Genomic DNA, 113376 nt, shown 5'->3' on the forward strand with positions numbered 1-113376 from the left:
CTGGGTCGGCGCGGCGACCCGTTACCTGCTGCTGGCAAAAGGCGTTCATACCAACAGCAGCATCAGCGGCGTGGAGGAGGATATCCTCAGCACGGAAGTCGAAATCAAACCGGTTTCGGCAGAGGGACACCACGCGATGATTAACGGCCTGCGCACCTTTACCGCCACCGCGCTGGGCTGCCTGCTGTGGCTGTGGACCGGCTGGACCTCCGGCAGCGGCTTTATGGTGATTATCGCCGTTATCACCTCGCTGGCGATGCGCACGCCGAACCCGCGCATGGTGGCGATGGACTTTGTACTGGGCATGCTGGTGGCGATACCGCTGGGGGCGCTGTACTTTATGGTGATCATCCCGGCGACGCAGCAAAGCATTCTGCTGCTCTGTCTCAGTCTGGGATTACTGGCGTTTATTATCGGTATTGAGGTACAGAAGCGGCGGCTTGGTTCGCTGGGGACGCTGGCCGGCACCATCAATATTCTGGTGCTCAGCAACCCGATGGAGTTCAACGTTACGCAGTTCCTTGATGCCTCAATCGGCCAGTTCCTCGGCAGCTGCGTCGGTTTGATGGTGCTGCTGCTGATTCGCGATAACTCGCGTGAGCGCACCGGCCGTACGTTGCTGAACAGCTTCGTCAGCAGCGCGGTATCGGCCCTGACCACCAAGGCGGCCAAGCGGCGGGAGAACCACCTGCCGGCGCTGTATCAGCAGCTGAACCAGCTGTTGATGATGTTCCCCAACGATATTGCCAAATACCGTCTGGCGCTGAACCTGATTATTGCGCACCAGCGGATGCAGCGCGCCGAGATCCCCGCCAGCGAAGAGCTATCGGTGTTCCACCGCCAGATTCGCCGCACCGCCGACCGCGTGGTGAGCGCTAAAAACGAGGTGAAGCGGGCGTATTACTACGATCGTCTGCTCAGCGAAATGAATGAATATCAGCAGAAGCTGGTGGATAACCATGCGCCGCTCAGCGTTACCGGTCCGGTACGTCGTCTGGCGGATATGCTGCATCGTTATCGCCACGCGTTAATTGATTAATCCTGCGCTTTAGCACGCCGCCGGCGGTAATCGGGCCGGGGCGTGCTGTCTTGCCGTTCCTCTAAGACTATACTGAAAAAAGATGCGTTTTTCTGTCGTGGCCGCCGCTGGCGGGGCGGTTACGCGTGTCAGCGACGCCGTAAAATGGCATGATAACAGGCGGCGTCGGGCGTTGCGGCGCGGTGGTTGTGCTGCATCAGGCGCCGGTTCGGCGCGTAATGACTCCCGATGGGAAAGGTTACGCGACGTTCATCTTTCATTCATAATATTCATTTATATAACACAGGGGCATACAGGCCCGGATGTCAGGGAAAGTCATGAACAAGCGGATTCTCGTGGCGATAGCGATCGCCGTGGCGGTGGCCGGGTTTAACATGCTGCGCGATACCGGCGATCGGGCGATTTCCAACGTACCGGCGGTGGCCGAGAGGGCGTCGGCAAGTATCGACCAGCTGACGCAGCAGCAGCGGGTAGTAAGTTATTTGCAGCGGCATCAGCGTTTGCCGGACTATTACATCAGCAAGAGACAGGCGCGGGAACAGGGCTGGGACGCACGCAGCGGCAATTTGTGCAGCGTGCTGCCGGGCAAGGCGATTGGCGGCGATCGCTTCTCGAACCGGGAAGGACGGCTGCCGAGCGCCCACAAACGGGTATGGCGTGAAGCGGATATCAATTACCGCTGCGGTCGCCGCGGCGCCGATCGGCTGTTGTATTCCAGCGACGGCCTGATATTCGTTACGCGCGATCACTACAAAAACTTCATTCGGGTGGAGTGAGTTTGATGGGGAAAGTAGAGTTTGATTTCAGCCAGATCCCTGACCTGCCGGCGTTTTATCGCGATTTTGCCGATAAGTTTGCGCTGGGGGACGGTTTCGGTGCCAATCTGGATGCGTTGTGGGACGTGGTGACCGGGGAGATCGGTCTGCCGGTCGAGATTGAGTTCACCAATCTTGATAACCGTCGCAAACGTCGTTTTGGCGCGATCATTCTGCTGTTTGAGGAGGCGGAAGAAGAGCTGGAAGGCAGTCTGTATTTCAATATGCGTGAAGCCGACGGCGTCGCCGCCGCGCATCATCGGGGATGAACGTGTGATTCATCCCATGATGCCGGCGACGCCGTAATGCATTACTCGGCGGCTTCAGCCAGCTCGCGCAGATACTGAAAGATCTGACGGGCAGCCTTGGGCGTTTTGTTGGCGGCTTTCTCTTTCTGCGCGTTGCGCACCAGCGAGCGCAGCTGCTGGCGATCGGCTTGCGGATACAGCTCCAGCACCGCCGGGATCGCCTCATCTCCTTCCTCCACCAGACGATCGCGCAGCGACTCCAGCTTATGGAACAGTGAAACCTGCTGGTTATGGCGGTTTTTCAGCTTGTCCAGCGCGGTCTGAATCGGCTCGACGTCACGGGCGCGCAGCAGTTTGCCGATCAGCTGGATCTGGCGGCGGCGGCCCTCTTTCTTGATCTTCTGCGCCAGTTCGACGGCGGCGCGCAGATCGTCATCCAGCGGGATGCGTTCCAGCGCGTTTTTCCCTAAATCAACCAGCTCGCTGCCCAGGTCTTTTAACGCTTCGGCGTCACGTTTAATTTCACTTTTGCTGACCCAGATAATCTCGTCATCGTCCTCGTTTTCATTGTCCGGGACATCGTCGAGCCAGTCTTCAGGTTGTTTTTTCATGGTAGGCTCCGTTAAAAAGAGGCTAATCCTAACAGGTTGCCGCGGCGAACCCCAAAATAATTGGCATGGCGGCGATCGCGCGCAGATTAGCGTGCGAAATACTGCCGCCGGAGATGCGAAATTCTACGCGCTTCCTGTTAGACTCAAGGCTATGGATTTCTAAATTATGGCAGATTGATGAAAGTAGTCACTCAGGTTGCACAGCAGCGCAAGACGCTGGAAAACGCGGTTTCCCAGGCGCTGGATCTGGCGGCGGTCGGTTGCGATGCGGCAGAGGTCGCCGTGACGAAAACCACCGGCATCAGCGTCAGCACCCGCTTTGGCGAGGTTGAAAACGTCGAGTTCAACAGCGACGGCGCGCTGGGCATTACCGTCTATTATCAGCAGCGCAAAGGCAGCGCGTCGTCGACGGATCTCAGCCCGGACGCTATTGCGCGCACCGTACAGGCAGCGCTGGATATTGCCCGCTACACCTCACCAGATCCTTATGCCGGCCCGGCGGAAAAGGATCTGCTGGCGTTTGAGGCGCCGGATCTCGATCTCTTCCACCCGGCGGAGCCGGATGCGGAACGCGGCATTGAACTGGCGGCCCGTGCCGAACAGGCGTCGCTTGGTGCCGATTCGCGCATCACCAATACCGAAGGCGGCAGCTTTAACAGCCACTACGGCATTAAGGTGTTCGGCAACAGCCACGGCATGCTGCAAAGCTACTGTTCCAGCCGTCATTCGCTGTCCAGCTGCGTGATCGCCGAGCATCAGGGCGATATGGAGCGGGATTACGCTTATACCATCGGCCGCGATCTGAACGATCTGGCCAGCCCGGAGTGGGTGGGCGAGGAGTGCGCACGCCGCACCCTGTCGCGTCTGGCGCCGCGTAAGCTGGCAACCATGAAGGCGCCGGTGCTGTTTGCCTCGGAAGTGGCGACCGGGCTGTTCGGCCATCTGGTCGGCGCCATCAGCGGCAGCAGCGTCTACCGTAAATCCACCTTCCTGCTGGACGCGCTCGGCACGCAAATTCTGCCGGAGTGGCTGACCATTGAAGAGCATCCGCATCTGCTGAAGGGGCTGGCCTCGACGCCGTTCGACAGCGAAGGCGTGCGCACCCAGCGTCGCGATATCGTGAAGGACGGCGTGCTGCAAACCTGGCTGCTGACCAGCTACGCGGCGCGCAAGCTGGGTCTGCACAGCACCGGCCACGCGGGCGGCATCCATAACTGGCGCATTGCCGGCCAGGGCAATGACTTTGCCGGCATGCTCAAGCAGCTGGGCACCGGCCTGGTGGTAACCGAACTGATGGGCCAGGGCGTCAGCGGCGTGACCGGCGACTATTCGCGCGGCGCGGCGGGCTTCTGGGTGGAGAACGGCGAAATCCAGTATCCGGTCAGCGAGATCACCATTGCCGGCAACCTGAAAGATATGCTGCGTAATATCGTCAGCGTCGGCAGCGATATCGAAACCCGCAGCAATATCCAGTGCGGCTCGGTGCTGCTGCCGGAAATGAAAATCGCCGGGCAGTAATCACGGCGCGATGGCCGGTGTAACGCCGGCCAGAATTCCTCTCTCCCGCAGCCTCAGCCTTTAACCTTCCTTACAAATCTCTGGTTTCGCTTTTTCCGCATGCCGCCTATGTTAATCAGCGGTTAATTAAAACAATAACGGAAGGTGAGCATGAACAATACACGCAAAGCGCTGGCGGCGTTGGCGCTGCTGGGCGTCAGTTCTCTGGCGACGGCGGCCGATCTTGATGAAAATATGGACATCATCGCCGGTAACTATAAAACCGCGTTAAAAACCGATTCCGCCGACAGTTTCAAACAAAGCTTGCAAAATATGCGTGCGGCCGCGCAGGACGCCAAGCAGGGCACGCCGCCCAAGCTGGAGGACAAAGCGCCGGACAGCCCGGAAATGAAGGGCTTCCGTCACGGTCTGGATACGCTGATCGGCCAGATTGACGCCTCGCTGGCGCTGGCGAGTCAGGGCAAATTGGCCGAGGCGAAAAAGCAGGCGGAAGCCTTTAAAACCACCCGCGACAGCTACCACCAAAAATATCGCTAAGCGCCGTGGCGGCGGCCCTCCCGCCGCTTATCGCTCCACCGTACCGTCCTGCAGAAAGCTGGAGGGCGTCTGCCCCAGCACCCGGCGAAACATGGCGGAAAACGCCGCGCTATTCTCATAACCCAGATCCAGCGCTATCTGCGTCACGCTGTCGCCGGCGGCCAGTCGCGCCAGCGCCAGCACTACCGCCGCCCGCTGCCGCCATTGTGAAAATGTCATGCCGGTTTGCCGCTGAAAGAAACGGCTAAAACTGCGCAGGCTCATATACAGCCGTTCAGCCCACTGCTGCGGCGGCAGATGAATATCCGGCCGTTGTAAAAACGCATGGCACAGCGCATGCAGCCGCGCATCGGCCGGCAGCGGAATGTGCAGCGGCAGCGCCGGCATACGCGCGATTTCATGCAGCAGCAGGGCGACCAGCGCGCCGTCGCGGCCGTGCTGCGCATATTCCAGCGGCATCTCCACGGCGGCTATCAGCAACTGGCGCATCAGCGGCGAGATGCTGACCACCCGACAGAGCGCCGCACGCACCGTCTCCGGCAGGGCCGCCGGTTCGAGATACAGACTGTGGGTGGTCACGCCGACCATCGTTACCTGATGCGGCATGCCGGGCGGCAGCCATACCGCCCGCTGCGGCGGCACCAGCCAGTTGCCCTGCCGGGTCGTGACGTGCATGACGCCGGTGGCGCCGTACAGCAACTGGGCGCGGCGGTGGCTGTGCATCGGCAGCAGATAGCCGGACGGATAATTTCTGGCGAGGGCGATAACCGGGCGCGCCAGGTGGTCGACCTCGTCGATCGGGACATTGTGCATCGGAGTTGCCGGGAAAGTTGGCCGAAATGCAATGATAGTTGGCATAACGGCGTATGCAAGCCAGAGGCGATCGCTTTTATCCTGTCGCCTTCTTCTCTGGGCAGGACATGGGTTATGACGGATGTCGTTATTCTGCTGGGCGCCGGTTTTCTGACCGGTATCAGCACCATTTTGTTTGGCTTCGGCGGCGGGTTTGTGGTGGTGCCGCTGGTCTATCACCTGATCGCCGGCACACAGCCCGGGCAGGCAATGCATATCGCCGTCGCGACTTCGACCACGCTGATGATTCTCAACGCCGGCTACGCCAGCTATAGCCAATGGCGTCGCGGGGCTTTACGGCGGGAAACGGTAATACCGCTGTTTTACGCGTTGGCGGGCGGCGCGCTGATCGGCGCGTTTATCGCCACGCGGCTGACGGACAGCCTGATCCGCCTGCTGTTTATCCTCTATATGCTGGTGACCATCATCGATTGCGTATGGCGTAAAGGTTTTCTGCAGAAAACCGCGCGTCGTCCATTGTCCGCCGCGACGTTATGGCTGAGCGGGCCGGGCATTGGCGTGATTGCCGCCATGCTCGGCGTTGGCGGCAGCGTGATGACGGTGCCGTTGTTGCGGCGGCACGGCTATGAGATGAAATACTGCGTCAGCGCGGCCAATCCGCTGTCTATCGCCATCGCCGTGATGGGTGCCGGCATGTATGGCTGGCTGGGATACGGCAAGGTCGCCGGCGCGGACTATCTGGGGTATGTCAATCTGGGTATGTTGGTCTGGCTGGCGCTGTCCGGCATGCTGGGAATGGCATTTGCTCGCTATGCGCTGCCGAAGATGCGCGATGAGCTGCATGCGCGGGTGTATGTGTGGTTGTTGGTTCTGGTGCTGGTATCGATGCTGCTGTAACTGTACGGGCGGCGGAGGGCCGCCCGTCGTGCCGTTTAGCGATGATACTCGCCGGCGGCTTCCGGTTGGTACAGCAGTTCCAACACTTCAATATTCGCCTGTTCGCCGTTCGGCAGCGTCCAGGTAATCTGTTTGCCGACGTGCATGCCCAGCAGCGCCGCGCCCAGCGGCGCCATCACGGACAGCTGTTCATTACTGTCCTTGAGTGAGGCGGGGAACACCAGCGTACGCACGTGCTCCTCGCTGGTGTGCAGATCGCGAAAACGAACGATGCTGTTCATCGTCACCACATTGGCCGGGATTTGCGCCGGCGGCAAGATCTCGGCGCGATCCAGCTCGTCATTAAGCGCGGCGGCAATGTCGGTATGGGCGAAAGCCGGCTGTTCCAATAACGCATCCAGGCGTTCCGCATCCAGCTCATTAATCGTAATGATTGGTTTGGTCATTCCACTCTCCCGTTATCCCCGACGCTCTGCGGTCTGTGTGCCGCAAGCAACGGAGCTACATCAAAACACGCCGTGGGGCGTTTTTTCCAAATAGTAAAAAGGCGGCATAAAGCAACACCCCGCGCCTGAAGGTGCGGGGTGTTGGCAATGTCGATGTGTCTTGCCGATAGTAGGCGCTTGGCCGCAGAAAAGAAAGAGATCTCGATCACGAACTTTTCTTCCGCATTTTCGCCCAGGCGCGCGCGCGCAGTGCGTTATCTCATTGTATTTCCATTAACTTATCGCTAAATAATGCATTTTGAGAAACCGATCCCCATCCGTCACCTAATTTCCACTTTGAACTGGAAAAAAACGCGCTACACAAGCCATGTCGTCGGGGTTAGGGTAAAGCCATCAGATAAAGCGGTTTATTCAGCGCCGCTTTGTCACTCAATAATTAACGTCTGTATCCATGGGGTGACTGAAAAGTGAATGCAGGAGCAACTTCGGTAAAAACTGAACAGGCTGATATTGCGCAGGCGGCGGAAATAACCACCCAGCTGCTGGCGGATATTACTGAAATGTTAAACGCAGAGAACATTTATACCAACGAGGTGCAACAGCAAATGCTGGAATCACACGTACGCGCGATGGTATTACGCTCTATTACCGGCGAACCGCTGCCGGAAGTGGATAAATCTCTGTTTGATGAAATTTCACCGCACTCGATGCAGCTGGCGCAGCGGGTGGTCGATCAATTAAAAACCTTGCCCATCGAGGAAGCCTATTTGCTTTCCGTACATTTCGAAGTGGCAAAAGATAATAACCAATAATTAATTATCAATTATTATAAATCAGGAGAATATTTCATGAGTCAAATTACCGTAGTTATCGGCGATCGTCTGGGAAAAGGGCAGAAAGTGGGCCAGGGCGTTGAAAATGCCGGCGGAAAAGCAGTGGTCATCCCCGGCGTGGCGGCGGATATGAAGCTTGGCGATGTGATGAAGGCGGAAAATGCACAGCTGGGCATCTCGTTTTGCGGCAGCGGCGGCGCCGGTGCAATTACGGCGCAGACCAAGCATGGTTATAAAGCGAAATACGGCATGCGTTCCATTGAAGAAGGCGTTACGGCGATTAATGAAGGCTGCAACGTATTAGGCTTCGGCTTTATGGATAAAGAAGAGCTGGGTCAGAAATTGGTGGAAGCCTATATCAAAAAACACGGCGCGGCATAATGAAGGAACAATATACCACCTCAGTCACCGTTGCGGGCAAAGGCGATACGAAGGCCAAAGCCTTTGCCTCCGCATTGGCAAGCGTACAGGGCGCGGTATTAAAGTCCACCAGTAATATTCTGCTGCGTATCGAACCGCAGGACGTCAGCGTATTAAGTGCGGAAGAAAAAATAACAAAAGAAAGGTTTCTCTTTTTCTTCCTGCCGCGGGAAAGAAAAAGCTATGCAGTTTCATTGGAAGTAACCATAAATGTGACGGTCATCAACACTGAAAAGGTGGTCTTCACTACAAGATAAAAAACTGACAGATACCCGGAGTTATTCATGTTACGGCGTTGTTGGCTTTAATTTGCAATGAATCGGGTATACGTGGAGAGATAAACAGATGTTTCTCATAATCTTATTTAAGTCGATTATTATCGGCGGGCTGGTAGGCGTTGGCGTCGGTGCTGGCGCCGCGCGTATGTTCCATGCCCCGACGACTCAGGGAATGGGGGCTTTCCGTACGTTAGGCGAGCTGAATTCTTGCGAGGGCGACCCGGCTTCGCACTTCTCATTTGGTCTGGGCTTCTTCTTTAACGCCTGGGCTTCCTCCGTAGCGGCCGGCGCCTTCACGCAGGATGTCGACCACCGCATTATTCCCAACTGGGGCGCCGCGGCGCTGATGATTAAAAACCGTAACGTGGCGCAAACGCTGCACGATCCGAAGAAAATGGCGATCGCCTGCGGCATCATCGGCATGATCGTGGTGGCCTTCCTTAACTCTACCGCCTCTGCGGTGCCGGCGGCACTGCAGGTGACGGCGATCAAGGTGCTGGTGCCGGCGGCCAACCTGCTGGTCAACACCGTGATGCCGGTGATCTTCTGGCTGGCGGCGATCGACGCGGGTAAACGTTCCGGCTTCTGGGGCACCATTTTCGGCGGCCTGGCGCAGCTGATCATGGGCAACGCCGTACCGGGCCTGGTGCTGGGGATCCTGATCGGCAAGGGCGTGGAAGAGAGCGGCTGGAACAAAGTCACCAAAATCATGATGGCGACCATCGTGCTGCTGTTCGTGCTGAGCGGCTTCTTCCGCGGTTTCGATATGGAACTGCTCAAATCTTTCAGCCTGGGCGTGCCCGGCTGGCTGGATGCGATTCACAACGGCCTGAGCGGTAAATAAGGAGAGCGATGATGGAAGAACAAGTCCAACAAAAAGGCTTCTGGTATGCCGACTGGTCGTTCCCGATTTTTGTCGGCCTGCTGTCCGCCGGCGTGTTTGCCGGGACGCATATGTATTACCTGTACGGCATCGGTGCGTTTAACGAAGTGGCGTTTGTCTCAATGCTGCGCGCCGGCATGGATACCGGCGTCTATGGCGCGGTGGCGGCGTTCGGCGCCAGCTTCCTGTTTGCGCGCATTATCGAAGGCTCTCTGGTGGGGATCCTCGATATCGGCGGCGCCATTCAGACCGGGGTGGGGCTGGGCGTGCCGGCGCTGCTGTTGGGGGCCGGGTTCGTCTTCCCGGTGGCCAACTTCGCCGCATCGCTGGCGACCGGCCTGGTGATTGGCCTGGCGATTGGTTATCTGATCATTCTGGCGCGTAAATTCACCATCAATCAGAGCAACTCCACCTACGGCGCTGACGTGATGATGGGGGCGGGCAACTCCTCCGGCCGTTTCCTCGGGCCGTTGATTATTCTGTCCGCCATGACCGCGTCGATTCCTATCGGCATCGGCTCTCTGCTTGGCGCTTTACTGTTCTACATCTGGGGTAAACCAATCACCGGCGGCGCGATCCTGGGCGCCATGGTGCTGGGGGCGATTTTCCCGGTCGCCATTGCTTGACGTCCGGCTGTTCCCGCAGCAAGACAACTAATGTATACCCAGGCTTCACGCTGCGTACAGCGGCGTGAAGCCGGCGGGGTATAAGGAGTAATGAAGTATGTATGACCTGATAATCCGCCGCGCCCGACTGGCGGACGATACCCTGACGGACGTGGCGATCGCCGACGGTAAAATCGCCGCGGTCGGCCAGCTGTCGGCGGAAATGTCCGCCAAGCGCCAGTGGGATTTGGCGGGCAACTATCGTCTGAGCGCCGGCTGGATCGACGCCCATGTGCACTGCTACCCCTCTTCGCCTATTTATCACGATGAACCGGATCGCGTCGGCATCCATAGCGGCGTCACCTCGGTGGTGGACGCCGGCAGCACCGGCAGCGACGACATTGATGAGTTCTATACGCTGACGCGTAACACCAAAACCAACGTTTTCGCCTTCCTGAATATTTCGCGCATCGGTCTGCTGCGGCAGAACGAACTGGCCGATCTGAGCGATATCAACAAGCAAGGGGTGAAGAGCGCCATCGAGCGTCACAGCGGCTTTGTGATCGGCATTAAGGCGCGGATGAGCAGCAGTGTGGTAGGGCCAAACGGCATTAAGCCGCTGGTGCTGGCGAAAGAGATTCAGCAGGAAAATCAGCAGCTGCCGTTGATGGTGCACGTTGGCAACAACCCGCCGGATCTGGATGAAATTGCCGATTTTCTGACGCGCGGCGACATCATTACCCACTGTTATAACGGCAAACCGAACCGCATTCTGACGCCTGCGGGTACGCTGCGTGAGTCGGTTCAGCGCGCGCTGAAGCGCGGCGTGCTGCTGGATGTCGGCCACGGCACCGCCAGCTTCAGCTTTGAGGTGGCGCGCCAGGCGATCGCGCTGGGCGTGCTGCCGCATACCATCAGTTCGGATATCTATTGCCGCAACCGCATCTCCGGCCCGGTACACAGCCTGGCGACGGTGATGTCCAAATTCTTCACTCTGGGCATGACGCTGCCGCAGGTGATTAATTGCGTGACGGAAAACGCCGCCTCGGCGCTGCGTCTGCCGAGCAAGGGGCAACTCAAGCCGGGCTTCGATGCCGATTTAACCCTGTTTGAGGTGCGTCAGGGGCCGCAGGTGTTTGCCGATTCTGAAGGGCAGTCCGCCACGGGCGAGCAACTGCTGGTTCCGCTGGCCGCAGTGGTGGCCGGGGAAGTCTTATTAACCGATGAAGGGAAGGCCGATCATGTCTTCGATCTATGAAAAATATAATTTAAAACAGGTGATTAACACCTCCGGCCGCATGACGATTCTTGGCGTTTCCACGCCGAGCCCGACGGTGATTGATGCGGTGGATTACGGCCTGAACCATTACTTTGAAATGAAAGATCTGGTGGATAAAACCGGCGCGTACATCGCCAGGCTGCTGAATGCGGAAGACGCGGTGGTGGTGTCCTGCGCTTCGGCGGGCATTGCCCAGTCGGTGGCGGCGGTGATCGTGCGCGACAACGCCAACCTGCTGGTAAACCTGCATTCGGCGCCGGTCAATGAACCGCGTGAGATCGTGCTGCCGCGCGGCCACAACGTTAATTTCGGCGCACCGGTCGACACCATGGTCGCCCTGGGCGGCGGCAAGGTGGTGGAAGCCGGTTACGCTAACGAGTGCTCGCCGCAGCAGCTTGCGGCCTGCATTACGCCGCAGACGGCGGCGATCCTGTACGTCAAATCACACCACTGCGTGCAGAAAAGCATGCTGTCGGTTGAGCAGGCCGCCGAGGTGGCGCGTCAGCATAATCTGCCGCTGATCGTCGACGCCGCCGCCGAAGAAGATCTGACGAGCTACTACCAGATGGGCGCGGACCTGGTGATCTACAGCGGCGCGAAGGCGATCGAAGGGCCGACCAGCGGGCTGGTGCTTGGTAAGAAACAGTACGTTTCCTGGGTGAAACAGCAGTCCGGCGGTATCGGTCGCGCGATGAAGGTTGGCAAAGAGGGCATCCTGGGCCTGACGCAGGCGATTGAAAGCTACCTGACGCAGGAAAAAACCAGCGGTGCGCAGATGGTCGAGCGTATGTCGGCGTTTATCGCCAATCTGAATACGCTGCACGGTGTCAGCGCGCAGACCGTCTGGGACAGCGCCGGGCGGGATATCGCCCGTGCGGAAATTACCTTTGACGAAGCTGCGATCGGCATCTCGACCTCGGAAATGGTGCAGGCGCTGAAGAACGGCGAAATCGCCATTTATTTCCGCGGCTACAAGGCCAACGAGGGCAAGATTGAAGTAGACGTGCGCAGCGTTGATGAAGCGCAGCTGATGACCGTATTTACCTGTATTAAACATTTATTGGAGAAACAAGCATGAAGCTGAAGCCAAACTATTACCGTGACCGCGTTTGTCTCAACGTATTGGCGGGGTCGAAAGACAACGCGCAGGAGATTTACGACGCGGCGGAAGGTCACGTGCTGGTCGGTGTGCTCTCCAAGAACTATCCGGACGTCGCCAGCGCGGTGGCGGATATGCAGCGCTATGCGCGCCTGATCGACAATGCGCTGTCGGTGGGGCTGGGGGCGGGCGATCCTAAACAGTCGGCGATGGTCAGCCTGATTGCGCAGCAGGTGCAGCCGCAGCACGTCAACCAGGTGTTTACCGGCGTCGGCGCCAGCCGGGCGCTGCTGGGGCAAAATGACAGCGTGGTGAACGGCCTGGTGTCGCCGACCGGCCGCGTCGGGCAGGTGAAGATCTCTACCGGGCCGTTGAGCGCCGACGCGCCGGACGGCATCGTGCCGGTGGAGACCGCCATTGCGCTGCTGAAAGACATGGGCGGCAGCTCCATCAAGTATTTCCCGATGGGCGGCCTGAAGTGCAAGGACGAGTATCAGTATGTGGCGCAGGCCTGTGCCGAGCATGACTTCATGCTGGAGCCGACCGGCGGTATCGATCTGCAGAACTTCGAAGAGATCGTCGAGATTGCGCTGCGCGCCGGCGTGAAGCAGGTGATCCCGCACATTTACAGTTCGATCATTGACTCCGCCACCGGCAATACCCGTCCGCAGGATGTGAAAACGCTGCTGGCGATGACCAAAAAGCTGGTGGGCTGACCCCGGCGTAAAAGACGGCGCCGCGCAGTGCGGCGCCCCGTTTTAATGGGCGTGGTCGGTTGTGCCCCTACCTGTATCAAGGATAAATATGCGAAACTGGGTTACCCTGCGAAGCGCTCCGTTATTGGGCGCAGTATCCCTGGCGCTGCTGGCGATGGCCAGTCCGGCGCTGCAAGCTGAGGACGCCATGACGACCACCTCATCCCATTTTGCCTACATCGGCACCTACAATCCCAACGGCGAAGGCGTATACCGATTACGCGTTGACGCCGCCAGCGGCGCGCTGAGCGATAAAACGCTGGTCAGCACGCTGGCCAATCCCGCGCAACTGACGGTCGATGCCCGCGGCAGAACGCTGTACGTCGCCAGCGAAGTCGGCACGGCGGATGACGGTAAGCATGGCACGATTGCCGCACTGCGCATCAATGGCGAGGACGGCAGCCTGACGCCGCTCAATCAGGTGGATTCGCAGGGCGCGGGGCCGGTGTATCTTTCGCTGACGCCGAACGGCCGTCATCTTCTGGTGGCCAACTACCAGAGCGGCAGCGTGGCGGTCTTCCCAATAGACGCGGAAGGCAAACTGGCGGCGGCCAGTTCGGTACGGCAGCAGCAAGGCCCGGCCGGCGCGGCAAAACCGGCGGCGGCGGTAGCCGGCAGCTTTGCCGTCAGCGATCATAACGGACCGCATGCGCATATGATCGCCAGCGATCCGAGCGGTAAGTTCGTATTCTCGACCGATCTGGGGCTGGATCGGATCTATCAGTGGCGTTTTGACGATGCCAGCGGCCAACTGACGCCGAACGATCCGCCGTGGATCGCCGCTTCGTCGGCCGGCGCAGGGCCGCGTCATTTTGTCTTCCATCCTGACGGCAAAACGTTGCTGCTGGTGAATGAAGAGGCGTCCACGCTTACCAGCTACCGTTTTGATGCGCAACGGGGCACGCTGAGCCAGCTGCACGCGGCATCGACGCTGCCGGCGAATTATCAGGGCACCAGCTTCGCCGCCGGGCTGGCGCTGAGCCGGGATGGTAACAACCTGTACGTCGCCAATCGGTTGCACAACAGCGTCGCACAATTTAGCGTCGGCAAGGCGGGCGAGCTGACGCCGGTGGCGGAAACCTGGACGCGGGGTGATTACCCGCGCACTATCACTCTGGATCCCAGCGGGCGCTATCTGTATGCGCTGAATCAGCGCAGCGACAACGTGACGCGTTTCGCCGTGGATCCACACAGCGGCAAGCTCAGTTTTATTGCAGGATATACGCCGGTGGGCAGCCCATCGCAGATAGTCTTTGCGCCGGCGACGCAGTAACTCTCTGGTCGGTTTAGCGCAGCCCGCCTCGCGCTGAGGTGGGCGCTTAACATTGGAATGACAATGGTGAGATTTCCTTATCCTCGTTTAGCTTATCTGTTTGATGCGTTGCAATCGGAAACCCTGCCGCAGGATGAACTGGCGAAACGCCTGGCGGTTTCCACCCGTACGGTGCGTGCGGATATCACCGCACTGAATGATATTTTGGAAAAATACGGGGCGCGTTTTGTTCATAGCCGCGGCGCAGGCTATCGGCTGCAGGTGGATGACGCCAAGTTGTTCAATGCGCTGCAGCTGCAGGAACGCAGAAAGCATGCCACGCCGCGCAGCGCGCAGGAGCGCGTGCACGCCTTACTGGTGCGTTTTCTGACCTCAGCGTTTTCTCTGAAGCTGGAAGATCTGGCCGATGAATGGTTTGTCAGCCGCGGAACCTTGCAGAACGATATGGCTGAGGTGAGGGAGCGGCTGGCCGGTTACCAGTTAACCATAGAAACCAAACCGCGTTACGGCATGAAGCTGTTCGGCGCCGAAATGGCGATTCGCGCCTGCCTGACCGATTTACTGTTCCAGCTGCACCTGGCGAATGCGGAAAATCCGCTGCTGAATAACGATATCCTGCTGCAGCCGCAGGTGACGACCTTTGCCGGCCTGCTGCATCCGCTACTGTCGCAATACAATATTCGTCTGACCGATGAAGGCGAGCAGTACCTGATCTTTTACTGCGCCGTGGCGCTCAAGCGTATCAGCGACGGCTACCCGCTGCCGGAATTTGATGTGGAGGACGGCGACGAGGCGGTGCGCAAGGCGTCGACCTGGCTGGCGGGCGAGCTGAGCAAAGCCGCTGGCAAAGAGGTGTCGGCGGCCGAAGAGGCCTATCTGCGGGTGAATATCGCCGCACGGCGGGTGCAGGAGGTGCGTCCGACCGAAATCAACGCCGACGATGAAGAAGCGCTGGTGGATTACATCCTTTCCTATATCAATACCCACTATAACTACAATCTGCAGGGCGACAAGCAGCTGCGCGCCGACCTGCTCACCCACATCAAAACCATGATTACCCGGGTGAAATACCAGATCAATATTCCCAACCCGCTGCTGACCAATATCAAACAGCACTACCCGATGGCCTATGACGTTACGCTGGCGGCGGTTTCCAGCTGGGGCAAATATACCCCTTACACGCTGAGCGAGAACGAAATCGGCTATCTGGTGCTGCATATCGGCGTCGGGCTGGAGCGGCATTACAACATCGGCTATGAGCGCCATCCGCAGGTGATGCTGGTATGCGACACCGGTAACTCGACGGTGCGCATGATCCAGGCGCAAATCGCCCGCAAATATCCGCAGCTGGTGATGACGCGCACCGTTTCACTGCGTGATTACGAAGTGCTGACGCATATCGACGAAGACTTTGTGATTTCCAACGCCCGCGTCAGCGAGAAGAACAAGCCGGTGGTGGTGATGTCGCCGTTCCCGACCGAATATCAGTTGGAGCAGTTGGGCAAGCTGGTGCTGGTGGACCGCACCAAGCCGTATATGCTGGAAAAGTTCTTCGACGCCAACCACTTTATGGTGGTCAATGAGCCGCTGACCCAGGAGCAGCTATTCCGCAAGGTGTGTGCGCAGCTGGAGCAGGAAGGCTATGTCGGCGAGGATTTTTATCCTTCGGTGGTGGAGCGCGAAGCCATCGTTTCCACCCTGCTGGGGGAAGGCATCGCCTTGCCGCACTCGCTGGGGCTGCTGGCGAAGAAAACCGTGGTGGTGACGCTGCTGGCGCCGCAGGGCATCGACTGGGGCGACGGCGAAATGGCGCACGTAATCTTCCTGCTGGCGATCAGTAAAAGCGACTATGAAGAGGCGATGGCGATTTACGAACTGTTTGTGACCTTTGTCCGTGAACGCTCGATGAGCCGGCTGCTGGGCAGCAATGATTTTGCCAGTTTTAAAGCGGTGGCGCTGGATTGCCTGAGCCGGATATAAACCGGTTATTTCTGAGTGTCCGGCTTCACGAATGCGCCGTCTTTGCATTGACCATTATTTATTTTATCTTAAAAATCAAAGGCTCTCTTTGCTGACAGGAGTCACAAGATGGCCACGTTTCCCCGCCGACCCGTAGAACCCGGCTACTGCGTTGTTGAAACGCCGGGTTCATTAGCCTTTCAAGGAAGTACGCTGTTCGCCAATCCACGCAGCACTGCGGCCCGTTATTTTATGCAGATCAATGCGGATACGCCGTGGCTGAAGCCCGGGCAGATAGTGATTGTTGCCGATCCCGAACATTCACGCCAGGATGCGTTGCTACGGCAGTTATACCAGGCTAAGCGGGCGGTTAACCGGGCCATGGAGCCGGTTAACGTTGAGCAGGCGAACTTCCTCCAGCGCCACTATGCCGCTATTGCGACCATCCTTAACGGTACCAGCCGAGGGCTGGGGATGGCCAGCGATGCCGGCAAGCAGTACTTTATGCGCATCGACACGATTCTTAAGCAGATTGAGGCCAGCTATCAAAACCAGTTCCGCACTCAGGGAACGCTGATCGGCCAGCAGTTTTTTGTGGAAAGACAGCGGTTGTTTAACGAGTTGAAAGCATTGTTGGATAAACCGATCTTCAGTCGGCTCACGCGTAACCTCCTTAACCTGCACCCTTATGAGAGCATCAAGCGAGCGCTGAACCTCTCCAGCCGTTCCATTGTGCATGAGTGGTCAACGGCGGGTGTCGGAGCGATAAAGGGCTATGCGAGCTACCTGGAGGGCGCCGGCAAGGCGGTGAAGTTTATGAAAGGCGCGGGCTGGATTGGGATTGCGACCGCCGGGGCCAGCGCGACCAATGATATTTATCATGCCTGCACCCTTGGCCGAGAGAAGGAATGTACGCGGGTGGCGTTAAAAGGGTATGGTGCTTTCGGTGGCGGAGTATGGCTTGGTGCCGTTGGCGGTACTTGGGGAGCAGCAGCCGGAGGTGGGATTTGCCTGGCATTAGGTATTATCAGTGCCCCAACGGCAGGTGCCGCGGGTTTGGCCTGCGGACTTATAGGCACGGCCGCAGGAGGATTGGCCGGGGGATATGCGGGAGAAAAGTTGGGAGAATACGGTGGTAATAAGATGGCTGATTTACTACTGAAATAAGGGGCAGGGGAGATTTGCGATGTATACCTTTATTACTACGATGTTCTTGGTCCTTTTTTTCGGTGGTATCGTGCTTGGCTTCGCCAGTATGGTGTATTTTGCGTTTATCCGCCGGCGCTATGAGCAGTTGATTTCTCTGTATCAGCAGCAAGGTTTTTTTATGCCCAGCTACCATGGTTTTATGGCGCATTTGGGCTATTTCGGCAGTTTTTATCCCGTACGCTTTTTTTATCTTTTACTGACCGGTAAAAAGATTAAAACGGGCCGTAACAGCTACCTCTCCAATGAGCCTTATGTTTTTTTAAGCTCACGCCCTGTGGCGGAGATCGGCTGGATAAAAGGCTACTATTATTTTTCTTTAGTCTGGCTGGTTTCTGTCACGATAGGCGCGGTGTTTGGCTGTATTGATATGTTATTGAGTCATACGCCGCCATAAAACGCTTGATGAGCCGGGTTCGTACGGTCTTAAAGTGCCATCCGGCGCTTAATCTTCGTCGAAGCCGGAATTAAACAGCGCTATCACCGCGTCCAGCGCTTGCTGCGCCTGCGGGCCGCTGGCCTCGACCTCAATATGCCGGCCCTGGGCGGAGTCCAGCATCAGCAGCGCAATCACGCTGCTGGCTTCGGCTTCGGTACCGCTGTCGTTACGCAGAATCACCTCGGCGTCAAAACTCTGCACCAGTTCAAACAGCTTCATCGCCGGGCGGGCATGCATGCCCAGCCGGTTCTTGATTTCGACCGTTTGTTTGATGGTCATTGCTTGCGTTTTTCCAGCGTGCGGTGGCGCGACTGCACGTTCTTGCCGCGCGAGCGGAAGTAGTCCGCCAGCTGTTCGGCCACGTACACCGAACGGTGCTTACCGCCGGTACAGCCGATGGCGACCGTCAGATAGCTGCGGTTGTTGGTTTCCAGCATCGGCAGCCATTGTTCAAGGTAGCTGCGCGTCTGGTAGATAAAATTATGCACTTCGGTATGGCGGTCGAGGAACGACGCTACCGGCTTGTCCAGACCGGTCATCGGCCGCAGCTTAGGATCCCAGTGCGGGTTCGGCAGGAAGCGGACGTCAAACACGTAGTCGGCATCGATAGGGATGCCGTGCTTGAAGCCGAAGGATTCGAACACCATGGTCAGTTCGCGTTCGCGTTTGCCCAGCAGGCGGGTGCGCAGCATCTCCGCCAGTTCATGTACCGACATTTCAGAGGTGTCGATGATCAGATCGGCGCGCGAGCGCAGCGGCTCCAGCAGGTCGCTCTCTTCATCGATGGCGCTTTCCAGCGACAGGTTTTTGCTGGACAGCGGATGCAGGCGGCGGGTGTCGCTGTAACGACGGATCAGCGTATTGCGGTCGGCGTCCAGGAACAGCAGTTGCGGGGAGAAGCTGTCCGGCAGTTGCGTCATCGCATATTCGAATACTTCCGGTGACTCCGGCATATTACGCACGTCGATGCTGACCGCAGCGGAGCTGTTGCGTTCCGCCAGCGTTTTGGCCAGCTCGGGCAGCAGCACCACGGGCAGGTTATCAACGCAGTAAAAACCCATATCTTCCAGCGCCCGCAAGGCGACGGATTTCCCTGAACCGGAACGGCCGCTGACAATCATCAGCACCATGTGGCAACTCCCCCTGGCATCTCAGCGGCGTTTATGCCGCCGTTGGAAATATGAGCCCGGCGACGGCCGGGATCCGTGACAGACAAACAGTATCGTTATCGCCGGCGGAAGTCACGCCGGCAACCGGTTATTCCGTAATGATTTGATAAAGCTCCTCGTCGCTCTGCGCGGCGCGCAGGCGGCGGCAGACGGTTTTATCGGCCAGACGCTTGGCGACCAGCGACAGCGTATGCAAATGGGTCTTACACTGATCGGCCGGCACCAGCAGGGCGAACAGCAGATCGACCGGCTGGTTGTCGATGGCGTCGAAGGCGATAGGTTGGTCGAGACGGATAAACACGCCAACGGCCCGCAGTGTGTCCTCTTCCAGCTTGCCATGAGGGATAGCGATACCGTTGCCGATACCGGTACTTCCCATGCGTTCACGGGTGAGAACCGCGTCAAACACCACCTGCGGCGACAGGTTGAGCTGTTTGGCTGCCAGTTCGCTGATAATTTCCAGAGCGCGTTTCTTGCTGTTGCAGTGTACCGAGCTTCTGGTGCACTCGATGTTGAGCACCGAGCTTAATTGCATTATTTCGTCGTTCATCTCATCTTCACTTAAAATCACACGCTTAAGCTTGCTTAGCGCTGGTTTGGCGGTGCCAAACGCTCTGCGACGTCGTTGCTTAACGAGGCGATTTTTCGTCTGTTAAACCCTGATGGCTTATCGGCGCGTTATTCCGCAGAATAACGCGCCGATGGCAGCCCGGTAGCACGAAGGCTACGTTCAGGCCGCTGCCGCGGACGGTAGCGGCCCAGATTGTCAGTGTTGCTTCAATTTGTCTTTATGTTTGTTCAATTGCCGCGCCAGTTTATCAATCAGGCAGTCAATTGCAGCATACATATCTTCTTTTTCCGAGGTGGCGTGCAACTCGCCTCCATTCACGTGCACCGTTGCTTCCGCAATCTGCTGCACTTTTTCCACGGTGAGCACGACATAAACCTGATTAATGCGGTCGAAATACTGTTCTAGCTTGGCGAACTTGGTATTCACGAACTCACGTAACGGCTCGGTGATGTCGATGTGGTGTCCGGTAATGTTGAGCTGCATAATGTCTTCCTTCTCTATTGAGGTCAAACCAACTGTTTACGTTGGTTCGACGGCGGGATGGACAAAGACTCTCGGTACTTGGCGACGGTGCGCCGCGCCACCATGATGCCCTGATCGGCAAGCAGGGTGGCCAGTTTACTGTCGCTAAGCGGTTTGGCGGGGTTTTCCGCCGCGATCAATTTCTTCACCAGCGCGCGGATCGCCGTGGAGGAAGCCTCGCCGCCGCTGTCGGTGTTGACGTGGCTGGAGAAGAAATATTTCAGTTCGAAGATGCCGCGCGGGCTGTGCAGGAACTTCTGCGTGGTCACGCGTGAAATCGTCGATTCATGCATCTCCACGGCCTGGGCGATATCCGCCAGCACCATGGGCTTCATAAACTCCTCGCCTTGTTCAAAGAACGCCTCCTGCTGCTCGACAATACAGCGCGTCACCTTCAGCAGCGTATCGTTACGGCTTTCCAGGCTTTTGATCAGCCATTTCGCTTCCTGCAGGTTACTGCGGATAAACTGGCCGTCGGCTTCATTACGCGAGCTGTTGCCCAGTGCGGCGTAGTGTTGGTTGATCTTCAGACGCGGAATGCTGTCGGCATTCAGCTCGACAGTCCAGCGGTTGTGCACCTTGCGTACCAGCACGTCGGGAATGACATATTCCGACTCGCCGGTATTGATCGACTGCCCCGGGCGCGGGTCGAGCGACTGAATCAGCAGCATCGCTTCTTTCAGTGTATCTTCTTTTAGCCGGGTTGATCGCATCAGGCTGCGAAAGTCGTGGTTGGCCAGCAGATCCAGGTGTTCGCTGATGATCAGCCGGGCTTCGGCGAGGAACGGCGTTTCTTTGGCGTATTGAGACAGCTGAACCAGCAGACAGTCGCGCAGGTCGCGCGCCGCGACGCCGATCGGGTCGAAATGCTGCACCCGTTTGAGCACCGCCTCCACCTCATCAAGCGTGACGTCTTCCGCGCCGACGCTTTCCAGAATATCTTCCAGCGAGACGGTGAGATAGCCGGTGTCGTCGACGGCGTCAACGATTGAGGTGGCGATGGCGGCGTCGGTATCGGAGAACGGCGTCAGATCCACCTGCCACATCAGGTAGTCCTGCAGCGTCTGGGTGGTTTCCCCTTGATAGACCGGCAGCTCATCGTCGCGGTAATCGGTGCCGGTGCCCGATGGCGTGCCTGCGGTATAGATCTCGTCCCAGGTGGCGTCCAGCGGCAGCTCGTCCGGCATCTCCTTTTGCTCCAGCGCTTCGCGGGTATCCAGATCTTCGGTGTCGTTGCTCTCTTCCGCGTCGATCTCATCGTGCGGGTCGGTTTGCTCAAGCAGCGGGTTACTTTCTAACGCCAGTTGGATCTCTTGCTGAAGCTCAAGCGTAGACAGCTGCAGCAGGCGGATCGCCTGCTGCAGCTGGGGAGTCATCGCCAATTGTTGGCTGAGCCTGAGTTGCAAACCTTGCTTCATAATGTTCTTTCTATTTTTCCGTTAACCGTTACGTATCGCTGACGCAAGGCATTACAGGCGGAATTCTTCGCCCAGATAAACGCGTTTCACCTGCTCATCGCTCAGAATCGCTTCCGGCGTGCCGTGGGCGATCAGCTGGCCTTGGCTGACGATATAGGCGCGTTCACAAACGTCCAGCGTTTCACGCACGTTATGGTCGGTGATCAGCACGCCCAGGCCGCTGTCGCGCAGATGCTCGATGATTTTTTTGATATCGATAACGGAAATCGGGTCAACCCCGGCGAAGGGTTCGTCCAGCAGGATGAATTTCGGGTTGGCGGCCAGCGCGCGGGCAATTTCGACGCGGCGGCGTTCACCGCCGGACAGCGCCTGGCCCAGGCTGTCGCGCAGATGGGTGATATGGAACTCTTCCATCAGTTCGTTGGCCCGGTCGGCACGCTGTTCGCTGCTCAGATCGTCACGGATTTCTAGCACCGCCATCAGGTTATCGTAGACGCTCAGACGGCGGAAAATTGAGGCTTCCTGCGGCAGATAGCCGATGCCGCGGCGCGCACGGGCGTGCAGCGGCAGGATGCTGATGTCTTCATCATCAATGATGATGCGTCCGGCGTCGCGCTGTACGATGCCGACCACCATGTAGAAGGTGGTGGTTTTACCCGCGCCGTTTGGCCCCAGCAACCCGACGATTTCGCCGGAGTTCACTTTCAGGCTGACGTCTTCGACGACTTTACGGCCCTTGTAGGCTTTCGCCAGATTTTCTGCGATGAGTGTTGCCATAAGTGATTAGTTACTCTTCTGACCGTTTTTATCCTGCAACTGCGACGGCACCAGCACGGTCTTCACGCGTTTGCCCTTGTCGCCGTATGCCTGCATTTGCTGCTGCTGCACCAGATAGGTGATGCGCTCGCCTTTCACGTTGCTGTCGAGCTGCTCCAGATAGGCGTCGCCGGTCAGGGTGACCAGCTGCGGCGCCACGTCATAGCGCACTTTCAGCGAGTGTCCTTTTACCGGTTTGCCGTTGTCCTGCATCTGGTAGAAGGTTACCGGCTTACCGAAGGCTTCGATATAGGTTTTGTTCTGATCGCCGCCCGGACGGGTAACCACTACTTTGTCGGCCTTAATCTCGATGGTGCCTTGCTTGATCACCACGTTGCCGGTAAAGGTGCTGACGTTGCTCTGCATATCCAGAGACTGGTTCAGCGAGTCGATGCTCACTGGCTGATTGGCATCGGATTTCAGCGCCATGGCGGGGGCGCTGGCGGCCAAAACCAAGCTGCCGATCAACAGACTACGGAGTGGTTTTTTGTGTTTGAATTTCATAGTTGGTCTTAACCTTATCAATCAGCTCAGCGGTTTTGTTCCGCAGGTTCCCGCGCATTTTCATGCCGTTAGAATTAAAATTCGCGCCGTAAAGCGTTACTTCATCATCGGAGGACACATCCTGGGTCACCAGATTAACCTGAGCGTTGTCCGTTTTAATTTTTTCCAGCTGTGAGGTGGTGGTCAGGCTGTTCACCTCGACGTGACCGTACAGATACAGCATGCGGTCTTTGGTCAGTTTGGCGCGGTCGGCGCGCACCGACCAGGTGGCGACGGCGTTTTCGTCAAACAGCGTCATCACCGGCTGGGTAAACCAGCTCAGCTCTTCGGCGGTATAGTACTTGGCGCTTTCCGCCACCAGCTTATAGTTTAATTTACCGGCCGGGTTGTAGACGACGGTGACCGTTTGCTGACTCTGGTAAGTCGGGTCCGCCGAATTTACCGGCCCGGCCGTCGGTTCGTCATCGTAATCCGCCATATTCCAGCCGATCAGGGCCAGAACGATCAGCGCCAGTATAATGGTGATCCAGCGTTTGGTTTTGCTCATATCGACAGCCCTTTGGCGTCCTCCAGCTTGTTCTGAGCCAAAAGAATAATGTCGCACAGTTCACGCACCGCGCCGCGTCCGCCGGCGATGCGGGTGACGTAGTGGGCGCGCGGCGTCAGCAGCGGGTGGGCGTCCGCCACCGCCACGGCCAGGCCGACCTGTGCCATCACCGGCCAGTCGATCAGATCGTCGCCGATATAGGCCACCTGATCTGCCGACAGCGACAGTGTATCCAACAGTTCCCGGAAGGCCAAAAGCTTATCGGACTGCCCCTGATACAGGTAGCGGATGCCCAGCGTTTTTGCCCGGTCTTCCAAGAGTTTGGCAGAACGTCCGGTAATGATGCCGACCTCGATGTCAGAGGTCTTCAGGCAGCGGATGCCGTAGCCGTCGCGCACGTTGAATGCTTTCAGTTCCTCGCCGTTATTGCCCATATAAATCAGGCCGTCCGACAGGACGCCGTCGACGTCGCAGATCAGCAGACGGATTTTCCCGGCACGCGCCATGACGTCTTGCGTTACCGGCCCGTAGCAGGTTTCAACCATACTCATTGATTTTCCTAGTTATTCCTTCAATAGGGCGGTATCTCACGCCCTCTATCGCCTGTAAAAACTTATACAACGCCGGCGCGCAGCATGTCATGCATATGTACCACACCCAGCAGTCGGTCGCCATCGGCAACCAGCAGCGCGGTGATATGGCGCTGCTGCATCAGGTTCAACGCGTCTACCGCCAGCGTATGCGGCCGCACGCGCACGCCGCCGCGCGTCATGACATCGGCGATTTTGGCGTTGTTCAGATCGATACCCAGATCGAAGATGCGGCGCAGGTCGCCGTCGGTGAAAATGCCGGCGATGTTCATCTGATCATCGCAGATGACCGTCATCCCCAGGTTTTTGCGGGTGATTTCCAGCAGGGCGTCGCGCAACGTGGCGTCGGTGCCGACGTGCGGAATCTCGTCGCCGCCGTGCATAATATCGCTGACGCGCAGCAGCAGGCGACGCCCCAGCGCGCCGCCCGGGTGTGACAGCGCGAAATCTTCCGGCGTAAAGCCGCGCGCCTTCAGCAGCGCCACCGCCAGCGCATCGCCCATCACCAGAGTGGCCGTGGTGCTGGTGGTCGGCGCCAGGCCCAGCGGGCAGGCTTCCTGCGGCACTTTAATGCACAGGTGGATATCCGCCGCCTTGCCCATCGAGCTTTCCGGGTTGTTGGTCATGCAGATCAGCGGAATCTGCTGGCGCTTCAGCACCGGGATCAGCGCCTGAATTTCACTGGATTCGCCGGAGTTGGAAATGGCGAGTACGATGTCCTGCGGCGTGACCATGCCGAGATCGCCATGGCTGGCTTCTGCTGGATGCACGAAGAATGAAGGGGTGCCGGTGCTGGCGAAGGTAGCGGCAATCTTACAGCCGATATGGCCGGATTTGCCCATTCCCATCACCACCACTTTACCGCTGCAGGCGGCGATTTTTTCGCAGGCGCGGGTAAAGTCGTCATTGATGTAGCTGTCGAGCTGGGCCAGCCCGTCGCGTTCGATCTGGAGCACTTCTTTACCGGCCTGTTGAAAATCAAAGCCAGGTTGCAACTCAATATTCGACATGCTTTTTCTCGTATTCTTAGCCAAAGGTAGCGAATGGGTTGAAAAACAGCAGCGCAAGATACGCAATAAAACCACATAATAACAGAGCGCCCGCCAGATGGCCGATGCGATGTTTGCGCCCGATGCACAGCGCGCTGAGCGCCAGGCTGGCCGCCAGCATCACCCAGTAGTCGCGCTGGAAGGCGGCCGGGTCGAGTCGGCTGGGCGACAGCAGGGCGGGCACGCCGAGCACGATCGCCATATTGAAAATATTCGAGCCGATAATATTGCCGATCGCCATGTCGTCTTCGCCTTTCAGCGCGCCGGCTATCGACGTGGCAAGTTCGGGCAGGCTGGTGCCGACGGCGATCACCGTCAGGCCGACCGCCAGCTCGCTCATGCCGAAATAGTGGGCGATCACCGTGGCGTTATCGACCACCATCCGTGAGGCGAGCGGCAGGATAATGAACGCCAGCACCAGCCACAGCGTGGCGACGGTGGTACTGCCGTTTTGCGGCAGTTCGGCCATCTGTTCCGTGGTCAGGCTGTCGCAGCCTTCGCGCTGGGCCAGCCGCGCTATCTTCAGCATCAGAGCGATAAATCCGGCGGCGGCGGCTAACAGCAGCACGCCGTCCAGCCGGCTGAGTTGGTTGTTCATCAATACCAAACCGCATAATACTGTGACCGCCAACATCAGTGGCAGTTCGCGCCGCAGCACCTCCGATCGGGCCGCCAGCGGATGAACGATTGCGGCAACCCCTAAAATCAACAGGATATTGGTAATATTGGCGCCGAGGACATTGCCGACCGCCATGTCACTCTGGCCATTCAGCGCCGCGGTGACGGAGACGAACAGCTCCGGCAGCGAGGTGCCGATGCTGACGATCGTCATGCCGATAATCAGTGGCGGCACGCTCAGCGAGCGGGCGATCACCGCCGCGCCGTAAACCAGCCGGTCTGCGCCATATACCAGTAAAAACAGGCCAACGATAAATAATGCGATTGCGAGAAACATGCGAGTCCTTTGCGGGCGGTATTCCCCTGACGTTTTCACTGACGATCGCCGGTCTTCGCCAGGGCGTGCGCGGCGACGTGAAATCGACAGGTGGCCCGATGCGTTGGTCTAACCTGGCCGTGATTACTGGCCTGCGCCGATTAGTTGGGCGCCATCGCCAATCTGTGTCGTTATTTTTCGTGATGTGACTAATTTTGACCCTGTGCAGCGTAAAAGTAAAACTAATGGCATCATTGGTAGCGAAATGGCGGTAAGTTTTTGTAAAAATGCGCCGTATGGCGCCCGGTAGATTATTATCAGCGGGTGACATAGCCAATTAAGCCGTACAAGGATCCAAAAACATGCACCAGCAGGCAGATAATCTGGTCGAAGTGCGCGGCATGACGTTCTCCCGCGGCGATCGGCTGATATTTGAAGACATCAACCTGACGGTTCCCCGTGGCAAAGTGACGGCGATAATGGGGCCGTCCGGCATCGGCAAGACCACCTTGCTGCGCCTGATCGGCGGGCAACTGGCGCCGGATAGCGGTGACATCTGGTTCGACGGGGACAATATTCCCGCGTTGTCGCGGCATAAGCTGTACGACGCGCGCAAGAAGATGAGCATGCTGTTCCAGTCTGGGGCGCTGTTCACCGATTTAACCGTATTTGAGAACGTGGCTTTCCCGCTGCGCGAACACAGCCAACTGCCGGAGGCGCTGATTCGCACCACGGTGCTGATGAAGCTTGAGGCGGTGGGGCTGCGCGGCGCGGCGGATCTGATGCCGAACGAGCTGTCCGGCGGCATGGCGCGGCGTGCGGCGCTGGCGCGGGCCATTGCGCTCGACCCGCAGCTGATCATGTTTGATGAGCCGTTTGTCGGGCAGGACCCGATCACCATGGGCGTGTTGGTGAAGTTGATTGATGAACTGAACCATGCGTTGGGGATCACCTGTATCGTGGTGTCGCACGATGTGCCGGAAGTGCTGAGCATTGCCGACTACGCTTATATCGTGGCGGAGCACCGTGTGATTGCCGAAGGCACCACGCCGCAGTTACAAAACAATCCTGATGCACGCGTGCGCCAGTTCCTGGATGGTATTGCCGACGGGCCGGTGCCGTTTCGTTATCCGGCCGGTGATTACCAGGCCGAATTGTTAGGCTAAGGGAGTAGATATCCTCATGTTATTACAGGCGTTAGCGTCTCTTGGACGCCGTAGCATCAATATCAGCACCGCCTTCGGGCGCGCCGGTCTGATGCTATGGGGCGCGCTGATCGGGCGGCCTGAACCGCGCAGGCAATGGCCGCTGCTGATCAAACAACTGCACAGCGTCGGCGTACAGTCGCTGTTGATTATCATGGTTTCCGGGCTGTTTATCGGCATGGTGCTGGGGCTGCAGGGCTATCTGGTGCTGACCACCTACAGCGCTGAAGCGAGCCTGGGCATGATGGTGGCGCTGTCGCTGCTGCGTGAACTGGGGCCGGTGGTGACCGCGCTGCTGTTCGCCGGACGGGCTGGCTCCGCACTGACGGCGGAAATCGGTCTGATGAAAGCGACTGAACAGATCTCCAGTCTGGAAATGATGGCGGTCGATCCGCTGCGGCGTATCGTGGCGCCACGTTTCTGGGCCGGAATGATCAGCATGCCGCTGCTGACCCTGATTTTTGTCGCCGTCGGCATCTGGGGCGGTTCTATGGTGGGTGTGGATTGGAAAGGCATCGACAGCGGCTTCTTCTGGTCGGCGATGCAGGGCGCCGTCGAATGGCGTCAGGACCTGCTGAACTGCGTGATCAAGAGCGTGGTATTCGCGATAACCGTGACCTGGATTGCTATCTTTAACGGTTATGATGCGGTGCCGACCTCTGAAGGGATTAGCCGGGCAACGACCAGAACGGTGGTACATTCGTCTTTGGCGGTGTTGGGATTGGATTTTGTGCTGACAGCACTGATGTTTGGGAATTGAGTCGATGCAAACGAAGAAGAGTGAAATCTGGGTTGGGGTATTTATGCTGATTGCGCTGGCCGCGATCGTCTTTATCTGCCTGCAGGTGGCCAATGTGAAATCTATCGGCAACGAGCCGACCTACCGTATCTACGCCACTTTCGATAACATTGGTGGCCTGAAGGCGCGTTCGCCGGTGAAGATTGGCGGGGTGGTGATTGGCCGCGTGGCGGATATCGAACTGGATCCGAAAACGTATTCGCCGCGCGTCGCGCTGGATATTCAGGATAAATACAATCAGATCCCGGATACCAGTTCTCTGGCGATCCGTACTTCCGGCCTGTTGGGGGAACAATTTCTTGCCCTGAACGTCGGTTTTGAAGACCCGGAAATGGGGACTGCCATTCTCAAGGATGGCGGTACCATTCAGGACACGAAATCAGCAATGGTGCTGGAAGATCTGATCGGCCAGTTCCTGTATAAAAGCGGCGGTCAGGATGAAGCCAAGCCGGATGCTGCGGCCGCAGCGCCGGCAGCCGCCCCGAGTCATTAAAAGAGGATACCTGCATGTTTAAACGTTTATTGATGGTTGCCCTGTTGGTGGTTGCACCGCTGGCGAGCGCGGCGGACCAGACCAACCCATACAGCATGATGCAAGAGGCGGCGGAGAAGACTTTCACCCGTCTGAAAACCGAGCAGCCGAAAATCAAGCAGGATCCGAACTCTCTGCGTTCTATCGTGCACGAAGAGCTGATGCCGTACGTTCAGGTAAAATACGCCGGTGCGCTGGTGCTGGGCCGCTATTACAAGGAAGCGACGCCGGCGCAGCGTGAAGCCTACTTCACCGCGTTCCAGGCTTATCTGGAGCAGGCGTACGGCCAGGCGCTGGCGCTGTATCACGGCCAGACCTACCAGATTGCGCCGCAGCAGCCGCTGGGGGACGCCAACATCGTGGCGATTCGCGTCACCATTATCGATACCAATGGCCGTCCGCCGGTGCGCCTCGATTTCCAATGGCGTAAAAACAGCAAAACCGGCCATTGGCAGGCGTATGACATGATCGCCGAAGGCGTCAGCATGATCACCACCAAGCAGAATGAGTGGGCGTCAACGCTGCGTACCAAAGGCATCGACGGTCTGACCCAGCAGCTGCAGGCGGCGGCTAAACAGCCGATTACGCTGGATCAGAAAAAGTAATGGCCGAGTCTCTGCGCTTTGACGACCAGCCGCAGACGCTGGTGTTGCACGGCGATCTGGACCGGGAAACGCTGCTGCCGCTGTGGCGGCAGCGCGCCGAGTTGCTGAAAGGCAAAACGGCGATTGACGTGGCGCAGCTGCGCCGCGTGGACTCTTCCGGCTTGGCGCTGCTGGTGCACCTGCGGGCCGAACAGCTGCGCAACGGCGTGGAATTGAAAATTTCCGGCGCCACCGACCGTCTGAAAACGCTGATCGCGCTGTACAATCTGCAGGAGATAATGCCTGTTGAGACGCAGGGTTAGGCGCGGTTTACCGGTACGACGGCAGCAACATCTCTGAAAGCCCCTGTTCTACAGGGGCTTTTTCTTTAGTTTAAGAAAGCGCCGTATTCCTCTAAGATAACAGGCTGATTATGATCCTTTGCAGCAGAACGGGATACCATGGAAAATAGCGAAATTAAAGACGTGCTGATGAACGCATTGGCGCTGGAAGAAGTGCAGGTGACGGGCGACGGCAGCCACTTTCAGGTGATTGCGGTCGGTGAACTGTTTGGCGCCATGAGCCGCGTCAAACAGCAGCAGGCGATCTATGCGCCGCTGATGGAATACATTGCCGACAACCGCATTCATGCCCTGTCGATCAAGGCATACACCCCTGAAGAGTGGAAGCGGGATCGCAAACTCAACGGATTTTAAGGCTGCGGGCCTTTCGGGCCGGCAGCGTTGATACCCGGTTGACCAACGGCGCAGGCAAGGGAGCGCAGCGGCGCGCCTACGGGCGGCCAGTGTGCGGCGGCGTGGGTTGGCGGGTATTGTGGACGAGACAACAGAGAGTCATTAGATGGATAAATTTCGAGTGCAGGGCCGTACCCGCCTGAGCGGGGAAGTGGCTATTTCCGGGGCGAAAAACGCCGCCCTGCCGATTCTGTTTGCCGCGTTGTTGGCAGAAGAGCCGGTCGAGTTACAGAATGTTCCCAAACTGAAAGACATCGATACCACCATCAAGCTGCTGAGCCAGCTGGGTGCGAAAGTTGAACGTAACGGTTCGGTGTTTATGGACGCCAGCGGCGTGAACGAACTCTGCGCGCCTTACGATCTGGTGAAAACCATGCGCGCTTCCATCTGGGCGCTGGGTCCGCTGGTCGCCCGTTTCGGCTACGGCCAGGTTTCTCTGCCGGGCGGCTGCGCCATCGGCGCGCGTCCGGTCGATCTGCATATCACCGGTCTGGAACAGCTGGGCGCCGAGATCAAACTGGAAGAAGGCTATGTGAAAGCGTCCGTCGATGGCCGTCTGAAGGGCGCGCATATCGTGATGGACAAGGTGAGCGTTGGCGCAACCGTCACCATCATGAGCGCCGCGACGCTGGCAACGGGCACCACCGTGATTGAAAATGCCGCGCGCGAGCCGGAAATTGTCGATACCGCCGAATTCCTGAATACGCTGGGTGCAAAAATCAGCGGCGCCGGCAGCGACAAGATCACCATTGAAGGCGTTGAGCGTCTGGGCGGCGGCGTGTACCGCGTTCTGCCTGACCGTATTGAAACCGGCACCTTCCTGGTGGCGGCGGCGATCTCCGGCGGTAAAGTTGTATGCCGCGATACCCGTCCTGACACATTGGATGCGGTGCTGGCCAAGCTGCGTGAAGCCGGTGCGGATATTGAAGTCGGTGAAGACTGGATCAGCCTGGATATGCACGGTCAGCGGCCGAAGGCCATTACCATTCGCACCGCGCCGCATCCGGGCTTCCCGACCGATATGCAGGCGCAGTTCAGCCTGCTGAACCTGGTGGCTGAAGGCACCGGCGTTATCACCGAAACCATCTTCGAAAACCGCTTCATGCACGTACCGGAGCTGATCCGCATGGGCGCACACGCGGAAATCGAAAGCAACACGGTGATCTGCCACGGCGTTGAGCAACTGTCCGGCGCGCAGGTGATGGCGACCGATCTGCGCGCTTCCGCCAGCCTGGTGCTGGCCGGCTGTATTGCCGACGGCGTGACCATCGTTGACCGTATTTATCATATCGATCGCGGCTATGAGCGTATCGAAGATAAACTGCGCGCGCTGGGCGCGAATATCGAGCGCGTGAAAGGCGAGTAATCGACGCGCCGTCTGGCAGTAAAAAGCCCGGCTTAGCCGGGCTTTTTCGTATCAGTTGTTATCTTCCGGGAACTCACCCACCGTCATTTGCAGCGTGATGCGTTTGCCGTCGCGCAGTACTATCACCGGAATTGTGGTGCCAGGGCGGATTTCCGCGACCTGATCCATGGTTTCCAGTACGGAGATAGCCGGCTTGTTATTGACGTTAATGATAATGTCGTTGATATGGAAATTGGCGTTGGCCGCCGGGCCGTTCGGCGTAATTTCGGTCACGATAATCCCCTGCAGGCGATCGATGCCGCTGTTGGAGGTGCGCAGCGGGATAATCTCTTTGCCCTGGATGCCGAAGTAGCCGCGAATAACGCGACCATCACGAATCAGCTTCTCCATAATCTTGCTGGCCAGCTCGGTAGGAATGGCAAAGCCCAGGCCCTCCGGGGTTTCGCCGTTGGTGACTTTGTCATAAGTCAGCGTATTGATCCCCATCAGCTCGCCCAGTGAGTTCACCAGCGCGCCGCCGGAGTTGCCGCGGTTGATTGAGGCATCGGTCTGCAGGAAGGTCTGGCGGCCGGTGGTGCTCAGGCTGATGCGTCCGGTGGCGCTGATAATCCCCTGCGTGACGGTCTGACCAAGGTTATAGGGGTTGCCGATCGCCAGCACCACGTCGCCGATATGCGCCATACGTTTGGTATTGATGGGAATAACCGGCAGATTGCCCGGATCGATCTTGAGCACCGCCAGATCGGTCAGGCTGTCGGAGCCGACCAGCAGCGCTTCGTAGCGGCGGCCGTCCTGCAGCACCACGGTGATCTGCTGCGCATCCTTGATCACGTGACGGTTGGTCAGGATATAGCCGTGGTCATTCATGATGACGCCGGAACCGAGCGACAGCACGTTGGGAGCGCCGCTCATGTTGCGGTTGTAAATATTAACTACTGCGGGCGCGGCGCGGCGCACCGCCTTGTTATAACCGGCCGGGGTTTCGTCGGCGGTACTCTCCATTTTCTCTGCAAACAGTTGATTGGAATAACGCAGCACGGGAAGCGCTGCCAATAGCAGGCCGGCAACGATTAAACCAATAACAGTGGAACGCAAGAGCTTAGCAAACATGGAGTTTTAACAGATAAAATAAAGGATGAACGGAGAATAACACGAGTTAACCGGGTGCAGTATGCTACCGCACCCGGTTTTTGTACAAATTAACGCATTAACAGGTAAATGGTTTCGCCGCCACGGACGATATTCAGCGCCATCACTGGCGGTTTCGCCGCCAGGACTTTGCGCAGCGTGGTGATGCTTTCAACGCGCTGACGGTTGATGCCGATAATCACATCGCCTTTCTGCAAGCCCATCTGCGCCGCCGGCGTACCTTTGCCGACGTTGTCGATCTTCACGCCTTTCTCGCCGCCCGGCAGCGCGCCGTTGCTCAGTGAAGCGCCCTGCAAGGCCGGAGACAGGGTTTCCGCGCTGGTAGAAGCGGTTTCGCTGTTATCCAGCGTGACGGAGACCTCTTGCTGCTTACCGTCGCGCAACAGGCCGATCTTGATGGTTTTGCCCGGCGCGGTGGTGCCGACCTTGGCGCGCAGTTCAGCGAAGCTGCCGATTGGCTTGCCGTCGACGGAAACCAGAATATCGCCTGCTTTGATTCCGGCCTTGGCCGCAGCGGATTTTGGCAGCACTTCGCTGACAAAGGCGCCGCGCTGCGCGTCGGTATTAAAGGCTTTGGCGATATCGGCGGTCATCTCGCTGCCCTTGATGCCCAGCAGGCCGCGTTTCACTTCGCCGAACTCGATCAGCTGCTGGCTCAGGTTCTGCGCCATATTGCTGGGGATGGCGAAGCCGATGCCGATATTGCCGCCGCCCGGCGCCAGAATGGCGGTGTTGATGCCGATCAGTTCGCCATTGAGGTTCACCAGCGCGCCGCCGGAGTTGCCGCGGTTAATTGAGGCGTCGGTCTGGATAAAGTTCTCCAGGCCTTCCAGGTTGAGGCCGCTGCGTCCCAGCGCGGAGATAATGCCGGAGGTGGCGGTTTGTCCCAGGCCAAACGGGTTGCCGACGGCGACGGCGAAGTCGCCGACGCGCAGTTTATCGGAATCGGCCATTTTCACCGCGGTCAGGTTCTTGGCGGTGATCTGCAGCAGCGCGATGTCGGTCTGTTCGTCGCGGCCAAGCAGTTTGGCGTCGAACTCGCGGCCGTCATTCAGCTGCACTTTGATTTTGTCAGCGTTGGCGATAACGTGGTTGTTGGTAAGGATATAGCCTTTGGCCGCGTCGATAATCACGCCTGAGCCCAGACCTTCGAACGGACGAGAACTTTGCTTCTGTGTAGGGAAATTAGGGCCGAAGAAATATTTGAACTCTTCCGGCAAACGCTGGCGCTGCACCTGGGTGCCTTCAATATGCACGCTGACCACGGCGGGTAAGACTTTTTCCAGCATCGGCGCCAGGCTTGGCAGCTGCTGCCCCTGAACGGCGAGTGGCAAGGCCGCGTTGGCCACCGGTACGGAGGTAAGCGTCAGGCCAATGCTCATTGCTAATGCACTAAGAATTAACGACTTTTTTTTCATTGATTATAACTCTCTCATTACCTGCCGGTGAAATTAATTAACCACTAAAGGTAAGGTTAAGACCGTGAGTTTGCGTCAGAAGTTCACCGCCAACATCCATTTAAGGCTTTAGGATAGCGCAGGAATTGCATCGGGGGGAGGGGGGAAATGCAAAAGCCCGCGCAAAATTTACGCGGGCTGAAAACGGCGGTCAGTCGCGGCGCGGCGCGCCACGCAGCAGACCGGAAGCGCCTTCGGAATAGTCGCGAGGCATTTCAACCGGCGCCTGATCGTTATCCGCTTCGGATTCGCTCAGACGATAACGGAACGGGTTTTCCTGCATCGGCAGGTCCGGCAGCAGGTTATTGGAGCTTTTCGCCATATGCTGATAGAGCTGGCGATAGTCGCGCGCCATGTTATCCAGCAGTTCCGCACTGCGGGCAAAATGGCCGACCAGTTCCTGACGGTACTCTTCCAGCTCGGTTTTGCTTTTATCCAGTTCGTTTTGCAAAACCTGTTGTTGACGTAGTTTACGGTTACCAAAGCGCATCGCTACCGCACCGATGACGATACCGACCACCAAACCAATCAGCGCATACTCCCAGGTCATGATGACTCCTATTGTGACTTCGTTGTTCCGCAGGGATTTTTCACTTAATAATATCCACTATAACCGTTAACCTTGTCCGAGTGGAATCCTGAAGCGCTTTTACCTTGGCTTTTCCGGGGTTTTCAGTGGGCCGCAATGCGGGTAAATGTGGCGATAACCGGAAATATGACCGGTAACGCGCGGCTAAAATGGGCTAAATAAATTCTTTATCCGCGCTGCGCGTCAGCGGGCGCGGGCGGAGCGATTGCAGGGAACATTAGGCAACATGTATTCACCATCACCGTTAACACGTTACCAGCAGGCGCTGGACGCAGGCGATTATCAGCCCGATGAGGTGCAGCGTCGGGCAGTCAGCCAGTTGGATGCCATTTATCAGCAGTTGATACAGCAAACGCCTGACGCGCCGGCAGCGGCCGGCGGTCTGCGCGGCAAGCTCAGCCGCTGGCTGGGGAAGAGCGGCCGTCCGATGGCGCAGCGCCCGGTGCAGGGGCTGTATATGTGGGGCGGCGTCGGACGCGGCAAAACCTGGCTGATGGATATGTTCTTCCACAGCCTGCCGGGGGAGCGTAAACTGCGGCTGCATTTCCACCGCTTTATGCTGCGGGTGCATGAAGAGCTGGCGCAGCTGCAGGGGCAGGAAAACCCGCTGGAGATTGTCGCCGACGGCTTCAAGGCGCAGGCGGACGTCTTGTGCTTTGACGAGTTCTTTGTTTCCGACATTACCGACGCCATGCTGCTGGCGACGCTGCTGCAGGCGCTGTTCGCCCGCGGCATTACCCTGGTGGCCACCTCTAACATCCCGCCGGACGAGCTGTATCGCAACGGCCTGCAGCGCGCACGCTTCCTGCCGGCCATCGATCTGATCAACGAATATTGCGACGTGATGAACGTGGACGCCGGCATAGACTATCGCCTGCGCACCCTGACTCAGGCGCATCTCTACCTGACGCCGCTGAATGCGCAGACTCAACAGGCGCTGGACGATATCTTCAGCAAACTGGCGGGCAAGGGCGGCGATGAATCGCCGCTGCTCGAGATCAATCACCGGCCGCTGCAGGCGCTGCGCGCTGCGGACGGCGTGCTGGCGGTGGATTTTCACACGCTGTGCGAAGAGGCGCGCAGTCAGCTGGATTACATCGCGCTGTCGCGCCTGTACCATAGCGTTATCCTGCATAACGTGCGGGTGATGGGGCCGCTGAAGGAGAGCACCGCGCGTCGTTTCCTGGCGCTGGTGGATGAGTTTTACGAGCGTCACGTCAAACTGGTGATCGCCGCCGAGGCGCCGATGTTCGACATTTACCAGGGCGAGCGGCTGAAGTTTGAGTACCAGCGCTGCCTGTCGCGTCTGCAGGAGATGCAGAGCGAAGAATATCTGAAGCTGCCGCACCTGCCGTGATATCATCCGGGTCTCCACGTATCGGGGGCCCGCCTGATGCCGCTAAAATGCATTTTTCCTGTAAAAACTGTTCGATCTTTGCGGGTGACTTCTCTATAATCTTGCGACCCCACGTTACAACAAAGTTTTTTTCCCAAAAACTTTATAGTGCCGGCAATGGCTATTCGAAGGGGTAGGTTTGCTGGACTTGATGGTCGTGTGAGCCTCAACTGTTTTCGAGCGTTTGGGTGTTCACCAACGTGTAACTAATTATTGGGTAAGCTTTTAATGAAAACTTTTACAGCTAAACCAGAGACCGTAAAACGCGACTGGTACGTTGTTGATGCGAACGGTAAAACTTTGGGCCGTCTCGCTACTGAACTGGCTCGTCGTCTGCGCGGCAAGCATAAAGCGGAATACACCCCGCACGTTGATACCGGTGATTACATCATCGTTCTGAACGCTGACAAAGTTGCTGTAACCGGCAACAAGCGTAACGACAAGATGTACTACCACCACACCGGCCACATCGGTGGTATCAAAGAAGCGACCTTTGAAGAGATGATTGCCCGCCGTCCTGAGCGTGTGATTGAAATCGCGGTTAAAGGCATGCTGCCAAAGGGTCCGTTGGGTCGTGCAATGTTCCGTAAACTGAAAGTTTACGCGGGCACCGAGCACAATCACGCGGCACAGCAACCGCAAGTTCTGGACATTTAATCGGGATTAATGGCAATGGCTGAAAATCAATACTACGGCACTGGTCGCCGCAAAAGCTCCGCCGCTCGCGTCTTTATCAAGCCGGGCAACGGTAACATCGTTATCAACCAGCGCAGCCTGGAACAGTACTTCGGTCGCGAAACTGCCCGCATGGTAGTTCGCCAGCCGCTGGAACTGGTCGACATGGTTGGCAAACTGGATCTGTACATCACTGTTAAAGGTGGCGGCATTTCCGGTCAAGCTGGCGCTATCCGCCACGGTATCACCCGTGCGCTGATGGAATACGACGAGACTCTGCGTTCTGAACTGCGTAAAGCTGGCTTCGTCACTCGTGACGCTCGTCAGGTTGAACGTAAGAAAGTCGGCCTGCGTAAAGCACGTCGTCGTCCGCAGTTCTCCAAGCGTTAATTTTTTCTGCTGCGGCGGAACAAATTATGCGAAAAACCCGGTGCTTCACCGGGTTTTTTTATGCCTGAAACGCCCTCCCTCCGGTGAAAAATCTGCGCGCTGCCAGACAAATAGTGATGAAATCGCCGCCCGCTCCCCACAAAACGGGCAAAATCTGGTAAACTATCATCCACTTTTGCGCCTGTTCGCCGAGCAGTTGCCGCCAGTTACCTCCGAGGCCGCTTTCCAGACCCAAGGTTACCTGCGTGCTGCTGGCCTGCGGTCAAGATCATTCAGGATAGCGGCCTGATATTCCCAGACGTTTTCACTTTGCCGGGGGCAAGGTGCAAGCTACGGGGCTAAGTTGGCTATTCGCAGTATTTTCTAGATAAAACTTGGAGGTTTTCATGGCTGTCGCTGCCAACAAACGTTCGGTAATGACGCTGTTTTCTGGCCCGACCGACATTTTTAGCCATCAAGTACGTATCGTACTGGCGGAGAAAGGTGTCAGCGTCGAGATTGAGCAGGTTGAACCGGATAACCTGCCACAGGATCTGATCGACCTCAATCCTTACCAAACGGTGCCGACGCTGGTCGATCGCGAGCTGACGCTGTATGAGTCCCGCATTATCATGGAATACCTGGACGAGCGTTTCCCGCATCCGCCGCTGATGCCGGTTTATCCGGTTGCGCGCGGTGAAAGCCGTCTGATGATGCTGCGTATCGAAAAGAACTGGTATTCGCTGATGTACAAGGTCGAGCAGAGCAGCGGCCAGGAAGCCGAGTCTGCCCGCCGTCAGCTGCGTGAAGAACTGCTGGCCATTGCGCCGATCTTTGCTCAGGCGCCGTATTTCATGAGCGAAGAGTTCAGCCTGGTAGATTGCTACCTGGCGCCGTTGCTGTGGCGTCTGCCGCAGTTGGGCATCGAACTGAACGGCGCCGGCTCCAAAGAGCTGAAAGGCTATATGACCCGCGTCTTCGAACGTGATGCGTTCCTGGCCTCGCTGACCGAAGCCGAGCGCGAAATGCGCCTGCACACTCGGGGTTAACCATGGATATGTCGCAGATGACGCCGCGCCGCCCTTATCTGCTGCGGGCGTTTTATGACTGGCTGCTGGACAACCAGCTGACGCCACATCTGGTGGTCGACGTAACGCGCCCGGACGTTCAGGTGCCGATGGAGTTCGCGCGCGATGGTCAGATCGTTCTGAACATTGCGCCGCGCGCGGTCGGCAACCTGCAGCTGGGCGACAACGAAGTGAGTTTTAACGCCCGCTTCGGCGGCGTACCGCGTCAGGTACTGGTGCCGCTGGCTGCGGTACTGGCGATTTACGCCCGTGAGAACGGCGCGGGAACCATGTTCGAACCGGAAGCCGCTTACGATGAAAGCGAAGGCGCTTTCGACGAGCTGGAGACGGTGCCTTCCGAAAGCCTGATGTCGGTTATCGACGGCGACCGTCCTGACAACGGTGGCGATAACGACCCTGACGATGAGCCGCCGCAGCCGCCACGCGGCGGTCGCCCGGCGTTGCGCGTGGTTAAGTAAGCGCTACGTCTGTTGAAGATTGAAAAGGTACAGCATGCTGTACCTTTTTTTATTGGCTGAATCCGGGACAGAACACTGTGTTAATGTCCGAAGGCTTCTGCCGTAAAACGCCATAAAAAAACGGCCTCCCGTCGGGGAAGCCGTTTGACACCGTCTTTAAGCCGCGCGTGGCGAGGTTACACTTCCAGATAGTTCAGGATGCCGTCGGCGGCTTTACGCCCCTCGGCAATCGCCGTCACCACCAGATCGGAACCACGCACCGCATCGCCGCCGGCGAAGATCTTTGGATTGCTGGTCTGGAACGCGTTGTCGCTGCCTTCCGGTGCCACAATACGTCCCTGCTTGTCGAGCTGGACGTCATGCGCCGCCAGCCAGTTCATCGCATGTGGACGGAAGCCGAAGGCCATCACCACCGCATCGGCATCCAGCACGTGCTCAGAGCCTGGAACCGGCTCCGCCGCCTGACGGCCGTTAGCGTCCGGCTCGCCCAGCTGAGTACGCACCATTCTCACCCCGGCTACACGCCCGGCGGCGTTCAGCTCAATGCTGAGCGGCTGCAGGTTGAACTGGAACTCGACGCCTTCCTCCCGCGCGTTGGTCACTTCGCGCTTGGAGCCAGGCATATTCGCTTCATCGCGACGGTAGGCGCAGGTTACCTGCGTGGCGCCCTGACGGATGGAGGTGCGTACGCAGTCCATCGCGGTATCGCCGCCGCCCAGCACCACCACGCGCTTGCCTTCCATGCTGACATACGGCTCCTGTTCAGCACTTTGGTAGCCCATCAGTTGCTTGGTGTTGGCAATCAGGAACGGCAGGGCGTCGTACACGCCCGGCGCATCTTCGTTGTCCAGGCCGCCGCGCATTGACTGATAGGTGCCGACGCCGAGGAACACCGCGTCGTACTCGTCAATCAGCGTATCCAGCGTAACGTCTTTGCCGATTTCAGTATTGAGCTGGAACTCGATGCCCATCTCGCTGAAGATTTCACGGCGTTTGATCATCACCTCTTTCTCCAGCTTGAACGCCGGAATGCCGAAGGTCAGCAGGCCGCCGATCTCCGGATGGCGATCGTAGACTACGGCTTTCACGCCGTTGCGGGTCAGCACGTCGGCACAGGCCAGGCCGGCCGGGCCGGCGCCGACGATCGCCACGCGTTTGCCGGTCGGCTGGACGTGCGACATATCCGGTTTCCAGCCCATTTCGATGGCTTTATCGTTGATATAACGCTCGATATTGCCGATGGTCACCGCGCCGAACTCGTCGTTCAGCGTACAGGAGCCTTCACACAGGCGATCCTGCGGGCAGACGCGGCCGCACACTTCCGGCAGGCTATTGGTCTGGTGTGCCAGATCCGCCGCCTCCATGATGCGGCCCTCGTTCGCCAGCTTCAGCCAGTTCGGGATATAGTTGTGCACCGGGCACTTCCACTCGCAATACGGATTGCCGCAGGACAGACAGCGGTCCGCCTGCGCCTCGGCCTGCGAATCCGAAAACGGCTCGTAGATCTCCACGAAATCGATTTTACGGATCTTCAGCGGTTTCTTCGGCGGATCAACGCGCTGCAGGTCGATAAATTGATAAACATTCTGACTCATTATGACCTACCTCTTACTGCGCCTGAACCCGCAGCTCGGCTGCGGAACGACTACGGTGACCCAACAATGCCTTCACATCGCTGGACTTTGGCTTGACCAGCGCGAACTTCGGCACCCAGGCCGGCCAGTTGGCCAGGATCTCTTCCGCGCGGGAAGAGCCGGTCGCCTGTACGTGCTCGGTGATCAGGCCGCGCAGGTGTTCTTCGTGAATCGCCAGCTGATCGACCTCCAGCACCTCCACCAGTTCCGGGTTGACGCGTTTACGGAATTCGCCGTCTTCATCCAGCACATAGGCGAAGCCGCCCGTCATGCCGGCGCCGAAGTTGATGCCGGTTTTACCCAGCACGCAGACGATGCCACCGGTCATATATTCACACCCGTTGTCGCCGATGCCCTCCACCACGGTGATGGCACCGGAGTTGCGCACGGCGAAACGCTCGCCGGCACGGCCTGCTGCGAACAGCTTGCCGCCGGTGGCGCCGTACAGGCAGGTGTTGCCGACAATGCTGGCCTCGTGGCTGCGGAAGGCGGAGCCGAGCGGCGGACGCACCGCGATGCTGCCACCGGCCATGCCTTTGCCGACATAGTCGTTGGCGTCGCCGGTCAGGGTCAGCTCTACGCCGCCGGCGTTCCAGACGCCGAAGCTCTGGCCCGCGGTGCCGGAGAAGTGCGCCTTGATCGGATCGGCAGCCATGCCCTGATCGCCGTGTACGCTGGCGATGGCGCCGGACAGGCTGGCGCCGACGGAACGGTCGGTATTGCGAATATCGAAGTAGAACGCCTTGCTGTGCTTCTCTTCAATGTACGGTTGCGCCTGCGCCAGCAGCTCTTTGTTCAGCAAACCGTGGTCGAACGGCGGGTTGCTGCTTTCGGTGCAGTACAGCGCTTTGCCCGGATGCGGCGTGGCGGTCTGCAGCAGCGGCGACAGATCCAGCTTGTTCTGCTTGGCGGAAATGCCGTCCAGTTCGCTGAGGAACTCGGTGCGGCCGATCAGATCCACCAGTTGGCTCACGCCCAGCTGCGCCATAATCTCGCGGGTTTCGCGCGCGATAAAATGGAAGTAGTTGGTAACGCGTTCCGGCAGGCCGTGATAGTGATCGCGGCGCAGTTTTTCATCCTGGGTGGCAACGCCGGTCGCGCAGTTGTTCAGGTGGCAAATACGCAGGTATTTGCAGCCCAGCGCCACCATAGGCCCGGTGCCGAAGCCGAAGCTTTCCGCGCCGAGAATCGCCGCCTTGACGATATCGACGCCGGTTTTCAGGCCGCCATCCACCTGCAGGCGGATTTTATGGCGCAGGCCGTTGGCCACCAACGCCTGTTGCGTTTCCACCAGGCCTAGCTCCCACGGGCAGCCGGCGTATTTCACCGAGGTCAGCGGGCTGGCGCCGGTGCCGCCGTCGTAGCCGGCGATGGTGATCAAGTCGGCATAGGCTTTGGCGACGCCGGTGGCGATGGTGCCCACGCCCGGTTCGGAAACCAGCTTCACCGAGATCACCGCTTTCGGGTTCACCTGTTTCAAGTCAAAAATCAGCTGCGCCAAATCTTCAATGGAATAGATATCGTGATGCGGCGGCGGTGAAATCAGCGTCACCCCCGGCACCGAATAGCGCAGTTTGGCGATGTACGGCGTGACTTTATCACCCGGCAGCTGGCCGCCTTCGCCCGGCTTGGCGCCCTGGGCGACCTTAATCTGGATCACATCGGCATTCACCAGGTAGGCCGGCGTAACGCCGAAGCGCCCGGAAGCCACCTGCTTGATGCGCGATACCTTGTTGGTGCCATAACGTGCCGGGTCTTCGCCGCCTTCGCCGGAATTGGAGAAGCCGCCGAGACCGTTCATGGCCACCGCCAGCGACTCGTGCGCTTCCGGACTCAGAGCGCCGATCGACATCGCTGCGGTATCGAAGCGGGTAAACAGCGCTTCGGCCGGTTCTACCCGATCGACCGGAATCGGCTCGCCGTGCGGTTTAATCGCCAGCAGATCGCGCAGCGTGGCGACCGGGCGCTCGTTAACCAGCTTGGCGTAGCGCTGATAGTCGGCATAGTCGCCGCTGTGCACCGCCTGTTGCAGGCTGTTGACCACGTCCGGGTTGTAGGCGTGGTATTCGCCGCCGTGGACGAACTTCAGCAGGCCGCCCTGATCCAGCGGCTTGCGTTTCAGCCAGGCGCGCTTGGACAGGTTCTGCAGATCCTGTTGGAAGTCGCTGAAGCTGGCGCCGTTGATGCGACTGACCACGCCCTGGAAGCACAGATCGGACAGATCGCGGTGCAGACCGACGGCTTCGAACAGTTTGGAGCAGCGGTAAGAGGCGATGGTCGAGATGCCCATTTTGGACATGATCTTGTACAGCCCCTTGTTGATGCCGTTACGGTAGTTCAGCATCACATCGCGGTATTTCTTATCGATAGTCTGGTTGTCCACCAGTTTGGCCAGGGTTTCATAGGCCAGGTACGGATAGATGGCGGTGGCGCCGAAGCCCAGCAGCACGGCGAAGTGGTGCGGGTCGCGCGCACTGGCCGTTTCCACGATGATGTTGGCGTCGCAGCGCAGACTCTTATCCACCAGACGCGTCTGCACCGCGCCGACCGCCATCGGCGCCGGCACCGGCAGACGGTTCGGGGCGATGGCGCGGTCAGAGAGTACCAGCAGCACGGCGCCGTCGCGTACTTTCTGCTCCGCTTCGTCGCACAGTGCGTGGATTTTCTGCTCCAGATCCTGTTCGCTCGGGTCAAAAGTCAGGTCGAGCGTATCGGTGCGGTAGTATTCACCTTCCAGCGTGGTGAGCTGTTTGAAGTCGGAATACAACAAAATCGGCGACTTGAAGCTCAGGCGATGCGCCTGACCTTCCGCTTCGCTAAAGACGTTCATCTCGCGGCCGATGTTGGTGGCCAGCGACATCACGTGCGCTTCACGCAGCGGATCGATCGGCGGGTTGGTGACCTGCGCGAACTGTTGGCGGAAATAGTCGTAGATAATGCGCGGCCGGCTGGAGAGCACGGCGAACGGCGTATCGTCCCCCATGGAGCCGGTGGCTTCCTGGCCAATCTCCCCCAGAACGCGGAGCACCTGATCCAGTTCTTCGCCGCTGTAGCCGAATTGCTTCTGATAGGTTTCCAGCTGTACGTCGTCCAGTTGGCGGCTGCCCACCTGATCTTCCGGCAGGTCTTCGAACGGCACCAGACGTTTGACGTTCTTTTCCATCCAGGCTTTATACGGATGGCGGCTCTTCAGGTCGTTATCGGTTTCGGCGGAGTGCAGGATACGGCCGCTGCGGGTGTCGATGACCATCAGTTCGCCCGGGCCGACACGGCCTTTTTCCACCACTTCGTCCGGCTGATAGTCCCAGATGCCGACTTCAGAGGCGCAGGTGATCAGCTTATCCTTGGTGATGACATAGCGCGCCGGACGCAGGCCATTGCGGTCGAGGTTACAGGCAGCGTAGCGGCCGTCGGACATGACGATGCCCGCCGGGCCGTCCCACGGTTCCATATGCATGGAGTTAAAGTCGAAGAAGGCGCGCAGATCGCCGTCCATCTCCGGGTTGTTCTGCCAGGCCGGCGGCACCAGCAGGCGCATGGCGCGGATAATATCCATACCGCCCGCCAACAGCAGCTCCAGCATATTGTCCATGGAGCTGGAATCGGAGCCGGTTTCGTTAATGAACGGCGCGGCGGAGTGCAGATCCGGGATCAGCGGCGTCTGGAATTTATAGGTTCGCGCACGCGCCCACTGGCGGTTGCCGGTAATGGTGTTGATCTCGCCGTTGTGCGCCAGGTAGCGAAACGGTTGCGCCAGCGGCCAACGCGGCACGGTATTGGTGGAGAAGCGTTGGTGGAACAGACAAATGGCGGATTCCAGACGCAGGTCGGCCAGGTCGAGATAAAAACGTGGCAGATCTGCCGGCATGCACAGGCCTTTGTAGATCGTCACCAGGTTAGAGAAGCTGCAGACGTAGAAGCTGTCGTCCTGAATGCGTTTTTCAATGCGGCGGCGCGCAATGAACAGGCGGCGCTCCATATCGCGCGGACGCCAGCCAGCCGGGGCATTGACAAAGACTTGTTCGATGCGCGGCAGCGACGACAGGGCGATTTCGCCCAGCACGTCCGGGTTGGTGGGCACTTCGCGCCAGCCGACGACCGACAGCGTTTCGTTTTGCAGTTCTTCTTCAACAATGCGGCGGCTGGCGCGGGCTTCCTCGTCGTTTTGGCTGAGGAACATCATGCCGACGGCATAGTTTTTGGCTAAACGCCAGCCGCGCTCTTCCGCAACCATACGGAAAAAGCGATCGGGCTTTTGCAATAACAGGCCACAGCCGTCGCCGGTCTTGCCGTCGGCAAGGATGGCGCCACGGTGTTGCATACGGGCCAGTGCGTGGATCGCGGTACGCACTACCTTGTGGCTAGGTTCGCCTTCTATGTGGGCGATCAGGCCGAAACCACAGTTGTCCCTCTCTTGGGATTTATCGTACAACATATCAGTGAACCTCCCCAGGCTCTGCATGACTCTCACAACCTACTGCGAGGGGGCTTCCCAACATCAGGCGAACGCCGACGGTTTATCCCCTCATGAAAGCCATCATGATAGTGAATAATCCAATCTGCTTTTGCGCCCTCCGTTAATGGCCTCTCGTGACGGTTATCACAAGTGGTGACTACTTGTTTTAAGAGGGAGTCTTTAAATTACTGCATAAATATGACGAGTCGTTTGCCCGTCCAGAAAGCTTCCAGCGGACTTCCAACTTAATCCAGAAAGAATACGCAGGTCAAATATGGGCCTAAACCGCGTTTACATTCGATTGATGTGAGTTATCTGACTGAAATATTTATGTTTTTGTGGGGATTTGCCGGCATGGAGGCGCACCGTCGCCCCGGAAGAAATGTGAGCTGTCTCACTATAGTGCAAGGTTTGAATCTCTGCACCATGCTAGTGCGAGCGGTAATATCAGAGTATTATTCTGATCTATAAGAGTATTCCAATGTTTATCACTATTTTTCATCGTCTTGTCATATAGCGCTAAATAACTGCTAAGGAATTAGAAAAATTCATCGCGGGTGGGGTGATTTTATTTGCGTTTATAATGAATAGTTATGCCAAGGCGAGCCTTTAAGAAAAAGCGTTGATCTCTGTCATCGTGGGAAAAGCCGTTTCTTATTAGCATCGGCGGCTTTGAACACAGAGAACCATTCAGAATATGCAGTTGCCGCAATTAGTCAATATGTTTGGCGCCGATCTCCAGCGTCGCTACGGGGAAAAAATCCATAAACTGACGCTGCACGGCGGCTTCAGCTGCCCGAACCGCGACGGTTCGCTGGGGCGCGGCGGCTGCACGTTTTGCAACGTGGCGTCTTTTGCCGATGAGCAGATGCAGCGGCAGAGCATTGCCGAACAGCTGGCGGCGCAGGCGCATAAAACGCAGCGCGCCAGGCGTTATCTGGCGTATTTTCAAGCCTATACCAGCACCTATGGCGAAGTGGAGCGGCTGCAGGCGCTCTACGGCCAGGCGCTGGCGCAGAGCGAGATGGTGGGGCTGTGCGTCGGCACCCGGCCGGACTGCGTGCCCGCTGCGGCGCTCGATCTGCTGGCGGGTTATCGTGAGGCCGGCTATGAAGTTTGGCTGGAGCTGGGGCTGCAGAGCGCGCGCGATAAAACGCTGAAACGCATCAATCGGGGCCATGATTTCTGCTGTTATCAGCAAACCGCCAGACTGGCGCGGCAGCGGGGGTTGAAAGTGTGCTGTCACCTGATTGTCGGCCTGCCGGGGGAGACGTCGGCCGATCACCTGGACACGCTGCGGGCGGTGGTCGACAGCGGCGTGGACGGCATCAAACTGCATCCGCTGCATATCGTCAGCGGCAGTATTATGGCCCGGGCCTGGCGGGCGGGCCGGCTGACGACGCTGACGCTGGATGAGTACGCCGCCAGCGCCGGCGAACTGATCCGTCATACGCCGCGCGAGGTGGTGTTCCACCGTATCTCGGCCAGCGCGCGACGCCCGACGCTGCTGGCACCATTATGGTGCGAAAATCGCTGGAGCGGCATGCAGGCGGTCGGCGGCTATCTGCAGCAGCATGGCGGCCAGGGCTCGGCGCTGAGCCTCGCCTGCCGTTACCGCCCCTGAGCACCGTTTTGCCGCCTTTTCCACACTTCCGCCGACGTAATCTCTGTTACGGGATGATTTGCGGTATGATTTAAGCCATATGTCTGTAGGGAGCCGTTCATGAAGCAAATTCGGGTGTTGGCCCAGTACTACGTTGATTTAATGGTGAAGCTGGGGCTGGTGCGCTTTTCGCTGCTGCTGGCTTCGGCGCTGGTGGTGCTGGCGATGGTGGTACAGATGGCCGTGACCATGCTGCTGCGTGGCGAGGTCGAGAGCATCGACGTGGTGCGCTCTATCTTCTTTGGCCTGCTGATCACCCCGTGGGCGGTCTATTTCCTGTCAGTGGTGGTGGAGCAGTTGGAAGAGTCGCGTCAGCGGCTGGCGCGGCTGGTCGACAAACTGGAGGAGATGCGCCACCGCGATCTGGAACTGAACCAGCAGTTGAAGGACAACATCAGCCAGCTCAACCAGGAAATCGCCGACCGTATCAAGGCGGAAGAGGCGCGTCTGCAGGTGATGGACAAGCTGAAAGAGGAGATGGAGCAGCGCGAACTGGCGCAGATTGAGCTGGGTCAGCAGTCCGCGTTGCTGCGTTCGTTCCTCGATGCCTCGCCGGATTTGGTGTATTACCGCAATGAAGACAAAGAGTTTTCCGGCTGCAACCGGGCGATGGAGCTGTTGACCGGCAAAAGCGAAAAGCAGCTGATCGGCCTGACGCCGAATGACGTTTATGAACAGGATATTGCGGATAAAGTGATTGAAACCGACGAGAAAGTGTTCCGTCATAACGTTTCGCTGACCTATGAACAGTGGCTGGTGTATCCGGATGGCCGTAAAGCCTGTTTTGAGCTGCGCAAGGTGCCGTTTTACGATCGGGTCGGCAAGCGTCACGGCCTGATGGGCTTCGGACGCGATATTACCGAGCGTAAGCGCTATCAGGACGCGCTGGAGAACGCCAGCAGGGATAAGACCACCTTTATCTCAACCATCAGCCACGAGCTGCGTACGCCGCTTAACGGCATCGTCGGTCTCAGTCGTATCCTGCTGGATACCGAACTGAACGACGAACAGCTGAACTATCTGAAAACCATCCACGTCAGCGCGATTACCCTCGGTAATATTTTTAACGACATTATCGAGATGGACAAAATCGAGCGGCGCAAGGTGCAGTTGGACAACCAGCCGGTCGATTTCACCGGCTTCCTGGCGGACCTGGAAAACCTCTCCGGCCTGCTGGCGCAACCGAAGGGACTGCGTTTCGTGCTGGATCCGCAGGCGCCGCTGCCGCTAAAAATCCTCACCGACGGCACGCGCCTGCGGCAGATCCTGTGGAATCTGATCGGCAACGCGGTGAAGTTTACCCAGCAGGGGAACATTACGGTGCGGGTGCGGCGCGAAGGGCAGGAAAAACTGGTGTTCGACGTGGAAGACTCCGGTATGGGTATTCCGCAGGACGAGCAGGACAAGATCTTCGCCATGTATTATCAGGTCAAGGACCAGCGCGGCGGCCGGCCGGCGACCGGCACCGGCATTGGCCTGGCGGTGTCCAAACGTCTGGCGCAGAGCATGGGCGGCGACATCACCGTCAGCAGTAAGCCGGGACACGGCTCCTGCTTTACGCTGACCATCAAGGCGCCGGCGCTGGAAGAAGCGGTGGCGGAGGAGGAAAGCGAAGAGATACTGCCGCTGCCGGCGCTGCATATTTTGCTGGTGGAAGATATTGAGCTGAACGTCATCGTCGCACGTTCGGTGCTGGAGAAACTGGGCAACAGCGTAGAGGTGGCAATGAACGGCCATGATGCGCTGGCCATGTTTGATCCTGACGAGTTCGATCTGGTGTTGCTGGATATCCAGCTGCCGGATATGTCCGGACTGGATATCGCCCGTGAGCTGCGCGAACGCTACGCCGGGCAGATGCTGCCGCCGCTGATTGCGCTGACCGCCAACGTCCTGAAAGATAAAAAAGAGTACCTTGAGGCGGGCATGGACGATGTCCTGAGCAAGCCGCTCTCGGTACCGGCGTTGACCAAAATGATCCAGCACTACTGGGATCATCAACCTACTCATGCCACAAAGAAAACGGAGCACAACGCGATGCAGATTAACGAGTCGTTACTGGATACCGCCATGCTGGAGCAGTATATGGAGCTGGTGGGGCCGCAGCTGATTCATCAGAGTCTGGAGATGTTTGAGCAGATGATGCCGGGCTATCTGGCGGTGCTGGATTCCAACATGACGGCGCGCGATCAGAAGGGCATTGCCGAAGAAGGGCATAAAATCAAAGGTGCGGCTGGTTCGGTCGGCCTGCGTCATCTGCAACAGCTGGCCCAGCAGATTCAGACGCCCACGCTGCCGGCGTGGTGGGATAACGTGCAGGACTGGGTGGATGAGCTGAAGCAGGAGTGGCAGAACGACGTCGCGATGCTGCGCGCATGGGTAGAGAATGCAGAAAAAAAATGACCCCGACCTAGGCCGGGGTGCGCGAATATTGCGCCAACACCAGGGAAAACGTGAACCTGCGTATTGGTTTTAAGTTTCTGCTTGCGCAGGTTGTAGAAAATTCTGAAACCTCCGAGGAGGATTCCTATACATCATACAGCCAACAACATACCAAATGTAAGCGCTCTTGTTAGAAGATTCATTAAAATGTGTGATGTAGATTAGTGTTTGTCAACTTGGCGCACTAACTCATTGACAATATTGGTGAGGAGAACAGCGATGAAACAGGTCGGGGTAGTACTCAGCGGCTGTGGGGTTTATGACGGTACGGAGATTCACGAGGCGGTGCTGACGCTGCTGGCTCTGGATCGCGCCGGGGCGCAGGCGGTATGTTTTGCACCGAATAAACCCCAACTGCATGTAATTAATCACTTATCTGGGGATGAGACCGGCGAGCAGCGTAATGTTCTGGCGGAGTCGGCGCGGATAACCCGAGGCCATGTGCAACCGCTTTCTGCCGCGCGCGCCGAGCAGTTGGATGCGTTGATCGTGCCGGGTGGTTTCGGCGCAGCCAAGAATCTGAGCAGCTTTGCGACGCAGGGCGCCGAGTGCGAGGTGGATGAGGATTTGGCAATATTGACCCGCGAAATGCATAAGGCACATAAACCAATTGGTTTTATGTGTATTGCGCCGGCGCTGTTGCCGAAGCTGCTCGACCAGCAGGTCAGGCTGACGATTGGTAACGATCCCGATCTCGGGGAAGTGATTGATACCATGGGCGGAGAACCGGTGATTTGTCCGGTTGACGATATTGTGGTCGACGGCGAAAACAAAGTGGTGACGACGCCGGCGTATATGCTGGCGCAGTCGATCGGCGAAGCGGCCAGCGGAATTGATAAGCTGGTGTCACGCGTACTGGATCTGACCGAATGAGAAGAAAGGCGGCGCGCAGATCGCTGTTATCTCTTCCCTGGCGCTGGCTGAAACGCGGGGTACTGACGCTGCTCGGCCTGTGGCTGGCCGGCATTGTGCTGTTCGCGTTCCTGCCGGTGCCGTTTTCCGCCGTGATGGCGGAACGGCAGGTCAGCGCCTGGCTGCGCGGTGATTTTGGCTATGTGGCGCACTCAGACTGGGTGGCGATGAGTGAGATATCGCCCAATATGGCGTTGGCGGTGATGGCCGCCGAGGATCAAAAATTCCCGCAGCACTGGGGGTTTGACGTCGCCGCCATTGAGAAGGCGCTGGACCATAACGAGCGGCGTCCGGCGCGCATCCGCGGCGCATCGACCCTGTCGCAGCAGACGGCGAAAAATCTGTTCCTGTGGGACGGGCGCAGCTGGCTGCGCAAAGGGTTGGAAGCCGGGCTGACCGGCGGCATTGAGCTGGTGTGGAGCAAACGACGCATTCTGACGGTGTATCTTAACATTGTGGAGCTGGGCGACGGCGTGTTTGGCGTTGAAGAGGCGTCACAGCGCTATTTCAATAAGCCGGCCCGGCGTCTCAGCGCGTCTGAAGCGGCGTTGCTGGCGGCGGTGTTGCCGAACCCGCACCGCTTCAAGGCCGATGCGCCGTCGGCGTACGTGATACAGCGTCAGCAGTGGATTTTGCGCCAGATGCGGCAGCTGGGCGGCGAGGGCTTCCTGCAGGCCAATAAGCTGGATTGAGCAGAGAAAAGACGGGGTAAGGCGGGTGCCTCACCCCGTGGGGTATTACTTCACATAGGTAAAGGCGGTGGTGACGTGTTTGACGCCGCTCACCTGGCTGGCGATCTGCGCCGCCGATTGCCCTTCCTGTTCGGTCACCAGGCCGAGCAGGAACACTTCGCCGTTCTCGGTAGTGACTTTCACGTTAGAGGATTTCACCGTGTCGCTGGTCAGGATCTGCGAGCGAACCTTGGTGGTGATCCAGGTATCCGCCGAGGCGGTGCTCAGGCTGACCGGCGTGCCCTGACGGATTTCGTTATACACCTCGGTGGCGCCTTCCACGCCCATGGCGATCTGTTTGGCGCGGGCGGACAGGTCAGAATTTGGCGCCTGGCCGGTCAGCAGCACTTTGCCCTGATAGGCGGTAGCCACCACGCGGGCGTCTTTCTTCAGCTGCTGGTCTTTACTCATTGCGTTTTCGACCCGCGCTTCCAGCGTGCCGTCGTCAACCTGTGTGCCGATAGTGCGCGGATCGGTCGCGGTTTTAGTCGCCACCGCCGCGCTGCCGACCACCACTGCCGGCACGCAGCCTTGCAGCATCAGAGCGCCTAGCAGCACGGCGTAAACAGTATGAAGCTTCATTCGAACTCCTTAATCAATCGTCCTGGTGGGGAAACAGCGTATTATCAATCAGGTCGCATAGGCAGTTTACCGTCAGCATATGCATTTCCTGAATTCGTGAACTGCGGTGTGACGGAATGCGGATTTCCACGTCCTGCTGACCCAGCAAACCGGCCAGCTCCCCGCCGTCGTACCCTGTCAGCGCCACGATGGTCATATCGCGGGTGACGGCGGCTTCAACGGCCTTCACAATATCACGGCTATTGCCGCGGGGGGAAATAGCCAGCAGCACGTCGCCGGTCTGTCCGAGCGCGCGCACCTGCTTGGCATACACTTCATCATGCAACCGATCGTTGGTGATGGCGGTCAGCACCACATTGTCCGCGTTCAGGGCGATCGCCGGCAGGCTGGGCCGTTCGGTTTCGAAGCGATTAATCATGCTCGCCGCAAAATGCTGAGCGTTGGCGGCGGAGGTGCCGTTGCCGCAGCACAGGATCTTATTGCCGTTGAGCAGCGACTGCACCAGCGTCATCGCCGCCCGGGAAATGGCGTCCGGCAGCGCTTCCGCCGCCGCGATCTGGGTCTGAATGCTTTCGGTAAAACAGGTTTTGATTCTTTCTAACACGTTGTCATTATCCAGGCCGGCTGCACCGGCAACGTAGAACTTATCTCATCGGCCATGCCCTGCGGCATACGCTTAATCCGCATTGAAGGCATTGGGTATCCATTCTAACTGGCTGCCGGTGAAGGCCAACACGTCAAAACGGCAAGGCGATGTGTCGAAACTGGCGCCTCGCCCCGCCAGCCAGACGGCGGCGGCGCGCAGCAGGCGCTGTTGCTTGCGATAGGTGACGCTGGCGGCGGCATCGCCAAAGGCGGCGTTGCGTCGGTAGCGGACCTCCACAAACACCCAGGTCTGGCCGTCGCGCATAATCAGATCGAGCTCGCCGCCGCGCACCGCCACGTTGGCGGCGATGAAGGCGAGCCCGGCGCGTTCCAGGTAGCGGCGGGCCTGTACTTCATAGCCCGCCCCCTTGGTGCGTTGGCTCAGGAGGCCGGAACGATCTGACCCTGACGATATTGCAGCCAAGGCAGCTTCCTGTTGATCACGCAGTTAGACGATGCGGTCAGCGCGCCGGTGGCGCCGGACAGCTGGAACCCCGGCAGCTGACGCATTTCGGAGAAGTGGTTCGCCAGCTGCCAGGCGTCCACGCCCATGGCGTACAGACGCATCAGGGAGTAGTCGTTGCGGAACTTGGCGGCGGCCTGTCGCATCAGCTGCGGGTTGGCGCCGGCCAGCATCGGGATATCGCTGAACTGCAGGCCTTCCATTTCCAGACGGAAGTCCGGGCCGGAACCGGCCTGATAGCTGCGTGAGCTGGCGTACAGCGTCGGCTTGCCGCGACCGCTGATATTCATATCGATCATTGGCTTGATCAGCGTCAGCTGTGAGCGGTTGGCGACGATATAAACCGCGTCGACTCGGCCGCCGGTGGCTGCCGGGATATCGCTCGGCGGCGCCGGGATGGTCAGGCCGGCAACGGTGACCGACTGCTGCGCCGGAGCGCTGGCGGCCACCGGGGTGCCGGACAGGCGGATGCCGGAGCGCACCGACTGACGCAGTTCATTCACGGAGCCGATGTTCTGCTGCAGCACGGTGCCGCCGCCCTGTTTCTGCCACTCTTCGGCAAAGGCTTTGGCGACGCGGCTGCCGAACGAACCGTGCGGAACCAGCAGCAGCGGCTGACGCTTCTGCTGCGCCCAGATATGGCGGGCGGCGTCGCGCGCCTCATCTTCCGGCGACAGGGCGAAGTAGCAGACGTTCGGGCTATCCTGCGGCGTTTCCGGCTGGTTGAGCGCCAGTACGTTCAGCGAAGTGCTGGTGCTGGCCAGCTGATCGACGTTGTTCTTCAGCAGCGGGCCGACCACCAGGGTCGCGCCGTCCTGCTGCGCCTGCGTCAGCAGGGCGGACAGCGGCTGGCTGGAGGTGTCATACACTTTAATCTGCGCGTTGCTCATCTGCGGCTGTGCCGGCGCCGGCGTTGCGGCCGGGGCGCTTGGCTGCGCGGCGCTGATTGGCGCGGCGGCGGCTTCCTCTTCCGCCGGCGCGGAGGTGCTCACCGCGCCGTTGGCGTTAAGATCGCCGGACTGCGCGTCAGGCGCCGTCACCGGCTGCTCTGCGCTGCCGCCGGCCGGCTGCTCTGCGCTGCCGCCGGCCGGCTGCGCTTGCGGCTGTGGTTGAGCAGGGGGCGGGGCGTCGGCGGTGCCGTTCTTCGCCGCTTCAAAGCCTTGCTGGATGGCGTCGGCAAACACCTTCGCCTGGCCGTTCATCGGCAACAGCAGGGCGATGTTGGAGGTGGACGCCTGGGTAAGGTTCAGCGCCTGGTTCAGCTGGGTCGGCAGCGACTTGGCGGCCGGGTTTTGCGGATAGCGGTTCTGCCAGTCCTTGATGCCGGCTTTCAGCATTTCCGGATCCTGACGGTTTTCCTGATAGACGCGCAGCAAATCCAGCCAGCCCTGCAGCACATTTTCGTCGGCGTTGATCACCAGGCTGTTCATATCCTGCGGCGTCAGGCCCAGCAGGGTCTTCCAGGTCTGGTCCAGGTTATCCTGGTGCGCCTTGTCGTTCAGCAGCGGCTCCTGCGCGATATAGGCGCGGATCAGCGGCAGTGAGGCCTTGCCCTGGTTGGCGGCGATCTGCGCCTGATAGAAGCGTACGCGCTGGTTCGGCGACAGCGTGTTGTTGTCGATGCCGTTCAGCGTGTTGCGTGCGGCGCTGAGGTTTTTGCCCGCGATTTGCAGCTCGGCGCTCAGCAACTGGCGCTCCGTCTGCCGTTCGCCGCTCAGGTTCTGCGGCAGCGCGCTCAGCTGCTGGTTAGCCTGCGGCAGCTTCCCTTCGCGCAACAATGCGCGAATAGCAAGTAATTGCCAGTCAGCCTTGTTATCATCGCTGCTCTGCTGCATTTGCTGCAGATAGTAATCGGAGCTGGCGCTCGCCTCGTCCTGAATATTGGCGGGCGGAGTCTGCGGAGCCTGGCCTGGGCAGCCTGCAAGCAGCAGGGTGGCCACGATAACAGGCATAAAACGCCCTGCTTTGGTACGAACGAATTTTGAGGAAAGCATACTGTATCCAGTGATGTTTTTTTCAAGATGCTCAATATTAAATCGGCAATCCGGATGAAACAATGAATCAACACCAACAATCAGTCATTTCTGCATCAACGCTGTACGTGGTGCCCACCCCGATCGGCAATTTGGGGGATATCACCCAACGCGCGTTAGCGGTGCTGGAAAGCGTTGATCTGATCGCGGCGGAAGACACGCGCCATACCGGATTGCTGCTGCAACACTTCGCGATTAACGCGCGGTTGTTTGCCCTGCACGACCATAATGAACAGCAAAAAGCTGACCAACTGCTGGCGAAGCTGCAGGAAGGTCAAAGTATAGCCCTGGTTTCCGATGCCGGGACGCCGCTGATCAACGATCCCGGCTATCACCTGGTGCGGCGCTGCCGCGAAGCGGGCATCCGCGTGGTGCCGCTGCCGGGCGCCTGCGCCGCCACAACCGCGCTGTGCGCCGCCGGCGTCGCCTCGGACCGTTTCTGTTACGAAGGCTTCCTGCCGGCGAAAACCAAGGGACGTAAGGATACGCTGCTCGCGCTGGCAGAGGAACCTCGCACGCTGATTTTCTATGAATCCACCCACCGCCTGCTGGACAGCCTGCAGGATATGGTGACGGTGTGGGGGCCGGATCGCTACGTGGTGCTGGCGCGTGAACTGACCAAAACCTGGGAGTCGATTTACGGCGCGCCGGTCGGCGAGCTGCTGGCCTGGGTGCAGGAAGACGAGGTGCGCCGGCGCGGTGAGATGGTGCTGATCGTCGAAGGGCATAAGGCGCAGGACGATGCGCTGCCGCCGGAGGCGCTGCGTACGCTGGCGCTGCTGCACAAGGAGCTGCCGCTGAAGAAAGCGGCGGCGCTGGCGGCGGAAATCCACGGCGTGAAGAAGAATGCGTTGTATAAATACGCGCTCGAGCAACAGGAAGGGTGACAAATCGGTCAGGAACCGATTTGAACGCTGCTTGCAGCGGCCCCGAAGGGGCGAGGCCCTGTGATGGGCCGAATACAAGAAGGTTTACACTGTTGTGCCTTGAGGCGTATACTCCGCGCCGGAGTTGACCAGACAGTCGCCGCTTCACTGCCGTCCTCATTGGGGAGACAGGTGGAGGGGAGGAAAGTCCGGGCTCCATAGGGCAGGGTGCCAGGTAACGCCTGGGGGGCGCAAGCCTACGACTAGTGCAACAGAGAGCAAACCGCCGATGGCCCGCGCAAGCGGGATCAGGTAAGGGTGAAAGGGTGCGGTAAGAGCGCACCGCGCGGCTGGCAACAGTTCGTGGCACGGTAAACTCCACCCGGAGCAAGGCCAAATAGGGGTTCACATGGTACGGCCCGTACTGAACCCGGGTAGGCTGCTTGAGCCAGTGAGCGATTGCTGGCCTAGAGGAATGACTGTCCACGACAGAACCCGGCTTACCGGTCAACTCCACTCCTCTTCAAACAAACGGGCTGGCGCATTGCGTCAGCCCGTTTGCTTTTGTCACGCCGCCGGCGCTAGCGGCGCGAGCGCACCACCTGATAGCGGCGGGTGAAGTACTCCACCGGCGCACTCCAGACGTGCACCAGACGGGTGAACGGAAACAGCAGAAAGATGGTCATGCCGAGCACCAGATGGATGCGGAAGATCGGCGCGACGCCGTCCAGATGCGCCGAGGCGCCGCCCTGGAAGGTGACCACCGCCTGCGCCCAGCCCACCAGCTTCAGCATCTCGCTGCCGTCCATATGCTGGGCGGAGAAGGGAATAGTAGACAGCCCCAGCAGGCACTGAATCAGCAGAATGCTGAGGATCAGAATATCGGCGGTGCTGGAGGTGGCGCGGATGCGCGGATTAAACAGCCGGCGCACCAGCAGCATCATGCCGCCGACCAGCGTCAATACGCCACACACGCCGCCCAGCACCATCGCCAGCTGCTGTTTGACGGCGATCGGCAGGAACCAGGCGTACATCCAGTGCGGCGTCAGCATGCCGAACAGGTGGCCGAAAAAAATCCCCAGAATGCCGATATGAAACAGATTGGAGGCCAGACGCATACCGCGTTTGTCCAGCATCTGGCTGGAGCCGGCGCGCCAGGTGTATTGCCCGTAGTCGTAACGCAGCCAGCTGCCGAGCAAAAAGACCGTACCGCACAGGTAGGGGTAGATATCGTAAAAGAAGACGTTCAGAAACGGGATCATTTCGGGCCTCCTGAACCGACGTCGACATACTGCGGCGCGACGTCCTGGCTAAAGCGCCGCTGGTAACTCTGCTGCGGCGAACTGTCGCAGGCGGCGCTGTTGTCGTCGATAAATTTCACCTGTTCTTCCTCCCACACGGCGTCCATCGCCTGCGGCGTGTCGTCGCGCGTTTCCGCTGCCGCCTGTCGGCTGGCGTTATCGCTGCGCAGCGGACTGTCGGCCAGGGTCAGCAGCGCGTCAAACAGCGGCTGCCACGCCGCGCCGCGCTGCTTCAGCCGGGCGCCGAGCAGCGCCAGAATCGGCGCTACGTTCTGCAGCCCTTCCCGCGCCTGCGCGGGGGGCAGAATGCTGAGGTATTCCAGGTAGAGCGGCAGATAGTCCGGCAGTTCCCGGCAGGCCAGCTGCAGACCCTGCTGCTGATACTGCCCCATCAGCTCGACCATCGCCTGGCCGCGGTCGCGGGACTCGGCGTGCACGTGCTCAAACAGCAGCAGCGAGGTGGCGCGCCCGCGGTCGAAGATCTCGCACCATTCCGCCTGCCGATCCAGCAGCGGGGCGCTAAACAGCGTGCGGGTAAACGGCAGCAGTTCGGGCGCCTGTTGCTCGACCAGCGGCAGCACCTCGTCGGCGCAGGCCCACAGATCGTCGTCCGGGTAGTCGATCAGCAGGCCAATGACTTTCAGGATTTGCATCACTTGCCCTCCGCCTTGTCCTGCACTTCGGTGATGTTGATGGCGTCAATGCGGCTGCTGTTGAACAGGTTGAACTTGGTGTCGGAGCCGTGGCAGCCGTCGCCGAAGGTAAAGCCGCAGCCGTTGCGTTCCGGGAAGGCGTCTTCGGCCATTTCCCGGTGGCTGGTGGGGATCACAAAGCGATCCTCATAGTTGGCGATCGCCAGATAGCGGTACATCTCCTCCACCTGTTCGACGCTGAGGCCGACCTCTTCCAGCGCGCGGGTGTCCGTCACGCCTTCCACGGTTTGCGAGCGTTTGTAGTGGCGCATCGCCATCATGCGCTTCAGCGCGCGCAGCACCGGGCCGGTATCGCCGGCGCTGAGCAGGTTGGCCAGATACTGTACCGGGATGCGCAGGCTTTCCACCGCCGGCAAAATATTGCCGTTGTGCGGCAGCGCGCCGGCGTCGGCCACCGACTGAATCGGCGACAGCGGCGGCACGTACCACACCATCGGCAGCGTGCGGTATTCCGGGTGCAGCGGCAGCGCCAGTTTCCAGTCCATCGCCATTTTGTACACCGGCGACTTTTGCGCCGCCTCGATGACGTTTTGCGGGATCCCTTGTTTCAGCGCCTCTTCGATCACCGCCGGATCGTGCGGATCGAGAAATACCTCACACTGGCGCTCATACAGATCGGTTTCATGTTCGGTGCTGGCGGCCTCCTCGATACGGTCCGCGTCATACAGCAGCACGCCCAGATAGCGGATGCGGCCGACGCAGGTTTCCGAACAGACGGTCGGCTGGCCGGACTCAATGCGCGGATAGCAGAAGATGCACTTCTCCGATTTGCCGCTTTTCCAGTTAAAGTAGATTTTCTTGTACGGACAGCCGCTGATGCACAGCCGCCAGCCGCGGCACTTATCCTGGTCGATCAGGACGATGCCGTCCTCTTCCCGTTTGTAGATCGCGCCGCTCGGGCAGGTGGCGACGCAGCTGGGGTTGAGGCAGTGCTCGCACAGGCGCGGCAGGTACATCATGAAGGTGTTTTCAAACTCGCCGTACATCTCCTTCTGCATTGCTTCAAAGTTTTTATCGCGGGCGCGTTTCTCAAACTCGCCGCCGAGCAGCTCCTCCCAGTTGGGGCCCCACTCGATTTTGTCCATGCGCTGGCCGCTGATCAGGGAACGCGGCCGGGCGGTGGGCTGATGTTTGCTTTCCGGCGCGCTGTGCAGATGTTGATAGTCGTAGGTGAAAGGTTCGTAATAGTCGTCGATGCCGGGCAGGTTCGGGTTGGCGAAGATTTTGGACAGCACGCCGACGCGGCTGCCGAGGCGCGGCTCCAGTTTGCCGTTGATTTTGCGGATCCAGCCGCCTTGCCAGGTGTCCTGATCCTCCCAGTTTTTCGGGTAGCCGATGCCCGGCTTGGTCTCCACGTTGTTGAACCACGCGTACTCCATCCCTTCGCGCCCGGTCCAGACGTTTTTACAGGTGACCGAACAGGTATGGCAGCCGATGCATTTATCGAGGTTGAGCACCATGCCCACTTGTGAACGTATTTTCATTTTTTCGGCTCCTGTACCTGATCGTGACCTTCATCGTCCAGCCAGTTAACGTTTTTCATCTTGCGGATCATGATGAATTCGTCGCGGTTCGAGCCGACGGTGCCGTAGTAGTTAAAGCCGTAGGCCAACTGGGCGTAGCCGCCGATCATATGGGTGGGTTTGGGGCAGACGCGGGTGACGGAGTTGTGGATGCCGCCGCGCATGCCGGTTACCTCGGAGCCGGGGATATTCATGATGCGCTCCTGGGCGTGGTACATCATGGTCATGCCGGGCGGCACGCGCTGGCTGACCACCGCGCGGGCGGTCAGCGCGCCGTTGGCGTTGAAGGCTTCGATCCAGTCGTTATCCTCTATGCCCAGCTCGCGTGCGTCGGCTTCGCTCAGCCAGACGATAGGCCCGCCGCGCGACAGCGTCAGCATCAGCAGGTTTTCACTGTAGGTGGAGTGGATGCCCCATTTCTGGTGCGGCGTCAGGAAGTTCAGCGCTTTTTCCGGGAAGCCGTTGGGCGGCACGGCGCGCATTTTGCTGACGCTCCGGGTATCGATCGGCGGACGGTAGGCCACCAGGCTTTCGCCGAAGGCGCGCATCCACGGATGATCCTGATACAGCTGCTGGCGGCCGGACAGCGTGCGCCACGGGATCAGCTCATGGACGTTGGTATAGCCGGCGTTATACGAAACGTGTTCGCTCTCCAGTCCTGACCAGGTCGGGCTGGAGATGATTTTGCGCGGCTGCGCCTGAATATCGCGAAAGCGGATCTTCTCCTCTTCCTTATTGCGCGCCAAGTGGGTGTGGTCGCGGCCGGTAAACTCGCCGAGCGCCTGCCAGGCTTTCACCGCCACCTGGCCGTTGGTTTCCGGCGCCAGCGTCAGGATCACCTCTGAGGCGTCGAGCGCGCTGTCGATCAGCGGTCGCCCCTTGGCCGGCCCGGTAGTTTTGGTGTAATTGAGCTTGCCGAGGAACGCCACCTCGTTCTGCGTTTCCCAACTGATGCCCTTGCCGCCGTTGCCCAGCTTATCCATCAGCGGGCCGAGGGAGGTAAAGCGCTCATAGGTGGCGGGGTAGTCGCGTTCTACCGCTACGATATTCGGCGCGGTTTTGCCGGGGATCAAATCGCACTCATGGTGGCGCCAGTCCTGGATGTCGAACGGCTGCGCCAGCTCTGCCGGCGAGTCGTGCTGCAGCGGCTGCAGCACCACATCGGTTTCCTGTCCCAGGTGACCGACGCAGGTCTCGGAAAACGCCTTGGCGATGCCCTTATAAATTTCCCAGTCGCTTTTTGATTCCCAGGCGGGGTCGACCGCGGCGGACAGCGGGTGAATAAACGGATGCATATCCGAGGTATTCATATCGTCCTTTTCATACCAGGTGGCGGTCGGCAGCACGATATCGGAGAACAGACAGGTGCTGGACATGCGGAAATCGAGGGTGACCAGCAGATCCAGCTTGCCTTCAATGGCCGCCTGCTGCCACTCGACCTCTTCCGGCTTCACCTCGTCCGTTTCACCCAGCGCCTCGCCCTGAATGCCGCTGTCGGTGCCGAGCAGGTACTTCAGCATATATTCATGGCCCTTGCCGGAGGAGCCCAGCAGGTTGGAGCGCCAGACAAACAGGTTGCGCGGGTGGTTGCCGCCGCTGTCCGGTTGTTCACAGGCGAAACGGATATCGCCGGTTTTCAGCGCCTGCACGGTGTAATCGATCGGGGAAACGCCTGCGGCGTCGGCCTGCGCCCTGATGCGCAGCGGGTTCAGGTTGAGCTGCGGGGAGGAGGGCAGCCAGCCCATGCGCTCGGCGCGCACGTTAAAGTCAATCAGGTGGCCGCTGAAGCGGCCGGCGTCGGCCAGCGGGGAGAGCAGCTCCTGGGCGGTGAGTTTTTCGTAGCGCCACTGGCTGGCGTGGTTGTAGAAGAAGGAAGTGCTGTTCATCTGCCGCGGCGGGCGGTTCCAGTCCAGCGCGAACGCCAGCGGCAGCCAGCCGGTCTGCGGCCGCAGCTTCTCCTGGCCGACATAGTGCGCCCAGCCGCCGCCGCTTTGTCCCACACAGCCGCAGAACACCAGCATATTGATCATGCCGCGGTAGTTCATGTCCATGTGGTACCAGTGATTGACCCCGGCGCCGAGAATAATCATCGAGCGGCCGTGGGTTTTATGCGCGTTATCGGCAAATTCCCGGGCGATACGCTCAATATGCTGCTGCGGCACGCCGGTGATCTGCTCGGCCCAGGCCGGGGTATAGGCTTTGATCTCTGAGAAATCCTGCGCGCAGTGGGGGTCGTCCAGTCCGCGGTCCAGGCCGTAGTTGGCCAGCAGTAGATCGTACACGCAGGCGACCCGCGCTTCGCCGCCGTCGGCCAGCGTCAGGCGTTTGACCGGCAGCTGATGCACCAGCACCGGCGTCTGCGGCACGCTGCGAAAGTGCGGGTTCTCATTGCCGCCGAAGTAAGGGAAGGCGACGCCGGCCACCTCATCGTGCTCGCCCAGCAGGGAAAGCCGCAGCTCCGTTTCCGCGCCGGCTGCCAGCGGCTCCAGGTTCCATTTGCCTTTTTCACCCCAGCGGAAGCCGATGGAGCCATTGGGCGCCACCGGTTCGCCCGTCTGGCTGAACGCCACCGTTTTCCATTCCGGGTTGTTGCTTTCCCCCAGGTTGTCGACCAGATCGGCGGCGCGCAGCATGCGGCCCGGCACGTAGCTGCCGTCTTCGCGCGCTTCCAGCATCACCAGCATCGGCATATCGGTGTAGCGCCGGCAGTAGTTGAGGAAATAGTCGCTGGGGTTATCCAGGTGGAAGGCTTTTAAAATCACGTGTCCCATCGCCATGGCGAGCGCACTGTCGGTGCCCTGTTTGGGCGACAGCCACTGGTCGCACAGCTTCGCCACCTCGGAGTAGTCGGGCGTGATGGCGATGGTTTTGGCGCCTTTGTAACGCACTTCGGTAAAGAAATGCGCGTCCGGCGTGCGGGTCTGCGGTACGTTCGAACCCCAGGCGATCAGGTAGCTGGAGTTATACCAGTCGGCGGATTCCGGCACGTCGGTCTGTTCGCCCCAGGTCATCGGCGAGGCCGGCGGCAGGTCGCAGTACCAGTCGTAAAAACTCAGGCAGGTGCCGCCAATCAGCGACAGATAGCGGGTGCCGGCGGCGTAGGAGACCATCGACATCGCCGGGATCGGCGAGAAGCCGGCCACGCGATCCGGGCCGTAGTGTTTGATGGTCCAGACGTTGGCTGCGGCAATCAGCTGATTCAGCTCGCGCCAGTTGGAACGCACAAAACCGCCGTGGCCGCGTACCTGCTTGTAGCCGGCGGTTTTTTGCGGATCGCTCTGGATGGCATCCCAGGCGGCGACCGGATCGCCGTGCTGCTGCAGGGCTTCACGCCACAGTTCAATCAGGCGCTTGCGCACCAGCGGATACTTCAGGCGGTTGGCGCTGTAGAGATACCAGGAGTAACTGGCGCCGCGCGGGCAGCCGCGCGGTTCGTGGTTGGGCATATCGGGGCGGGTGCGCGGGTAGTCGGTCTGCTGGGTTTCCCAGGTGACCAGGCCGTTTTTAACATAGATCTTCCAGCTGCAGGAGCCGGTGCAGTTGACCCCGTGGGTAGAGCGGACGATTTTATCGAATTGCCAGCGCTGCCGGTAACTGTCTTCCCAGTCGCGGTTACTGTCCATCACCTGGCCGTGGCCGTCCGCAAACGTGTCGCCTTTTTGCTTAAAGTAGCGAAAGCGATCGAGTAGCTTACTCATGACATTTCTCCTGACAGGGCTGCTCACACCCTGTGGTTACACTGCTCACAGATTGCTGATTGGGCCCGCTGCAACGGGTCGATTATTTCTTGGCGTCGGCGCGGCGGCCGTAAACCAGCCAGGTCACCAGCACGCAAACGACGTAGAACACGAGAAAGACCTTCATCGCGCCGACCGGCGAGCCGGTCATCGCCAGTGAGGTGCCGAAGGCTTTGGGAATAAAGAAGCCGCCGACGGCACCGATGGCGGAGATAAAGCCCAGCGCGGCGGCGGTATCGGTCACCGCTTCGTGCTGCGCCTGTTCATCGCTGCCGCCGCGCGCCTTCACCCTGTCGATAGTGATGCGGCGGAAGATCACGGCGATCATCTGGAAGGTGGAGCCGCTGCCCAGTCCGGCGGTGAGAAACAGCCCCATAAACACCAGATAGAACGCCAGGAAGCTGCCGGAGCCGCTGCCGGGCAGGGTCAGGAACAGCAGGGCGGTAAACAGCGCCATAAACACGAAGTTGATCAGGGTGACGCGCACGCCGCCCAGCTTGTCGGAGATCACGCCGCCCATCGAACGCGCCAGCGCGCCGATAAACGGGCCGAAAAACGCCAGCTGCAGGATATCCACCTCGGGAAACTGCGTCTGGGCCAGCATGGCGAAGCCGGCGGAAAAACCGATAAACGAACCGAAGGTGGCCAGATACAGCAGCCCTAACAGCCACAGGTGCAGGCGCTTTAGCACCGGCAGCTGTTCGGCGATCGAAGCTTTCGAGCTGGCGATATCGTTCATGCCGACCCAGGCGGCCAGAGTGGCCAGCAGCAGCAGCGGCACCCAGATCCAGGCGGCGTTGGCCAGCCACAGCGTGGCGCCGTCTTCCTGAGCGACGCCCGGTACGCCGAGCAAGGTAAACAGCGGCAGCAGGATCACCAGCGGCGCGATCATCTGCATCACGCTGACGCCCAGATTGCCGAGGCCGCCGTTAATCCCCAGCGCGCTGCCCTGCCGGGCCTTCGGGAAGAAAAAGCTGATATTGCCCATGCTGGAGGCAAAGTTGGCGCCGGCAAAGCCGCACAGCAGGGCGATAACGATAAACACCCAGTAAGGCGTGGCAGGGTGCTGAATGGCGATGCCGAGCGCCACGCAGGGGATCACCAGAATCACGGTGCTGATCACCGTCCAATGGCGGCCGCCGAACATCGGCACCATAAACGAGTAGGGCACGCGCAGCAGCGCGCCGGAGAGCGAGGGCAGTGCGGTCAGTAAAAACAGCTGGTCGGTGGTGAAGTGAAACCCCACCTTGTTGAGGTTAACGGCCACGGCGCTGAACAGCATCCAGACGCAGAACGCCAGCAGCAGACAAAAAACGGAAATCACCAGATTACGACGCGCGATGCCTTTACCTTTATTGTTCCAGAAGGCCTCGTTCTCCGGCCGCCAGTCACGCAAAAGATAGGGATTATCTTTCTCAGTTTGTTGCGACATATGCCCTCACTAAATGGCTAACCTAATGAAAACACTATTGAATATTATAATTTCCCGGCGGGTTGTTTTTTGACCTGCCGAACGGGTTTTAGATTGAAGCGTAGATGAAGAATGCCGCTTATGTGATATATCGGCTTATTCTGTGGGGTTATGTATGTAACTTTTTGTGTCTGAAGGTGAGGGGGTATATCATTGGCGAGATTAAGCCGGCGGCGTTGGCGCGTGACGAATCAGGCCTGTTGCACCGCCGCCGGCGTTGGGTTGTTACCTTACTGTCGATGGCCGCAGCTTGCCTGGGACACGTTCAGAAACCACAGTCGCTCAGTCCCGGATGATCGTCCGGGCGTCTGCCCAGCGGCCAGTGGAAACGGCGTTCGGCTTCGGCAATCGGACAATCGTTGATACAGGCGAAGCGGGTGGTCATTAGCCCCTGCGCATTAAATTCCCAGTTCTCGTTGCCGTAGCTGCGGTACCCGTTGCCGGAATCGTCATGCCACTCATAGGCGAAGCGCACCGCGATTCTGTGCGTGTCAAACGCCCATAACTCTTTGATCAGGCGGTAATCCAGCTCCTTCTGCCACTTGCGCTGTAAAAACTGCACCACTTCATCACGTCCGTTGACGAACTCGGCGCGGTTGCGCCACCGGGTGTCCGGCGCGTAGACCTGCGCTACGCGTTGTGGATCGCGGCTGTTCCAGGCGTCTTCGGCCAGACGGACTTTTTGCCGGGCGCTGTCAGGCGTAAAGGGCGGCAGCGGGGGACGGGTTTGCATGATACTTTCCTCTTGATATGTAGACAGAGTTGTCTACATGCGCAGATTATCTCGTGTAGACAGACTTGTCTACATGCTGCGATAATGCCTGCCAGGAGGCATTCATGACCACAGCCGATTCACGCAGCGCGCGCGAGCGCATTATTGATACCGCCCACCGTCTGTTTTACCAAGATGGCATCCGTGCCACCGGTATCGACCGTATTATCAAACAGGCCGGGGTGACCAAGGTGACCTTTTATCGCCACTTTCCCGCCAAAAACGATCTGATTCTGGCGTTTTTACGCTATCGGCATGAACGCTGGATCGCCTGGTTCCGCGAGACGCTGGCGCGGGAGATGGCCAACGGCGGCACGCTGCCGCAGGCGTTGCCCGCCACGCTGGCACAGTGGTTCGCCACGGCGGATTTTCGCGGCTGTGCGTTTATCAATACGGCAGTGGAAATGGCCGACAACCTGCCGGAAACGCTGGGGCAGGCGCGCGAGCACAAGCAGGATATGATGCGGGAGATCGCCGCTTTCCTGCCGGATGACCGGCAAGGGGCGCGCGAGGCGCACAAGCTGGCGTTATTGGTCGACGGGGCGATCGTGATGGCGCAGCGTGGGGAAGAGGGGGCGGAGGTGCTCTCGTTGCTGCGCGAATGCGTGGCGGACAGCCTGAAACGCTAGGCGCAGGCGTCCGGCGACCTGCGCATTGATGCGTTTACTCCGGGAGATCGATCAGCAACGCGCGCAGCGGCGTTTCAGCCCGCAGCGTAAGCAGAGTTTCGTTATGCACGAAAGCGCCGTCGCCGCAGGTCAGGTGCTGCGGCGCATGGTGCTCGCCGTGGGCGGAACAGGCGCCGTGGATCGACTGCAGATAGGCCCGCGGGCCGTGCAGCGGCAGCGTCAGAGCTTCCCCAGGCGCTAAATCCAGGTGGTGAACCCACACCTGCTGACGTAAGTGCAGGCTGCCCAGCGCGCCGTCCGGCGAGGCCAGCAACTGGTGGGACTGCGGTTGCAGCGTCAGGCGCTGAATACGCTCGTTGGCGCGTTCCGGGCAGGCGTCCAGCCACAGCTGCATACGCGTCAGCGGCGTGTCGGCGCTGAGGTTCTGCTCGCCGTAGCTGACGCCGTTATGCGCCGCCAGCAGCAGGGCTTCGCCGGCGGCGGCGCGGACGCTGTTGCCGTCGTTATCACGGTATTCTGCCTCCCCCTGCAGGATCAGGTTGATGATGTCGACATTGGGGTAAGTGCGCGGCTGCAGAGCAGCGCCCGGCGCCAGCACTTCCTGGTTCAGCACCCGCAGCGAGGCGTAGCCCATCAGCTTGGGGTCGAAGTAGTGTCCGAAAGAAAAGGTGTAGCGAGCCTGCAGCCAACCAAAGTCAGCTTGCCCGCATTGTTCTGCTGTTCTGCATGTGATCATGGCAATGGGCTCTCTAATTTCATTCTGTAAATGGTAAGCATCTGGACGGCGGATTGTTAGCCAGTTAATCTGGTTGCCATATTCAAATTTCCTGACAGAGAGATGCAATGGCCAGAGATCGGGCGTTAACGCTTGAAGCGTTAAGGGTGATGGATGCCATCGATCGCCGCGGTAGTTTTGCCGCAGCGGCAGATGAGCTGGGCCGGGTGCCGTCGGCGCTCAGCTACACCATGCAAAAACTGGAAGAAGAGCTGGACGTGGTGCTGTTTGACCGTTCCGGCCACCGCACCAAATTCACCAACGTCGGCCGTATGCTGCTGGAACGCGGCAGAGTACTGCTGGAAGCGGCCGATAAGCTGACCACCGACGCCGAAGCGCTGGCGCGCGGCTGGGAAACGCACATCACCATCGTCAGCGAGGCGCTGTCGCCGCCCAGTCTGCTGTTTCCGCTGGTCGACAAGCTGGCGCTGAAGGCCAATACCCAGGTGTCGATTTTGAGCGAAGTGCTGGCCGGCGCCTGGGAGCGTCTGGAACAGGGGCGGGCCGATATTGTGATCGCGCCGGATATGCATTTTCGCGCCTCGTCGGAAATTAATACCCGCAAACTGTATAAAGTGATGAGCGTCTATGTGGCGGCGCCGGATCACCCGATTCACCAGGAGCCGGAACCGCTGTCGGAAGCCACCCGGGTGAAATACCGCGCCATTGCGGTGGCGGACACCGCGCGTGAACGCCCGGTAATTACCGTCCAACTGCTGGACAAGCAGCAGCGGCTGACCGTCAGCACCATCGAAGACAAGCGGCGGGCGCTGTTGGCCGGCCTGGGCGTGGCGACCATGCCGTATTCCATGGTGGAAAAAGATATCGAAGAGGGGCGGCTGCGTGTCGTGGGGCCGGAATACAGCCGTGAGGCGGACATTATCATGGCCTGGCGGCGCGACAGTATGGGCGAGGCGAAAGCCTGGTTCCTGCGTGAGATCCCGCGGTTGTTCGCCCAGAAATAATTAAAACCTCGCCGAATGGCGAGGTTTTTTTATTAGCGGAAACGCTGGTCGCGGCCGTGCGGCTCATTCAAATCCTGCGCCGGGCCGATGGAGATAATGCCGTGCGGATTGATGGTGGCGTGACTGCGATAATAGTGATGGCGAATATGCGCCATATCGACCGTTTCGTCGACGCCGGGCAGCTGATAGATATCGCGCAGAAAACCGTAGAGATTCAGGTAGTCGCTGATGCGCCGCTTATCGCATTTAAAGTGGGTGACATACACCGGATCGAAGCGCACCAGCGTGGTCCACAGGCGTAAATCCGCCTCGGTCAGCCGATCGCCGGTCAGATAACGGTGCTGGCCGAGGATCTGCTCCAGCCGCTCCAGCGACGTGAACACGCCGTTCACCGCTTCATCGTACGCTTCCTGACTGGTGGCAAAGCCGGCTTTGTAGACGCCGTTGTTGACCGTGTCATAAATCCAGCCGTTCAGCCGATCAATTTTTTCGCGCAACTCGGCCGGATAATAATCGCCGGCGCGTGCGCTCACGCCGTCAAAGGCGCTGTTGAACATGCGCAGGATATCGGCGGATTCGTTGCTGACGATGGTCTGCCGCTGCTTATCCCATAATACTGGCACGGTCACGCGGCCGCTGTAGTGCGGATCGGCGCGCAGGTAGAGCTGGTAAAGAAAATCGGCGTGGTACAGCGGGTCGCCGCTGGCGCCGGGGAAATCGTCGGCGAAGGTCCAGCCGTTTTCCAGCATCAGCGGATGCACCACGGAAACCGGGATCATCTGCTCCAGCCCTTTCAGTTTACGCATCAGCAGCGTGCGGTGCGCCCACGGGCAGGCGAGGGAAACGTACAGGTGATAGCGATCTTTTTCCGCGACAAACCCGCCGTCGCCGTGTTCGCCGGGCTGTCCGTCGGTGGTGATCCAGTTGCGGAACTGGGAGGTAGAACGCTTGAAGCGGCCACCGGTGGATGTGGTGTCGTACCAGACGTCTTGCCAAACGCCGTCAACGAGTTGTCCCATGGGAGTCTCCTTCGTCTTGTATGACAGAACGGGAGTCAGGCATGCCTGACTCCCTTAAGGTTAGTTTACCACTTCTTGTTCAGCAGGCGGTCGATGCTGAATGCGCCCGGACCGGCGATGGCCAGCACGATATAACCGCCGGCGATGGTCAGGTTTTTCATAAACATCAGCTGGTTAACACCATCTGCAAAGTTAGTGTGGAACAGCAGCGCGGTCAGAATGGTGAAGCCGGCGGTGAACAGCGCCGTGGTGCGCGTCAGGAAGCCGAACAGAATCGCCAGGCCGCCGCCGAACTCCAGCAGGATGGTCAACGGCAGCAGGAAGCCCGGTACGCCCATCGATTGCATGTATTGCTGAGTACCGGCGTAAGCGTCGCCCATTTTGCCGTAGCCGGCGACGATAAACAGGATTGGCATCAGAATACGCGCCACCAACAAACCGGTATCTTCTAATTTTTTCATCATTCACTCCAAAAGTTTTTTGCGCCACGCTGGCTGTGTTATGTCATCTGGCGGCGCGCAGAGCGTTGTTCTGCCGTGCCGTCCGTTTCGATGGAATGAATGTTAATCGGGAAGCGTACACTTTGTTAGCAAGTAAAATTGCTATAATCTTTCAAAAATCATGAATATTTAGTTTGCTAACATTTTTGGTGCAAATACAGGGCGTCACGGCGCACGACGGACGCCGTGGTCAGAGCCACGAGATGAAGGCAGGAAAGGGCGGGCGGAAAAGGCTAGCGGGAGAGTGTTTTGCGCAGCAGGCGCACGGTGCCCCAGGCGCTGAAGGCCCGGCGTGACCAGCGGATCAGCTTGCTGGGGTGGCGTATGCCGTACAGGGCGACCACGCCGGAGCCGAGCAGCAGATACTTGCGCATGCCGAACAGGGCCTGATAACCGCGGTCAATGTGTTCGGTTTTATCCAGCCACTGCGCTTTGTTGTCGCCCAGGTCGGCGCGCTGTCGCTCGATCCGGCTAATCAACTGCTGTTTTCTGACGGCCAGCGCCCGGCGGCGGCTCATTTTTTCCCCTCCAGCGCGGCGCGGTCCAGCTCCAGCTGTTTGCGCGTTTCGGCCAATAGCGTGGTGCGTTTCACTTTCACCAGCGTCCAGATTACGCCCACCACGGCCAGAAACAGCAGCACGCCGGTCGTGGTGCCCAGCGCCATCACGCGGTAGGCCGGGTCGATCGCCCAGAACAGCAGGATCAGCAGGCTCATCAGGCCGAAAGCGGTAAACAGCAGAGTAATGCCGACCAGCAGCATCAGCTGAATCAGGTTGGCTTTTTCCTCTTCCAGCTCGACGACCGCCAGCTTAAGCCGTGACTCCACCATGCCGACCAGGATGGTGATGATGCGCTGACCGATATCCAGGACCCCTTTGGCGGGGCCCTGCGCACGGGATTGCTCGTGCTCGTTCATGATTAACGGCGCGCCAGCAGAACGCCCAGCACGACGCCGACCGCTGCGCCGATACCGATGCCGGTCCATGGATTGTCGCGCACGTAATCGTCAGCCTGGCCGGCGATCTGCTTGGTCTGGCTGGCCAGCTTGTCACCGGCGTCGCCCAGACGGGCGCGGGTGTCTTGCAGCGCGCCTTGCGCTTTGGAACGCAGCTTTTCCAGTTCGGCCTTCGGCTTATCGGTGGAAGAGTTCAGCACCTCTTCCAGGGTATCGGCTAAGGACTTCAGTTCAGCGCGTAGGTTTTCTGCATTTGCATCTTTTGCCATTTCTCTAACTCCTTAACGTTGACTCCAAGATATCCCAACATAGCGGATTTTTTTGCGGCAGCAAAGCGATTAGCTGGCGAATATCACTGTGGAAACGATTATTTTCCTATGAATATTCCGAACCCAGCGCTTGCCGCCGATGCGAATTTATTCCGCCTGCGCCTGTTTCAGCTCGGCTTCGGCTTCCGCCAGCTTCTGCTGTTTTTTGGCGACCTTGTCCAGCTTGCCGGTTTGCTGGGCTTCTTTCAGCTCCTGGCGACGTTCCGCCACTTTATGCTGTTTCTCTTCAATTTTTTTCTGCCGTTCTGCCTGCAGGCCTGCATCGGTGCAATGGGCCTGCACTTCACCCAGCGCCGTTTTCAGCCCGGCGACGCGCTGGCTGTTACCGTGCTGGGTGGCGTAATCAATCTGCTGTTGAATTTCCTGCGCTTTGGCGGCACAGCCACCCTCGGTCGCCATCGAAAAAGAGGCGAAGGTGGATAAAAAGAGGGCCAAAGGGGCGGTATAGCGTAACTTCATCTATCGGTTCCTTGTTAATGGGATGCATGGGGATGTATCCGTTTTCCTGCTGGGCGATGGGGGATGACACACTGCCATCGCCGTTATTCAGCATAGTCACTAAATCGGCCGGATGGCAAAGATCCGCGCCGAAAAGCCAAACAACTGTTTATAAAATAAGCGGCTGTCGCCCTATCCCAGATCTTGCGGCGTGTTACTGGCCAGCTTACGTATCCAGTGGCTGGGGGCGGGGAGTTCGCTCAGCGCGATGGTATAGCCGGGAGGCAGAATGGCCCGCAGCGTTTCCCGCGCCAGTAACTGTTGCTGGGGGGAGTCCAGGCGGATGACCAGGCCATCTCCTTCCGGCGTAATGCTTTTAATACGGATGCCGCGCGCATCCAGACGTTGGTAAACGTAGAAGCCGTCGGGCAGCGACAGGCCTTGTTGGGTCGAGCGGATGCGCAGTTCGGTTTCAGTGCGCACCATGGCGGGCAGAAAAAACACCGAAAGCGCCAGCAGGGCCAGCGCGATAATCAGTGCGTACTGCCAGCGGGAGCGCGGCGTGGTCACGCGCCGTTGCCCGTATTTTGGCTGGCGCGCTTTTTGCGCCACAGCACGATCAACGACCCGACCAGGCCGACCACCAGCAGCACCAGCGGCAGCATCATCAGGCAGAACATCAGCTGATCTTCGTATTTGCGGAACACCGGCGTTTTACCGAGCGCAAAGCCCAGGCTGGTCAGGATCACCACCCACAGCAGGCCGCTCATCCAGTTGAAGAACTGGAAGCGGGCGTTGCTCAGGCCAGACAGGCCGGCGATGGTAGGCAGCAGCGTGCGTACGAAGGCCAGAAAACGGCCGACCAGCAGCGCTGACAGACCGTGGCGGTGGAACAGCTGGTGCGCGCGCTGGTGGTAGTGGGCGGGCAGGTGCGACAGCCAGCTCTGCACCGTGCGGGTATTGCCCAGCCATTTGCCCTGTATATAACTGACCCAGCACCCCAGACTGGCGCCGACGGTCAAAATAAAGATGGTGAGCGGGAAATTCATGGTGCCTTTGGCGATCAGCACGCCGACCAGAATCAACAGGCTGTCGCCGGGCAGGAAAGCGGCGGGCAGCAGGCCATTTTCCAGAAACAGAATCATAAACAGCAGCACGTACAGCGTCCACACCAGCGAAGGGTTCGCCAGCGTTTCGAAGTCCTGCTGCCATAAGGCATCCAACAGTTGCTTAATGATATCCATCCAGTGTTCCTAAAACGTCTTTGCCTGATTTCTCTTGGCGGCCTGGTTGCCGGTATGCCGGCGCCGCGGGTGAACGGTGAGGTGTTTTTACTTGTGAGTGGTAACCCATGTCGATCATGAATGGTAAGTCAGCGTTCCTCGGTACAGCATGTTGCTCGCTTTCCAGCCGCCGACCCGGCTTTGCTGGTGGGATGTGCGGAGCATCCAGTTAACCTGGTCAAGACGGTTGGACGCCGGCGCCGCCTGGCGCGGATAGCGGCTCTCTCGCCGCGCCTCTGTTAAAGCATAGGCGGGGATGGGGGAAACGGCAGAGAGCGGGGCGCTATGGCAGGGAGGATTGCGCGACAGCAGCAGCGGCCATTTTTTCCCCGGCGTTTTGCTGCGCAGGTCGGCCGGCGGGCGTAGCGCCTGCAGATAGTCGTTCTGGGCAGCTGTCGCGTCGTTCGGCTGGGCGTTTTGCAGCGCAGAAGATGCCGGTTGCATGGTATAGAGCTGGTGGCCGGAGACCGCGCCGGTCCAGCACAAAAGAGCAATCAGCATGGCAAACAACCAGCGCATGAATTCGCGTTCCGCCCCCGCAGTAATAAGGCTAAAAAAAGTGGTCTGATTTTAGCAAAGCCGCCCGATCGGCAACAGAGAAATCTCTGCTGCAGCCGGTGAATTATTACACGGGAAACGGCGCTGACCGCATTGATTCAGCGTATTTTACAATACCTGACATAAGGTAAGATTATTTGACCGCCATTGGCTATTTGTTGCTGCCGGCCGCGCTGTCCAGATGCGGCAGCGGATTCTCGGCAAACAGGTAGCGGTCAACGTTATATTCGAAATCGTCGGTGGTGGCGTTGAACAGCATCTGCTTGGTGTTTTCCAGGTGTTGCCACATCGCCAGCTTGGCGGCGGCGGGGTCTTTGCGCATCAACGCCTTGAGAATCTGGTCATGGTCATCGCACCAGCTGTCGATCGAGCGATCGTCAATATGCTCGTGCAGTTTTATCCAGTAAGGGTTGTGCACCCGCTGGCTCCACATTTTTTCGACGATGGTCGCCATTGCGGTATTCTGCGTCGCAAGCGCGATCTGCACGTGGAACTTCAGATCCCACTGTGAATCGCGGAAGCGATCCTCCCGGCGGGCGTTTTCCTGAATCTCCATCAGCTGCACGATGTCCTGCTTGGTGACCTGCGTGGCGGCGAACTCGGCGATATTGCTCTCAATCAGCTGGCGCGCCTGCAGCAGCTCGAACGGCCCGACGCTGGCGAATTCGATGCTGTCGCCCGGCACCACCAGGTGTTTTTGCTGGTTGGATATCACGTGGATCCCGGAGCCCTTGCGCACTTCGACATAGCCTTCCACTTCCAGCATGATAATCGCCTCGCGCACCACGGTGCGGCTGACGTTCATCTCTTCGGCGATATAGCGTTCCGCCGGCAGTTTGTCGCCAACCGGATAAACGCCGCCTTCAATGCGTTGTTTCAGTTCGGCGGCCAGTTGCTGATATAAGCGTCTGCTTTCGGTGAATTCCATAATGAGTGCTCTGCGCTAGGAAAGGCGGGTTGCCAACAGATTTGTTATACCACTTATCCGGTTTTGCCGCCAGTGAATGGCGGCGGAGCAACCCGGCGCATACGCCGGGCTGAGCGGGGGATTAACCGCCTGCGGCGGCGGTTTGCAGCGCTTCCTTTTCCCCGGCGGCGGCCGGACGATTTTGCAGCACCGTCCAGATCACGATAGCGCCCAAAATATCGAATACCGACAGGGCGGCGAACAGCGGGCTGAAGCCGAGCGTATCCGCCAGCGCGCCGACCACCAGGGCGAACAGCGTGCTGGCGGTCCAGGCCGCCATGCCGGTCAGGCCGTTGGCGGTCGCCACTTCGTTGCGGCCGAACACGTCGGAAGAGAGCGTAATCAGCGCGCCGGACAGCGCCTGATGCGCGAAGCCGCCGACGCACAGCAGCGCAATGGCGATATAGGGGCTGGAAAACAGGCCGATCATGCCGGGGCCGATCATCAGCACCGCGCCAAGAGTCACCACCAGCTTGCGGGATACGATCAGGTTAACCTTGAAATATTTCTGGAACAGCGGCGGCAGATAACCGCCGACGATACAGCCCAGATCGGCGAACAGCATCGGCATCCAGGCGAACATGGCGATCTCTTTCAGGTTAAAGCCATAGGCTTTAAACATAAACAGCGGGATCCAGGCGTTAAAGGTGCCCCAGGCCGGTTCTGCCAGAAAGCGCGGCAGCGCAATGCCCCAAAACTGACGGTTGCGGACGATCTGCCAGGCGGACATTTTCTTGGCGTTGCTGGTCTGATGCTGGGCTTCCTGGCCGTCGAGGATATAGCTGCGCTCCTCGGCGCTGAGCTTCTTTTGGTCTTTCGGATGCTTATAGAAAATCAGCCAGCAGATGGCCCAAATCAGGCTCAGGGCGCCGGTGATGATAAAGGCCATTTCCCAGCTGTGGGCGACGATCGCCCACACCACCAGCGGCGGCGCGATCATGCCGCCGATTGACGATCCGACGTTAAAATAGCCCACGGCGATCGAGCGCTCTTTGGCCGGAAACCATTCGCTGCTGGCCTTCAGTCCGGCGGGAATCATCGCCGCCTCCGCCATGCCGACCGCGCCGCGCGCCAGCGCCAGCCCGCCCCAGCTGTTGGCCAGCGCGGTGCCCATACAGAACAGCGCCCATAAAACGGCGAACATCGCATAGCCCACTTTGGTGCCGAGTACGTCGAGCACATAGCCGGCCACCGGCTGCATCACGGTATAGCAGGCGGAGTAGGCGGCGACGATATAAGAATATTGTTGGGTGGTGATATGTAAGGTGTTTTCCAGCGTCGGCGCGGCGACGGCAATCGCATTGCGGGTCAGGTAGCCCAGCACCGTGCCGATGGTCACCAGCCCGATCATGTACCAGCGTAACCCTTTGATCTTACGCATGAGAAATCTCTCCCCGTCTTTAGCAGTCGTCGCGCTCGTGGATGCTGCGCAACGTAGATAATGGTGATTCCCTGTCAGTAATGGTGTAACGCGTGTTCTGTTCGCCGGGGCTTCCCGCAGCGAGGTGAAGAGGCGAGACAATAACTTGTCATACAGATTTAAAAGTTGAGTGACATCACAAAAGTCATTATTCAGTTACGCAATAATATGGAGGCTATGCTTAGGTTTTTTGGTGATGAATTACGCTGTTAATGCCCGTTTAAGCGCCATTTTCACCGTGAGTACGACGAAAAAAACCTGGACGCCACCATTAATTGGTGTGATAACTTTTTTAAAGAAATGAGGCGACAAAACCCGCTACGCAAGCTGAGGACCTGATATGGCCACGTTTTTAGGCGAAGATTTTTTACTGGATACGGAATTTTCCCGGCGTTTGTACCATGAATATGCGGCGCAGCAGCCGATTTTTGACTATCACTGCCATCTGCCGCCGGAGCAGATCGCTGAGAACTATCGTTTCAAAAATCTGTATGACATCTGGTTGAAAGGCGACCACTACAAATGGCGCGCCATGCGCACCAACGGCGTGGCGGAACGCCTGTGCACCGGTGATGCCGGTGACCGGGAAAAATTCGACGCCTGGGCGGCAACCGTGCCGCACACCATCGGCAACCCGCTCTACCACTGGACGCATCTGGAACTGCGCCGGCCGTTCGGTATTACCGACACTTTGCTGTCGCCGGCGACGGCGGATACCGTCTGGCAACGTACCAATGAGCTGCTGACGCAAGATACGTTCAGCGCGCGCGGGATCATGCAGCAGATGAACGTGAAGATGGTCGGCACCACCGACGATCCGATTGACGATCTGCGCCATCACCGCGCGATTGCGCAGGATGCCGGCTTTAACATCAAGGTGCTGCCGAGCTGGCGGCCGGACAAGGCGTTCAATATTGATGCGCCGACCTTTACCGACTATCTGCAGCGGCTGACGGCCGCGTCCGATGTGGCTATCCGCCGCTTTGATGACCTGCGCCAGGCGCTGAGCAAACGGCTGGACCACTTCGCCGCACACGGCTGCAAGGTGGCGGACCATGCGTTGGACGTGGTGGTGTACGCCGACGCCGACGAGGCGGCGCTGGATGCGATCCTGAGCCGGCGCCTTGACGGCGCGCTGCTGGACGACACGCAGATCGCGCAGTTCAAAACCGCCGTGCTGGTGTTCCTGGCGGCAGAATATCAGCGCCGCGGCTGGGTGCAGCAGTATCACATCGGCGCGCTGCGCAATAACAACAGCCTGATGTTTGAACGTATCGGCCCGGATATCGGCTTTGATTCGATCAACGACCGGCCGCTGGCGCAGCCGCTGTCGCGCTTGCTGGACGCCCAGGCGCGGCAGGGCGGGCTGCCGAAAACCATTCTGTACTGTCTCAACCCGCGCGATAACGAAGTGATCGGCACCATGGTGGGCAACTTCCAGGGCGAAGGGACCCCGGGCAAGATGCAGTTTGGCTCCGGCTGGTGGTTTAACGATCAAAAAGACGGTATGCAGCGGCAAATGACCCAGCTGGCGCAGCTTGGTCTGCTGAGCCGCTTTGTCGGCATGCTGACCGACAGCCGCAGCTTCCTGTCTTATACCCGTCATGAATATTTCCGGCGCATTCTGTGCCAGATGATCGGACGCTGGGTTGAAGACGGCGAAGCGCCGGCGGATCTGGCGCTGCTGGGGGAGATGGTGAAAAACATCAGCTTCGACAACGCCAAAAACTATTTCGCCATTGAACTGGCCTAGCCGTCGCCTACAGGTGCCTTATGCAGAGCTTTATTAAGATTCATGCGCAGGACAACGTGGCGGTCGCCCTGCGGGATTTGGCCGCCGGTGAAACCCTGCAGCTGGATGATGCGCCACGCCTGACTCTGCCGCAGCCGGTGGCGCGCGGGCATAAATTCGCGCTGACGCCGATCGCCGCCGGCGGGACGATCGTTAAATACGGTCTGCCGATCGGCCATGGGGTCACGGCGATTGCGCCGGGGGAGCACATCCACGCGCAGAACGCCAAGACCAACCTGAGCGATCTGGACGACTACCAGTACCAGCCGGATTTCCCGGTGGTGCCGCCGCAGGCGGCGGATCGCGAGGTGCAGATCTATCGCCGCGCCAATGGCGAGGTCGGCATCCGCAATGAACTGTGGATCATTCCGACCGTCGGCTGCGTAAACGGCATTGCCCGGCAGATCCAACGGCGTTTCCTGCAGGAAACCGCCGATGCCGAGGGTATTGACGGCGTGCATCTGTTCAGCCATCCGTTCGGCTGCTCCCAGCTGGGGCAGGATCATGAAAATACCCGCACCATGCTGCAAAACATGGTGCGCCATCCGAACGCCGGCGCGGTGCTGGTGATTGGCCTGGGCTGTGAAAACAATCAGGTCGATGCGTTTCGCGACACGTTGGGCGCCGTAGACGACGCGCGCGTACGTTTTATGGTGTGCCAGCAGCAGGACGATGAAGTGGAGGCCGGTCTGGCGCAGCTGCACGCGCTGTACCAGACAATGCGTGACGACCGCCGCCAGCCGGGCCGGCTCAGCGAACTGAAGTTCGGCCTGGAATGCGGGGGGTCTGACGGGCTGTCCGGCATTACCGCCAACCCGCTGTTGGGGCGCTTTTCGGACTATGTGATCGCCAACGGCGGCACCAGCGTGCTGACCGAAGTGCCGGAGATGTTCGGCGCCGAGCGTATTCTGATGAGCCGCTGCCGCGACAGGCAGACTTTCGACAAGACCGTCGCCATGGTCAACGACTTCAAAAAATACTTTATTGCCCACCAGCAGCCGATTTATGAAAATCCGTCGCCGGGCAACAAGGCCGGCGGTATCACTACGCTGGAGGAGAAATCGCTGGGCTGCACCCAGAAGGCGGGGCAGAGCCCGGTGGTGGACGTGCTGAAATATGGCGAACGTCTGCGTCAGCCGGGGCTGAACCTGCTGAGTGCGCCGGGCAATGATGCGGTGGCGACCAGCGCGCTGGCCGGCGCCGGCTGCCATATGGTGTTGTTCAGCACCGGACGCGGCACGCCGTACGGCGGCTTTGTACCGACGGTGAAGCTGGCGACCAACAGCGAACTGGCGGCGAAAAAACCGCACTGGATTGATTTTGACGCCGGGCGGCTGATTCACGGCATGGCGATGGAGCAGCTGCTGACGCAGTTTATCGATGAGATTGTCGCCATCGCCAACGGTAAGGCGGCGAAAAACGAGCTGAACGATTTCCGCGAGCTGGCGATCTTTAAGAGCGGCGTCACATTGTAAAGCGTCAGCGGCGCGATTAATATAAAACGGCATTTCATTTTTTTGCCGTTTTTCCGCTTCAGGATCTGTCCATGACGTTTTATTGGTTTGCTCAGGCGGTTGGCGTGCTGGCCTTTCTGGTCGGCATTACCAGCTTTTTCAACCGTGACGATCGTCGTTTCAAATTGCAGCTCTCCGGCTACAGCCTGACTATCGGCATTCATTTCTTCCTGATGGGCGCCAACGCCGCTGGCAGCAGCGCATTACTCAGCGCCTGCCGCAACCTGGTGTCCATGCGCACCCGCAGCCTGTGGGTGATGTGGCTCTTTCTCAGCCTGACGCTGGTGATGGGCCTGTCGCGCTACCAGCATTGGGTCGAGCTGTTGCCGATTTTCGGCACCTCGATCAGCACCTGGGCGCTGTTCCGCACCCGCGGCCTTACCACCCGCTGCGTGATGTGGTGTTCCACCGCCTGCTGGGTGACGCATAATATCTGGCTGGGGTCGATCGGCGGCTCGTTGATTGAGGGCAGCTTCCTGCTGATGAACGGCTTTAATATTCTGCGTTTCCGCCGCCTGCAGCGGCGCGGTATCGATCCGTTTGCGGCAGAAAAGCAGGCCGAAAAAAAGGCGTCCGAAGGACGCCTGATGTCAGAACCGCGCGCTTAGCGCATTTTCAGCGGGTCATCGTCCGCCAGCCGTTGATCCTCCGCCATACAGGCGGCGGCGGTGAACAGCACGTCGGTGGAGGAGTTCAGCGCGGTTTCCGAGGAATCCTGCAGCACGCCGATAATAAAGCCGACCGCAACCACCTGCATGGCGATATCGTTTGGGATGCCGAACATATTGCACGCCAGCGGGATCAGCAGCAGCGAGCCGCCGGCCACGCCGGACGCGCCGCAGGCGCAGACCGCCGCCACCACGCTCAGCAGCAGCGCGGTCGGAATATCCACCGCAATGCCCAGCGTATGCACCGCCGCCAGCGTCAGCACGGTGATGGTGATCGCCGCGCCGGCCATGTTGATGGTGGCGCCGAGCGGAATGGAGACCGAGTAGGTGTCCTCATTCAGATTCAGCTTTTTGCACAGCTCCATATTCACCGGGATATTGGCCGCCGAACTGCGGGTAAAGAAGGCGGTGACGCCGCTTTCGCGCAGGCAGGCGAACACCAGCGGATACGGGTTGCGGCGAATTTTCCAGTAGACGATCAGCGGGTTGAGCACCAGCGCCACCAGCAGCATACAGCCAATCAGCACCATCAGCAGCTGGGCGTAGCCCCACAGCGCATCGAAGCCGGTTTCCGCCAGCGTAGACGCCACCAGCCCGAAGATGCCCAGCGGCGCGGTGCGGATCACCGCGCGCACCACCAGCGTGACGGCGTGTGAGGCATCGGTGATCAGCAGTTTGGTGCTGTCTGCGGCGTGGCGCAACGCCAGCCCCAGGCCGATGGCCCAGGCCAGAATGCCGACGTAGTTGGCATTGATCAGCGCGTCGAACGGATTCGCCACCACGTTCATCAGCAGGCCCTTCAGCACCTCGGTGATACCGCCCGGCGGGCTGATATCGACATTGCCGGTGACCAGCGCCAGGCTGGACGGGAAGGCGAAGCTGAGCAGCACCGCCACCAGCGCCGCAGCGAAGGTGCCCAGCAGATAAAGGAACAGGATCGGACGGATATTGGTCTTCTGCCCCTGCTTATGGTTGGCGATGGACGCCATCACCAAAACCAGCACCAGCACGGGGGCGACCGCCTTCAGCGCGCCGACGAACAGCGCCCCGAGCAGGCCCACGGCCGATGCGGCGGCAGGGGAGATAAATGCCAGCAGGATGCCGGCCACCAGGCCGATCAGAATTTGTTTAACCAGGCTGCCCTGTGTAATGCGTGTCAGTATTTTATGCATGATGCTTATGTGCGTTTCCGCTTCCTGATGATGTTGCGTAATGGGTGCCGCGCCTCGGCAGGAACGGTGCCGGGCGAATTTTATGCGCACCTGTAACCAAGTGTGTTTGCTATTTCAGTATTCAGTAAACGCGCGGGGTTGGGAAGTCTCGGATGTGAAATTCTGCGGGCGGATCAACTCTTGATAACATACTGGTTACATTTGTGTGATCGCAATAACATTTGGCGTTTGTCGCAATGAACAAACGATTATGGGGCGGATAACCGCCCCGGGTAACAGATTATTGCGCCTTACGCGCCAGCCGGTCATTGCGATGATTGACCCAGGCGTTAATCGCCAGCGTCAGCAGCAGGATACCGGCCACCACGCCTAACGAAATGCCGATCGGAATATGGTAGAAATCGACGATCAGCATTTTGACGCCGATAAACACCAGAATCACCGACAGCCCGTACTTCAGCATCGAGAAGCGCTCGGCCACGTTGGCCAGCAGGAAGTACATGGCGCGCAGGCCCATAATGGCGAACAGGTTAGAAGTAAGGACGATAAACGGGTCGGTGGTGACGGCGAAGATGGCCGGAATACTGTCGACCGCGAAGATCACATCGCTCAGTTCCACCAGAATCAGCACCAGCACCAGCGGCGTGGCGAACAGCAGACCGTTGCGGCGCACAAAGAAACGCTCGCCTTCCAGGTTATCGGTCATACGCAGGTGGCCGCGCAGCCACTTCACCAGCGGCTTGTCACCGATGGCGCCGTCATCCTCTTTCGCCAGCGCCATTTTGATGCCGGTAAACAGCAGGAAAGCGCCGAACAGGTACAGCAGCCACGAGAACTGGGAAATCAGCCAGCTGCCGGCAAAGATCATGATGGTACGCAGCACAATCGCGCCCAGTACGCCGTAAATCAGCACGCGGCGCTGCAGGTTGGCCGGCACGGCAAAGTAGCTGAACAGCATCAGCCAGACGAAGACGTTGTCCACCGCCAGCGCTTTTTCAATCAGATAGCCGGTCAGGAAGGCCAGCGCCTGCGTATCGGCCACGGCGCGGCCGGCGGTTTCGCTCAGGTAGTACCAGAAACCCAGGTTGAACAGCAGAGAGAGGGTGACCCACACCAGCGACCAGCAGGCGGCCTGCTTCATCGACATGGTGTGCGAGCCTTTGCGGCCCTGCAACAGTAAATCAATGGCGAGCATCACCACGATAACGGCGGCGAAGCTGCCCCATAACCACGGAGTGCCAACGGTATTCATCATTATGTATCCTTCAAAAAACAAAAACGGCCAACGTCGGAAGGACGCCAGCCGCTCTGTGAACGCTGCAAGCAAACCTCGCCTTCCGGCAAGGTCTCACTTACAACGTCGATGAAGGTGTTACACCTTGACCATCGGGTTGCCCGGTAACCGGATGCTTGCGCATCGTAATGACGATTAACCGGCAATGAAGTTACTCCCCTTTGCTGACGTAAAAAGTAATGCAAAATGTGTCAGCGGTCAACGTCTAATCTTCATCCGGCCAATGCCTGCTGCGCGCCGAGGCTGACGACAAACCCCTGCAGCAGCAGCCTGCTGAACGGCGTATCGTCCACCTGCCGTTGTTTTTGCTGGTATTGCGCCTGCTGCTCCGGGTTTAATTCGGCCAGCCAGTGCAGATAGCTGCGCATGGTCGCCGCGTCGAATTCCGGGTGGAACTGGGTGGTCAGCGCATTATCACCATAGCGCAGGATCTGGTAGTCATCCTGCGCCGAGCGGGCCAGCACGTCGGCGCCTGGCGGCGGCGTCAGCACGCTTTGTGAATGGATCAGGTTGGCTTTGAAACGCGGCGGCAGCATCATCAGCCGGCGGTCGCTCGCGCCGGCCGGCAGCAGTTCAATCTCCAGCGTACCGACTTCCATCCCCTGCGGGTGATAGCCCACCTCACCGCCGAGCGCATGGGCCAGCAGCTGGTGGCCGTAGCACGCGCCGAAGATCGGCAGGCGGAGCGCCATCGCCTGACGCAGCCATTCGGCCGCCTGTTCGCTCCACGGCAGCCGTTCGGTCACCATCGCCGGTGAGCCGGTGATCACCACGCCGCAATAGTCAGCCGGCGCCGCCGGTTGTTCCCCGGCCGGCAGGTGTACGACCTGCACGCGTTCGGCGGCCATGCCGCCTTGTTGCATAAACATCTGTTCGAAATTGCTGTGCGTCTGGCGGATGGCCTCAGGCGCATCGCCAGTTTGCATCAGTAACAGCGGCTTCATTGTCCTTCTCCATCTGCCGGGAAGACGACGCCGGTTTGCCGGCGGATTTCACTTAACAGGGCGGCGACGATACGCGAGTTTTCCAGGCCGGCATGTTCAACCTGATGACGCGTCACCAGATCGGCAAACACCTCGGCCTCATACTGCATGCTATTGCCGTGCTGCGGTTGGCTCAGATCCTGACGGCTGCCGCCGCGCGGCAGCAGCGTCACCCCCTGACACTCGGAAATCTTGTCGATCAGCAGCGCGCCGTCCTCACCCTGAATTTCGCTGGCGAGCGCCGAGTCGCTGACTTTGGAGTGGCCGATCGTCACGTCAAAATCGCCGTAATTGAGGCAGACGGTGCCGTGGGCATCCACGCCGGTGTCCAGCAGGGTGGCGCTGGCGATCAGCGATTGCGGCGCGCCGAACAGGGCCACCGCGCTCGCCAGACAGTAATAACCGATGTCCATGATCGAACCGTTGGAGAACTGCGGGTTGAAGGTATTCGGGTTTTCTCCCGCCAGATAGCGTGGATAGCGGGATGAATACTGGCAGTAGTTGAAGAACGCCTTACGCAGTTTGCCTACTTTAGGCAGCGTTTGCCGCAGGGTGATAAAGTTGGGCAGATGGGCGCTCTTGAAGGCTTCGAACAGCACCACCTGCTGCTCGCGCGCGCAGGCCAGCAGCAATTCCACTTCCTGCAGATTGGACGCCAGCGGTTTTTCGCAGATCACATGTTTGTTATGACGCATAAACAGCAATGCTTGCTGGCAGTGCAGCGAGTTCGGGCTGGCGATATACACGGCGTCAATCACATCGGACTGCGCCAGCGCCGGCAGATCGTCAAACAGATGCTCGACCTGATAGGGGGCGCCGAAGCTTCTGGCCTGCTCCAGACGGCGGGAATAGACGGCGTTCAACCGCATTTTTCCGCTTTGATGGGCGGCATCGACAAAGCGTTCGCTGATCCAGTTGGTGCCAACGACGGCAAAACGAATCATAGATAACTCCGGTGGCAGGTACTGATAAATCAGAGTATCACGCCGCCGGCAGAAGGCGAGTTTTTGTTAAAAATACGTTAACTATCAGCGGTCGGCGTACAGCCCGCCGAACAGCGTCAGATGGGTGAGATACAGACGGGTGTCAAACTCCAGCTGGTGATAATCGGGCTCCATATGGCAGCACAACTGATAAAAAGCCTTGTTGTGGTCTTTCTCTTTCAGGTGCGCCAGCTCATGCACGACGATCATGCGCAGGAAGGCTTCCGGCGCGGTCTTGAACACCGTCGCTACGCGGATTTCTGCCTTGGCCTTCAGCTTACCGCCCTGTACGCGCGAAATGGCGGTATGCAGACCCAGCGCGTGTTTCATCACGTGAATTTTGCCGTCATACGCTACCTTGCTGATCGGCTGGGCGTTGCGTAGATATTGGTTTTTGATCTCGGTGGTGAACTGGTACAGCGCCTTGTCGGTGGTGCAGCTGTGCACCTGCGGATAGCGCTGCAGCAGCACCTCACCCAGGCGCTGTTGCTGGATCAGCTGTTGTACCTGCGTCTGCAGATGGGCGGGGTAGCCTTGCAGATAAGTCAGTTCGGACATGACGCGATAATCTTCAGTAACTATTCAGCCGGTTATTGTATGCGGTTTTTTCGCACAAATCCGGCAAAGGGCGATGAATAGCAAAAAACATTTTACTGACGGCCGTTTTTAGGGGATAAACAGCGCAAATTTATCAGTCAGGAGGGGCAATGAGCCAACTCGATCTGGGAACACAGCAACTTGAGCTGGAGCGTTATCCCCAACAAGAAGGCGCCGTGCCGCTGCAGGCGTGGGAAGCGGCGGATGAATATCTGCTGCAACAGGTGGAAAATCAGGATGTTGCCGGACGCCCGGTGCTGATTTTCAACGACAGCTTCGGCACGCTGACCTGTGCGCTGCACGCGCTGCGGCCGTACAGCATCAGCGATTCCTACATGAGCCAGCTGGCGACGCGCCACAATCTGGCGCTCAACGGGCTGGATGCGCAGCAGGTGACGCTGCTCGGCAGCCTGGACGCGCTGCCTGAAGCGCCGGCGCTGGTGCTGATTAAGATCCCGAAGGCGCTGGCGCTGCTGGAACAGCAGCTGCGTGCGCTGCGCAAAGTGGTCGGCCCGGATACCGTGATTATCGGCGGCGCCAAGGCGCGCGATATTCATACCTCGACGCTGCAGCTGTTTGAGCGGGTGCTGGGGCCGACCCGCACCAGCCTGGCGTGGAAAAAGGCGCGTCTGATTTACGGCCAGGTGGCAGACATCACGCCGGCGGCGGCGGCGGAAACCACCGACTGGCAGCTGGACGGCAGCGATATGCTGATCCATAACCATGCCAACGTGTTCTCCCGCAGCGGCCTGGATATCGGCGCACGTCTGTTCCTGGAAAACCTGCCGAGCGATTTGGACGGCGAGGTTATCGACCTGGGCTGCGGCAACGGCGTAATCGGCCTGACGGCGCTGGTGCAGAACCCGCAGGCGCAGGTGACCTTTGTCGATGAATCCTATATGGCGGTGGCGTCGAGCGAACTGAACGTGCGCCATAACCTGCCGCAGGACATGGAGCGCTGTCGTTTTGTGGTCAACAATGCGCTGGCCGGAATGGACGGCGGCAGCGCGCAGGCGGTGCTGTGTAACCCGCCGTTCCACCAGCAGCATGCGATTACCGACCAGACCGCCTGGCAGATGTTCCTTGACGCCAAGCGCTGTCTGAAAGTAGGCGGAGAGCTGCTGATCGTCGGCAACCGTCATCTGGATTATTACCAGAAGCTGAAGCGTCTGTTCGGCAACTGCGTTACCGTGGCGTCCAACCAGAAGTTCCTGGTGCTGAAATCGGTGAAAACCGGCGCACGGCGCTAAGGCTGAATCGGGGGCGCAGCACTGCGCCCCTTGAAGGTTACAGCGCCATCGCCAGCCGGGTGCCCTGTTCAATGGCCCGGCGCGCGTCCAGTTCGGCGGCCACGTCCGCGCCGCCAATCAGATGGACGCTTTTCCCCATCGCCAGCAGCGGCTGCTGCAGTTCGCGTCGTGGTTCCTGGCCAGCGCAAATCACGATGGTATCCACCGGCAGGCAGCTGGCCTGCTCCTCGCGTATGATATGCAACCCCTCGTCGTCAATCCGTTGATACAGCACGCCATTGAGCATTTTCACCCCGCGCATGCTCAGGCTGGCGCGGTGGATCCAGCCGGTGGTTTTACCCAGCCCTTCGCCCACTTTGCTGGTTTTACGCTGCAGCAGGAAAATCTGGCGCGGGGAGCGGGGGACGTCGGCGCCGTCCGGCGACAGGCCGCCGCGCTGGCGCAGTTGCGTATCGATGCCCCATTCATGAGTAAACGCCTGCGGATGCAGGCTGCTGGATTCGCCGTGCTGGCTCAGGTACTCGGCGGTGTCGAAACCGATGCCGCCGGCGCCGATGATCGCCACCCGCTGGCCGACGGGTTTTTTGTCGCGCAGGACGTCCAGATAGCTCAGCACTTTGGCATTATCGATGCCGGGGATCGCCGGCGTGCGCGGCACGATGCCGCAGGCCAGGATCACTTCGTCAAACTCACGCAGATCCTGCGCCTCAGCCTGCTGCCCGAGCCGCAGCGTGACCTCGTGCAGCGCCAGCTGGCGCTGAAAATAGCGCAGGGTTTCATGAAACTCCTCTTTGCCGGGGATCTGTTTGGCGATGTTGAACTGGCCGCCGATGACCGGCGCGGCGTCAAACAGCGTCACCTGATGGCCGCGGCTGGCGGCTGTGACGGCGAACGCCAGACCGGCCGGACCGGCGCCGACCACCGCCAGACGTTTGGGATGCGCCGCCGTCGTCAGCGGCATTTCGCTCTCCCGGCAGGCGCGCGGGTTGACCAGGCAGGAGGCCAGCTTGCCTTCGAAGATCTGATCGAGGCAGGCCTGATTACAGCCGATACAGGTGTTGATCTCGTCGGCGCGTCCTTCGGCGGCCTTGCGGACGAACTCGGCGTCGGCCAGGAACGGCCGCGCCATCGACACCATATCGGCGCAGCCGTCCGCCAGCACCTGCTCTGCCACCGCCGGATCGTTAATGCGGTTGGTGGTGATCAGCGGAATACCGACCTTGCCCATTAATTTACGCGTCACCCAGCTGAAACCGGCGCGCGGCACCATGGTGGCGATAGTCGGGATCCGCGCCTCATGCCAGCCGATCCCGGTGTTGATGATCGTTGCGCCGGCCTGTTCGATCGCCTGCGCCAGCTGTTCGATCTCTTGCCAGTCGGAGCCGTCTTCCACCAGATCGAGCATCGACAGACGGTAGATCAGAATGAATTCGCGCCCCACCGCCTGGCGTACGGCGCGCACGATCTCCACGGCGAAGCGCATGCGGTTGGCGAAGCTGCCGCCCCATTGATCGTCGCGCTGATTGGTGCGCGCGACCAGAAATTGGTTGATCAGATAGCCTTCGGATCCCATCACTTCCACGCCGTCATAGCCGGCCTGTTGCGCCAGAACGGCGCAGCGGGCGAAGTCGGCGATGGTCTGTTCGATCTCCTGCGCCGTAAGGGCGCTCGGCGCGAACGGGTTAATCGGCGCCTGCAGCGCGGAAGGCGCGACCGGCTGCGGCTGATAGCTGTAACGCCCGGCGTGCAGGATCTGCAGGGCTATTTTGCCGCCGGCCTGATGCACCGCCTCGGTAATGGGGCGGTGATGCGCCACCTGCTGCGGCTGGCTCAGCGTTGAGCCGCCGCGGTACACCACGCCTTGGTCATTGGGCGCGATGCCGCCGGTAACGATCAGCGCAACGCCGGCCGCCGCGCGTTCGGCATAGAACGCCGCCATTCTGTGCGGCCCGTCGGGCATCTCTTCCAGACCGGTATGCATCGAGCCCATCAGCACCCGATTCTTCAGGGTGGTGAAGCCAAGATCCAGCGGCGCCAGCAGGTGTGGGTATAGGTTCATTGCTCTCTCCATTGTTTATCCCCGAATCTTGGGCACGTTCGGTTGTTATTATTCTGTTTGATTACAAGTGGTCGGATGAGATAAATCTAGCCGCTGTCTTGCCGCTTGGGAATCTGCATTACGCTGAATGTGATAGCCGTCATGAATCTCCGGTCTTGTTTGCATATTGAACAGAAGATCGGTTAGCATTCGCGCGTTATTTATCCACTCTCTCTGCGGAGCCTTAACCAAAATGAACAAACACGCCTGTTGAATCTGGTCCCATGCTGAGCAGCCTTGCTGCCGGGTGGGGTGTTTTTGATTTCATTCAGGAGTGTCTATGGCTCATTTGGCGTCATCATCCCCTTATCTCGTTGTACATCAATTAATCTGCCGATTTGCCGACGGCGAAACGCTGTTTGGCCCGCTGAACCTGAGCCTGGACCGCCGCCACTGCGCGTTGGTGGGGCGCAACGGCGTGGGAAAAAGTCGTCTTTTGCGTCTGCTGGCAGGGCGGGAGCCGCCGGCGGACGGCCATATCGAAACCCGTGGTCTGGTGGCCTGGGTGCAGCAACAGCCGGCGGTGGATCCCGGCGTGACGCTGGCGCAGTGGCTGGGCTATGGCGAAGTGTTCGCCGCGTTGGCGCGCGTCGCATGCGGTGAAATGCAGACTGAAGACATCGAACGGCTGGAAGGACGCTGGGATCTGGCCGAACGGTTGCAGGCCGCGCTTGCCGATGCCGGGCTAAACGGCTGCCATGCGCAACGGGCGGTCTGTGAACTGAGCGGCGGCGAGCGCATGCGCGCGGCCTTATGCGGCGCGTTTCTTTCGGACGCCGATTTCCTGTTGCTGGACGAACCGAGTAATCACCTGGATGCGGCGGGGCGCGACTGGCTGTATCGCCAGTTGGCGCAGTGGCGCGGCGGTTTGCTGGTCGCCAGCCATGACCGGCAGCTGCTGATGCGCATGCAGCGCATCGTCGAACTGACGCCGGACGGTCTGCACAGCTACAGCGGCGACTACCAGGCGTTCTGTCGCCAGCGCGAGCAGGAACGGCAGGCGGCGCGTCGTGCGCTGGCCCATGCGCAGCAAGCGCGTAAACGCGCCCGCGCCCGACTGGTGAAGGAGCATGACGCCAGCCAGCGCCGCTCGGCAAAAAACCTGCGGGAAGTCGATAACCTGAATATCGCCTCTTTCGAGCGGGTGAAATACAAAGGGGCAGCCAAAGAGAGTCTGGGAACGCTGCGTAAACAGCATCAGCAGCAAAAAAGCGCGCTGGACGGCGCGGTGCATCAGGCGCAGCAGTGGGTTGAGGCGGACAATCCGCTGCTGTTTACCCTGCCGGGCAGTGCGCTGGCGGCGGGTAAACAGGTGCTGGCGCTGGAGCAGCTGCGCTTGCCGTTTAGCACGCTGCCGCCGCTGAACTGGCGTATGGACGGCCCGATGCGGGTGGCGGTCAGCGGGCCGAACGGCTGCGGAAAAACCACTTTACTGCGCATCATCGTCGGTCAAATGTCGCCGTGCGGCGGCCGCTGCCGGCTGTTGGTGAGCGCAGCCTACCTGGATCAGAGCCTGAGCCGGTTCGATCTGTGCCTGTCGCTGATGGAGCATCTGGCATTGGAGCGGATGCCGATGGCGGCCGGGGAGTTGCGCACCCGGCTGGCGCAGCTGCAGCTGGGGGCCGAACGCCTGACGCTGCCGCTGGCGATGCTGAGCGGCGGGGAACGGCTGAAAGCGGCGCTGGCCTGTGCGTTGTGGCGCGAACGGCCACCGCAACTGCTGGTGCTGGATGAGCCGACCAACCATCTGGATCTGGCGTCATTACAGGCGATCGAGGCGGCGCTGCGTGACTATCCCGGCGCGCTGCTGGTGGTGTCCCACGATGAGGCGTTCCTGCAGGGGCTGGGGCTGACTCACCGGCTGCAGTGGCAACCGCAGGGCTGGCTAGCGCGGGCCCTCTAGAATGCACGCCAACAGCTGTTCAAACGCGGCGGCCATCTGCTCCTCCGGCACGCAGGCGAATCCCATCAGCAGGCCGCGACGGCGGCTCGGCAGCATGTAATAGCGCGACAGCGGGCGCACCAGCACGCCGTGGGTGCCGGCGGCGGCGGCGATCGCCACGTCGTCAGCGCTGTCCGGCAGGTTGAGGATCAGATGCAGACCGGCGTTGTTATTGAATTCGCTCAGCGCCTGTTTGCCCAGGTGCAGTTCGATCAGCGCGGTGAGAAAAGCGCGCCGTCTGGCGTACAGCAGGCGCATACGGCGAATGTGCGCGGTGTAGTGGCCTTCCTGAATAAACTGCGCCAGTGCGGCCTGGATCAGCAGATGGCCGCCGCGGTACAGCTCGGCGTGCGCGGTTTTCAGCGCCGTCGTCAGCGGTTTCGGCAGCACCACATAACCCAGCCGCAGCGCCGGATACAGCGTCTTGCTGAAAGTGCCGATATAGATCACCGGCGCGTCGGCCTCCAGCCCCTGCAGCGCGGGAATTGGCTGGCCGGAGAAGCGGAACTCGCTGTCATAGTCATCCTCGACGATCCAGCCGCCGGTGTGACGCGCCAGCGCCAGCAGACGCTGGCGACGCGCCAGACTCAGCACCGATCCCAGCGGATACTGATGCGACGGCGTGACGAACATCAGCCGCGGCGCGCCGCTGACCTGCTCCGGCGGCACCATGCCGGCCTCATCCACCGGCAGCGGCCGGATATCCAGGCTGTTCATGCGCAGGATATTGCGAATGCCCCAGTAGCCCGGTTCCTCAATCCACACCTCATCGCCCGGGTTGCACAGCATGCGGGTGACCAGATCGATCGCCTGATGAATGCCTTCGGTAATCAGAATCTGTTCCGGCGAGCAGCGCACCGAGCGGGCGACGCGCAGGTAATCCACCAGCGCCTGCTGCAGCTCCGGGCTGCCGCCCTGATTACTGTAGGTCAGCCGCTGCGGCGCGGGACGGCGGCTGATGCGCGCCTGAATCTTGCTGAACAGCTGATGCGGGAAAGCGTTGACGTCCGGCACGCCGGGGATAAATGCGCCCCACTGCTTGGGGCTGGCGCTGGCGTGCTGCAGCAGCGCGTTGCCGCGCTGCGACAGTTCGACCGGGCGCTGTTCGCCGTCACTGCCGATCGGCGTGCTGGCAGCGGATAAACAGCTGTCCGGCACCGTTTCTGCGACGAATGTTCCACTTCCCTGACGGGAAAGCACATATCCTTCTGCCAAAAGTTGTTCGTAAACGGTTAAAACCGTGTTACGTGAGAGGCCAAGTTCCTGCGCCAGATCGCGCGATGCCGGCAGGCGGCTGGAAGGCGGCAGACTGCCGTCAAGAATGCTGGTGCGGATAGCGTTATACAGGCGTTTATGCAGCTTGTCATCGGGCTGTTCGCCGAGACGTTGCAGCAATAGGTCACCGCTGATCGAGCGCAATTGGATCCCTCAATTATTCGTAACTGGCACTCGATTATAGGGCCACATCCTGTGTAAATGAACGTCATTGTTTCAATAATGTGAACAAACAGTTGAACGGCTATTGACCGGAGAGCAACCATGAAAAACGCAGAACTGAACCAACGTCGTCAGCAAGCCACGCCACGCGGGGTGGGAGTTATGTGTGGTTTTTACGCAGAGCGGGCGGAAAACGCCACCCTGTGGGATGTGGAAGGCAATCAAGTTATCGATTTCGCGGCCGGCATCGCCGTGCTGAATACCGGTCACCGTCATCCGAAAGTGGTGGCGGCCATTGAACAACAGCTGCAGGCCTTTACCCATACCGCCTACCAGATTGTGCCGTATGAAAGCTATGTCACATTGGCGGAACGCATCAACCAGTGTGCGCCGATCGACGGGCCGTGTAAAACCGCCTTCTTCACTACCGGCGCAGAGGCGGTAGAGAACGCGGTGAAGATCGCCCGCGCCCATACCGGCCGTCCGGGCATTATCACCTTTGGCGGCGGCTTCCATGGCCGTACCTATATGACCATGGCGCTGACCGGCAAAGTGGCGCCGTACAAACTGGGCTTTGGCCCGTTCCCCGGCTCGGTGTTCCACGGCCAGTACCCGAACGCGCTGCACGGCGTCAGCACGCAGGATGCGATGAACAGCCTGGAGCGCATCTTCAAGGCGGATATCGACCCGAAACAGGTGGCGGCAATCGTGCTGGAACCGGTGCAGGGTGAAGGCGGCTTCAACGTCGCGCCGGCGGAATTTATGCAGGCGCTGCGCACGCTGTGCGATGAACACGGCATCCTGCTGGTGGCTGACGAAGTGCAGACCGGCTTTGCCCGCACCGGCAAGCTGTTCGCCATGGAGCATTACGACATTAAACCAGACCTGATCACCATGGCGAAAAGCCTGGCGGGCGGCATGCCGCTGTCGGCGGTGACAGGGCGCGCTGATGTAATGGACGCGCCGGCGCCGGGCGGGCTGGGCGGCACCTACGCCGGCAACCCGCTGGCGGTGGCCGCGGCGCATGCGGTGATGGACGTGATTGACGAAGAGCAGCTGTGCCAGCGCGCGCAGCGTCTGGGCCATCATCTGGTGGAAGTGCTGCAACAGGCGCGGGCCACCTGCCCGGCCATCGCCGAGATCCGCGCGCAGGGATCAATGGTGGCGGTCGAGTTTAACGATCCTGCCAGCGGCCAGCCGTCGGCGGAATTTACCCGCCAGGTACAGCAAAAAGCCCTGCAGGAAGGCCTGCTGCTGCTGAGCTGCGGCGTACATGGCAACGTGATCCGCTTCCTGTACCCGCTGACCATTCCTGAAGAGCAATTCACCGAGGCGCTGGGCATTCTCTCCCGCGCGCTGGGCGAATAAGGAGCGCATGACGATGAAACTGAATAATCCCGAGCTGCTGCGTAGCCAGTGCCTGATCGACGGCGAGTGGTGCGCGGCGCAGAGCGGCAAGCGTGAAGCGGTGATCAACCCGGCGACCGGCGAGGAGCTGGCGTCGATCCCGCTGATCGGCAGCGCAGAGACCGAGCGGGCGATTGACGCCGCCCAGCGCGCCCAGCAGAGCTGGAAGCAGCAGACCGCCAAACAGCGTGCGGCGCTGATGCTGGCCTGGGCGGAGAAAATTATGGCGGCGCAGGAGGATCTGGCGCAGCTGATGACCGCCGAACAGGGCAAATCGCTGGCGGAAGCGCGCGGCGAAGTGGCCTATGCGGCATCGTTTATCACCTGGTTCGCCGAAGAGGCCAAGCGGGTAGACGGCGCGGTATTGCAGGCGCCGCAGGCGACCCAGCGGCTGGTGGTGATCAAGCAGCCGATCGGTGTGTGCGCGGCCATTACCCCGTGGAATTTCCCGGCGGCAATGATTACCCGCAAGGCGGCGCCGGCGCTGGCGGCCGGCTGCAGCATGATCGTCAAACCGGCGGAGCAAACGCCGCTGACCGCGCTGGCGCTGGGCAAACTGGCGCAGGATGCCGGCATTCCGGCCGGCGTGCTGCAGATCGTCACCGGCGAGGCGGCGCAGGTCGGTAAGGTGCTGTGCGACAGCCCGGTGGTGCGCAAGCTGAGCTTCACCGGTTCGACCGAAGTAGGGCGCATTCTGATGGCGCAGTGCGCGCCGACGATTAAAAAACTGTCGCTGGAGCTGGGCGGCAATGCGCCGGTGATCGTATTTGACGATGCCGATCTGGATGCGGCAGTGGCCGGCATCATGGCCTCCAAATTCCGCAACAGCGGCCAGACCTGCGTCTGTGCCAACCGCATCTACGTGCAGGCCGGTATTTACGATCGCCTGGCGGAAAAACTGGTGACGGCGGTCGAAGGGCTGCAGGTGGGCGACGGCGCGGCGGAAGGCACCACGCAGGGACCGCTGATCGATAAGGCGGCGGTGGAAAAAGTGCAGAGCCATATCGACGATGCGCTGATCAAGGGGGCGCAAATCGCCACCGGTGGTCAGCCGCATGCGCTGGGCCGCACCTACTTCCAGCCGACGGTGGTGACCGGCGTCACGCAGCAGATGCGTTTTGCCACCGAGGAAACCTTCGGCCCGGTGGCGCCGCTATTCCGCTTTAAGGATGAGGAGGAGGCGGTCGCGATGGCCAACGATACCGAATTCGGTCTGGCGGCCTATGTCTTTACCCAGAACGCCGCGCGTCAGTGGCGGGTGCCGGAAGCGCTGGAATACGGCATGGTCGGCATCAACACCGGCCTGATCTCCAACGAAGTGGCGCCGTTCGGCGGTGTGAAACAGTCTGGGCTCGGACGCGAAGGATCGCGCTATGGGATTGAGGAATATCTGGAGCTGAAATACCTGTGTATCGACGTGAACGCTTAACCACCGGCGACTTAACCCTGCCCGGCGGCGCCGTTCGCCGGGTTGCAGAGGATGATTTATGCCTGCTGAAAACATCACATTCTCTTCGGCGCTTGCCGCCGGGGAGCGAGCATCTGCACCCGCCAAATCGCTGAGCTTCCTTGAAGGCGTGGCGATGATCGTCGGCACCAATATTGGTGCCGGCGTGCTGTCGATAGCCTATGCCTCCAGCAAGGCGGGGTTCCTGCCGCTGCTGTTCTGGCTGGTGCTGGTCGGCTGTCTGACGACTGTCACCATGCTGTACGTGGCCGAAGCCACGCTGCGCACCCGCGCGCATCTGCAGCTGAGTGGCCTGGCGAAGCGCTATGTCGGCGGCTTCGGTTCCTGGCTGATGTTCGCTTCGGTCTGCGTCAACAGCATCGGCGCGCTGACCGCCTATATGACCGGCAGCGGCAAGCTGCTGCAATCTTTACTGGGGATCTCGCCGGCGATCGGCAGCCTGCTGTTTTTCATCCCGGCCGCCGGGGTGCTGTATCTTGGCCTGAAGGCCATCGGCCGTGGGGAGAAATTTATCAGTATCGGCATGGTGGTGATGCTCAGCGTGCTGGTGATCGCCACGCTGCTGAAAGACACCACCCAGATGGGGCGCCTGCTGGAGGGGGACTGGCGCTTTATGGTGCCGGTATTCAACGTGGTGGTGTTCTGCTTCTCAGCACAGTACATCGTGCCGGAAATGGCGCGCGGCTTTGCCGATAAGCCGGAGCAACTGCCGAAGGCGATTATTGTCGGCATGGCGACCACTTTTGTGCTGCTGGCGGCGGTGCCGCTGTCGGTGATTGCGCTCAGCGGCCTGGATAATATCTCCGACGTGGCCACCATCTCCTGGGGGCAGGCGCTGGGGCAGTGGGCGTTCTTCTCTGCCAATATCTTTGCGCTGTGCGCCATGCTGACTTCCTACTGGGGTCTGGGCGGCAGCTTCCTGACCAATATTTTCGACAAATTCCGCCTGGGCAACGATGAACTGCCGCTGCGCCGCTTTGCTGTGCTGCTGGTGGTGGTGCTGCCGCCGTTCGTACTGGCTTACAGCGGTTTTGTGTCGTTCGTGAATGCGCTGTACTTCGCCGGCGTATTCAGCGGCGTGGTGCTGTCGGTGATGCCGATGCTGATCCTGCGCGGCGCCCGCCAGCACGGCGATATGATGCCGCGCTGGCAGTGTAACTGGATCACCCATCCGCTGCTGCAGGCCAGCATTGTGCTGCTGTATGCGGCCAGCGCGGTGTATGCCATTGCTTCGCTGCTGGGCTATTTGCCGGCGGGCTGGTAACAGACTCCCTCAAGTGGTGTGTTTTCTCTCTGGATTGAGAACGGCGGCGTCGTGGCCGCCGATTTTTTTATGACTTGTTTGCAGGCAGCGCCAGCCAGGCCTGCAGCGACGGGCGCTGCCACTGCCGCTGGGCATAGCGTTGCAGCGTTTCCGGCAGCGGATCGCCCTGCATGGCGAGGCGGTTCAGCATCAGCGCCAGATCGCTGTCGGCAATGCACCAATCGCCAAACAGATTTTCCTGCCCGTGCGCCAGCAGACCGCCGGCGACGGCGATCAGTTTTTCCGCCGCGGCCTGTCCGTCAGCCGACAGCGCCGGCCGTTTTTCACCGTTAAAAACTACTTCGGTCGGCCGTTCTGCACGCAGCGGCGCCAGATCGCTGCGCAGCCAGGCCTGAACCTCGCGCGCCTGAGCGCGCAGCCTGACGTCGGCCGGATACAGCGGCGGCTGCGGGAATAATTCTTCCAGATATTCATCAATGGCCGATGATTCGCACAGGGTAAAGCCGTTATGCGTCAGCGCCGGTATCCTTTGGATAGGTGAAATATCGGCATAGTCGGCATGCTGATGTTCACCCCGGGCCAGATCGATTGGCTTGACGGAGAAGGGCATATTTTTCTCACGCAGCGCGATAAATACCGACATGGCGTAGGGGCTGAAAAAGTTGGCGTCGGTATAAAGTACGGTCCGGGAGGTGGTCATGGCTTATCCTGATGAGGTTGTGGGTTGGTACCCTAATCATTGCCGAATAAATCCTCGTAAATCAATGATAAAAACTAATGAGCCATTAGCCATGTTTATGTGTATATCATTGTTGAAGTTCGGTGTTTCAGGTTGTCTCACAGAATTGGTTAATTTCCCTCACTAATCATTTACCCCCAGCTAAAAGTGCGCTAGAAGTTACGGTAGGTTATTTTTTACTCTGTCATCTTCTTCCTTTGGGTTGTTGCTTATGTTGGAACGAATCCGCGCACACACGCCTCTTGGCCTCGATGAGCTGATGTTCTGGTCGCTGCAGGGCAGCGAACAGCTTAGCCGGCCCTATGTTTTCCTGGTTGATCTGCTGAGCCAGAACTTCCATATCGACCGGCGTTCGCTGCTTGGTCAGACCGTCACGTTGGAAATCCCCACGCAAAATCTGCTGACGCCCCGCTATCTGAACGGCAAGGTAACGGCGGCGGCGGTGCGCAGCGAGGAAATCAACGACACGCGCTATGCGGTGTATCAACTGAAGCTGGAGCCGGATATCTGGCCGATGCTGCGCGATCGAAATTTCCGTATTTTCCAGCAGCAGACGGTGCCGGACATCGTCAAAACCCTGCTGGCGGAACAGAACGTCGTCTGTGAGGATCAACTGACCGGCAGCTATCGCCAGTGGGAATACTGCGTGCAGTATCAGGAGAGCAGCTACAACTTTATCAGCCGGCTGATGGAGCTGGAGGGCATCTACTACTTCTGGCGTCATGAGATGGGCAAACAGACGCTGGTGCTGATGGATGCGCCCCAGCAGCATAAGCCGTTTGAAGGCTACGAAAGTATTCCCTACCACGCTACGCCTTCCGGCGGCAGCACGAGTGAAGAGGGCGTCAGCCGCTGGGCGGTCAACGATGTCGTCACACCGGGGATTTACAGCATTGACGACTACGACTTCCGCAAGCCGAACGCCTGGCTGTTTCAGGCGCGGCAGAATCCCGCTTCGCCGCAGCCGGGGCAGATTGACGTCTATGACTGGCCGGGGCGGTTTGTCGATCATCAGCACGGCGAGTTTTACGCTCGCATTCGCCAGGAGGCCTGGCAGGCGGAGCACCAGAAAATCAGCGGCACGGCGACGGCATTGGGCATTGCGCCCGGACACACCTTTACCCTGCACAATGCGCCTTACGCCGGCGATAACGGCCAGTATCTGGTGACACAGGCTGAATATCACCTGCGTGAGAACCGCTATGCCAGCGGCGGAGAGAGCAGCGAGCACCGTATCGATTTCAACGTGATGCCGGCGGATGTGCCTTTCCGGCCGGAACAGCTGGCCGAGTGGCCGAAGACCTGCGGGCCGCAGACCGCCAAGGTGGTGGGGCCGAAAGGGGAGTCGATCTGGACTGATAAATATGGCCGCATCAAGGTGAAATTCCACTGGGATCGGCTGGCGGCGGGCGACGACACCAGTTCCTGCTGGGTGCGCGTGTCCAGCGCCTGGGCCGGGCAGGGTTTCGGCGGCGTGCAGATCCCGCGCGTTAACGACGAGGTGGTGATCGACTTCATCAACGGCGATCCCGATCGGCCGATCGTCATCGGCCGTGTGTATAACGAAGCCAGCATGCCGCCGTGGGCGCTGCCGGCCGCCGCTACCCAGATGGGCTTTATGAGCCGCTCCAAAGACGGCACGCCGGACAACGCCAACGCACTGCGTTTTGAAGACAAGGCCGGTTCGGAACAGGTGTGGATCCAGGCCGAACGCAATATGGATACCAACGTTAAAAACGATGAGAGCCACTCCATCGGCAGCAACCGTACCAAAACCGTCGGCGCCGATGAAACCAGCCATATCAAGCAAAACCGCACCAAAAATGTTGACGGTAATGAGACGGTCGCCATCGGCCAGAACCGCACCAAAACCATCAGCGGTAATGAGACCACCACAGTGAAGCAGAATCGCACTGAAACGGTGGAGGGCAGCGAAACCCTGACGGTGCAGCAGAGCCGTAATGAGACCATCACCGGCGATCACTCGGCCACGGTAAAAAGCAACCATACCTCGACGGTGGATGGTAATCAGGTGATGACGGTCAATCAGGATCGCACCCGCACCGTAAACGGCAATGAGAAGGTCAGCGTGGTGAAGAACCGCAACGTGGATGTACAGGGCCACCAGACGCTGGGCGTTACCGGTAACCGTACGGCCTCGATCAGCGGTAATGAGAACAAGACTATCACCAAGATGCAGGATGTCAGTATCGGCGAGGGCCGCAAGATCGTGATCGCCGGCGGAGATACGCGTTATACCGACGGTGCGGTAAGCGACAGCGCGTCGCAAAGCTTCAATATCAGCGTGGGTGACTCTGCCGGCATCTCGATTTCGCCCGGCAGCATTGAGATTGTCGCCGGCGGCGCCAGCATCACCATCAACGGGAGCGGTGTTATGGTCAACGGCACCAAAATAGAACTCAATGCCTGAGCAGATATCCATGATGCAGAGTCACGCAAGAAACCCCACCGAGCAGCTGATGGCCCAGCTGGAAGTGCAGTGGCTGGAGGCCAGTGAGGATCCGGCCGCGCGGCTATTTATCTGGCGGGTCAAGGCCAATGCCGAAAGTATTGTGCATGCATTTATCGCGCTGCAGCAGCAGCCGCCGAGCGACTACAGCGCGCCGGATCTGTTTATCGGCCTTATGGCGCCGTTCGACACCGGTTACGGCTACAGCCGGGCGCTAGCGGATGAGCTGATAGAGCGTTACGAGGCCAGCGAAGACGCGCAGGGCTGGGAGTTTGAGTCCCGTTTGCCGTGCTTTAGCGCCGCGCAGTGGCAAACCCTGCTCGGCGATTTTGCCGGCCATCATCGCGAACAGTTGCGCTATGTGGTGGCGGTGATGACGCCGGAGCATATCAGCGATGAGGCGGCGTTGCAGCGCTGGCTGCAGCAAAACGTCGAGCGCATTGGCACCGGCGTGCGCATGATGTTGATCGATACGCTGGAGCAGCCGACCTGGCAGGCGCTGCAGCAGGCATTTCCCCAGCGTGTGCGGCTGATAACGCCGGATATCGACGGTATGGCGCTGATGCAGCAAACCGCCAGCCAGCTCAGCGATCGTGATGGCGACCGCCTGCGCTGCCGTCAGTTGATGACCGATGCGGTATTGCTGCTTGAGCACGGCACGGCGCAGCAGGTTGAGGCGCGTGCCGGCATGGCGCTGGCGATTGCGCGTAAAAAAGGCTGGCTGGAGCAGCAGGTGGTGATGCACAACATCGTCGGCGGCGGCTGGGTAAAGGGTAATGCCGCCGCTAAAGCGGTGGAGGCGTACCGTCAGGCGCAGCAGGTGGCGCAGGGCATCGGCGATCCGCCGCTGCGCGCCACGCTGCAGATGCAGAGCGCTTTCGGCGAAGGCGGCGCCTGGTTCAGCGCCGGCGAATATCAGAAGGCGGCCGGCGCTTATCGGCTGGCCGCAGGGCTGGCGCAAATGGCGGGCAACCGCATGTTGACTATCGAAGGAATGCGGATGGCGGGGCGCTGTCTGGTGCTGGGCGGCGAGGAGAGCCAGGCGATGGCGGACTATGCGCAGGCGATCCACGCCGCGCGGCCGCTGTCCGCCGCGGAGCGTGCGCAAACCACTTTGCCGCTGGCGCTGCAGGATTTACTGCATATTCAGGATGATAAACGCGCTAAGGCGCTGGAGCACTGTGCAGAAGAGTATCAGCAGCGCAAGCAGCAGCTGATTTTACGCGCGGAAGGCGAGGTGGCGCAGCAGGGGGCGACGCCACAGTCGGTGCTGCTGGCGGAAAGTCGCCTGCAGCAGGCGCTGGAGCAGAGTTTCCAGCAGGCGCGCAATCAACGCGAGCTGTTGATCCTTGAAAGCTATCCCGGTTTTCGTCAGGCGATCGCCATCGGTCGCCAGTATCTGCATCCGCACTGGAACGGCCTGCCGGAGATCGCCCATCCGTTTGATGCGCCGACCGGTGAGTGGTCACAAATGCCGCAAAGCATGGCGCTGCCGTCGCAAGACGCCGCCAGAGAATTTATTCAGCAGAACACAAGCAAGGACAACGCATGAAGAAGGTGGTGATTATGGTGGCGGTCACGCTGTTGGTGATCGGATTTATCAGCCTGTCGGACAGCGAGTTGGCCAACGAGGCGCGCAACCTTCTGCGTGCCTTGCTGCGGGCGCTGTTCTAACGTCGGAACCAGGGAGGGTATAACCGATGCATTCCAGTTCACACTTTGATCCCCAGCTGGGGATCGATATCCACACCTACTCTTTCGGGCCGCTGCCGACACCGCATATCGGCCTGGTGTTCGACGTCTTTGACTATATCCCGATTATCGGCACGACGGTGAACGTCAACGGCATCAAGCGCGCCAGCGCCGGTACCGGCGGTATGGCGGTGCATATCCCGATCGGCGGCCTGTGGCTGCCGCCGCTGCGGGTGCCGAGCGGCCCACAGCTGAATGATGACGAGCTGTTTATGGGCAGCCAGACAGTGCGGGTGGACGGTGAGCCTTTCGCGCGCATCACCATGCCGGTGCTGAGCTGCAACATATTCGGCATGATGCCGCCTTTCCGCCCGAAACGTGCCGCCGAGCCCAAACCGCTGTCGCTGACGATGCCGCTGACCCTCAACCTGGCGATCCCCAGCCGGGTGACAGTCGGCGGGCCGTCTACCATCAACGTGACGGCAATGCTGATGCGCGCCGGCCTGTTCGGCCTCGGCAAAGGGCTGAAAAAACTCAAAAAAAGCGCCGGTTACGGCAAGTTTATGAAGAAGTTTCAGGCGCTGCGCCAGAAGCTGTTTAAAAACATAGACCCCGGCTTTCTCAAGTGCAAGGTGCTGCGGGCCGAGCCGGTCGATATCCGCGACGGTAGCGTGGCGTTGGAGCATCAGGACTTCCTGCTACCGGGGCGGATGCCGCTCTCCTGGGTGCGCAGCTATTCGTCGGCGGATATCGATGAGGCCGGTTATTGCGGCTACGGCTGGGCGACGCCGGCGGATATCAGCCTGACGCGCGATGCCGACGGGCTGATGCTGCTGATCCGACCGGCGGGCATGACCGCCTTTGGTGACCTGCCGACGTTACCGGGGCGCGAGCACGCGGCGGTGGGCCTGCCGGATGGCGGGCGGCTGTGGTGGCAGCAGGAGGAACGGCAACGCCGCTGGATCTACGAAGACAACGACGGTGTGCAGCATCATTTTGACGACGACGACGGTGACATGATGCCGCTGGCGGCGCTGGGCGACCGCAACGGCAACCGCTGGCAGTTTGTGCGCCGGCAGGGGCAGCTGACGCGGCTGGCGGAATACGCCGGCGCGGCGACGACCGGGCGCGAGGTGCATGTCACCGTCGAGCGCGGGCGCATCATCGCCATGCGCCTGTATGAGGCGGCCAACGACGCCTACTCGCCGCTGACCCGCTATGAGTATGATGGCGAGGGGCAGTTGGCGGCGCAGATTGATGCGCTGGGGGCGGCGCGGCGTTTCGGCTATCAGCGCCGGCACATGACGCAGCACCAGGACCGCAACGGCCAGAGCTTCTATTATGACTACGATGCCGACTGGCGGGTGGTGCACGCCTGGGGCGACGGCGGGCTGTATGATTATCGCTTTGTCTATCACGATGTGCTCAATGAAGTGGCGGTCACCGACTCGCTCGGCCATACCTCGTATATCCGCTTCGACAGCGGCGGGTTACCGATTAGCGAGATCGACCCGCTGGGCGGTAACACGGTGTTTACCTATGACGATCTGGGCCGGCCGCTGAGCGTGACGCAGGCGGACGGGCGACGCTACCAGTGGGAGTACGACCCGGAGGGGCAAATCGCGGCGGAGATCGGGCCGGACGGCAGTCGGTTGAGCCTGGAGTATAACGCGCTGGCGCAGCCGGAGACGGTGATAGACGAGAACGGCGCGCAGTGGCGGATGGCGTACGATGCGCGGGGCAACCTGCTGTCGCAGAGCGATCCGACCGGGGTGACCCGGCGTTATCGCTATGATGCGACGGGGCTGCCGGAGGAATATCTGGGGGCCGACGGCGAACGGCAGACGCTGGAGTATGATCGCTACGGCTTCCCGCAGCGGGTGACGAGTAATCAGAGCGGGACGTTGCAGCTGCGCTTTGACGTGCGCGGCAACCTGCGGCGGAAAACCGATGCGCTGGGGCAGCAGACCCGCTATGAGTATGATGCGAAGGATCGGCTGACGGCGCAGCTGTCCGCATCGGGCGCACAGGTGGCGATCGACTACGATCGCGAAGATCAGCCGGTATGCTACCGGGATGAGGCGGGTCGTGAGACGCGGCTGTGCTATAACGGCACCGGAATGGTGACGGAGTGTCAGACGGCGGACGGCGAGCGGGTGGCGTACCAGTATGATACCGAGGACCAGCTGACGGCGGTGGTGAACCCGCTGGGGCAGGCGTGGCAGCTGCAGCGTGACGAACTGGGGCGGGTGACGGAGGAGCGTGACTACTGGGGGCAGGCGACCGGTTACCGCTGGGATGCGGGCGGCAGCCTGCTGCAGCGCACCGATGCGCTGGGTGGCACGCTGACGTACGCCTACGACAAGGCGGGACGGCTGCAGGAAAAACGCAGCGGCGACACGCTGCTGACGCGCTACCGCTATGCGGCGGACGGGCAACTGACGCAGTGCGAGAACCGCTGGCGGCGGCTGGCATGGCGCTACGACGCGGCGGGCCGGCTGTTGGCGGAGTCGCAGGACGGCTTTACGCTGCGGCACCACTACAATGACGCCGGGCAGCGTATTCTGCGTGAGAGCGACGGCGGGCACCGGGTGGCGTTCAGCTGGAGTACGACGGGGCAGCTGGCGGCGATAGGGCTGAATGACGATGCGCCGGTGGCGCTGGGCTACGATGCGGCGGGCCGGCTGTGCCGGGAGCAGCTCGGGGCAGGGCTGGTGCGTGAGCTGACGTATGACGGCGAGGGGCATCTGACCGCCCAACGCACGCTGCAGGATGAACTGCCGCTGTTCTCGACCGGCTATCGTTACGACCTGCAGGGCAACATGACGTCGCGGGAGGACAGTGGCTGGGGCGTAGACCGCTACCAGTATGATGCGGTGGGACGGCTGCTGGCGCACGTTGACCCGGCGGAGCGGGTGCGGCGGTTTATGTATGACGCGGCAGGCAACCGGCTGGCGCTGACGGTGCGGGCGGTGAACGAGACGGCGGAAGGGTGGTTCCGCGAGGGCTGGCACAATGATACGCGCTACGTGTTTGACCGTGCGGGCAACCTGCGGCAGCGGCGCTATACTGACGGCAGCCGGCAGGACTTTGTCTGGGATGAGAGCCAGCAACTGGTGGCGGTGCATCAGGGCGAGTCGGTCACGCACTACGCCTACGACGGGCTGGGGCGACGGATAGGCAAGCAGACGGCGACGGAGAGCCGCTGGTTCTACTGGCAGGGCGACGCGCTGCTGGCGGAGGTGGCGGAGCCGGGCGGCGAGCCGCTGCGTCCGCTGGCGCTGTACGACGTGGCCGGTCGGCTGCAGCGAGAGAAGCGGCAGGCGGCGCTCTTTAACAATCTGCGGGAATACGTCTACTACCCCGGCAGCTTCCGGCCGTTCGCGCTGCTGACGCAGCAGGAGGGGGTACGCAGCAGCTACCACTACCACTGTGACCCGAACGGCGCGCCGGTGCGGCTGACCGATGTGCAGGGCGGGCTGGTGTGGTCGGAACAATGCGGGGTTTGGGGCGAGCCGGGGGTGGTGCATGCAGACCGGGTGGCCAACCCGTTGCGCTTCCAGGGGCAGTACTTTGATGCGGAAACGGGGCTGCACTATAACCGTTACCGCTACTACGATCCGCAGACCGGGAGCTATATCAGTCAGGATCCGATAGGGCTGGTGGGGGGGATGAACCCGTATGGGTATGTGCATAATCCTAACAGCTTTATAGATCCGCTGGGGCTGGCTGGATGTAGCGCGGGAAAAGTAACTGGCGATATTAAAACTCTGAGGGAAAAAATCCGTTTAGCTAGAAATGGTGATGTTTCCGCTCAAGCAGAAATAGCTTACGCCAAGTACATGAGAAGCAAAGGCAATCATGTTCATTTTAACACCCCGCCTAATCGTTCAGTATCAATGGCTGACTTTACTATTAATGGAGTGCAAGTTGATACTAAACTTCTTAGTGGTATAGGTGGTAATGCAGCTAAAAACGTAACAAAAGGTGTAAAACAGGTTGGTGATAATGGAATTGTTCAAGTCATTAGAAGTTCAGACTCGAAAAACACATTAGGTCAATTTGAAGAGTTCTTCGGTGGATTTAAGCCTAATAATCCTTCAGTGACTGTTGATGTAATAGACCAATCTGTATTGGCACCATTCTGGAAATTTTAGATCATGATAACTAAATCAAACATTCTAATAGATTATAAAAGTAAAAGTGAGCTAGAGGAAAATTTAAAGAAATTGATCTCTTGCTTTGATATTGATTTCTCTATTTCAGAGTATGACTATTTCAATATTGACGAATATAAAGAGTATGTAAAAGGCAAAGAAAATTATGTTCATGACGACATAAGATTTATTGACACTTTAAGTGATGTTGATTTTTTATATGAAATAGAGTTGGGAACATCGCTTTCATCGATTGAAAGCAATTATCTTCCTGTATTAACTGACTTTATTGCCCAGTCGTTGTCATTTAAATTGCTTTGCAATGCAATAAGTGGATTTAATTCATTGAATGGCGAGGAAGGATGCCCTGTAACATACTTTTCAAATGGGAAGGATGTTATAAGTTTTGCAGATTATGACTCATCAATATGGAAAAAAGTAACTTGGATTAAATCATAACATTTAAATCCGGGAAGATCCTCTCTGGATCTTCCCGTTTTTTACCTATTTCTATGGCAACATATTACCCTACTGAACCTGAATCACCACCTTACCAGGCATCACGTTGATCACCAACGGTTGCCTAGTTAGGCTGCGCTGTATCAACCAATCTCCGTAAGATACATTCCTCGTTATCACGTATCTAATCCGTTTTGATATCGGGTATGTTCTCGTTTTTCAATCAGTCTGTATTTACATCACTATTTGATTTAAAATTATTTTGTGCAGATAAAACTATCAGGGTAGGGCGGTAGCGTATGAACTACGATGCAAAATCTTGGGGTATTGCAACAGGAATTGACGTTAATAAAAATTCATCAACAGGTGAAGTGTTCAGAACCGATGGAACGTGGGGGAGTTTTAAATCAGATACTAATGGCGCCAATATTTCGCTTGATGGCTCATCTTATTGAGTTTATTACTATTAATTTGTTAGAAATAGAAAGGAAAGTATCGTCTCTTCCTACAACTATAGATATATCAGATGAAGTTAATATAATTAAAAATCTGATGATGGTTAGCCATGATGATTTAAATGAAAACATGGATATTTTTAAATAAATCATAAGTTCATTGGAGATGTCTCATGCTGATATAGGTTTTATGGAATTGAATTGTGAGAATGAAAAGATATTTGTTGATTTCTACCTGTGGTTAAAGAAAATAAATTCAGATCTTAATTTTGGAATTGGAGAAAATACTATGGATGTTTTTAGTTTGACAGTTGAAGATGTTAAAAGGTTAATGTCGTAAATCAAGTTATAAGAATATGGACGTCGACAACAAGAAAATGGATTAAGTTTAACCCGCCTAAAGGTTTTTTGGGTAAATTATAATAACGAGAGCAAGGGTTATAGCTGACGTAGCAGTTACCGCTATCACTGCGACCCGAACGGCGCGCCGGTGAGGCTGACCGACGTGCAGGGCGGGCTGGTGTGGTCGGAACAATGCCGAGCCGGGGGCGGTGCATGCAGACCGGGTGGCCAACCCGCTGCGCTTCCAGGGGCAGTACTTTGATGCGGAAACGGGGCTGCACTATAACCGCTACCGCTACTACGATCCGCAGACCGGGAGCTATATCAGTCAGGATCCGATAGGGCTGGCGGGGGGAATGAACCCATATCGCTATGCACCGAACCCTTTAGGATGGGCGGATCCCTGGGGTCTTAAGCGGGATGAGGTCATTCGATATATGGGGAAAGAAGAAGCAAAAGCAGCTACTCAGGCCAGAGGGGGAAAGGGCGGTTTGGTGCAGAATAACCGAGGCAGCAAGACTGTCTGGGCTAATCATGACAGCAATCCAGGGTTTAACCCCGGTAGAGAAAATTACCGAGTGGTGATGACGATCAATAACGAAGGTATTGCGCTATTGGATAAGCATGTTGATATCTCGGAAGTCGATTATAAATAGACTGGTTTAAAGGATGGTGTGTTATCAAAAGCCAATGAACCGGTGGCGAGAGGTATTGGTCACAACATCATAGATACTTTCAACAATTCCATCATCTCTTTCCGTGTCGAGAAAAAAGACAATAAAGATAAATGGAAGCCATGCAAGGTATAATAATATGAATATTTATAATATATATCGCTATAAGTTAGAAAGTTTTTTAAACACACGGGGGTGTTTGCAGGATCTTTCTCCGTTTTATTACAAAGAAGATGAGCAGAATCTTTATCTGCTGGCAATGAAAAATGATAAGGGGAGGTTACAATCACTGAGTCGTTGGCATGATGTTTTTTCCATTCGCCGTCTGACTAATTGGCTAAACAAGCTGGGGTATAGTGCGGATGACGTCTACTTCATTAACATCCTGTTGTCACGGTTAGGATATTTATTTGACATAGATAACCGGGAGCGTCTGGATAAGGATATATTTATTCTCTACTACACGCTACAGCTTGTTAGTCTGAAAGGTTCAATAATGTCAGATAAGGAAAAACACCAGAATTACATGCTACGATTTCTATGTTTTGAACTAGGCATAGAACATGAGTGTTACTCAAAGTTAAAGATTGCCGATAATTGCATTTTTTTCGAAACCGAAAATCTTGGGATTATTCCGGTTAAAGAGATCGTAAGCACCATTTTCCAGTTTTTTGATGTTGATGAAAAAAATGAAAAGGAGTTGCTAGCCGGTATTGTTAACTTCCAGTTATTATCATTGGATTTTATTTGTGAGGATGATGATGAGTTGTTCAGAATAAACTTCAATGATACCAATGAGTACCTTATTTATCCTGATGAGTTTATGAGCGCTTATGTGAAAGATAAAAAAGTAGTGTTCCAGGCTATTAGCGATAGTTTTAATGAATATCAGTCTTCTTATAATCTTCTTATTTCTAATTTTATAATAATTAATTATGCTTATTATATTTTGCAAAGCCGACCTAAGTGTCTATTGGCGTTACAAAAATATATTTCCGACGATAGGTTGTTTAGCCAAATAGTGACTACATTGGCTTACCGTAAGGTCGGCATTACCCATGCAGGCATTGAGAAGTTAGGACTCGGTGACTTCGTTAAGCCTGGGTTAAATGAACGGACACGTCTTTTCAATTTGATTTATGCCAAATGAACAAGCATCTTCGATTAACTCATGGCCTAGCAATGCCGACCAGACGATTATTGGAGAATAAAAAAACCACCTCAAAGGGTGGTTTAGTTATATGATTTTAAAGCTAAAATTTGGTGGCCCCTGTTGGGTTTGAACCAACGACCAAGCGATTATGAGTCGCCTGCTCTAACCACTGAGCTAAGGGGCCATGCGGCAAGGATTATACGGTAGGGGATAGCGCAGGTCTACAGGCAGAATGTTGTGTGGTGCTTTTATACACAGCTGTAGCCTGTTGTAATTGCTGACGGATTTTGCGATAACCAACGCTATGACTTGCTAAGGACCGTCGACATTATGGAACTTCTGGCGCCGCATCTGCGGGTGGTGTTTTGTGGCATCAATCCCGGCCTTTCTTCCGCCCACCGCGGCTATCCGTTTGCCAATGCCAGCAACCGTTTCTGGAAGGTGATTCATCTGGCGGGGTTTACCGCCCGTCAGCTGGCGCCGGAGGAGTGGCAGCAGCTGCAGGAGTACGGCTGCGGCATTACGGCGCTGGTTGCGCGTCCGACGGTGGCGGCCAGCGAGCTGGCGCGTGAGGAACTGCGCCGCGGCGGCGAGGCGTTAAGCGATAAAATTCTGTGCTGTCAGCCGCGCGCGCTGGCGATTCTCGGCAAACAGGCGTTCAGCGATGCCTTCGGCATCCGTAAGGTGAGCTGGGGGCGGCAGGCGCTGATGATTGGCGATACTGAAGTGTGGGTGCTGCCCAATCCCAGCGGGCTTAACCGCGCGACGCTGGAGTCGCTGACGGACAGCTATCGTCAGCTGGCGTCGTCGTTGGAAAACAGATAATAAAAAACCCCGGCATGCCGGGGTTTTTTATTTACATGGACAGATTAGTCGTCCAGGAAGCTGCGCAGCACTTCAGAGCGGCTCGGATGGCGCAGCTTACGCAGCGCCTTCGCTTCGATCTGACGGATACGTTCGCGGGTAACGTCGAACTGTTTACCCACTTCTTCCAGCGTGTGGTCGGTGTTCATATCGATACCGAAACGCATACGCAGTACTTTCGCTTCACGCGCGGTCAGGCCGGCCAGCACGTCGTGCGTTGCGGAACGCAGGCTTTCCGAGGTGGCGGAATCCAACGGCAGCTCGAGGGTGGTGTCCTCGATGAAATCGCCCAGATGTGAATCTTCATCATCACCGATCGGCGTTTCCATGGAGATCGGCTCTTTGGCGATCTTCAGCACTTTGCGGATTTTGTCTTCCGGCATCAGCATGCGCTCAGCCAGCTCTTCCGGCGTCGGCTCGCGGCCCATTTCCTGCAGCATCTGGCGTGAAATACGGTTGAGCTTGTTGATGGTCTCAATCATATGCACCGGAATACGGATGGTGCGCGCCTGGTCGGCGATGGAGCGGGTAATTGCCTGACGGATCCACCAGGTGGCGTAGGTCGAGAACTTATAGCCGCGACGGTATTCGAACTTGTCTACCGCCTTCATCAGGCCGATGTTGCCTTCCTGAATCAGATCGAGGAACTGCAGACCGCGGTTGGTGTATTTCTTGGCGATAGAAATAACCAAACGCAGGTTGGCCTCAACCATCTCTTTCTTGGCGCGGCGGGCCTTGGCTTCGCCGATGGACATGCGGCGGTTGATATCCTTGACCTGCTCGATGGTCAGACCGGTTTCTTCTTCGATCTGGCGCAGTTTCTGCAGGCTGCGCTGCACGTCTTCGGCGACGTCTTTCAGCTTTTCCGACCATGGCTTGGCCATCGCCAGCGCGGCTTCAAACCAGGAATCGCTGGTTTCGTTGCCGGCAAACAGCGTGACGAAGTTTTTCTTCGGCATTTTGCACTGCTCAACACACATCTTCATGATGATGCGTTCCTGGGTGCGTACGCGGTCCATCATGGTGCGCATGCTGTTGACCAGGAAGTCGAACTGCTTAGGCACCAGGCGGAACTGTTTGAAGACTTCAGACAGCTTCAGAATCTCTTCTGCAGACTTGGCATGGCTGCGGCCGTTGGCCTTGATCACCTGACGCGTCGCTTCGTACTGCTCGCGCAGTTCGGAGAACTTCTGACGGGCGACTTCCGGATCGATGCTGTTATCGTCTTCGGAATCGTCGTCGTCGTCGTCATCGTCGTCGTCATCGTCCTGCTCTTCGGTCGACAGCTCAGAACCGATATGGGTGGCGGTCGGCGCAAGGTCCTCTTCCGCGTTCGGATCGACGAAGCCGGTGATCAGATCGGACAGGCGAGATTCGCCCGCTTCAACGCGATCATACTGTTCGAGCAGATAGGTGATGGCCTCCGGGTATTCGGCCACCGAGCACTGTACCTGGTTAATACCGTCTTCGATGCGCTTGGCGATGTCGATTTCGCCTTCGCGCGTCAGCAGTTCAACGGTACCCATTTCACGCATGTACATACGTACCGGGTCAGTGGTGCGGCCAATCTCGGACTCAACGCTGGAGAGCACCTGAGCAGCCGCTTCTTCAGCATCCTCATCGGTGTTGTTTGAGTTTTCAGCAAGCAACAGGTCATCGGCGTCCGGCGCTTCTTCCATCACCTGGATGCCCATGTCGTTAATCATCTGGATGATGTCTTCGATCTGATCGGAGTCGACGATATCTTCCGGCAGATGGTCATTGACCTCAGCATAGGTCAGATAGCCTTGCTCCTTACCACGGGTGACAAGTAGCTTAAGCTGTGACTGCGGGTTTTGCTCCATAAGACGGTATCCACACTTCAGAGTATTTGGGTTGGTGTCGGTCGGCGAAACCGCCAACAATAGCATTTGGGGCGTTTTTGTTATTGCCGCGGCCCACTATGGCAGCATATTGCAGGGCTTTGCCCTCGCTTTTAGCGGCACTTAAGCCGTTTGGTATTCAGTTTTTCTTCGCTAACGCCAACTGTAATGACCACAGTTCCTGACGCTCTGCTGTATTCAGGCCGTGGGTTCTGTCACGGGCAATCAGCTCTTCCTGCCGCTGTTCCAGCACTGAGTCGTAAAGATTCGTTAGCGTGTCAATAAAATGTTGTTCAACCATATCCTCAACGATCATATGGTTCCATGTGGCCAGAGTTTCAAGCTGCTGGCTGAATTTGTTGTCGCGATACAGCTCCAGAAGCTGCCCGGTGGTCAATCCCGGCTGCGACAAGCAGGTTTGCACCAGTTCGACAAACAGCGGCAGGCCCGCCTGCTTGGTCTGCTCCAGCCCGTCCAGCGACGGCACCAGCGCGGCGAGCTGCGGATTTTGCACCAATAACCCTATCAGTATACGCATGGTTGTGCGTTTTAGCTGGGGCGCCTGATAAGTATTGGCGTTTTCAGCCTGTTTGGGCATCAATTTGTCGAGCTGGCTGTCGTCCAGCAGCCCCAGCTTGTTGCCAAGCTGCTGGCGCAGATAAAGACGCAGCGTTTCGCCGGGCACCTGGCTAATCAGCGGCAGCGCCAGCGCGCTCAGCTTGGCGCGCCCGTCCGGGCTGCTCAGGTCAACCTGCGGCAGCAGGGTTTCGAACAGAAAAGTGGAAAGCGGCTGCGCCTGCTCCATCCGTTGTTCGAACGCTGCCTTGCCCTCCTGACGCACCAGCGTGTCCGGGTCTTCGCCGTCAGGTAAAAACATAAAGCGCAGCTGGCGCCCGTCATTCAGATAGGGCAGCGCAGTTTCCAGTGCGCGCCAGGCTGCCTCGCGGCCGGCCCGGTCGCCGTCATAGCAGCAGACCACGTTGTCGGTGGCGCGGAACATCAGCTGAATGTGTTCCGCCGTGGTCGAGGTGCCGAGCGAGGCGACGGCATAATCGATGCCGAACTGCGCCAGCGCCACCACGTCCATATAGCCTTCCACCACCAGCAAGCGCTGCAGCTGCTTGGGGTGGCTCTGCTGTGCTTCATACAGGCCGTATAACTGCCGGCCTTTATGGAATACTTCGGTTTCCGGCGAGTTCAGGTACTTCGGCATACCGTCGCCGAGTACGCGACCGCCGAAGGCAATCACCCGTCCGCGTTTATCACGGATAGGGAACATGACGCGTTCACGGAAACGGTCGTAAGAACGCCCTTGATCGTTAGTCACCAACATGCCGGCATCGTTCAATGCGGTGCGGCCGTCGCGCTCGCGACCAAAACGTTTTAATGCGTTATCCCAGCCGGCGGGGGCGAAACCGATGGCGAAATGGCGGATAACGTCGTCACTTAAGCCGCGCTGCTGCAGGTAATCGCGCGCCTGCTTGCCGTTCGGCTGATTCAGTGACTGTTGATAGAACGTGCTGAGCTGTTCCATCAGTTGATAAAGACTTTGCCGCTGATGACGTTCGATCTGGGTTGGCCCGGAGCCTGCCTCGTAAGGCACTTCCAGCCCGTGCATGGTCGCCAGTTCCTCGATGGTTTCGACAAACTCAAGCCTGTCGTAATTCATCAGGAAGTCGACGGCGTTACCGTGCGCACCACAACCAAAACAGTGATAAAACTGTTTTTCGCCGTTAACGGTGAACGAAGGCGTTTTCTCGTGGTGGAATGGGCAGCACGCGTGATAGTTTTTGCCCTGCTTCTTCAGCTTCACCCGTGCGTCGATCAGATCGACGATGTCGGTGCGCGCCAGCAAGTCATTGATAAATACACGCGGGATTCGTCCAGCCATAAGCCTCGGTTCGTGCCTATAAACGAGAACAAGCCGCGCATTCCTTTCGGAAAGCACGGCCTTCGTATGCAACTACTCGGTCTGCGTGTTCTTGAGAAAGAAAAAATCACGCGGCGGGGTTACCCCCGAAGGATTAATACAGACGAGTGCGGCGTGCGTTTTCGCGAGCCAGTTTCTTCGCGTGACGTTTCACAGCGGAAGCTTTAGCGCGTTTGCGTTCGGTAGTTGGTTTTTCATAAAACTCACGACGACGAACTTCAGCTAAAACGCCTGCTTTTTCGCATGAACGCTTGAAACGACGCAGAGCAACGTCAAATGGCTCGTTTTCACGTACTTTAATTACCGGCATGTGCCTCTCACCTCAATAGAATTCGGTTTGCTGCTGGCCAAGCGCCAGCCTTTTCAAAATGGTGCGGAATTTTACTCCAATGGATGCTGCTTTGTAAAGCATCAACTCAAAGAGAAAGCCGTCCGCCGGCGGGCGCTATCCGAATCAAGCTGCGCAATTTTGCGTCGGCCGCTGATTATAGACTAATCAGAAAAAAATGCCCGTTTTTAATTGCCGACACATTTTTCGAGAGAATCAGCGACATAGCATCACGGCGACGGCAAAGCGTCCACGGCTGGCAGAAAATCGCGGCGATTGTGCTAAACTGGCGGCCGCACGTGAATGATGGGAAAGGTAATGCGAGTACTGGGTATAGAAACGTCCTGCGATGAAACCGGAATCGCAGTGTATGACGATCGGGCCGGTTTATTAGCCAATCAATTGTACAGCCAGGTGAAGCTGCATGCCGATTACGGCGGCGTGGTGCCGGAGCTGGCGTCACGCGATCACGTGCGCAAAACCGTGCCGCTGATTCAGGCGGCGTTAAAGGAAGCGAACCTGAGCGCGGCGGATATTGACGGCGTCGCCTATACCGCCGGCCCCGGCCTGGTGGGCGCGCTGCTGGTCGGCGCCACCATCGGGCGTTCGCTGGCGTTCGCTTGGAACGTGCCGGCGGTGCCGGTGCATCATATGGAAGGCCACCTGCTGGCGCCGATGCTGGAAGACAACCCGCCGGCGTTCCCGTTTGTGGCGTTGCTGGTATCGGGCGGTCATACCCAGCTTATCAGCGTGACCGGCATCGGCGAATATACCCTGCTGGGCGAATCGATTGACGATGCGGCGGGTGAAGCGTTTGATAAAACCGCCAAACTGCTGGGGCTGGACTATCCCGGCGGGCCGATGCTGTCGAAAATGGCGCAGCAAGGGCAGGCGGGGCGCTTTACCTTCCCACGGCCGATGACCGATCGTCCGGGGCTGGACTTCAGCTTCTCCGGCCTGAAAACCTTTGCTGCCAACACCATTCGCGGCAACGGCGACGATGCGCAAACCCGCGCCGATATCGCCCGCGCGTTTGAGGATGCGGTGGTGGATACGCTGGCGATTAAGTGCAAACGTGCGCTGGAGCAAACCGGCTTTAAGCGTCTGGTGATGGCCGGCGGCGTCAGCGCTAACCGCACCCTGCGGGCGAAACTGGCCGAGATGATGCAAAAGCGCGGCGGCGAAGTGTTTTACGCTCGTCCGGAGTTTTGCACCGACAACGGCGCGATGATTGCCTATGCCGGCATGGTGCGGTTGAAAAACGGCGCCAATCCGGAACTGAGCGTATCGGTGCGGCCGCGCTGGCCGTTGGCGGAACTGCCGGCGGTATAAGCCGCAGGGATGCGTCCCATAATGCCCCTCGTTACGCTAGGCCCGGGTATCTCGGGCCATCAACGACTTTGTTATCAATCTCAACAGGGGCCGGATAATCCGGCCCCTGTTTATTGTGAATCTTCCGGCTTGTCGGCGTCCGCCGCATCATCGCCTTTTTTCTTGCGGAATTTCTTCCAGATTTTCCCTTCCTGCCCGCGCCACAGGCGTTGGATATTGTCGTGATGACGCATCAGAATCAGGCACGAGAGCATCGCCACCGGGAAGGTAAACTGCGGTTTGAACCACCAGACATAGAAAGGCGCAATCAGCGCGCTGACGATCGCCCCCAGCGAGGAGTAGCCGCTGAGCAGCACGGTCAGCAGCCAGGTGCCGGTCATCAGCCCGGTCAGGTCCCAGCCGATGGGCGCAATGGCGCCGAAGGCGGTGGCGACGCCCTTGCCGCCGCGGAAATGGAAGAATACCGGATAGATATGGCCCAGGCAGGCGGCAATCGCCGTCAGCCCCAGATAGAGCGGCGGCACGTTGAGTTTATACGCCAGCCATACCGGCAACATCCCTTTCAAAATGTCAAACACCAGCACCGCCGCCGCTGCAACGCGGCCGCCGATGCGCAGGACGTTGGTCGCCCCGGGGTTTCCTGAGCCATGCTCGCGCGGATCTGGCAGCCTGGCGATCCGGCAAACCAGGATCGCGCTGGAGATGGAGCCACACAGATACGCGAAGATAATCATGCCAAGCGCGGTAGCACTCATAACGCGGTTCCGTTTAATAAT

107 protein-coding genes, 1 tRNA gene, 1 other RNA gene and 1 pseudogene (1 of these 110 only partly in view) are annotated in these 113376 nt (G+C 58.9%); 56 read left to right on the forward strand and 54 right to left on the reverse strand.

Annotated features, from left to right (window positions below):
- The 3 genes from aaeB to FO014_RS12285 form a co-directional block, all read left to right on the forward strand.
- Positions 1-1039: the 3' portion of a p-hydroxybenzoic acid efflux pump subunit AaeB gene (aaeB, locus tag FO014_RS12275; protein WP_160029722.1), read on the forward strand. The gene continues 929 nt to the left of window position 1, outside the view; 1039 of the gene's 1968 nt are visible here — the last part of the coding sequence; its start codon lies beyond the left edge, outside the window; its stop codon occupies positions 1037-1039.
- A 317-nt stretch (positions 1040-1356) separates the two neighbouring features.
- Complete coding sequence (locus tag FO014_RS12280; protein ID WP_160029723.1) at positions 1357-1815, forward strand: ribonuclease domain-containing protein; 459 nt, start codon at positions 1357-1359, stop codon at positions 1813-1815.
- Between the two features lie 5 nt (positions 1816-1820).
- Positions 1821-2123, forward strand: coding sequence for a barstar family protein (locus FO014_RS12285; RefSeq protein WP_105232781.1), 303 nt, complete (start codon positions 1821-1823; stop codon positions 2121-2123).
- A gap of 41 nt (positions 2124-2164) precedes the next feature.
- Here FO014_RS12285 and yjgA read toward each other — a convergent pair whose 3' ends face one another.
- Positions 2165-2713 carry a ribosome biogenesis factor YjgA gene (gene yjgA / locus FO014_RS12290; RefSeq protein ID WP_160029724.1) on the reverse strand — a complete coding sequence of 183 codons (549 nt, stop codon included), beginning with the start codon at positions 2711-2713 and terminating at the stop codon, positions 2165-2167.
- Positions 2714-2890: 177 nt separating this feature from the next.
- Between yjgA and pmbA the strand changes: the two genes are divergently transcribed.
- Positions 2891-4231, forward strand: coding sequence for a metalloprotease PmbA (gene pmbA / locus FO014_RS12295; protein ID WP_160029725.1), 1341 nt, complete (start codon positions 2891-2893; stop codon positions 4229-4231).
- A 150-nt stretch (positions 4232-4381) separates the two neighbouring features.
- Complete coding sequence (cybC, locus tag FO014_RS12300; protein ID WP_160029726.1) at positions 4382-4768, forward strand: cytochrome b562; 387 nt, start codon at positions 4382-4384, stop codon at positions 4766-4768.
- Between the two features lie 27 nt (positions 4769-4795).
- On the opposite strand, the gene FO014_RS12305 is transcribed toward cybC, so the two are convergent.
- Complete coding sequence (locus FO014_RS12305) at positions 4796-5581, reverse strand: AraC family transcriptional regulator (protein ID WP_160029727.1); 786 nt, start codon at positions 5579-5581, stop codon at positions 4796-4798.
- A 114-nt stretch (positions 5582-5695) separates the two neighbouring features.
- Between FO014_RS12305 and FO014_RS12310 the strand changes: the two genes are divergently transcribed.
- Positions 5696-6478, forward strand: coding sequence for a sulfite exporter TauE/SafE family protein (locus tag FO014_RS12310; RefSeq protein ID WP_160029728.1), 783 nt, complete (start codon positions 5696-5698; stop codon positions 6476-6478).
- Between the two features lie 35 nt (positions 6479-6513).
- Here FO014_RS12310 and rnk read toward each other — a convergent pair whose 3' ends face one another.
- On the reverse strand, positions 6514-6924 hold the full coding sequence (gene rnk / locus FO014_RS12315; RefSeq protein ID WP_160029729.1) for a nucleoside diphosphate kinase regulator: 411 nt from the start codon (positions 6922-6924) through the stop codon (positions 6514-6516).
- Positions 6925-7391: 467 nt separating this feature from the next.
- On the opposite strand from rnk, the gene FO014_RS12320 reads away from it, so the two are divergent.
- From FO014_RS12320 to FO014_RS12375, 12 genes are all read left to right on the forward strand, one after another.
- Positions 7392-7736 carry a PRD domain-containing protein gene (locus FO014_RS12320; RefSeq protein ID WP_160029730.1) on the forward strand — a complete coding sequence of 115 codons (345 nt, stop codon included), beginning with the start codon at positions 7392-7394 and terminating at the stop codon, positions 7734-7736.
- A 36-nt stretch (positions 7737-7772) separates the two neighbouring features.
- Positions 7773-8138 (forward strand): SFCGS family glycine-rich protein, encoded by a 366-nt coding sequence (locus tag FO014_RS12325; protein WP_160029731.1) that lies wholly within the window; start codon positions 7773-7775, stop codon positions 8136-8138.
- A complete protein-coding gene (locus FO014_RS12330) occupies positions 8138-8434 on the forward strand; it encodes a DUF4312 family protein (protein WP_105232772.1) in 297 nt (98 codons plus the stop codon). Before FO014_RS12325 ends, FO014_RS12330 begins: the two co-directional genes overlap by 1 nt.
- 88 nt (positions 8435-8522) lie before the next feature.
- On the forward strand, positions 8523-9299 hold the full coding sequence (locus FO014_RS12335; RefSeq protein WP_105232771.1) for a DUF4311 domain-containing protein: 777 nt from the start codon (positions 8523-8525) through the stop codon (positions 9297-9299).
- An 11-nt stretch (positions 9300-9310) separates the two neighbouring features.
- Positions 9311-9964 carry a DUF4310 family protein gene (locus tag FO014_RS12340; protein ID WP_172606327.1) on the forward strand — a complete coding sequence of 218 codons (654 nt, stop codon included), beginning with the start codon at positions 9311-9313 and terminating at the stop codon, positions 9962-9964.
- Between the two features lie 97 nt (positions 9965-10061).
- Positions 10062-11201 carry an amidohydrolase/deacetylase family metallohydrolase gene (locus tag FO014_RS12345; RefSeq protein ID WP_160029732.1) on the forward strand — a complete coding sequence of 380 codons (1140 nt, stop codon included), beginning with the start codon at positions 10062-10064 and terminating at the stop codon, positions 11199-11201.
- The gene (locus tag FO014_RS12350; protein WP_160029733.1) at positions 11185-12300 is read left to right on the forward strand and encodes a DgaE family pyridoxal phosphate-dependent ammonia lyase; all 1116 of its coding nucleotides are present in this window, start codon (positions 11185-11187) and stop codon (positions 12298-12300) included. Before FO014_RS12345 ends, FO014_RS12350 begins: the two co-directional genes overlap by 17 nt.
- The gene (dagF, locus tag FO014_RS12355; RefSeq protein WP_105232767.1) at positions 12297-13037 is read left to right on the forward strand and encodes a 2-dehydro-3-deoxy-phosphogluconate aldolase; all 741 of its coding nucleotides are present in this window, start codon (positions 12297-12299) and stop codon (positions 13035-13037) included. The genes FO014_RS12350 and dagF overlap by 4 nt, the downstream gene beginning before the upstream one ends.
- 88 nt (positions 13038-13125) lie before the next feature.
- Positions 13126-14349: a lactonase family protein gene (locus FO014_RS12360; RefSeq protein ID WP_160029734.1), complete on the forward strand. Its 1224-nt coding sequence runs from the start codon at positions 13126-13128 to the stop codon at positions 14347-14349.
- A 63-nt stretch (positions 14350-14412) separates the two neighbouring features.
- On the forward strand, positions 14413-16329 hold the full coding sequence (locus FO014_RS12365; protein ID WP_105232765.1) for a BglG family transcription antiterminator: 1917 nt from the start codon (positions 14413-14415) through the stop codon (positions 16327-16329).
- Positions 16330-16437: 108 nt separating this feature from the next.
- Positions 16438-17475, forward strand: a complete 1038-nt coding sequence (locus FO014_RS12370) for a hypothetical protein (RefSeq protein ID WP_160029735.1) — start codon at positions 16438-16440, stop codon at positions 17473-17475.
- 19 nt (positions 17476-17494) lie between these two features.
- Positions 17495-17911 (forward strand): hypothetical protein, encoded by a 417-nt coding sequence (locus tag FO014_RS12375; protein ID WP_160029736.1) that lies wholly within the window; start codon positions 17495-17497, stop codon positions 17909-17911.
- A gap of 48 nt (positions 17912-17959) precedes the next feature.
- On the opposite strand, the gene npr is transcribed toward FO014_RS12375, so the two are convergent.
- The 11 genes from npr to FO014_RS12430 form a co-directional block, all read right to left on the reverse strand.
- The gene (gene npr, locus FO014_RS12380) at positions 17960-18232 is read right to left on the reverse strand and encodes a PTS phosphocarrier protein NPr (RefSeq protein WP_015962012.1); all 273 of its coding nucleotides are present in this window, start codon (positions 18230-18232) and stop codon (positions 17960-17962) included.
- Entirely contained in the window at positions 18229-19083 is an 855-nt protein-coding gene (gene rapZ / locus FO014_RS12385) for an RNase adapter RapZ (RefSeq protein WP_015962011.1), read from the reverse strand. Before rapZ ends, npr begins: the two co-directional genes overlap by 4 nt.
- A gap of 127 nt (positions 19084-19210) precedes the next feature.
- Positions 19211-19672: a PTS IIA-like nitrogen regulatory protein PtsN gene (gene ptsN / locus FO014_RS12390; protein WP_105232762.1), complete on the reverse strand. Its 462-nt coding sequence runs from the start codon at positions 19670-19672 to the stop codon at positions 19211-19213.
- A 216-nt stretch (positions 19673-19888) separates the two neighbouring features.
- Positions 19889-20176, reverse strand: coding sequence for a ribosome hibernation promoting factor (gene hpf / locus FO014_RS12395; protein ID WP_015962009.1), 288 nt, complete (start codon positions 20174-20176; stop codon positions 19889-19891).
- A 23-nt stretch (positions 20177-20199) separates the two neighbouring features.
- Positions 20200-21633, reverse strand: a complete 1434-nt coding sequence (rpoN, locus tag FO014_RS12400; protein WP_160029737.1) for an RNA polymerase factor sigma-54 — start codon at positions 21631-21633, stop codon at positions 20200-20202.
- A gap of 51 nt (positions 21634-21684) precedes the next feature.
- Positions 21685-22410 carry an LPS export ABC transporter ATP-binding protein gene (lptB, locus tag FO014_RS12405; RefSeq protein ID WP_105232760.1) on the reverse strand — a complete coding sequence of 242 codons (726 nt, stop codon included), beginning with the start codon at positions 22408-22410 and terminating at the stop codon, positions 21685-21687.
- A 6-nt stretch (positions 22411-22416) separates the two neighbouring features.
- On the reverse strand, positions 22417-22953 hold the full coding sequence (gene lptA / locus FO014_RS12410) for a lipopolysaccharide ABC transporter substrate-binding protein LptA (RefSeq protein WP_160029738.1): 537 nt from the start codon (positions 22951-22953) through the stop codon (positions 22417-22419).
- Positions 22922-23500, reverse strand: a complete 579-nt coding sequence (lptC, locus tag FO014_RS12415) for an LPS export ABC transporter periplasmic protein LptC (RefSeq protein ID WP_160029739.1) — start codon at positions 23498-23500, stop codon at positions 22922-22924. The genes lptA and lptC overlap by 32 nt, the downstream gene beginning before the upstream one ends.
- The gene (gene kdsC / locus FO014_RS12420; protein ID WP_160029740.1) at positions 23497-24051 is read right to left on the reverse strand and encodes a 3-deoxy-manno-octulosonate-8-phosphatase KdsC; all 555 of its coding nucleotides are present in this window, start codon (positions 24049-24051) and stop codon (positions 23497-23499) included. The genes lptC and kdsC overlap by 4 nt, the downstream gene beginning before the upstream one ends.
- Before the next feature lie 62 nt (positions 24052-24113).
- Positions 24114-25100: an arabinose-5-phosphate isomerase KdsD gene (kdsD, locus tag FO014_RS12425; RefSeq protein ID WP_160029741.1), complete on the reverse strand. Its 987-nt coding sequence runs from the start codon at positions 25098-25100 to the stop codon at positions 24114-24116.
- A gap of 16 nt (positions 25101-25116) precedes the next feature.
- Entirely contained in the window at positions 25117-26094 is a 978-nt protein-coding gene (locus FO014_RS12430; RefSeq protein ID WP_160029742.1) for a calcium/sodium antiporter, read from the reverse strand.
- 341 nt (positions 26095-26435) lie between these two features.
- Here FO014_RS12430 and mlaF point away from each other — a divergent pair, with 341 nt between their 5' ends.
- The 7 genes from mlaF to murA all read left to right on the forward strand — a co-directional run bounded on the left by mlaF (position 26436) and on the right by murA (position 31314).
- A complete protein-coding gene (mlaF, locus tag FO014_RS12435) occupies positions 26436-27239 on the forward strand; it encodes a phospholipid ABC transporter ATP-binding protein MlaF (RefSeq protein WP_160029743.1) in 804 nt (267 codons plus the stop codon).
- Positions 27240-27255: 16 nt separating this feature from the next.
- Positions 27256-28038 carry a lipid asymmetry maintenance ABC transporter permease subunit MlaE gene (mlaE, locus tag FO014_RS12440; RefSeq protein ID WP_015962000.1) on the forward strand — a complete coding sequence of 261 codons (783 nt, stop codon included), beginning with the start codon at positions 27256-27258 and terminating at the stop codon, positions 28036-28038.
- A gap of 4 nt (positions 28039-28042) precedes the next feature.
- Positions 28043-28570 (forward strand): outer membrane lipid asymmetry maintenance protein MlaD, encoded by a 528-nt coding sequence (mlaD, locus tag FO014_RS12445; RefSeq protein ID WP_160029744.1) that lies wholly within the window; start codon positions 28043-28045, stop codon positions 28568-28570.
- Between the two features lie 14 nt (positions 28571-28584).
- Positions 28585-29214 (forward strand): phospholipid-binding protein MlaC, encoded by a 630-nt coding sequence (gene mlaC / locus FO014_RS12450; protein ID WP_105232751.1) that lies wholly within the window; start codon positions 28585-28587, stop codon positions 29212-29214.
- Positions 29214-29516: a lipid asymmetry maintenance protein MlaB gene (gene mlaB, locus FO014_RS12455; protein WP_160029745.1), complete on the forward strand. Its 303-nt coding sequence runs from the start codon at positions 29214-29216 to the stop codon at positions 29514-29516. Before mlaC ends, mlaB begins: the two co-directional genes overlap by 1 nt.
- Before the next feature lie 138 nt (positions 29517-29654).
- Positions 29655-29909, forward strand: a complete 255-nt coding sequence (ibaG, locus tag FO014_RS12460; RefSeq protein ID WP_015961996.1) for a BolA family iron metabolism protein IbaG — start codon at positions 29655-29657, stop codon at positions 29907-29909.
- A gap of 145 nt (positions 29910-30054) precedes the next feature.
- Positions 30055-31314, forward strand: a complete 1260-nt coding sequence (gene murA, locus FO014_RS12465) for a UDP-N-acetylglucosamine 1-carboxyvinyltransferase (RefSeq protein ID WP_160029746.1) — start codon at positions 30055-30057, stop codon at positions 31312-31314.
- Between the two features lie 51 nt (positions 31315-31365).
- Here murA and degS read toward each other — a convergent pair whose 3' ends face one another.
- From degS to zapG, 3 genes are all read right to left on the reverse strand, one after another.
- Entirely contained in the window at positions 31366-32424 is a 1059-nt protein-coding gene (gene degS / locus FO014_RS12470) for an outer membrane-stress sensor serine endopeptidase DegS (RefSeq protein WP_160029747.1), read from the reverse strand.
- Positions 32425-32513: 89 nt separating this feature from the next.
- Positions 32514-33881, reverse strand: coding sequence for a serine endoprotease DegQ (gene degQ / locus FO014_RS12475; protein ID WP_105232746.1), 1368 nt, complete (start codon positions 33879-33881; stop codon positions 32514-32516).
- A 190-nt stretch (positions 33882-34071) separates the two neighbouring features.
- Complete coding sequence (zapG, locus tag FO014_RS12480; RefSeq protein WP_015961991.1) at positions 34072-34470, reverse strand: Z-ring associated protein ZapG; 399 nt, start codon at positions 34468-34470, stop codon at positions 34072-34074.
- Positions 34471-34735: 265 nt separating this feature from the next.
- Between zapG and zapE the strand changes: the two genes are divergently transcribed.
- From zapE to sspB, 5 genes are all read left to right on the forward strand, one after another.
- On the forward strand, positions 34736-35866 hold the full coding sequence (gene zapE, locus FO014_RS12485; RefSeq protein WP_160029748.1) for a cell division protein ZapE: 1131 nt from the start codon (positions 34736-34738) through the stop codon (positions 35864-35866).
- Between the two features lie 267 nt (positions 35867-36133).
- Positions 36134-36562, forward strand: coding sequence for a 50S ribosomal protein L13 (gene rplM, locus FO014_RS12490; RefSeq protein ID WP_015961989.1), 429 nt, complete (start codon positions 36134-36136; stop codon positions 36560-36562).
- Between the two features lie 15 nt (positions 36563-36577).
- Positions 36578-36970 carry a 30S ribosomal protein S9 gene (gene rpsI / locus FO014_RS12495; RefSeq protein ID WP_004937080.1) on the forward strand — a complete coding sequence of 131 codons (393 nt, stop codon included), beginning with the start codon at positions 36578-36580 and terminating at the stop codon, positions 36968-36970.
- Positions 36971-37356: 386 nt separating this feature from the next.
- Entirely contained in the window at positions 37357-37998 is a 642-nt protein-coding gene (gene sspA / locus FO014_RS12500; RefSeq protein WP_160029749.1) for a stringent starvation protein SspA, read from the forward strand.
- Positions 37999-38000: 2 nt separating this feature from the next.
- Complete coding sequence (gene sspB / locus FO014_RS12505) at positions 38001-38495, forward strand: ClpXP protease specificity-enhancing factor (RefSeq protein ID WP_160029750.1); 495 nt, start codon at positions 38001-38003, stop codon at positions 38493-38495.
- Between the two features lie 176 nt (positions 38496-38671).
- Here sspB and FO014_RS12510 read toward each other — a convergent pair whose 3' ends face one another.
- A complete protein-coding gene (locus FO014_RS12510) occupies positions 38672-40090 on the reverse strand; it encodes a glutamate synthase small subunit (RefSeq protein WP_160029751.1) in 1419 nt (472 codons plus the stop codon).
- A gap of 13 nt (positions 40091-40103) precedes the next feature.
- Positions 40104-44564 carry a glutamate synthase large subunit gene (gene gltB / locus FO014_RS12515; RefSeq protein WP_160029752.1) on the reverse strand — a complete coding sequence of 1487 codons (4461 nt, stop codon included), beginning with the start codon at positions 44562-44564 and terminating at the stop codon, positions 40104-40106.
- A gap of 718 nt (positions 44565-45282) precedes the next feature.
- On the opposite strand from gltB, the gene mnmL reads away from it, so the two are divergent.
- From mnmL to mtgA, 4 genes are all read left to right on the forward strand, one after another.
- Positions 45283-46209, forward strand: coding sequence for a tRNA modification radical SAM protein MnmL/YtqA (gene mnmL / locus FO014_RS12520; protein WP_160029753.1), 927 nt, complete (start codon positions 45283-45285; stop codon positions 46207-46209).
- 99 nt (positions 46210-46308) lie between these two features.
- Positions 46309-48648, forward strand: a complete 2340-nt coding sequence (gene arcB / locus FO014_RS12525; RefSeq protein WP_160029754.1) for an aerobic respiration two-component sensor histidine kinase ArcB — start codon at positions 46309-46311, stop codon at positions 48646-48648.
- Positions 48649-48906: 258 nt separating this feature from the next.
- Positions 48907-49560, forward strand: coding sequence for an isoprenoid biosynthesis glyoxalase ElbB (gene elbB / locus FO014_RS12530; RefSeq protein WP_160029755.1), 654 nt, complete (start codon positions 48907-48909; stop codon positions 49558-49560).
- Positions 49557-50291, forward strand: coding sequence for a monofunctional biosynthetic peptidoglycan transglycosylase (mtgA, locus tag FO014_RS12535; RefSeq protein WP_160029756.1), 735 nt, complete (start codon positions 49557-49559; stop codon positions 50289-50291). The genes elbB and mtgA overlap by 4 nt, the downstream gene beginning before the upstream one ends.
- Positions 50292-50336: 45 nt before the next feature.
- Here mtgA and dolP read toward each other — a convergent pair whose 3' ends face one another.
- The 4 genes from dolP to FO014_RS12555 all read right to left on the reverse strand — a co-directional run bounded on the left by dolP (position 50337) and on the right by FO014_RS12555 (position 54014).
- The gene (gene dolP / locus FO014_RS12540; RefSeq protein ID WP_105232737.1) at positions 50337-50912 is read right to left on the reverse strand and encodes a division/outer membrane stress-associated lipid-binding lipoprotein; all 576 of its coding nucleotides are present in this window, start codon (positions 50910-50912) and stop codon (positions 50337-50339) included.
- Between the two features lie 13 nt (positions 50913-50925).
- Positions 50926-51516 carry a DnaA initiator-associating protein DiaA gene (gene diaA, locus FO014_RS12545; protein ID WP_160029757.1) on the reverse strand — a complete coding sequence of 197 codons (591 nt, stop codon included), beginning with the start codon at positions 51514-51516 and terminating at the stop codon, positions 50926-50928.
- 72 nt (positions 51517-51588) lie between these two features.
- Entirely contained in the window at positions 51589-51942 is a 354-nt protein-coding gene (locus tag FO014_RS12550) for a YraN family protein (RefSeq protein WP_201282943.1), read from the reverse strand.
- A complete protein-coding gene (locus FO014_RS12555) occupies positions 51939-54014 on the reverse strand; it encodes a penicillin-binding protein activator (protein ID WP_160029759.1) in 2076 nt (691 codons plus the stop codon). Before FO014_RS12555 ends, FO014_RS12550 begins: the two co-directional genes overlap by 4 nt.
- 62 nt (positions 54015-54076) lie before the next feature.
- Between FO014_RS12555 and rsmI the strand changes: the two genes are divergently transcribed.
- Both rsmI and rnpB read left to right on the forward strand, forming a co-directional pair.
- Positions 54077-54940, forward strand: coding sequence for a 16S rRNA (cytidine(1402)-2'-O)-methyltransferase (gene rsmI / locus FO014_RS12560; protein ID WP_105232734.1), 864 nt, complete (start codon positions 54077-54079; stop codon positions 54938-54940).
- Positions 54941-55060: 120 nt separating this feature from the next.
- An RNA gene (gene rnpB / locus FO014_RS12565) (RNase P RNA component class A) lies at positions 55061-55438 on the forward strand.
- Positions 55439-55500: 62 nt separating this feature from the next.
- Here rnpB and narI read toward each other — a convergent pair.
- The 6 genes from narI to FO014_RS12595 all read right to left on the reverse strand — a co-directional run bounded on the left by narI (position 55501) and on the right by FO014_RS12595 (position 64397).
- Complete coding sequence (gene narI / locus FO014_RS12570; RefSeq protein WP_105232733.1) at positions 55501-56181, reverse strand: respiratory nitrate reductase subunit gamma; 681 nt, start codon at positions 56179-56181, stop codon at positions 55501-55503.
- Complete coding sequence (gene narW, locus FO014_RS12575; RefSeq protein ID WP_111736313.1) at positions 56178-56873, reverse strand: nitrate reductase molybdenum cofactor assembly chaperone; 696 nt, start codon at positions 56871-56873, stop codon at positions 56178-56180. Before narW ends, narI begins: the two co-directional genes overlap by 4 nt.
- Positions 56873-58417 (reverse strand): nitrate reductase subunit beta, encoded by a 1545-nt coding sequence (narH, locus tag FO014_RS12580; protein ID WP_105232731.1) that lies wholly within the window; start codon positions 58415-58417, stop codon positions 56873-56875. Before narH ends, narW begins: the two co-directional genes overlap by 1 nt.
- Complete coding sequence (locus tag FO014_RS12585) at positions 58414-62154, reverse strand: nitrate reductase subunit alpha (RefSeq protein WP_160029760.1); 3741 nt, start codon at positions 62152-62154, stop codon at positions 58414-58416. The genes narH and FO014_RS12585 overlap by 4 nt, the downstream gene beginning before the upstream one ends.
- An 82-nt stretch (positions 62155-62236) precedes the next feature.
- Positions 62237-63625 carry a nitrate/nitrite transporter NarU gene (gene narU / locus FO014_RS12590; RefSeq protein WP_160029761.1) on the reverse strand — a complete coding sequence of 463 codons (1389 nt, stop codon included), beginning with the start codon at positions 63623-63625 and terminating at the stop codon, positions 62237-62239.
- Positions 63626-63929: 304 nt separating this feature from the next.
- Entirely contained in the window at positions 63930-64397 is a 468-nt protein-coding gene (locus FO014_RS12595) for a nuclear transport factor 2 family protein (protein WP_160029762.1), read from the reverse strand.
- Positions 64398-64501: 104 nt separating this feature from the next.
- Between FO014_RS12595 and FO014_RS12600 the strand changes: the two genes are divergently transcribed.
- The gene (locus tag FO014_RS12600; RefSeq protein ID WP_160029763.1) at positions 64502-65065 is read left to right on the forward strand and encodes a TetR/AcrR family transcriptional regulator; all 564 of its coding nucleotides are present in this window, start codon (positions 64502-64504) and stop codon (positions 65063-65065) included.
- A gap of 34 nt (positions 65066-65099) precedes the next feature.
- On the opposite strand, the gene FO014_RS12605 is transcribed toward FO014_RS12600, so the two are convergent.
- A complete protein-coding gene (locus tag FO014_RS12605; protein ID WP_160029764.1) occupies positions 65100-65801 on the reverse strand; it encodes a pirin family protein in 702 nt (233 codons plus the stop codon).
- Positions 65802-65908: 107 nt separating this feature from the next.
- On the opposite strand from FO014_RS12605, the gene FO014_RS12610 reads away from it, so the two are divergent.
- Positions 65909-66805 (forward strand): LysR family transcriptional regulator, encoded by an 897-nt coding sequence (locus FO014_RS12610; protein ID WP_160029765.1) that lies wholly within the window; start codon positions 65909-65911, stop codon positions 66803-66805.
- 32 nt (positions 66806-66837) lie between these two features.
- Here the strand turns inward: FO014_RS12610 and FO014_RS12615 are convergent, their stop codons facing one another.
- The 11 genes from FO014_RS12615 to FO014_RS12665 all read right to left on the reverse strand — a co-directional run bounded on the left by FO014_RS12615 (position 66838) and on the right by FO014_RS12665 (position 74235).
- Positions 66838-67824: a glutathione S-transferase family protein gene (locus FO014_RS12615; RefSeq protein WP_160029766.1), complete on the reverse strand. Its 987-nt coding sequence runs from the start codon at positions 67822-67824 to the stop codon at positions 66838-66840.
- Positions 67825-67889: 65 nt separating this feature from the next.
- A complete protein-coding gene (locus FO014_RS12620; protein ID WP_105232720.1) occupies positions 67890-68285 on the reverse strand; it encodes a DoxX family protein in 396 nt (131 codons plus the stop codon).
- A gap of 272 nt (positions 68286-68557) precedes the next feature.
- Positions 68558-68842: a YqjK-like family protein gene (locus tag FO014_RS12625; protein ID WP_160029767.1), complete on the reverse strand. Its 285-nt coding sequence runs from the start codon at positions 68840-68842 to the stop codon at positions 68558-68560.
- Positions 68839-69240 carry a phage holin family protein gene (locus FO014_RS12630; RefSeq protein ID WP_105232718.1) on the reverse strand — a complete coding sequence of 134 codons (402 nt, stop codon included), beginning with the start codon at positions 69238-69240 and terminating at the stop codon, positions 68839-68841. Before FO014_RS12630 ends, FO014_RS12625 begins: the two co-directional genes overlap by 4 nt.
- A gap of 2 nt (positions 69241-69242) precedes the next feature.
- Positions 69243-69548: an ElaB/YgaM/YqjD family protein gene (locus FO014_RS12635; protein ID WP_160029768.1), complete on the reverse strand. Its 306-nt coding sequence runs from the start codon at positions 69546-69548 to the stop codon at positions 69243-69245.
- A 147-nt stretch (positions 69549-69695) separates the two neighbouring features.
- Complete coding sequence (locus tag FO014_RS12640; RefSeq protein ID WP_160029769.1) at positions 69696-70067, reverse strand: DUF1090 domain-containing protein; 372 nt, start codon at positions 70065-70067, stop codon at positions 69696-69698.
- 171 nt (positions 70068-70238) lie between these two features.
- Complete coding sequence (gene mzrA, locus FO014_RS12645; RefSeq protein WP_160029770.1) at positions 70239-70616, reverse strand: EnvZ/OmpR regulon moderator MzrA; 378 nt, start codon at positions 70614-70616, stop codon at positions 70239-70241.
- A complete protein-coding gene (locus tag FO014_RS12650) occupies positions 70613-71290 on the reverse strand; it encodes a DedA family protein (RefSeq protein WP_105232714.1) in 678 nt (225 codons plus the stop codon). Before FO014_RS12650 ends, mzrA begins: the two co-directional genes overlap by 4 nt.
- Before the next feature lie 114 nt (positions 71291-71404).
- Positions 71405-71848: a hypothetical protein gene (locus FO014_RS12655; RefSeq protein WP_105232713.1), complete on the reverse strand. Its 444-nt coding sequence runs from the start codon at positions 71846-71848 to the stop codon at positions 71405-71407.
- Between the two features lie 190 nt (positions 71849-72038).
- Complete coding sequence (exuR, locus tag FO014_RS12660) at positions 72039-72815, reverse strand: transcriptional regulator ExuR (protein WP_105232712.1); 777 nt, start codon at positions 72813-72815, stop codon at positions 72039-72041.
- Positions 72816-72936: 121 nt separating this feature from the next.
- On the reverse strand, positions 72937-74235 hold the full coding sequence (locus tag FO014_RS12665) for an MFS transporter (protein WP_105232711.1): 1299 nt from the start codon (positions 74233-74235) through the stop codon (positions 72937-72939).
- A gap of 379 nt (positions 74236-74614) precedes the next feature.
- Here FO014_RS12665 and uxaC point away from each other — a divergent pair, with 379 nt between their 5' ends.
- From uxaC to FO014_RS12680, 3 genes are all read left to right on the forward strand, one after another.
- Positions 74615-76027, forward strand: a complete 1413-nt coding sequence (gene uxaC / locus FO014_RS12670) for a glucuronate isomerase (protein WP_160029771.1) — start codon at positions 74615-74617, stop codon at positions 76025-76027.
- Between the two features lie 20 nt (positions 76028-76047).
- Positions 76048-77541, forward strand: coding sequence for a UxaA family hydrolase (locus FO014_RS12675; RefSeq protein ID WP_160029772.1), 1494 nt, complete (start codon positions 76048-76050; stop codon positions 77539-77541).
- Between the two features lie 71 nt (positions 77542-77612).
- On the forward strand, positions 77613-78188 hold the full coding sequence (locus FO014_RS12680; protein ID WP_105232708.1) for a YgjV family protein: 576 nt from the start codon (positions 77613-77615) through the stop codon (positions 78186-78188).
- On the opposite strand, the gene sstT is transcribed toward FO014_RS12680, so the two are convergent.
- The 5 genes from sstT to FO014_RS12705 form a co-directional block, all read right to left on the reverse strand.
- The gene (sstT, locus tag FO014_RS12685; RefSeq protein ID WP_160029773.1) at positions 78185-79420 is read right to left on the reverse strand and encodes a serine/threonine transporter SstT; all 1236 of its coding nucleotides are present in this window, start codon (positions 79418-79420) and stop codon (positions 78185-78187) included. The genes FO014_RS12680 and sstT overlap by 4 nt on opposite strands.
- A gap of 280 nt (positions 79421-79700) precedes the next feature.
- Positions 79701-80675 (reverse strand): TerC family protein, encoded by a 975-nt coding sequence (locus tag FO014_RS12690; protein ID WP_105232706.1) that lies wholly within the window; start codon positions 80673-80675, stop codon positions 79701-79703.
- 251 nt (positions 80676-80926) lie between these two features.
- The gene (locus FO014_RS12695; RefSeq protein ID WP_160029774.1) at positions 80927-81658 is read right to left on the reverse strand and encodes a glutamine amidotransferase; all 732 of its coding nucleotides are present in this window, start codon (positions 81656-81658) and stop codon (positions 80927-80929) included.
- Entirely contained in the window at positions 81655-82641 is a 987-nt protein-coding gene (locus FO014_RS12700; RefSeq protein WP_160029775.1) for a Gfo/Idh/MocA family protein, read from the reverse strand. Before FO014_RS12700 ends, FO014_RS12695 begins: the two co-directional genes overlap by 4 nt.
- An 84-nt stretch (positions 82642-82725) precedes the next feature.
- Positions 82726-83238 carry a M48 metallopeptidase family protein gene (locus FO014_RS12705; protein ID WP_160029776.1) on the reverse strand — a complete coding sequence of 171 codons (513 nt, stop codon included), beginning with the start codon at positions 83236-83238 and terminating at the stop codon, positions 82726-82728.
- Positions 83239-83387: 149 nt separating this feature from the next.
- On the opposite strand from FO014_RS12705, the gene rlmG reads away from it, so the two are divergent.
- A complete protein-coding gene (gene rlmG, locus FO014_RS12710; RefSeq protein WP_160029777.1) occupies positions 83388-84527 on the forward strand; it encodes a 23S rRNA (guanine(1835)-N(2))-methyltransferase RlmG in 1140 nt (379 codons plus the stop codon).
- 37 nt (positions 84528-84564) lie between these two features.
- Here the strand turns inward: rlmG and FO014_RS12715 are convergent, their stop codons facing one another.
- The gene (locus FO014_RS12715; protein ID WP_160029778.1) at positions 84565-86586 is read right to left on the reverse strand and encodes an oxidoreductase; all 2022 of its coding nucleotides are present in this window, start codon (positions 86584-86586) and stop codon (positions 84565-84567) included.
- 319 nt (positions 86587-86905) lie between these two features.
- On the opposite strand from FO014_RS12715, the gene FO014_RS12720 reads away from it, so the two are divergent.
- Positions 86906-88528: an ABC-F family ATP-binding cassette domain-containing protein gene (locus tag FO014_RS12720; protein ID WP_160029779.1), complete on the forward strand. Its 1623-nt coding sequence runs from the start codon at positions 86906-86908 to the stop codon at positions 88526-88528.
- On the opposite strand, the gene pdxR is transcribed toward FO014_RS12720, so the two are convergent.
- Entirely contained in the window at positions 88511-89986 is a 1476-nt protein-coding gene (gene pdxR / locus FO014_RS12725) for a MocR-like pyridoxine biosynthesis transcription factor PdxR (RefSeq protein WP_160029780.1), read from the reverse strand. The two genes, FO014_RS12720 and pdxR, sit on opposite strands and share 18 nt — an antisense overlap.
- Positions 89987-90106: 120 nt before the next feature.
- On the opposite strand from pdxR, the gene FO014_RS12730 reads away from it, so the two are divergent.
- Genes FO014_RS12730 through FO014_RS12740 form a run of 3 tightly spaced genes read left to right on the forward strand, consistent with a single transcriptional unit; the run spans position 90107 to position 94143 of the window.
- Positions 90107-91372, forward strand: coding sequence for a 4-aminobutyrate--2-oxoglutarate transaminase (locus tag FO014_RS12730; RefSeq protein ID WP_160029781.1), 1266 nt, complete (start codon positions 90107-90109; stop codon positions 91370-91372).
- A 13-nt stretch (positions 91373-91385) separates the two neighbouring features.
- On the forward strand, positions 91386-92840 hold the full coding sequence (locus FO014_RS12735; RefSeq protein WP_160029782.1) for an NAD-dependent succinate-semialdehyde dehydrogenase: 1455 nt from the start codon (positions 91386-91388) through the stop codon (positions 92838-92840).
- Positions 92841-92898: 58 nt separating this feature from the next.
- Positions 92899-94143, forward strand: a complete 1245-nt coding sequence (locus FO014_RS12740) for an aromatic amino acid transport family protein (protein ID WP_160029783.1) — start codon at positions 92899-92901, stop codon at positions 94141-94143.
- A gap of 67 nt (positions 94144-94210) precedes the next feature.
- On the opposite strand, the gene yfcF is transcribed toward FO014_RS12740, so the two are convergent.
- Positions 94211-94843: a glutathione transferase gene (gene yfcF, locus FO014_RS12745; RefSeq protein ID WP_160029784.1), complete on the reverse strand. Its 633-nt coding sequence runs from the start codon at positions 94841-94843 to the stop codon at positions 94211-94213.
- Positions 94844-95093: 250 nt separating this feature from the next.
- Between yfcF and FO014_RS12750 the strand changes: the two genes are divergently transcribed.
- From FO014_RS12750 to FO014_RS12780, 8 genes and pseudogenes are all read left to right on the forward strand, one after another.
- Positions 95094-97313 (forward strand): type VI secretion system Vgr family protein, encoded by a 2220-nt coding sequence (locus tag FO014_RS12750; RefSeq protein WP_160029785.1) that lies wholly within the window; start codon positions 95094-95096, stop codon positions 97311-97313.
- 10 nt (positions 97314-97323) lie between these two features.
- Entirely contained in the window at positions 97324-98904 is a 1581-nt protein-coding gene (locus FO014_RS12755; RefSeq protein WP_160029786.1) for an ATP-binding protein, read from the forward strand.
- A complete protein-coding gene (locus tag FO014_RS24165; RefSeq protein ID WP_281354953.1) occupies positions 98901-99026 on the forward strand; it encodes a hypothetical protein in 126 nt (41 codons plus the stop codon). The genes FO014_RS12755 and FO014_RS24165 overlap by 4 nt, the downstream gene beginning before the upstream one ends.
- Before the next feature lie 26 nt (positions 99027-99052).
- On the forward strand, positions 99053-103201 hold the full coding sequence (locus tag FO014_RS12760; RefSeq protein ID WP_246167951.1) for an RHS repeat-associated core domain-containing protein: 4149 nt from the start codon (positions 99053-99055) through the stop codon (positions 103199-103201).
- 3 nt (positions 103202-103204) lie between these two features.
- The gene (locus FO014_RS12765; protein ID WP_105232693.1) at positions 103205-103660 is read left to right on the forward strand and encodes a hypothetical protein; all 456 of its coding nucleotides are present in this window, start codon (positions 103205-103207) and stop codon (positions 103658-103660) included.
- 309 nt (positions 103661-103969) lie between these two features.
- Complete coding sequence (locus FO014_RS12770) at positions 103970-104263, forward strand: hypothetical protein (protein WP_160029787.1); 294 nt, start codon at positions 103970-103972, stop codon at positions 104261-104263.
- 300 nt (positions 104264-104563) lie between these two features.
- A pseudogene (locus FO014_RS24275) lies at positions 104564-104876 on the forward strand (RHS repeat-associated core domain-containing protein); the annotation flags it as partial.
- Between the two features lie 394 nt (positions 104877-105270).
- Positions 105271-106281 (forward strand): hypothetical protein, encoded by a 1011-nt coding sequence (locus FO014_RS12780; RefSeq protein ID WP_160029788.1) that lies wholly within the window; start codon positions 105271-105273, stop codon positions 106279-106281.
- Between the two features lie 111 nt (positions 106282-106392).
- On the opposite strand, the gene FO014_RS12785 is transcribed toward FO014_RS12780, so the two are convergent.
- Positions 106393-106468 (reverse strand) — tRNA-Ile (locus tag FO014_RS12785).
- 146 nt (positions 106469-106614) lie between these two features.
- Here FO014_RS12785 and mug point away from each other — a divergent pair.
- Positions 106615-107109, forward strand: a complete 495-nt coding sequence (mug, locus tag FO014_RS12790; protein WP_160029789.1) for a G/U mismatch-specific DNA glycosylase — start codon at positions 106615-106617, stop codon at positions 107107-107109.
- Between the two features lie 44 nt (positions 107110-107153).
- Here the strand turns inward: mug and rpoD are convergent, their stop codons facing one another.
- The 3 genes from rpoD to rpsU form a co-directional block, all read right to left on the reverse strand.
- Positions 107154-108992 (reverse strand): RNA polymerase sigma factor RpoD, encoded by a 1839-nt coding sequence (gene rpoD / locus FO014_RS12795; protein WP_105232685.1) that lies wholly within the window; start codon positions 108990-108992, stop codon positions 107154-107156.
- Between the two features lie 157 nt (positions 108993-109149).
- The gene (gene dnaG / locus FO014_RS12800; protein WP_105232684.1) at positions 109150-110901 is read right to left on the reverse strand and encodes a DNA primase; all 1752 of its coding nucleotides are present in this window, start codon (positions 110899-110901) and stop codon (positions 109150-109152) included.
- A gap of 133 nt (positions 110902-111034) precedes the next feature.
- The gene (gene rpsU, locus FO014_RS12805; protein WP_001144069.1) at positions 111035-111250 is read right to left on the reverse strand and encodes a 30S ribosomal protein S21; all 216 of its coding nucleotides are present in this window, start codon (positions 111248-111250) and stop codon (positions 111035-111037) included.
- A 336-nt stretch (positions 111251-111586) separates the two neighbouring features.
- Between rpsU and tsaD the strand changes: the two genes are divergently transcribed.
- The gene (gene tsaD / locus FO014_RS12810; RefSeq protein WP_105232683.1) at positions 111587-112600 is read left to right on the forward strand and encodes a tRNA (adenosine(37)-N6)-threonylcarbamoyltransferase complex transferase subunit TsaD; all 1014 of its coding nucleotides are present in this window, start codon (positions 111587-111589) and stop codon (positions 112598-112600) included.
- Positions 112601-112710: 110 nt separating this feature from the next.
- Here the strand turns inward: tsaD and plsY are convergent, their stop codons facing one another.
- Positions 112711-113355, reverse strand: a complete 645-nt coding sequence (gene plsY / locus FO014_RS12815; protein WP_145961088.1) for a glycerol-3-phosphate 1-O-acyltransferase PlsY — start codon at positions 113353-113355, stop codon at positions 112711-112713.
- Between the last annotated feature and the right edge of the window lie 21 nt (positions 113356-113376).

The organism is Serratia rhizosphaerae (assembly GCF_009817885.1).
Classification (GTDB): domain Bacteria; phylum Pseudomonadota; class Gammaproteobacteria; order Enterobacterales; family Enterobacteriaceae; genus Serratia_B; species Serratia_B rhizosphaerae.

Excerpts from the sequence above, each read along its gene's own strand:
- FO014_RS12280 (WP_160029723.1), top strand. The coding sequence starts at position 1,357 with ATGAACAAGCGGATTCTCGTGGCGATAGCGATCGCCGTGGCGGTGGCC.
- FO014_RS12285 (WP_105232781.1), top strand. The coding sequence starts at position 1,821 with ATGGGGAAAGTAGAGTTTGATTTCAGCCAGATCCCTGACCTGCCGGCG.
- yjgA (WP_160029724.1), bottom strand. The coding sequence starts at position 2,713 with ATGAAAAAACAACCTGAAGACTGGCTCGACGATGTCCCGGACAATGAA.
- pmbA (WP_160029725.1), top strand. The coding sequence starts at position 2,891 with ATGAAAGTAGTCACTCAGGTTGCACAGCAGCGCAAGACGCTGGAAAAC.
- cybC (WP_160029726.1), top strand. The coding sequence starts at position 4,382 with ATGAACAATACACGCAAAGCGCTGGCGGCGTTGGCGCTGCTGGGCGTC.
- FO014_RS12305 (WP_160029727.1), bottom strand. The coding sequence starts at position 5,581 with ATGCACAATGTCCCGATCGACGAGGTCGACCACCTGGCGCGCCCGGTT.
- FO014_RS12310 (WP_160029728.1), top strand. The coding sequence starts at position 5,696 with ATGACGGATGTCGTTATTCTGCTGGGCGCCGGTTTTCTGACCGGTATC.
- rnk (WP_160029729.1), bottom strand. The coding sequence starts at position 6,924 with ATGACCAAACCAATCATTACGATTAATGAGCTGGATGCGGAACGCCTG.
- FO014_RS12325 (WP_160029731.1), top strand. The coding sequence starts at position 7,773 with ATGAGTCAAATTACCGTAGTTATCGGCGATCGTCTGGGAAAAGGGCAG.
- FO014_RS12330 (WP_105232772.1), top strand. The coding sequence starts at position 8,138 with ATGAAGGAACAATATACCACCTCAGTCACCGTTGCGGGCAAAGGCGAT.
- FO014_RS12335 (WP_105232771.1), top strand. The coding sequence starts at position 8,523 with ATGTTTCTCATAATCTTATTTAAGTCGATTATTATCGGCGGGCTGGTA.
- FO014_RS12340 (WP_172606327.1), top strand. The coding sequence starts at position 9,311 with ATGGAAGAACAAGTCCAACAAAAAGGCTTCTGGTATGCCGACTGGTCG.
- FO014_RS12345 (WP_160029732.1), top strand. The coding sequence starts at position 10,062 with ATGTATGACCTGATAATCCGCCGCGCCCGACTGGCGGACGATACCCTG.
- FO014_RS12350 (WP_160029733.1), top strand. The coding sequence starts at position 11,185 with ATGTCTTCGATCTATGAAAAATATAATTTAAAACAGGTGATTAACACC.
- dagF (WP_105232767.1), top strand. The coding sequence starts at position 12,297 with ATGAAGCTGAAGCCAAACTATTACCGTGACCGCGTTTGTCTCAACGTA.
- FO014_RS12360 (WP_160029734.1), top strand. The coding sequence starts at position 13,126 with ATGCGAAACTGGGTTACCCTGCGAAGCGCTCCGTTATTGGGCGCAGTA.
- FO014_RS12365 (WP_105232765.1), top strand. The coding sequence starts at position 14,413 with ATGGTGAGATTTCCTTATCCTCGTTTAGCTTATCTGTTTGATGCGTTG.
- FO014_RS12370 (WP_160029735.1), top strand. The coding sequence starts at position 16,438 with ATGGCCACGTTTCCCCGCCGACCCGTAGAACCCGGCTACTGCGTTGTT.
- FO014_RS12375 (WP_160029736.1), top strand. The coding sequence starts at position 17,495 with ATGTATACCTTTATTACTACGATGTTCTTGGTCCTTTTTTTCGGTGGT.
- npr (WP_015962012.1), bottom strand. The coding sequence starts at position 18,232 with ATGACCATCAAACAAACGGTCGAAATCAAGAACCGGCTGGGCATGCAT.
- rapZ (WP_015962011.1), bottom strand. The coding sequence starts at position 19,083 with ATGGTGCTGATGATTGTCAGCGGCCGTTCCGGTTCAGGGAAATCCGTC.
- ptsN (WP_105232762.1), bottom strand. The coding sequence starts at position 19,672 with ATGAACGACGAAATAATGCAATTAAGCTCGGTGCTCAACATCGAGTGC.
- hpf (WP_015962009.1), bottom strand. The coding sequence starts at position 20,176 with ATGCAGCTCAACATTACCGGACACCACATCGACATCACCGAGCCGTTA.
- rpoN (WP_160029737.1), bottom strand. The coding sequence starts at position 21,633 with ATGAAGCAAGGTTTGCAACTCAGGCTCAGCCAACAATTGGCGATGACT.
- lptB (WP_105232760.1), bottom strand. The coding sequence starts at position 22,410 with ATGGCAACACTCATCGCAGAAAATCTGGCGAAAGCCTACAAGGGCCGT.
- lptA (WP_160029738.1), bottom strand. The coding sequence starts at position 22,953 with ATGAAATTCAAACACAAAAAACCACTCCGTAGTCTGTTGATCGGCAGC.
- lptC (WP_160029739.1), bottom strand. The coding sequence starts at position 23,500 with ATGAGCAAAACCAAACGCTGGATCACCATTATACTGGCGCTGATCGTT.
- kdsC (WP_160029740.1), bottom strand. The coding sequence starts at position 24,051 with ATGAGTATGGTTGAAACCTGCTACGGGCCGGTAACGCAAGACGTCATG.
- kdsD (WP_160029741.1), bottom strand. The coding sequence starts at position 25,100 with ATGTCGAATATTGAGTTGCAACCTGGCTTTGATTTTCAACAGGCCGGT.
- FO014_RS12430 (WP_160029742.1), bottom strand. The coding sequence starts at position 26,094 with ATGTTTCTCGCAATCGCATTATTTATCGTTGGCCTGTTTTTACTGGTA.
- mlaF (WP_160029743.1), top strand. The coding sequence starts at position 26,436 with ATGCACCAGCAGGCAGATAATCTGGTCGAAGTGCGCGGCATGACGTTC.
- mlaE (WP_015962000.1), top strand. The coding sequence starts at position 27,256 with ATGTTATTACAGGCGTTAGCGTCTCTTGGACGCCGTAGCATCAATATC.
- mlaD (WP_160029744.1), top strand. The coding sequence starts at position 28,043 with ATGCAAACGAAGAAGAGTGAAATCTGGGTTGGGGTATTTATGCTGATT.
- mlaC (WP_105232751.1), top strand. The coding sequence starts at position 28,585 with ATGTTTAAACGTTTATTGATGGTTGCCCTGTTGGTGGTTGCACCGCTG.
- mlaB (WP_160029745.1), top strand. The coding sequence starts at position 29,214 with ATGGCCGAGTCTCTGCGCTTTGACGACCAGCCGCAGACGCTGGTGTTG.
- ibaG (WP_015961996.1), top strand. The coding sequence starts at position 29,655 with ATGGAAAATAGCGAAATTAAAGACGTGCTGATGAACGCATTGGCGCTG.
- murA (WP_160029746.1), top strand. The coding sequence starts at position 30,055 with ATGGATAAATTTCGAGTGCAGGGCCGTACCCGCCTGAGCGGGGAAGTG.
- degS (WP_160029747.1), bottom strand. The coding sequence starts at position 32,424 with ATGTTTGCTAAGCTCTTGCGTTCCACTGTTATTGGTTTAATCGTTGCC.
- degQ (WP_105232746.1), bottom strand. The coding sequence starts at position 33,881 with ATGAAAAAAAAGTCGTTAATTCTTAGTGCATTAGCAATGAGCATTGGC.
- zapG (WP_015961991.1), bottom strand. The coding sequence starts at position 34,470 with ATGACCTGGGAGTATGCGCTGATTGGTTTGGTGGTCGGTATCGTCATC.
- zapE (WP_160029748.1), top strand. The coding sequence starts at position 34,736 with ATGTATTCACCATCACCGTTAACACGTTACCAGCAGGCGCTGGACGCA.
- rplM (WP_015961989.1), top strand. The coding sequence starts at position 36,134 with ATGAAAACTTTTACAGCTAAACCAGAGACCGTAAAACGCGACTGGTAC.
- rpsI (WP_004937080.1), top strand. The coding sequence starts at position 36,578 with ATGGCTGAAAATCAATACTACGGCACTGGTCGCCGCAAAAGCTCCGCC.
- sspA (WP_160029749.1), top strand. The coding sequence starts at position 37,357 with ATGGCTGTCGCTGCCAACAAACGTTCGGTAATGACGCTGTTTTCTGGC.
- sspB (WP_160029750.1), top strand. The coding sequence starts at position 38,001 with ATGGATATGTCGCAGATGACGCCGCGCCGCCCTTATCTGCTGCGGGCG.
- FO014_RS12510 (WP_160029751.1), bottom strand. The coding sequence starts at position 40,090 with ATGAGTCAGAATGTTTATCAATTTATCGACCTGCAGCGCGTTGATCCG.
- gltB (WP_160029752.1), bottom strand. The coding sequence starts at position 44,564 with ATGTTGTACGATAAATCCCAAGAGAGGGACAACTGTGGTTTCGGCCTG.
- mnmL (WP_160029753.1), top strand. The coding sequence starts at position 45,283 with ATGCAGTTGCCGCAATTAGTCAATATGTTTGGCGCCGATCTCCAGCGT.
- arcB (WP_160029754.1), top strand. The coding sequence starts at position 46,309 with ATGAAGCAAATTCGGGTGTTGGCCCAGTACTACGTTGATTTAATGGTG.
- elbB (WP_160029755.1), top strand. The coding sequence starts at position 48,907 with ATGAAACAGGTCGGGGTAGTACTCAGCGGCTGTGGGGTTTATGACGGT.
- mtgA (WP_160029756.1), top strand. The coding sequence starts at position 49,557 with ATGAGAAGAAAGGCGGCGCGCAGATCGCTGTTATCTCTTCCCTGGCGC.
- dolP (WP_105232737.1), bottom strand. The coding sequence starts at position 50,912 with ATGAAGCTTCATACTGTTTACGCCGTGCTGCTAGGCGCTCTGATGCTG.
- FO014_RS12555 (WP_160029759.1), bottom strand. The coding sequence starts at position 54,014 with ATGCTTTCCTCAAAATTCGTTCGTACCAAAGCAGGGCGTTTTATGCCT.
- rsmI (WP_105232734.1), top strand. The coding sequence starts at position 54,077 with ATGAATCAACACCAACAATCAGTCATTTCTGCATCAACGCTGTACGTG.
- narI (WP_105232733.1), bottom strand. The coding sequence starts at position 56,181 with ATGATCCCGTTTCTGAACGTCTTCTTTTACGATATCTACCCCTACCTG.
- narW (WP_111736313.1), bottom strand. The coding sequence starts at position 56,873 with ATGCAAATCCTGAAAGTCATTGGCCTGCTGATCGACTACCCGGACGAC.
- narH (WP_105232731.1), bottom strand. The coding sequence starts at position 58,417 with ATGAAAATACGTTCACAAGTGGGCATGGTGCTCAACCTCGATAAATGC.
- FO014_RS12585 (WP_160029760.1), bottom strand. The coding sequence starts at position 62,154 with ATGAGTAAGCTACTCGATCGCTTTCGCTACTTTAAGCAAAAAGGCGAC.
- narU (WP_160029761.1), bottom strand. The coding sequence starts at position 63,625 with ATGTCGCAACAAACTGAGAAAGATAATCCCTATCTTTTGCGTGACTGG.
- FO014_RS12595 (WP_160029762.1), bottom strand. The coding sequence starts at position 64,397 with ATGCAAACCCGTCCCCCGCTGCCGCCCTTTACGCCTGACAGCGCCCGG.
- FO014_RS12600 (WP_160029763.1), top strand. The coding sequence starts at position 64,502 with ATGACCACAGCCGATTCACGCAGCGCGCGCGAGCGCATTATTGATACC.
- FO014_RS12605 (WP_160029764.1), bottom strand. The coding sequence starts at position 65,801 with ATGATCACATGCAGAACAGCAGAACAATGCGGGCAAGCTGACTTTGGT.
- FO014_RS12610 (WP_160029765.1), top strand. The coding sequence starts at position 65,909 with ATGGCCAGAGATCGGGCGTTAACGCTTGAAGCGTTAAGGGTGATGGAT.
- FO014_RS12615 (WP_160029766.1), bottom strand. The coding sequence starts at position 67,824 with ATGGGACAACTCGTTGACGGCGTTTGGCAAGACGTCTGGTACGACACC.
- FO014_RS12620 (WP_105232720.1), bottom strand. The coding sequence starts at position 68,285 with ATGAAAAAATTAGAAGATACCGGTTTGTTGGTGGCGCGTATTCTGATG.
- FO014_RS12625 (WP_160029767.1), bottom strand. The coding sequence starts at position 68,842 with ATGAGCCGCCGCCGGGCGCTGGCCGTCAGAAAACAGCAGTTGATTAGC.
- FO014_RS12630 (WP_105232718.1), bottom strand. The coding sequence starts at position 69,240 with ATGAACGAGCACGAGCAATCCCGTGCGCAGGGCCCCGCCAAAGGGGTC.
- FO014_RS12635 (WP_160029768.1), bottom strand. The coding sequence starts at position 69,548 with ATGGCAAAAGATGCAAATGCAGAAAACCTACGCGCTGAACTGAAGTCC.
- FO014_RS12640 (WP_160029769.1), bottom strand. The coding sequence starts at position 70,067 with ATGAAGTTACGCTATACCGCCCCTTTGGCCCTCTTTTTATCCACCTTC.
- FO014_RS12650 (WP_105232714.1), bottom strand. The coding sequence starts at position 71,290 with ATGGATATCATTAAGCAACTGTTGGATGCCTTATGGCAGCAGGACTTC.
- FO014_RS12655 (WP_105232713.1), bottom strand. The coding sequence starts at position 71,848 with ATGCGCTGGTTGTTTGCCATGCTGATTGCTCTTTTGTGCTGGACCGGC.
- exuR (WP_105232712.1), bottom strand. The coding sequence starts at position 72,815 with ATGGAATTCACCGAAAGCAGACGCTTATATCAGCAACTGGCCGCCGAA.
- FO014_RS12665 (WP_105232711.1), bottom strand. The coding sequence starts at position 74,235 with ATGCGTAAGATCAAAGGGTTACGCTGGTACATGATCGGGCTGGTGACC.
- uxaC (WP_160029771.1), top strand. The coding sequence starts at position 74,615 with ATGGCCACGTTTTTAGGCGAAGATTTTTTACTGGATACGGAATTTTCC.
- FO014_RS12675 (WP_160029772.1), top strand. The coding sequence starts at position 76,048 with ATGCAGAGCTTTATTAAGATTCATGCGCAGGACAACGTGGCGGTCGCC.
- FO014_RS12680 (WP_105232708.1), top strand. The coding sequence starts at position 77,613 with ATGACGTTTTATTGGTTTGCTCAGGCGGTTGGCGTGCTGGCCTTTCTG.
- sstT (WP_160029773.1), bottom strand. The coding sequence starts at position 79,420 with ATGCATAAAATACTGACACGCATTACACAGGGCAGCCTGGTTAAACAA.
- FO014_RS12690 (WP_105232706.1), bottom strand. The coding sequence starts at position 80,675 with ATGATGAATACCGTTGGCACTCCGTGGTTATGGGGCAGCTTCGCCGCC.
- FO014_RS12695 (WP_160029774.1), bottom strand. The coding sequence starts at position 81,658 with ATGAAGCCGCTGTTACTGATGCAAACTGGCGATGCGCCTGAGGCCATC.
- FO014_RS12700 (WP_160029775.1), bottom strand. The coding sequence starts at position 82,641 with ATGATTCGTTTTGCCGTCGTTGGCACCAACTGGATCAGCGAACGCTTT.
- FO014_RS12705 (WP_160029776.1), bottom strand. The coding sequence starts at position 83,238 with ATGTCCGAACTGACTTATCTGCAAGGCTACCCCGCCCATCTGCAGACG.
- rlmG (WP_160029777.1), top strand. The coding sequence starts at position 83,388 with ATGAGCCAACTCGATCTGGGAACACAGCAACTTGAGCTGGAGCGTTAT.
- FO014_RS12715 (WP_160029778.1), bottom strand. The coding sequence starts at position 86,586 with ATGAACCTATACCCACACCTGCTGGCGCCGCTGGATCTTGGCTTCACC.
- FO014_RS12720 (WP_160029779.1), top strand. The coding sequence starts at position 86,906 with ATGGCTCATTTGGCGTCATCATCCCCTTATCTCGTTGTACATCAATTA.
- FO014_RS12730 (WP_160029781.1), top strand. The coding sequence starts at position 90,107 with ATGAAAAACGCAGAACTGAACCAACGTCGTCAGCAAGCCACGCCACGC.
- FO014_RS12735 (WP_160029782.1), top strand. The coding sequence starts at position 91,386 with ATGAAACTGAATAATCCCGAGCTGCTGCGTAGCCAGTGCCTGATCGAC.
- FO014_RS12740 (WP_160029783.1), top strand. The coding sequence starts at position 92,899 with ATGCCTGCTGAAAACATCACATTCTCTTCGGCGCTTGCCGCCGGGGAG.
- yfcF (WP_160029784.1), bottom strand. The coding sequence starts at position 94,843 with ATGACCACCTCCCGGACCGTACTTTATACCGACGCCAACTTTTTCAGC.
- FO014_RS12750 (WP_160029785.1), top strand. The coding sequence starts at position 95,094 with ATGTTGGAACGAATCCGCGCACACACGCCTCTTGGCCTCGATGAGCTG.
- FO014_RS12755 (WP_160029786.1), top strand. The coding sequence starts at position 97,324 with ATGATGCAGAGTCACGCAAGAAACCCCACCGAGCAGCTGATGGCCCAG.
- FO014_RS24165 (WP_281354953.1), top strand. The coding sequence starts at position 98,901 with ATGAAGAAGGTGGTGATTATGGTGGCGGTCACGCTGTTGGTGATCGGA.
- FO014_RS12760 (WP_246167951.1), top strand. The coding sequence starts at position 99,053 with ATGCATTCCAGTTCACACTTTGATCCCCAGCTGGGGATCGATATCCAC.
- FO014_RS12765 (WP_105232693.1), top strand. The coding sequence starts at position 103,205 with ATGATAACTAAATCAAACATTCTAATAGATTATAAAAGTAAAAGTGAG.
- FO014_RS12770 (WP_160029787.1), top strand. The coding sequence starts at position 103,970 with ATGCAAAATCTTGGGGTATTGCAACAGGAATTGACGTTAATAAAAATT.
- FO014_RS12780 (WP_160029788.1), top strand. The coding sequence starts at position 105,271 with ATGAATATTTATAATATATATCGCTATAAGTTAGAAAGTTTTTTAAAC.
- mug (WP_160029789.1), top strand. The coding sequence starts at position 106,615 with ATGGAACTTCTGGCGCCGCATCTGCGGGTGGTGTTTTGTGGCATCAAT.
- rpoD (WP_105232685.1), bottom strand. The coding sequence starts at position 108,992 with ATGGAGCAAAACCCGCAGTCACAGCTTAAGCTACTTGTCACCCGTGGT.
- dnaG (WP_105232684.1), bottom strand. The coding sequence starts at position 110,901 with ATGGCTGGACGAATCCCGCGTGTATTTATCAATGACTTGCTGGCGCGC.
- rpsU (WP_001144069.1), bottom strand. The coding sequence starts at position 111,250 with ATGCCGGTAATTAAAGTACGTGAAAACGAGCCATTTGACGTTGCTCTG.
- tsaD (WP_105232683.1), top strand. The coding sequence starts at position 111,587 with ATGCGAGTACTGGGTATAGAAACGTCCTGCGATGAAACCGGAATCGCA.
- plsY (WP_145961088.1), bottom strand. The coding sequence starts at position 113,355 with ATGAGTGCTACCGCGCTTGGCATGATTATCTTCGCGTATCTGTGTGGC.